The sequence below is a fragment of the Nocardia sp. NPDC049526 genome, assembly GCF_044465765.1.
Classification (GTDB): domain Bacteria; phylum Actinomycetota; class Actinomycetes; order Mycobacteriales; family Mycobacteriaceae; genus Nocardia.
The window spans coordinates 112,938-228,280 of sequence record NZ_JBITMA010000010.1; the positions used below are offsets into that span (position 1 = coordinate 112,938).

Below are 115,343 nucleotides of genomic sequence, written 5' to 3' on the forward strand. Positions count from 1 at the left end.
TCGGCGGCGTCCACGGCGTCCTCGCCGACGAGGTCGGTGAGGACATCGATGTCGAGCGGCGCATAGAGTGCCAGCATCTTCAGGGTTTCCAGGACCGGCTCGCCCACCCGGGCGAGCCTGCCGTCGAGCAGGTCCACCAGTCCGGACGGCACCGCGGCGGGTCCTCGTAGCTGCCAGACCCCGTTGACTTCGGTCAGGGTGCCCGCCTCGACGGCGCCTTCGACCATGTTGCGCAGGAACAGCGGATTTCCGCCCGATGACTCCCACATGACGTCGGCGCTGAGGCCTTCCAGGGTGCCGCTCAGGACGGTCTCGACGAGTGCGACGCACTGCTGTTTCGTCAGTGGTTCCAGTTCGATGCGTTCGAGGTAGCCGTCCTTCCACAGCGAAGTGACCGCATCGGGGACCGGTTCGCCGGTGCGGACGGTGGCCACGATAGGAGCGGCGCGGTCGACGGCGATCTGGTGCAACAGAGTCGCGGAGAGTTGGTCGAGCAGGTACGCGTCGTCGACGCCGATCACGGTATTTTGTTGGGTGAGTAGGTTTTCCCTGGCCGAGCAGAGCAGTGCGATGGGATCGCGAGACGCGGTCGGGGCGATCCACGGCGCGAATACACCCAGTGGAATGGCCTGGGACGACTCGGTACAAGCCGCCCACCGGACGGGAGTGCCCAGTGCCGAGGTCACCAGTCGGGCGAGGGTCGTCTTGCCGACCCCGGCGGCACCGACGAGTACGACACCGCCGACATCGCCGCTCGTCAACGCTGTGCGAACGGCCTCGTATTCGACGGGACGATCGAGCAGTTGCCAGCGCTCCCCCATGAGCAATGATTCTAGATCTTGCCCACCGGTGCTGCGACGGGTTTTCGCTGGCGAGCGCACTGCCTTGGTACCGGCCCGGCCTCCTGCCGCCGATCGCGCGGGCGGCGCGGTGGTCATTGTGGAAGTTGGTCGGGGGTGGGTTCGAGGCGGGGGGCGTTGTTGACGTTGTGACGATAGTTGCTGGATGCTTCGTACACGCGCTGCTTGAGCCGGTTGATCGATCCCAGTGGCCGGTGGGCATCCAGACCACGCCAGGAGTTGAACGACAACACGTCGTCACCGAAGGCGCGCCGTTGCGGGGTGTAGGGGTCCTGGCGGTCGAAGCGGATGGTCGCCACCGTCCGGTGCGGTGATTCGGCTTCGGGCCATGCGGCGGTCGCGTCCTCGATCGGCATGGTGTCGAGGTCGGTGCACAGCTGCACGCGCAGCTCGTATTCGGCGCTGTGGCAGGCGAAGAAGTCGACGACCATGTCCTGGTGCGCGTTGGCGCCCGCGTCGTGGCCCACCGGTTGACCCGCCAGGGCGCTGACTTCCGGTGAAACCGGCGTGTAGAGGATCTTGGCGATGTAGTCGCCGTAGCGCAGGGGTGCCGAGGAATAGAACGTTTCGCCCAGGATGTGGGTGTTGGGCCGTACGAACACGCCCAGGTTGGGCGGCACGGGACGTCCGATACGCCGCAACACGTGCTCGTCGAGCGCGGAAAGGACGGTACTGCCCGTGTGTAGGACCGGATCGGGCAACCGGGCCAGCACCCACGCGGTGGGCATTCCCCGGGTGTAGTAGGCGTGGGCGTCGGCGAACAGGAATTCACGGTGGGTCACCATGATGAAGTCCTGGGTGGTGGCCTCGTCGCCGGGCAGGGCGCGCGGCCCGTCCACGCCGAGCACTTTGATTCCCAGCCCGCGCACGCCGCGCAGCTGGTCGCTGCGGATTACGCCGGAGGTGCTCGACAGCCGGGCGACGACCGGATACGAGGCCGGGGTGGCGAACAAGCCCTGGGCCAGTTCGGGTGGCAGACCGGGGTGAACGGTGAGCTCGCCGCGCAGGATGCCGTGGCTCTTGGCGTGCGCGTCGCGCAGTCCGTGCTTGTACTTGCGATAGGCCCGCTCGTTGTTGCTGCGCAGCACCGCGATGATCTTGTCGATGTCGCGGTCTTCGTCGGGTCGTGGCCGTTCCAGGTCGTCGCGGTAGCGAAGGTAGGTAGGGGTGGTCGTGCGCGGTGCGGTCAGGTCGGTCATCGCGGTCGTTTCCTTTCCGGCTCACGCAGCGGGCCGACGCCGCGCCACGGAGCGAACGGGTTGGCGACACCGTCGAGCGCGGGCGCCAAAGTGGGAAAGTGACGCAGTAGGACGCTGCGCATAGTGTTGTCGCGGACCCACGCCATGCCGGCCTCGGTGTAGATCTCGGGACGGAAGTCGGTGGTGAAGAACCGGTCACCCGACAGCCGCCGCGAGGCCATCAGTACGAACACACGGAATGCGGTGTCGCTGAAACCGAATCCGGGTGGTTTGGGCTCGGCGTAGAGCCCGACCATGAGATCGACATCTTCCACATCGCCGTAGACCCGCTCGAGTTCACGCGCCCATACCGGGTTGTCGGTCAACTCGTCGAACGAGGTTGCAGGTGGCAGGCGCAGTTGGCGGCGGAACTCGTTGTAGCGCGGTACTCCTCGTTCACGGACCCGCAGGATGTCCACGGTCGCGAGATCCGTCAGCGGGTGGCCGGGGCGGGCGAGTTTCTGCAGGTGGACCGGATAGTTGTGCAGGGTCAGCGCACCGGGATTGGCGCGGCCGAACGAGTAGAACAACGCATCCATCGGCGTCTCGGCCAGACGCTCGCGGATGTGGGTGACCCCCAGATCGGGCAACTGATACTCGGCGACGACACTGTCGTCGGCCAGGCTGCGGACCACGAAGTCGTCGGGGATCAGGGGATGCATCCGGTACACGGCGACGAATTCCTCGGTCAGCGAATACGGGACGCCGTGGTCATCGGTAGCGGAACCGGGTATGCCGCACAACACTTCGTTGCCGCTGAGGCGACCGAACCGGCGAGCGATCCGCTCCCCGAGGACGCCGAACCAGTTGGCGCGCATGGCGGCGACGGTGGTGGGGTGGGCGATGATGGCCGGTGTCCAATCGATGGTGTGGATCTTGGCGATCAATGCCGAGTTGACCAGACGGGCGGTGTCGTAGAGCTGCTCGTCGCTCATATCGGGGTAGCGGCGGGCCAGGCGCTCGCAGATCGCGTTGTGTTCGCGCATGAACAGCGAATGCAACAGAGCGAGTCCGACCCAGGCGTTGGCCGCGGTGCCGGACAGGTCCAGCAGGCCTTCCACATCCAGCGGCGGTAGTCCCAATTCGTCGACCTGGACTCGCCCTTTCTCCCTGGCCCGTAGTGCCGCGGCGAATTTCGGTGTGCTGCCGTAGATCTGGGAGGCATCCCACCAATGGGATTCCTGGGTCGGGTAAGTCGGGGCGCCGCCGGGTTCGGGGCTGGGGACCGTGGGGGTGCGCGGGATCGTCATGGGCGGCACCGGCCACGGATCCAGATCGGTCAGCGGAACCGTCCAGGGCTCCGTATCGCTGTCACCGTGGCTGACCCAATCGTGGACCTCGAACTGAATCCAGGCCGCCGCCAGCAGATTCAACGTGGTCGCCGGCTGAAATCGGTCGCGAGTCAACAGATCCCGGCTGATCAGCCGCGGGTTTGGTTCCATTATCCGGTCGGAATCCTCCGGGTAGGTGTATTCCAGCGGGATGTTGCGACCGAACCGGCAGCCGACCGAACCCGCGCGGGGCTCGGCGAGAGTGTTGTAGGTCCCGTCGACGGTTCGTGCGCGCAGGTGCTCGCCGACAGCAGACCCGTCGGTGGGCAACGGTCCGTCCGGATGAGGACCGGTGTCGAAGAGATTCTCGGCGCGCAGGCGGCTGCGCAAGCCGACGAGGACGGCCAATCCCAGCGGCGAGGGCAACCTGAACCAGCCGACACCGCGATCGAGCGCCTCGGCGACCGCGACCAACAGCCGGGTAACGGGCGGCAGGCGACGCGACGACGGTGGATTGGTCACCGGCGGTGGAATTGTCGGCTTTTCACTGACCATGACGAACCTCCACGTGGCTGGCGCGAGCTGCGACGCGCCAAGATCGAATTCGCATGCCAGTCTCCGTGGCGACCGGACACCAGTCGCGAGTAGTCGACTACGCCAAACCCGATTGCTGCGGCAGAAGTGCCGATCCCCCGGGACCACGACACTGTTCTACAGCGACGACCCACCGCCAGGGCGAGCCGTTCCGTTCCGAGCAATCCGGCCTCTTACTCCACACACGCCGCCGACGTCGCGCGGCAGCAGGTGCCAACGCACCCAATCGGGTAGCGCGGTACGCGCGCCCACCGGCCCCGGTTGGTCAACGCTGTCTTAGATGGTGCTGCCGGGCAGCGGGAGGATCCCGGCAACTGCGAGAAAGGGGCGCTCGGGTGATCACTCCGATCGAAATCAAGGTCAATCTCGACGGCGACGTCGCGGAGGCACTGACCCGGCTGGAGTGCACGGGCCGGCCGGCAGTCGACCGTCGCATCTGGTTCGCCGAGCCCCGTCCCACCGGTCCGGACACAGCGCCGACACTGCTGTCGAGCCGAATCGCTATCCGGTTGCGCTGCGGCGAGACCGACGATCTGACCGTAAAACTGCGCCCCTGCCTGCCATCGCAATTGGTCGGCAGATGGACCACCTCCTTCACCGACGATGCACTGCGGTACCGCATCGAAGAAGACTGGAACGCGCAACGCCGGGTCCTGTCCGCCTCGGCAGTCAGTGACCGACCGGCCGGATCCCTGCGCGACGCGACAGTGCACGGCGCCGACGTCACCACCGTTCTGGATACCGCCCAGCGCCAACTCCTGGTGAGCTGCACACCTCCGGGGGTAGCAGTCGATCGCCTCCTGGCCATGGGCCCCATCGCGTCGACAAAGTGGACGAACGTGCGCGTGGGCGATCTACACGTCGATGCCGAACGCTGGACCATCGCCGACCTCGACCTGCTCGAGCTGTCCCTGAGAGTCACTCCCGCACACGGTGAGTCACACACCGAGGTGCGAAACCGCGCCCTCCACCGGCAACGCAAATTCGAGGCCGCGGTACGTCGACGTGGTCTGCACGTCGCGACCGGCGATACCAAGACCCAGCAGGTGCTCGCCGCGTTGACAGCGCGATCGATCCCCCGGCTATCGGATGCCGACCAGCCTCGGTGACGGCGTCAGGTTCGGTCTGCTGACGGCATCGCGCACGTCGGCCGGCCAAATGGAAAGTCGATAGACGGGGTCGATGTCGAAGTAGTCCTCGGGCCCGACCAACACCCTCGTACGTATGTCGATGCGATACCGCTGGTACCGACCCGAATGGATCGGAGACCGGCTTGTTGTCGAGATGATCGACTTGGCGATGCCGTCGCTCGGCTGAACGGTATTCATATGCCGGCATCGAACGCCGATCCGTCAGCAGGTGGCGGGTGCGGGCTCGCCGAGAATCCGGGCGTTCAGCCACGGCAGCACCTCGGGGGCACCGATCACCGCGGCCGACAGATGCTCGAACGCTGGCACTTGCAGCGTCTGCACCTGTACCCCGGCCGCACACCAGTGGCTGTCGACATGGTCGATCGCTTCGATCGGAATCAGGGGATCGGTCGGCGAATGCCATTCGAACACCGGTATTTCCGGCACCCGATCGTAGAATTCCAGACTGTTCTCCCGCAACACCGCCCGAGCTTCGGGGAGGGCAGCAGTCGGGGTGCTGGCCAGATATTCGCGGGCGCTGCCGCCGACACCGGTGAAGAGGATCTGGTTGGTGCAGCTGTTGGCCATGGCGTCCCGGACGGCCAAGCCGCGCTTGTTGAGATACGCGCTGACCGGCATCCGCTTCGGGTACTCCCGCTCCAGGCCGATCGCCGCCGCCATGGCCAGTCCGAAGGCCGGATGCGTCTCCATGCCCACCGCCTCCGCCATTGTCTCCATGTTCATCGGAGCGCCGCCGATGGCCGCACCCGCAAGCTCCAGTTCCGGCGCGTACGACGGCTGCAGCGCAGCTGCCCATCCGGTGGCCATGCCGCCGCCGGAGTAACCGGCCAGCACCACCCGGCTGTGCTGCACGGCGAGTTCGGGCAGCCGTTTCACCGCGCGGACACCGTCCAATACGATCTGGCCGCCCAAACGCGCAGCGCCGAAAGCGAAGTTCGGGCCGAGATGATCCGGCAGCGCGACACTCCAGCCCTGTGCCAGGGCCATGTTCAAAATCGACGCCGTGGTAACCAGATTCGGATCGCCGGTGTACAGCTGGTGCGATACCGCGCAGGCGGTGCCGAGCGCATTGATGAAGTGCTGATACGACAGTAGCGGCCCGTCGGGTTGATGACCGATGGGGGTAAGGATCGTGGTGGTCGCCGCGATCGGCGCGCCCTGCGAGTTGGTGGACCGGAATGCGACCTGCGTGACGGTGGTGCCGGGGAACAGGACCACGGGCGGCAGCGCCCGCACGTCGAGCACGTCACCAGGCCGGTGCGCCGCCAGATCCGCCGGGGCGGCGAAGAACGGGTCCGGATCGGGCTGCGGATACAACGGTTCTGCGGTTGCCGTCGTCGCCAGCAGCAGCCCGAGTGCCACGCTCCCGAGCGCACTCAGGATCCGTACCGAACCACTGCGCCTGCTGCGGAGAAAGCGAAGAAACCGACGAGTCACGACCATGACCTCCATGGGTAGTTCACGGCATTCGTTTGACCAGCAAGTCCGAGCTCACGTGCGACCTTATCGGCAAACTTTCAGCGATACGCCGAAAATAGCCGATGCGCTGGGAAAATAGCACTGCAAACTCGATGGAGGCAAACCTCAGCGTCGGAGCGGCGTGCTCGGCGAGATCGGGTACCCGCGATAGCCATTCGGACAGCCGGGATCCTTGCGATCGGTCCATCGTCGCCGGCGCACGCCGGAAGTTGGGGCATCGCATCACCGCGTATTCACAATCAGCAGCGCCCGCGCACCCTCGCGCACGATCTCGTCGAGAGGGCGAGAACGACCCGCAGTCCGGCACACCGCAGCCGTTGGAACCGTCGCTTCGATCCGCGCCATCGTCTGCTCGGACAGACTCACCAGCAGCCGATGGTCGTACGGCCACAGGTTGCCGATGGTCTTCGTCAATCCTCACGGTCTGTCGACAAACCCCGATCCGACAGCACTTGCGCGAACTTTCCAGACACGATGAAACACAACCCGTACAGAATGGCGCGGACTGCGTGATGTGACCGGTTCATCCGACGGTCATCTCGCCCATCTCCGACCAGCCGCCGGCCTCGATGGTCTGGCTGATGATCCGTGGGGTCGACTCGAGGGCCTGCGGCAACTCGTCCATCGCGGTCTCGAAGTGGGCACTGCGGACGTGGGCGGCGCCCGCGGCCTGGTCACGGAAGGCTTCCACGAGAACGAATTCGGTGGGGTCATCAACACTGCGGGACCAGTCGAACCAGAGGTTGCCCTCCTCGGCGCGGGTGGCGGCGGTGAACGGAGTGACGAGGTCGAGCCAGCGATCGGTCCACTCGGGCTTCGTCTTGAACTTCACGACGATGAAGATCATTGCGCTTCTCCTCGGTGCGTCGGGCTGCCGCGACACCGCCCGACCCTCCGCGGGTTCGGGCGGTGCGCGTTGCGAACTACCCATTGTCGGACGGCTAGGACGGCTCCGCCGGCGGCTGATACGTGACCTCCCGAGCGACGGCTTCGTCGACCTGCTCAGGAGTCAACAGCGCCACGGTATGCGAGAACGCCGCACCGGAAGCAGCAGTACGGATCGCCAGTGCCGCAGCCGAAACCTCGTCCGGGACATCACCGATCACGAACAGATCATCCTCACCGAAGGCGAAATAGCAGACATCCACCTGACCGCCCACACTTTCGACCATTTCGGTGATGGCCGCCCGGCGGACGCTGCCACCCTGCGCGAGCAGACCGCGCGCCCCCTCCGGTGAGTAGCTGACCCGCCACAGATACTTCGGCATTCCGGTCTCCTCCTTCTCGCAGGACGATCTGGGCGAGACCGACCATACGGTCTCGCCGACCGCCGGGCGTCACTGCAGGAGTGGCGTTGTAGCAATGATGCAGCAACGTAACAGCCGAATTCGGCGCTAACCGATCGGCAGCGCGGTCAGGATCGGGTCGTAAGCCCAGTTCAACATGCGTTCGGCGTCGTTCTTTGCGGCGACGGCGCTGTCGGGTGAGCTGTGCAGGACCACACCGATCAACGGTATTCCTGCCCTGACCGTCTCGAACAGCAGGCAGGTTCCCGCAGCGTCGGTGGATCCGGTTTTGATGCCGATAGTGCCGGGATAGTCGTGCAGCATCCTGTTCGTGGTCTGCCAGAGGTGATCGCGGTTGCCCGGGCCGGCGGGCAGGTGATAGCTCTGCGACCCGGCGATGTCGCGGAACACCGGCAGGCTCATCGCGCGCATGCCGAGGGTCACCAGGTCCGCCGGTGTGGAGTAGGTGGAGTAGTCGGTGGGGGCGGGCAGCCCGCTGGGGTCGGTGAAATATGTTCCCGCCAGGCCCATTTGACGTGCGGTGTCGTTCATTTTGGCGATGAAGCCGTCTTGGCCGGGCCCGTATGCCTCGGCAAGGGTATAGGCGGCGTCGCAGCCGGACGGCAGCATCATCGCGTATAGGAGCTGTCGCGCGGTGAGCACCTCGCCGGGGACCAGGCCTGCGTTGCTGCCGTCGTACTTGGCGCCATAGGCGATGATTTCTTGCGGCACGGTAATGGTCCGGTCGAGGTCGCCGGCGTTGATCACGACCAGTGCCGTCATCACCTTCGTGATGCTGGCGATCGGGACCGGGGTGTTCGGCTGTCGCGACCACAGCATCGTGCCGGTGACTCCGTCTGCCAGCGCTGCTCCCGTCGCCTGCACTGCGTCCGGCTCAGAAGTCATCCAGGGCAACTGAATATGGGCCTCGCTCGCGGCGGGAGCGGCCGTGACGCCATGACCGACTACGACGACCAGCGCCCCGACTACGACAGACTGCAACAATCTGGCAAATGTCCGCATGGCCACATTCTGTCGTGTAAACCCCTCCACCAGTGGGATTTCACCGACCGGATTACCGCGCCGTTCCAGCAACAGCGTCCAGTCAGCTAATTCGAGATGCGCTGAGCCCGACGCTTCTCGCCTGCGACCGTTCGCTCAGCGGCATGGCCGTGCCGCTCCGCAGACGAGATCGGCGTTCAGGGGCCCGTGCGGGCCCGGCGTCAAGCCGCCGTGGAGTATCGGCGAACCGCCAGCCGGAACTCGCCACGCTGATCGAGCAGGGCAGATTCCATGGCGATGTCCTCGATGTCGGTTGCGGGGAGCGTGATCGATGAGATCAGGCCGGCGCGAATCCATGGCAATCTGCCCCCGGTGATGCCGGCGGACGCGGGTTTCCGGTTCGAGGGTTTGCACAACGCCGAGCTACTCGGCTTCCTTCGGTCATGAACCGCACTCTCACACAAATGCCAGGCCATACCTCAAATGGTGGTGACGAAGCCGCCGTCGATCCGCAGGTCGGATCCGGTGATATTGGCGGATCGATCGCCGGCCAGGAACACGACCAGGTCGGCAACCTGCTCCGGAGTGGTGAACCGGCCCATCGAGGCAGCACCGGCTGTCGCGGACCTGACTTCTTCGGGGGTCTGACCGCTGGCGTCGGCGATCGTGTCGGCCACTCCGCCTTCATCCAGCCACAGCCCGGTCGTTACTGGTCCGGGGCTTATCGAGTTGACGCGAATGTTCTTCGGTCCCAATTCCTTTGACAAAGCCTTGCCGAAGTTGGTGACGGCAGCCTTGGTGGCACAGTAGTCATAGATCCCGGGGTCGGGATAGTAGGCGTTGACCGATCCGATGATGACGATCGAGCCGCCGCCACGGCGGTACATCTGTGGCAACGCGGCCCGGGTCGGCCGCACCGTCCCCATCACATTGAGATCCCAGGATGCCTGCCACTGGTCGTCGGTAACGTGTGCGATTCCGCCCGGTTGCACAGTGACCGCGCCGACGTTGTTCACCAGTACATCGATGCCGCCGCGGTCTGCTGCGGCCGCAACCAGGTCATCGGCGCCGCCGGGCTGTGACAAATCGGCGGACACGAAAGTCACTTTCCCCGCCGTTTCCAGCGCCGCGAGATCGGGGCCGCGGCTGCGTGATCCGGCCACGACGTGGGCATCGGCGTCCACCAGCGCTCGGGTGATCGCGAGCCCGATACCTTTGCTGGCGCCGGTAACGACGGCGGTCTTGCCCGACAGATGTAGATCCATGCTGTTACTCCCGTCGCCGACTCGGTTTGTGACCCCGAACACGCTACGCGCAGCTCAGCGCCGCCAGATCCACACCGCGACCTCGGAGTGCCGCAGCCGTATGCGCTGGCCCACCTCTTCTTCGCCGTATACGACCACCTGGCCGAATTCTGTCGACACTCCGACAGAATCGGCATCGTTCACCGCGTGAACGGTGTCCGGCCCTGCTCAATCCGGTCCCGACCCCGTCGTTGACAGCTGCTATACCTCCAATTATCTTTGCTATAAAAGCAAATTAGCTTTGTGGATAAACATATTAGCTGTCGCTTCTCCTCTGCCGGCCCGGCACGACAGAGGACGTTCTGTAGGAGGGCATCATGTCGTACCCAACACCCGACGCCACCGAGGTCATGCAATGGATTCGCGACACGGCCCACCCGCTCGACGTGGTCGAGCCCGACGGGCCACTTGCCGATCTCGAGGTGCTGGCTGATCGGGCCGGTGACGTCGCCGTCGTCGGTATCGGCATGACCATCCGCGCCGGGCACGAACTGTCTGCAACCGCGCATCGAATACTGCGGATATTGGTGGAGCAAAACGGATTTCGAGCGCTGGCAATGCTCGACGACGAGGCCGTCATCGCGGCCATCGACGAGTACGCGCGCACGGGTGTCGGCGACCCGCGGAAATTGCTCGACGATGTCTGGGTCCCGTGGCGCAACTCCGAGACACTCGCGGTGCTGGAATGGGCGCGCGCCTTCAATCGGGCGCACCCGGACGATCCACTGCGGCTGTTCGGCCTGACGCCGGAGGGTGCGAAGCCTGCACACTATGGGCAAGTGACAGCGTTCGTCAGAACTGTTGCGCCGGAACGACTCGGCGAGCTGAGCTCGCATTACGACCCGATTGTCACCGCCCACCGGTTGGGTGAGCACTTACAGCGCGCAAACGGCACCCACCCCGGGCGCCCGTTCGTGGACTATGCCCGAGATGCGCTGACACTGGTCGAGTCATTGCCCGGTGCTGCCGATGCGCCCGCCGTGCTCGACGCAGCCCGTCTCATCGTGCGATACCACGAGTTCAGCACCGCCTCCGGGCGCCGTGACTTCGCCGCCGAAACCGCGGACGCCGCCGACCGCATCACCGACTGGCACGACCGCACCGGGCACCGGATCGTGTACTGGGAAGGGGTGTCGAATACAGCCGTCGCAGACCGGCTCACCATGGCTGCGATGTCACAGGAGTTCCCAACCACAGGATCTCTGCTCCGGAAACGGTTCGGCACCGGCTACCTCTCGGTGGCGGTCACCTTCCATCACGGCAAGGTCCGCGCCAACATGGCAATCCCCGCGCCAGCGAAAGATTTCGCCGACATTGTGCTCGACCTTCCCGAACGCGAGAACTACCTGCTCGATTTGCGGAATCCGCCCGCGGATGCGGTACAACGATGGCTGCACCAGCCCGTCAAGCTCCGTCTCGTCATCGGAACCTACACGCCGGACCGCGACGCCGAGCACTACATCGCCGGTTCCGGCCTGGGTGATTGGTTCGACATCATGCTCCGGATCCGCACCATCACCCCGACGCACTCGCTCCTCGGTTCACAATGACTGTCTCGATCCGCGACGCACCCCGGTAGGTACTCCGCACGCAGGGTTCCAGGATTGGGGTTGCCGAATCCGGCACAGCCGGAGGCCCCGCGTTCAGCGCTACTCGCCTCGGTATCGGCCCGCTCATTCGCGTTCCTTGGCTGCTTCTCGAGCGCGGAGGTCCTCGTGCTCGCGGCGCTCGGGCGGTCTCGGCTGTCCGTTACGCACGCAGCGAGGGCGATGCTGGTTGCGCCGGGTATCAGCCCCCGATTCGCGTTCCGTTCTCGGGATGGAACAGATGTACTGCGGCGGGGTCGTTGACCTGGAGTGTTACCGTTTCGGCGAGTTTGGCCGGGGCACGGCTCGCCGAGCGGGCGACGAAGGTGGCCGGCTCGCCGTCGAGGCCCGTGATCGGAGCGCCCGGTATGCGCGCGTATACATATGATTCGCTGCCGAGTTCCTCGACCAGTTCCACGGTGACCGTGAAACCTGTTCCGTCGCGGCGGAGTTCGAGCTGTTCGGGCCGGATGCCGATGGTCACCTCGTCCAGGCCCGCTTCGGCGAGGCGGGTCATCTGCTCGCGCGGCAATTCCATTGTGGTGCCTGCGATATCGACGCCACCGGAGGTGAGGGGCACCCGGAACAGGTTCATCGACGGTGATCCGATGAATCCGGCGACGAACGCGTTCGTGGGCCGGTCGTAGAGCTCCGCAGGGGTGCTGAACTGCTGCAACCGGCCGTCGCGCAGTACCGCCACCCGGTCCCCCATGGTCATGGCCTCCACCTGGTCGTGGGTGACGTAGACGGTAGTGGTGCCCAGCCGTCGCTGCAGCGCCGCGATCTGGGTGCGGGTCTGCACGCGCAATTTGGCGTCGAGGTTGCTCAGCGGCTCGTCCATGCAGAACACCCGCGGCTCACGCACGATCGCGCGCCCCATCGCCACCCGTTGCCGTTGTCCACCAGACAGTTTCGCCGGTTTCCGGTCCAGATACGGCGTGAGACCGAGCAGTTCGGCGGCCTCGGCGACGCGACGTCTGCGTTCGGCTACCGGCACTTTCATCATCTTGAGGGCGAAACCCATATTCTCCCCGACGGTTTTGTTCGGGTACAGCGCGTAATTCTGGAACACCATGGCGATATCGCGGTCCTTGGACGACACACCGACCATGTCCTGACCGTCGATGCGGATGGAGCCGCCGTCGATCTCCTCGAGGCCTGCGAGCATACGCAACGCGGTGGATTTGCCCGAGCCCGACGGACCGACCAGGACGATGAACTCACCATCGGCGATATCGAGGTCGAGCGAGTCGACCGCGAGCGTCTCCGCGCCCGGATAGACACACGATGCGGAGTCGTAATGGATTGTGGCCATGAGTTTTTCCTTACTTGATGGCGCCGAAGGACAGGCCGCGCACCAGCTTGTTCTGTGCGAGCCAGCCGGCGAGGACGACGGGCAGGGCGCTGAGCACCGCGGCGGCGGACAGCCGCGCCCAGTACAGGCCTTCGCCGGTGATGAAGCCGACCAGGAACACCGGAATCGTCTGTGCCTGTACAGCGGTCAGGTTCACCGCGAAGAAGAATTCGTTCCAGGAGAAGATGACGCAGATCAGTGCGGTGGCGGCGATGCCGGGCGAGACCAGCGGCAGGATCACCTCGCGCACCGCGGTCCACAGACTCGCGCCGTCCATGCTCGCGGCCTCGAGCAGCTCGCCGGGTACCTCCAGGAAGAACGAGCGCATCATCCATACCGCGATCGGCAGATTCATCGCGGTATAGAGGATGACCAGCGCCCAAATGTTGTCCAGCAGACCGATATTGCCGACGATCACATACAGCGGCACGATCGCCGCCACGATCGGCAGCATCTTGGTGCCGATGAAGAACATCAGCGCGTCGCGGGTGTTGCGCACCGGACGCAGCGACAGCGCGAACGCGGCTGGAATCCCCAGGGCCAGAACGAGAATCGTCGACATCCCGGTTGCGAAGGTGGAGTTCAGCAGCGTGGTGCCGATACCGCTGTCGAGGACCGCGGAGAACTGGTCCAGCGTCGGGGTGAAGAACAGCTTGGGCGGATCGGTGTAGGCGTCGCCCTCTTGTTTGAACGCTGTCAGCACCATCCACAGCACGGGGAAGAACATTCCGATGCCGATCACCCAGGCCAGCACACCCCACAGCATCCCGGCCCGGTTGCGCCGACGACGTATCGGAACCTGCTGTGCCGCAGTGGGTTTGTCGGCAAGCGCATGCGCGTTCATGCGGCTTCCTCTTTTCCGGTGAAGGACTTGAACAGCAGTCGCAGCGCGAACGTCGCGACGATGGTGGTGGCGATGACGGTGACGACCCCCATCGCCGCGGCCTGACCGATATCGAAACCGAGGAAAGCGCGCTGATAGATATAGAAGGGCAGATTGGAGCTGGCGATGCCCGGCCCACCCGAGGTCATCATGTACACCGCGTCGAAGGTGTTGACCAGGTAGATCGCCCCCAGCACGGCCCCCAGTTCGATGAACCGGCGCAGATGCGGGAGGGTGAGTTCACGGAAGACCTGCAGTGAGTTCGCGCCGTCGACGCGGGCGGCCTCGACGATATCGCGTGGCATCGATTGCAGCCCGGCCAGGATCAGCAGCATCATGAACGGCGTCCACTGCCATACCAGATCCGCCATCACCGCGGGCAGCGGATACTTGCTCACCCAGTCGATCTGGCCGGCGCCGAACGGTTTCAGTACGAAATTCACCAGCCCGAACACCGGATCCAGCATGGTGGTCTTCCAGATCAGTGCCGCCGCGACGGGAGTCACCAGAAACGGTGTGATCAGCAGGGTACGGACGATGCCGCGGCCGAAGAACGCGCGATCGAGCAGCAGTGCCAGCAGCAGTCCGAGGATCACCGAGATGATGACGGTCCCGACGATCATGATGACGGTGTTGAGCGCCACCTGCCGGAACTGGCTGTCACGGAAGACATCCGCGTAGTTCTGCAATCCGATGAAATGGCGCGATCCCGGCCGGACCAGGTTCCACGATTGCGTCGAGTAGTACAGCGTGAAGACGAACGGCACCTGGGTGACCACGACCATGAAGATCAGGGCGGGTAGCAGCGGACCGCGCCTGCGCCAGCCTTCGGCCCGTGCGAGCCGGTCGCGCCGTGCGCGGATCGGTGGTGGTGCTTCTTCGATGGTCGACTCGGAAGCTGCTGGCGCTGTGGTGGTTTCAGACATGACTACTGGTTTCCTCGATACGACCGGCCGACCGCGTCGGCATATTGCTGGGCTTGGTCGAGTGCGTCATGGACGCTGATCCGACCCGCGACGGCGGCGCTGATCTGCTGGCTCACTCTGGTTCCGAGGTCCTGGAACTCCGGGATGGCGAGGAACTGAATTCCGGTATAGGGCACCGGCGCCACGGTGGGATGTTCCGGATCGGCCCCCTGCATCGACGAGAGCGTCAACGGTCCGTATGCCTTCGACGCCGCGGCGTATTCGGGAATCTGATAGGTCGACATCCGGCTGCCCGGTGGCACATGTGACCAGCCGAGCTTCTCGCCGACCATCTTGATGTAGGGCTTACCGGTCATCCATGAGATGAATTTCCATGCCGCATCGGGCTTTTCACTGGATTGGGGAATCCCCAGCGACCAGGTGTACAGCCAGCCCGAGTTCGGCTTCTGCATGACCGGCGCCGGCGCGTACCCGATCTTGCCGACCACCTTGCTGGATGCGGGATCTTCCAGCACCGAGACCGCCGAGGTCGCGTCATACCACATGGCGGTGTTGCCCTGGGAGAGCTGCGTGGCGCATTCGCTGAATCCGCTGGCGGCCGCACCGGGTTCACCATGTTCGCGCACCAGGTCGATGTAGAACTCGACGGCTCGAACCACTTCGGGACTGTTGAGCTGGGCGTGCCAGTTCTCGTCGAACCAGCGTCCGCCGAAGGTGTTGATCACGGTATTCAACGGTGCGAGCGATTCACCCCAGCCGGGCTTACCGCGCAGGCAGATACCGGAGCGACCACCGGCGGGATCATCGAGTTTCGCGGCGGCCTGGGCGATTTGATCCCAGGTCGGTTCGGCGGGCATGGTCAGCCCCGCCTGTTCGAACAGATCCTTGCGGTACATCAGGAACGAGGATTCGCCGTAGAACGGCACGGAGTACATATCCCCCTGGTAGGACAGGGATTTCTGCAGGGACGGGATGAAATCTTGCGCGTCGTAGCCGGGCGTCTCGCGCTCGTAATTCGACAGGTTGACCAGCCAGCCGTTCTTGGCCCACTGCGGTGTCTCGTAGTTGCTGATCATCACCACATCGAATTCACCACCGTGGGTGGCGACCGAGGCGGTGATCTTGGCGCGGGCCTGATTCTCCGACAGCGAGACGAATTTGAGTTTGATCCCGGGATTTTCGCGTTCGAACTCACCGGACAGGGCGATGGCGTCCTGCATCTGTGAGTTCGAAACCATCGCGATGGTGACGGTGTCGCCGCTGGAGGTGAACGATCCGGCGCCCGCGCAGCCGCCCGCCCCCATCACGGCCGCCACAGCCAGTGCCGCAGCAGCCTTCGCATGGTGTCCATTCATCGGCCAGAACTCTCCTTCTTTTCCAGCAGCCACCGCGCGCACTCGATATCGGTGACGAGAATGGTGGCCAGTCCGCCCCGCAGCGCACCGAGGACGGCTTCGTGCTTGGACTCTCCGCCGGAAATCAGCAGCGAGGTCGGGCAGTCCCGGATCGCGTCGAGTCCGACCGAAACCGTGCGTGCGGCAAGGGATCCCGTGACATCGCTGCCGTCGGCGCGGAAGAACCGGCCGCCGATTTCACCGACCGCGCCCAGTTCGCCCAGTTCGTCGAGGATCGCGGCGTCGAGATAGCTGCCCTCGAACAAAGTGGTGGCGGTGGAGACCGGTCCGACACCGAACATCATGACGTCGGCATCTCGCCCCAGAGCCATGGCGCGGCCGAGTAACGAATCCTGCTCCAGCGCGGTCACGGTCGCCGGATCCGCGTAGAGCGGCGCGTGCAACCGAACAGGGGTGGCCTGCAGCTGAACGGCGCAGCGGCCGAGTGTGTAGTCGACGCCGGTCTGGTAGTCACCCGAGGTCATCGAACCGTCCAGCTGGACAACGGTCGCGCACCGGGCCGACTTCGTCCACAGTTCATGCGCGACCGCGATAGTGTCCGGGCCCCAGGTGAATCCGAGAGTGTCCGTCGGCCGTAGCCGACGGTTCAGAACACCGACCGCGGCGCGGCCGAACGGGAGCAGGCTCGCCTGGGATCGATCGGGCACTTCCCCGAGCACCACCGCTTCGGTGAGCCCGAACCTTGCCTCCAGCTCGCTCTCGACATCGGCGTGCACGGCCGAGCGGAGCTCGTCCGGCACATTGATCTCGATGCGCACCAGCCCCTGCGCCCGGGCACGGGCGATGAGCCGTCCCGCGGTCGGACGGGAAACACCCAGCTTGGCGGCAATTTCCGCCTGTGTGGCGCCCTCGAGGTGATAGAGCTGTGCAGCCCGCAACGCCAACCGGACATCGTCCGGATTTCCCGGCCGGGACGCTTCGGTAGCCACTGCGCTCCTCATCGATGCCTGATCATCTGCTCAGTAGGTGAGCTATTGTTCAAGAGGCTACCATCGGAGTGTGACGCACACAACAGTCGAAGGGTCGTTATGAACGGGGCCACAACCACGGCACTACGTGCCGACACGATCGACGGGCTCGCCCCGGAAGTTTCGGTGCCGACCTACGACCGCACCCGGATCCGCACCGGAATAGTCCATTTCGGTGTCGGCGGGTTCCATCGCGCCCATCAGGCGATGTACATCGATCGACTACTCGAGCAGGGCCGCGCGACCGACTGGGGGATCTGCGGAGTCGGAGTGCTGCCCGCCGATCGGCGCATGCGCGATGTGCTGGCGGCGCAGGATGGCCTGTACACCCTGTCGGTCACCGAGCCGGACGGTACCTGGCGGACCCGCGTGATCGGCTCGATCATCGAATACCTTTATGCGCCAGACGATCCGGAAGCGGTGATCGAGAAGCTGGCCGATCCGGCAACCCGAATCGTCTCACTCACCATCACCGAGGGCGGATACAACTTCTCCGCGACCACCGGCGAATTCGACGCTGCCGACCCGGCGATCAGGGCCGATCTCGCGCCGGACGGTCTGCCCCGCACCGTATTCGGACTCGTGACCGAGGCGCTGGTGCGTCGCCGGGCGCGGGGCATCGCGCCGTTCACCGTCATGTCGTGCGACAACATCGAGGGCAACGGGCATATCGCGCAGGCTACCTTCGGGGCGTTCGCGCGGCTGCGTGATCGTGAGCTCGGTGATTGGGTCGAGCGTGCGGTGCGCTTCCCCAACTCGATGGTCGATCGCATTACGCCGGTGACACCCGCCGAGGCGGCCGCCGAGCTCTCGCGCCGCTATGGCCTGGAGGATCGGTGGCCGGTGGTGACCGAGCCGTATACCCAATGGGTGCTGGAGGATTCGTTCACCCTCGGCCGTCCCGACTTCGATGACGTCGGGGTCCAGCTCGTCGCCGACGTCGCACCGTATGAGCTGATGAAATTGCGCTTGCTCAACGCGAGCCACCAGGCACTCGCCTATCTGGGATATCTGAGCGGCTACCGCCTCGTGCACGAAGCGGTACAGGATCCGGACTTCCGCCGATTCCTGTTGCGCTACATGGACCGTGAGGCGACACCCACCCTGCGCCCGGTGCCCGGCGTCGACCTGAACCGCTACAAACACACCCTCATCGAACGGTTCTCCAACCCCGCGATCGGCGACACCATCGCCAGACTGTGCGCCGAGTCGTCGGACCGCATCCCGAAATGGCTGCTGCCGGTCATCCGTCAGCAGCTCGACACCCGCGACGGATCCGGCGAGATCGACTGTGCCGCAACAATCGTCGCCGGTTGGGCGCGCTACGCCGAAGGCGTCGACGAGCACGGCGAGCCGATCGAGATCATCGACCGGCTCCGCGACCAGCTGACACCGCTGGCCCGCCGCCAGCGCGACGACCCCACCGCATTCCTCAGCGACAGAACAGTATTCGGCGATCTGATCGACCAACCCCGATTCCTCGACGTCTATGTCACGGCATTGCGTGCACTGCATGATCGTGGCGCCCACGCGACAGTGGCCGAGTTGGCCCGCGACGAAAGGCAGTGACACTATGCGCTCAGCGGTCCTCGAAGCCGCCGGAAAGATCGCGATCGAAGAACGTGCCGTGCCCGAACCGGGTCCGGCCGAAGTGCTCATCAAGGTCAGCGCGGTGGGCGTATGCGGCTCCGACGTGCACTACTTCGAGCACGGTCGGATCGGCCATCACATCGTCGACCAACCGTTGGTGCTCGGCCACGAAGCCTGCGGTGAGGTGGTCGGATTCGGCACCGGCGCGCGACACCATCACCTCGGGCAACGAGTATCGATCGAGCCCGGGATACCGGACTTCACCTGCCGCCAATGCCGGGCAGGCCGCTACAACCTGTGCCCGGACATGCGCTTCTTCGGCACACCTCCGGTCGACGGCGCATTCTGCGAATACGTGGTGCTGCACCAGGAATTCGCCCATCCGGTACCGGATTCACTGACCGACGAGGCGGCCGCCCTGCTCGAACCACTGTCGGTCGGCGTATGGGCATGCCGTAAAGGTCGGGTGAGTGCGGGCGACCGGGTGCTGGTCAACGGCGCGGGCCCGGTCGGACTCGTCACCGCACAGACCGCGCTGGCTTTCGGCGCATCCGAGGTCGTGATCACCGATGTGAACCCGCAGCGGCTGGCGCTGGCGATCGAATTGGGCTGCACGCAAGCGGTGGACGTCGGCGGTACCGCACTGCGCGACATCGGATTCGAACCGAATGTCCTCCTGGAATGCTCCGGACACCCTCGGGCAATCAACGACGCGATACGCACTGTGGCCAGAGCCGGACAGGTGGTGCTGGTCGGCATGGGCGGCGACGATATTCCACTCCCCCTGCCCTACCTTCAGGAACACGAACTCGAGCTGACCGGAACGTTCCGCTACGCGAACACCTGGCCAACCGCGATCGACCTCGCCGCCACCGGACGAGTCGATCTCGACCGCCTGGTCACCGGCCACTTCGGCCTCGACGAAGTGGCCGCAGCATTGACCATCGGCCGCGACGACCACAGCTCGATCAAACCTATTGTGCTACCGGGTAGATAACCTGCCACCAGACCGAGTCGACACCCGGCGGAACGACTTCCGCCGAACCTGACCACTCATAAGCAGACCCAGTGTCATGGAGTTCTTTCTACCGTGCGCATCGTGTCGCGACTGGGGATCGAGGTCCGCATCAGTCGCACCGAGTGCCTGCCGCCGTCAAGCGCCGAAGAACCAGCGCTTACGCGGCGGTGGCTGATCAGCGCACGAACACCGCTGGGCCTTCGGCACATCGCCGAGCACTCGCTCGACGTGATTACCGCACCCTGAGTAGCTCGGCTTGCCGCACTTCCGGCAGACGATTCGTTGACACATTACTTATTCCTTCTCTGGCAAGGTTTCTCTGTCTTGAACTACCGAGTCTGGACCGAGACGGCGTCCCGCCAGGTTCGGTATCCGCCGTCGAGGTTGACCGCGTCCCGGCCGAGCTGGGACAGCAACCGCGTCGCACTGTTGCCACGCTGCCCGACCTGGCAGAAGACCAGGACCGGACCAGCCGGGATCTCAGTCGCTCGATCGCGGAGTTCGTCCAGGGGTATGTTGCGTGCGCCGGGAATGGAGCCGTCCGCGAACTCCTCGGGCGAGCGAACGTCGACCACGTGTGAGCCCATCGCGAGCGCCTCGTCGATCTCATACCACTGCATTGTGCGCAGCGCGCCGGTGCGCAGATTGTCGGCCATGTACCCGAGCATGTTCACCGGGTCCTTCGCCGAACCGAACTGCGGAGCGTAGGCGAGTTCCAGATCCATCAACCGCGAGGCCGCAAGACCACCGGTCATCGCGGTGGCCAGCACGTCTATGCGTTTGTCGACGCCGTCTGCGCCTACGGCCTGCGCGCCGAGGATTTGGTCGGTGTCGGGATCGACGAGCAGTTTCACCGACATCGCGCGAGCACCCGGGTAGTAGCCGGCGTGGGCGAGCGGGTGTGAATGCAGGACGCGGAACCGACGCCCCGCGGCGCTCAGCCGCTTTTCGCTCCACCCGGTCATCGCCGCGGTCAGGTCGAAGATCCCGACGATCGCGGTGCCCTGCGCGGGCGGGTCGGTGACCGGCAATCCGGCGATCACGTCGGCGACCAGCCGGCCCTGCCGGTTCGCCGCATTCGCCAGCGGGACCAGCATCGACTGCCCGGTCACCGCATCCTTCTTCTCGACCACGTCGCCGACGGCATAGATGTGCGGCACCGAGGTACGCAGCCGATCATCGACCACGATGCCTGCGCCGGAACCGATTTCGAGGCCGGCGTCGCGGGCGAGCGCGCTCTCCGGGCGTACGCCGATCGCGATGACCACCAGGTCGGCAGGCACGACTCGCTGATCGGACAGGGTCACCGTCTCGGCGTCGATACCCATCAGCTCCGCCCCCAACTCCAACCGGACCCCATGCGCGCGCATCTCGGCGGCGACGGGCGCGGCCATCTCGACGTCCAGCGGTGACAGCACCTGCGGGGCGCGCTCGACCACGGTGGTCGAAATCCCCCGCCGCACAAGATTTTCGGCCATCTCCACACCGATGAATCCCGCGCCGACGACCACCGCGGACCGCACGTCGGCCACCGCCTCGGCCAGTCGGTCCACATCCGCGACATCGCGCAGCACCAAGGCGCGCTCGACACCCGGCAGCGGCGGCACGATCGCCCCGGCGCCGGTGCTCAATACCAATTCGTCGAAGGGCTCGGCGTATTCGCGACCGGAGTCCAGTTCACGCACGGTGACGGTCCGACCGTCGGGGTCGAGCGCCACTACCTCGTGACGCACTCGCACATCCAGTCGGAACCGCGCCGCCAGCGACTCGGGCGTTTGCAGCAGCAGCGATTCCCGTTTCGGGATCACCCCGCCGACGTAGTAGGGCAGACCGCAATTCGCGAACGACACATGGTCACCGCGTTCGATGACGACGATTTCGGCTGATTCCTGCAGCCTTCGCAGGCGGGTCGCCGCCGACATGCCACCGGCCACTCCGCCGACGATCACAACTTTCATCATCTGCCTCCCAGCGGGCCACGGCACCGATTGTGTCGGATGCCATTCCTCCCGGTCATATACCCCTAGGGGTATCTTCGGTTCGAAGGCGAATATACCCCATGGGGTATGACGGGAGAATTGTGATGACCGACTCTTCGGCGGTTTCCCGGCACTCGACACCTCGCCATCGGTCCGATCCAGCGGGGTATCGGGCAGGCTCGGGGCAGCGATGGCCGGGCGCGCCCTCAGCTAGAGCCGGGGCGCTTGTGCTGCTACGCAACGCCGAAAAAGTCGGTGAGATTCGGGGTTTCACGACCGCGTTGGCGCCGGCAAGCCGCTGACCACCCACAATCCAGGAAAGATCGTGGATCACCGCCAACCAGCATGGACGCGTCCATAAAGACATCGGTGCCGCGCATCCGTTTGCACAGAATTAACGTAGAGAGCACACGATCGCGGCCGACGGCGCCCCGCCGACCACTAACCTCAATGACACGTCTTCGACACCGACGTCGGCATCACCGCAAGAGCGGAGCGGCTCGAACGGTTCTCAGCGCCCACAGATATCGACAGACCATAAATGCGGCGCGGCACTATCACCGCCGATTGAGCTGAATCGGCAGTCTGTCCTGAAACCAGCGACAACGGGGAGTCCTCATGTCCCACGCCGACCTGAAACCCGCCCGCCACCTCGACATCCGCATCGTGACACCAGGCCAAATCGCCTCCGACACATCCGCTGAACCAGCGACACCGCAAAGAATTCCGCTATCTGGTGAGAACGGGCCGTCCCGGCAACTCAGCTCGCTCGACGTCCTGCTGCTCGATGCCGAATCACCCACCATGCTGCTCCACGTCGGGTCGGTCACACTGCTGGAACCACCCACCACAGGTCGCGCACTGGACGTCACGGCGCTGCGGCGGTTGATCGCGAGCCGACTACATCTGATCGCGCCCCTGAGGTGGCGATTACGCACCGTCACGCTGGGCCTGGACCTTCCCTATTGGGAAGACAGCGACACCATCGACCTCGGATATCACGTGCGCGATACGCGCCTGCCCGAAGGTTCGACCGACGTGGCGCTGGCCGATCTCGCCGCCCGTCTACACGCACAGCCCCTCGACCGAAATCGACCACTATGGGAATGCCACCTCATCTCAGGGTTGACCGACGGCCGCCAAGCCATCTACACCAAGGTGCACCATGCCCTGATCGACGGCGTGTCGGGGGCCGAGGTCATGGCCGCGCTCTTCGATATCGTGCCCGACTCCCAGTCCGTACCGCCACCGCCTGACGGGCTTCGATTGGGACGAACCCCCAATCCCGCCGAAATACTCGGCCGCGGCATCGCACACACGGTGACCCGCCAGGCCGATCGGATGCGCCTGCCACTGCGCCTGGGACCGACGCTGCCGAACACACTCGCCGACATACGCAAAACCAATCCCACGCTGCTGGGCAACGGTCCCAACGGCACCGACCGGTCCTACGCCTTCGTCTCGCTATCACTCGACACCGTCAAACAAGTCAAGAACAGCTTCGGCGGCACCGTCAACGACGTGGTAATGACCTTGTGCACCACCGCATTTCGCCGCTGGCTACACGACCACGACACACCGGCCGACGACCCGGCCGTGGCCGCGATCCCGGTATCAGTGCGCACCCAAGAGCAACTCGGCACCGCAGGCAACCAGTTCTCGATCATGCTGTGCGAACTACCCATCGGCGAACCCGACCCACAGCACCGCATGAAACTCACCCACGCCGCAATGCTGGCCGCGAAAGACCACTTCCACACCACCCCACCGAACCTGCTCCACTACGCCACCGCGGCCCTACCCCAGATCCTGCACGGCCTGGCCACCCGCCTACTCCTGCGTATTGCCGCCCCCGCACTCCCCCTGGCCAACATGATCGTCTCCAACGTGCCCGGACCGCAGATACCGTTGTACGCCGCAGGATTTCGAGTGGCAGGCAGCTACCCCATCTCCGTACTCACCGACCTATCCGGCCCACTCAACATCACCGTCATGTCCTACAACGGCCACCTCGACTTCGGCATCCTCGCCAGCACCGACACCATCCCCGACGTCTGGAAAATCGCCACCTACCTCCAAGACGCACTCACCGAACTAGCTCAATAGCCGCTCACTCGCAGCTACTGTCTCCGCAGGTCGATCTCTGTGGTTGGCACATGTGTCTTCCGGAGCGGCGTCCCGCGCGACCACCACAGTGGCTCGCGCGAGACAACACCTGCCTTGCCGGCTTATGGCGCGGTAGCAGCCGGTTCGGCGGCCGGGTAGTAGATCTCACGCCGCAACCGCTCCAAGTCCGGCGCTGCGGAAGCGGTCTGCGCGTACCGATCGGTCCGATTCACCCAGAACGCCATGTTCGTCAAGTTTCCATAGATCAACGCGTATTCCTTCCGCTGACCCGACAGGCCGGGAAGCATACGCAGGAGCACGGGGACGTAGCGGATCAGCGCCTCGAGCTGGGCGCGATGCTCGGCCACCTGGCGCTGCACCTGCTCCACGGCTTCGCGGCGGGTGCAGCCGGTCTCGTGACGCACCGCCCGCACCAGGTTGTAGGGGATTTGGTCGGCCTCGTCCTGGTCCAACCCCACCAGGTCGTTCTCCACGAAGGTCACCCAGAAAGCGAGTTCCTCGAGACGGCGGATCACGGGGTGGTTACGCAGCTTCGACGGCAGTTCCCGGTCGTGATACACCTCCATGCAGGCGAGGGCGGTTTCGATTCCGCTGGTCGACATCCGCAGCGGCAGATAGTCGGCCACGGAGGGGATGTAGCCATTGATGCGATGGTGCGCTTCACGTTCGGCGGCTTCGAACCACTCCTCGATGCTGTCGAGGAACCGCTCCTGCCAGCGGGTGGTCCGGCCCTCGCGCAGGCGCGGCCACAAACTCGCCCACGCCGTCGCGATCGCACCGGGCCGCCACGGCGTCTGCGGGTCCTGACGCAGCATCGCCACCATGCCCCGCCTCAGCGCCGTCACGGCTTCCGGGTCCCTCAACTGCGGATCCTCGAAGAGGTCATCCCACACGACGGACAGCATCGCCATGCCGGTGGCAGTTCGTTCACGGACACCGTCCGCTGGGGCCAAGATCTCTGCCGCCCCGAACCGCAGCGCTCCTGCCCATCGGTGGTGGTCATCGAATTCGGCCAAGGAACGGACGAGGCCGGTATCCGCCATCCAGCTCCGCACCCATCCTGTGAGCTCCTGCGGGAGCCCATAAGTCTGGGCCTCGGGTGGCTGTGTCGCCTGCGGAGGAACCGCGCGCAGCGTAGTTCGCCGATCGAGTACGGACCGTGCGTAGGCGGTCATCGCCTGGCGGACGCTCGGGTGAGCAGGCAGGGCGGCGAGTTGACCGGCAGCCCGGTCCATGAATTCATCGGCCATCGCCTGCGCTTCGTCCACGGCGCCGGAGGCGATGACGAGTTCACGGGCACGTGCGACTTGCTCACCCGTCATCGCTCTGCGCAGCAGGCGGGCCAGGTCCCCGTCGCGGGCAGCCGCGCGGATCACGGGAAGGGTGTAGATCCCCTCGGACAGATCCGTGTTGACAGGTTTGCCCATCTCTTCGGCGGTCGAGGTCAGGTCGAAGATGTCGTCGTACAGCTGGTAGGCCAGCCCGAAGTATCGGCCGAACTGTGCCAGCGCCTCTTCCTGATCCTCCGGCCGACCGGCCTGCATCGCGCCCACCCGGCATGCCAGCGAAAGCAGCACCGCCGTTTTGCCATCGATCGCGTCCAGGTAGGACTGCTCGCTGCGGGAGGCGGCGTAGAGGTCGGCGGCCTCGATCACCATGCCTTCGCACATCTGCTCACTGGCGATCGCCCCCGCGAGAACCTCGCGCTGGCCGAGTTCGGCCAGTATGCGCGTGCCCGAGGACGTCACGGAATCTCCACCTAATACAGCCATGTGCGATCCCCACACCGCGTTGGCGTTGGGGTTGCCTCGGCGCTGAAAGGCGTGATCGATGACGTCGTCGTGGTAGAGCGAGCCCAGGTGCAGCAGCTCCATGGCGGCAGCGGCGCGCACAGCGCGGTCGGCGGCCGGGGCCGCAGGATCGGCGAGCAGGTAGTACGACAACAAGGTCAAGGTGGGACGGACCAAGCGGCGAGAGGTGTCGGGCCCTTCGTCGGTGAGTGCGGTCAGTTCTGGCCTGCCCCGGAACTGCACGGGGCCGAGAACGTCACGGACGCGGTCCAAGTCCGCCTCCAGATGTGGGAAGACAGCGGAATCGATTTCACGTGGCACGCGGGCACTCCTGACTGGTTACATCGGTCATCTACGACACCGCCGATCAATGGCAATCGACCCCAGCATCACGCGGAAGATGTTGGTATCGGCCAGTTTTGATGTCACCGCAGCCTCAGCCCGGTAGCTTCGATGATATCCGAATCATGCCGCTCACAACGTGCCTGTACCAGCCCAAAGACGTTGTGGCACACGCACCTCCGATAGATTCCTTCGATCGGGGTGGGCTGCTGAACCGCATGCGGACCTGATAGCCCGAACTCGCTGAGATACTCGACTCCCGCGCACCGCGAACTGCGTTTGCCGAGCATGCCTACCGTCGGTTCCGGTGCCCAAGTGCCTGGCAATAGCCTGGTGCTGTGGATGGCGGGAAGGTTTGATGAGCTCGATGGGTCGGACGGCGACTCGGGGCCCCGGCGCCGCGGTCGCCCACGGCAGCTGAGTCTGGCGCGGATCGCTTCTGCCGCACGGAAAGTGGCGCCGGAGGCGCTGACGATGCAGGCTGTCGCAGACGAGCTCGGCGTCGATCCCAAAGCCCTCAACTATTACGTTGGAGATCGAGACGGTCTGCGGGAATTGGTGGCGTTGGATATTTTCGAGTCCGAGTTGGCTCGGGTCACATTGCCGGTCGATCGCGCGTGGCAGGATGTCGCGTTCCTGTACGCGACAGCGTTGCGGGATGCGGTGTGAAGGTCGACGTCTGGGCGACCTCGGTCCATCTCCACGGCGTCCGCGGACTGGGAACCCTGAGGCCTGTCGAGCGCGTGCTCGAGGCATTGGTGGGTGCAGGATTCGACACCGATGACGCACGTGCCGCCCTCACCTTGATCACCGAGACGGGCTTCTCCTCTGGGCTGAGCGCTTTACTCATCGCTCACACCATGTGCATCCGGATACTCCCGAGGTGATCAGTGCGTTGCAGGCCGCGGACGAGCACGATCTTCCTGTGCTGCGTGAAGTCGTGGCCGGACGTCAGGATGATGACCAGCTCGAGTTCAAGATCGATGTGATCTTGGTGGGGCTGGAGCATGTGCTGCTTCGGAAACGGCCTTCTCTGTAGCCGGATCACGAGGATGAGAGCGACCGGGGTCGCCGTGCACGGCGTTGTGTCGCAACGGTAGAGGCCCGTGGCAGGTTCGAAATCGGCCGGTTTCCAGGCCTCGGCCGTCGCCTGCTCGAAATCGAAGCGGCCACACGACCGGAAATCCGGTGTGCCACTGTTTCTTTACCATGGTGCGCACGACATCTGGATCCCCATCGAAACCGCCCACTCGCGGATTTCATGGTCCTCGGACATATCTTGACTGCGATGCCACCGATCCACGCGATCGCCGCGGTCGTCGCGGCGGCGCCGGGCATCGCGACCTATAACGATCTGCCGCTGACACTCCCTCGCGCCATCGCAGCACGGGCCTGAAATATCGCCGGATATTCGGGCGAGGGGAAGCAGAATCCGCTGCCGTCGCACGTTCAGTTCGAGGTCATGTGAGATCTCGAGCCGGACGTCGTCTTCATCCAAGACGTGGGTGATGCGGGGCATCGGTGCGGATCGGTGTTCCAGACGACTTCACCTCGGGTTCCGGGGCGCGGGCATTCCTGCGCATCACCGCGGCGAACCGGCTTGCCGAAGGGATCGGCGGTTCACCGTTCCGGGACGAACTCAGCGAACAAAGGACACTTCGGGGGTACGAGCGATGAGAAGGCGCCGCACCTTGCCGTCCGCATCGAGCTGTGCGGTGGCGTTGAAGGAAGCCTCGAACGCACCGCCACGGGTTGTCCGACCGAGTACGAACTCGCAATCGCCCACCACCGCACCGGTGTCGATGTGATGGACCAGCGTGCTCTTCTCGCGCTGCGCCAAGTAGCCGACCAACCCCTCGCGGTCTCCCACGAATTCGGCGGACTGCCCGGCACCTTTGGAGAACTGCACCGACATCGCGAAGTCGCCCGAGATCATGCCCAGCACGCGATCGGGGTCGTCCGAATCCATGTATTCGAACCACCTGGCCAGCACCGGTGGCGCCGCAATCGTCATCCGAGCCCTCTCTCGACGTCGAAACCTGTTGGTATCAGCGCGAATTCGGCGCTGAATGCTACCTGGTAGCGATCGATCAGCCCGTCGGCATCGATATGCATCGCGCCGACGAAGTAGCCGGTTGTCGTCACCTCGTTCTCGGTGACGGCGCCGTGCGCGAACTCCACACCATTGTCGGCGGCCACCCGCAACAGCCGGTGCTTTCGGTTCACCTTCGGCCGGCCCTCCAGGTACTCGAGCATGGCCGCGCGGCCGTGTCCGAGGTTCACTCCAGTGGGGAGCAGCATCGCGAACTGGACGTCTTCGGCGAGTAACGCCACCGCGTCGTCCAGCCGCCCGCTGTCCAAGGTTGCGTAGTAGCCCTCGATGGCCAAATTCATGAAATGAACTTAGTTCAGTATCGCCCTTCTTGTCCAGGCTTCGGCGCGATACTCTCGAACTATCAAACTGAACTCAATTTAGGTAGGTTAGATGTCCGCATCCGCAATAGAAATGCCATGGCCCCGCACGGATCCACCTGCGCTGACACCCGGACCGGAGCAGTCGGAGCTGCGCGCGGCCATCCGCGGCCTACTCGCCAAACACAGCGGAATCGAGCAGGTGCGAACGGTCGCTTCCACCGAACTCGGCTATGCACCACAGCTGTGGAAAACACTGGTCGACGAAATGTCGGTGACCACGCTGGCAGTCCCCGAAGGCCGCGGCGGCCTGGGCTACGGGATGGTCGAGATGGGGATCGTGCTCGAAGAATGCGGGCGCGCGCTCGCATGCGAGCCGGTGTACACCTCGGCAGTCCTCGGCGTCCACGCATTGCTCTCGGCGGATCCCATCCAGGACGCGGACCTGCTCGCCGGAGTTCTCGACGGAAGCCTGCTGGCGACGGTCAGCGCCTTGTCCGCCACCACCGATCACGTACGTGCGGAGTCGACGCCGACCGGGTGGCTGTTGCACGGCACAGCGACCCACCTGATGAGCGGCGGAAATGCCGATGTGGCCGTTGTTTCGGCGCAATGTCCGGACGGCCGCCGCCTGTTCGCTACTCAACCGGGCGCATCACTCGTCCGAACCGAGCGTCGAGTACTCGACCCCACGCGCCGTCGAGCCGATCTCACCTTCGATCGATGTCCAGCGATCGCGCTCACCGACGTCGATGCCGCCGAGGCGACCGCCGCGCGGCTGGGCGAGCTGGCAACGCTGGCGCTGGCATGTGAGAACACCGGCATTGTCGACCGCCTGCTCGAAATGACCGTGGAGTACGTGCAGACCCGGCACCAGTTCGGTCGCCCCATCGGCTCGTTCCAGGCCGTCAAACATCGGCTTGCCGATCTGCTGGTCACTCTCGAACGCGCTCGATCGGCCTCCCGGTATGCGGCGGCTATTTATGCGCAGGATCCGGGATCGGCCTCGTTGGCCGTGGCGGTCGCCGGCGCCGTGTGCACCGATGCGGCGGTGCACACGGCGGCAGAAGCGATCCAGTTGCACGGTGGCGTCGGTTTCACCTGGGAACACCCCGCCCACTCCTACTTCCGCAGGGCAATGGGAAACGAAGCGCTACAGGGTGATTCACGTGCGCACAGAGCGCGCATCGCCACCCTGCTCGGTATCTGAACCAACCAACGGCGCCGGCGCTGCTGTTGACGCGGAGCGGTCGGCTAGGTAAAACTGAATTGAATCCAGTTCAAGTTCAAGAAAGAGGTTCGAGATGGTGGACACCGACCACATCGTGTTGGAGAAGGACGGTGACGTCGCACGCGTGTGGCTCAACCGCCCGCACAAGAAGAACGCCGTCACCGTCGAACTTCTGCACCGACTCGACGAAATCATCGTCGAGGTCGACAACGACCCGGAGCTCAAGATCCTCGTGCTACGCGGCCGCGGCAATACGTTCTGTTCAGGCTTCGACCTGGACGAACTGCTCGCCAACTACGTCGGCAGCACCAACGCGATGGATGTCGCGGTGCTCTCGGCCAAGGTGTGCGACCGCCTGTACTCGATGAACACGCCGTCCCTGGCGGTCCTCGAGGGTCATGTGACGGCCGGCGGATTCGAGCTGATGATCTCCTGCGACTTCGCTGTCGCATCCGAGGACGCGCTGATCGGCGACTTCCACATTCGCCGTGCGCTTTTCGGTGGCGCGGGTCCGATCTACCGGTTGCCCCGCATGATCGGTATCCGCAAGACCAAGGAACTGATGCTGACCGGAAAGCTGCTGTCCGGCAAGCAAGCCGTGGACTTCGATCTGATCAACGCTTCGGCGCCCGCGGCCGAACTCGACGACCTGGTCGCCGAGTTCATCGCACCGATCGTCGACAAGAGCCCGTTCACCATGAAGCTCACGAAGATGACCATCGACCGCGGCCTGGATGCGGACATCCAATCGCTCATGGTGATGGAGCATCTCGCGGTGGGCAATGCCCTGCAGTCCGAGGACGCACGCGAGGGCGTGAACGCATTCCTCGAGAAGCGCGAACCGAAGTGGGTCGGTCGCTGAACGACGCCGCTCCATACGACTCGAAGAGGAGATCGACATGGGTGAGCACGCAACGTCGGTACTGGAAGGTAGCCGGTGCACGGTCTGTGACACGGTCGCATATCCGGCGACCACCATGTGCGCACGATGCGTGCAGCCGACGGCCATCGCAATGGAGTTGAGCACGCGGGGCGTGGTGTGGGCCTACACCGTGCAACGGTTCCCACCGAAGTCACCACCGTATATCCCTCCTGCCGAAGGCTTTTCCCCATTCGCGGTGGGCTATGTCGAACTTCCGGAAGGTATTCGCATTCAAGCAATCCTGGAATGCGAGGACTTCACCGAGTTGGACCGGGCACCGGTGCATCTTGTCGGCACCGCACCGGTGCCCCGGTTCGCGGTCGTTCCACAACAAAGAGAAGCGCAGTGACACAAACAGTTTCGATCATCGGAGCCGGGCTGTCGAAGTTCGGCAGGCAGCCCGGCATCACCGGCCGTCAGATGGCGGTCAGCGCGATCGCCGCCGCGCTCGACGATGCCGGGGTGACCTGGCCCGACATCGAGGTCGCCTTCGGCGGTAGCGACGGTTCGGGACTCGCCGACACCCTCGTCGCCGAACTCGGTTTCACCGGAATACCTTTCAGCAATGTGAAGAATGGCTGCGCCACCGGTGGCAGCGCACTGTTCTCGGCGGTCAATGCGGTCCGTTCCGGAACCGCCGAAATCGCGCTGGCGGTCGGATTCGATAAACACCCGCGCGGTGCCTTCGATCCGACACCCGTCGAATGGGGACTGTCCGAGGGATACGGTTCGGCCGGGCTCATGGTCACCACGCAGTTCTTCGGCGCCAAGATCGGCCGATATATGCGCGAATACGGGATTTCCGGCACGACCTTGGCGAAGGTTGCCGAAAAGGCGTATCGAAACGGCAGCCTGAACCCGAATGCCTGGCGACGTGAAGCGATCTCGGCCGACGAGATCGCCGCCACCGATATGGTGAACGACCCGTTGACGCGATACATGTTCTGCTCCCCGGGCGAGGGCGGGGCCGCCGTCATCGTCGCCACCGAGGCCGCCGTCCGGCGACTCGGCGGTCGCCCGGTCCGGTTGCGGGCGATCAGCCACCGCACCCGCCGATTCGGCTCTTTCGAAGTATTCAGCCCGGCCGTCCAAGGCGGGGGCGAACCGACCAGCGTCAGCGCCGACGCGGCCGCGGCCGCCTTCGAACAGGCCGGCATCTCCCCCGCCGATGTCGACGTCGCGCAATTACAGGACACCGAGAGCGGTGCCGAGATCATGCATATGGCCGAATGCGGCTTCTGCGAGCACGGCGAACAGGAGTCGATGATCGCGGCAGGCGACACCGAGATCGGCGGGCGGCTTCCGGTCAATACCGACGGTGGCTGCATCGCCAACGGCGAACCCATCGGCGCATCCGGTCTGCGCCAGGTGCACGAGATAGTCACCCAGTTGCGTGGCGAAGCCGGGTATCGGCAGGTACCCGGAGCGCCGCAGGTCGGCTTCACGCACGTGTACGGGGCGCCCGGGATCAGCGCCTGCACCGTGCTTTCGGTGTGAGATGACAATACGTTTCGAGGTGAATCAGTGACCACACAGACACTTCCCGACCTCGTCCGCTTCACCGATGAGGCCCTCGCCTGGTTGAGCAGTGTGGCAGCTCCCCGGGCGGAATCGGTCTGGGGTTCGGGTTCGGATTCGGTAGCCGTTTTCGAGAGCTGGAGCGCCGAGGAGGAACGCGCGCATACCGACCGGATCCGCGAGTACGAGCGCGCCAAATTCGACGCGGGCTGGGGCGCACTGAACTGGCCCGAGACCTACGGCGGCCGCGGTCTGCCGCTGTCGTACGTCCTTGCTTTCCGGCGCGCCGAAGCGGACTTCGATGTGCCGCGACGCACCGAGATGTTCTCGGTGACACAACAACTGGTCGCTCCCACTATCGAGCAGTGGGGCACCGACGAGCAGCGGTCACGCTATGTCCGGGCCATGCTGCGCACGGATATCATTGCCTGCCAATTGTTCTCGGAAACCGAGGCCGGTTCCGATCTGGCAGCGGTACGGACGCGCGCCGTCCGATCCACCGATGGCACGTGGACGCTCGACGGCCACAAGGTGTGGACCTCGGGCGCGCGGGTGTCCGATATCGGCGTCGCCGTGTGCCGAACCGATACCGCGGCAGCGAAACACGCCGGGCTCACTGTCTTCCTGGTGCCGATGACCACACCCGGGGTGACCGTTCGCCCGATCCGGCAGATGACCGGTGGCAGCTCGTTCAACGAGGTCTTCCTCGATGGTGTCCGACTCGACGACAGCTACCGGCTCGGACCGGTGGGGCAGGGCTGGCCGGTAGCGCTCACCGTATTGGCCGCCGAACGCCTCGACGGCGGCAACCTCGGTCTGGCGAACGCGGATCAGGCGGTGGCGCTGGCCCAGCATCTCGGACGGGAGCTGACCGAGATCGAACGCGATAAGGTCGCCGACCTCGTGATACGCAGCTATCTACAGCGAATCGGCAATATGCGGGTGGCGGGCGCCGTCGTCGCGGGCAAGGACCCGGGACCGGAGGCCTCGATCGGGAAACTACTGGCCACCGACACGATGGCTCGCACGTCCGAGGTGGTGCGCCTGCTACTCGGGCGAGACCTCACCGTGGATTCCGGTCGCTGGGGAACCTTCGCGTGGGCCGAGCACATTCTCGGCGCACCCGGCTATCGGATCGCCGGGGGAACCGACGAGATTCAGCACAACATCATCGCCGAGCGAGTTCTCGGACTACCGAGGGAGCCACGCCCATGAGTTCAGGTAGCGATTCCGCGGGGGGTCGGGCGACGGGTGGGCACGGCAACCTCGAACAACGCGTCCGTACCCGGTTGCAGGCGGACCTCGACGTCCTGGTCACCGCATTCGAACCGCTGCTCGGCGGACATTCCGGCTTGACGTACCGGGTGCGAACGACCGGCGGCGACTTCGTGGTCAAGGCAGTTCCCGAAGGACAGCAGGCCATCGGCCGACACGACATGCTGCGGCAGGCCCGGATCATGCAGGCCTTGGCGCACACGCCTGTTCCCGTACCAGGCATCGTCGCGGTCGACGACGTCGAACCCGCCTGGTTCGCCATGGAATTCGTGGCCGGGCAGGCATTGGAACCGGTACTGGACGATCCGGCCGTCGAACCCGGCTTGGCCGCGGCCCGGATGCGGCGTGCCGCGGAAATTCTGCCGCGCCTGCACGCGATAGATCCGAACACCGTGCCCGGTGTGCAAGCGCCACTCACGCCGGGCGACGAGCTCGCCCGCTGGGCACGCACCCTCGGCGCGGTCCCGCCCGACCTTGTCGCCGGTGGCGACCGACTGCTCGAACTGCTCGGCCGGACCACCCCCGAACCGACCGCACCGACACTGGTACATGGTGATTACCGCCTCGGAAACATCATCTCCGACGGCGTCGAACCGGTCGCGTTGATCGATTGGGAGATCTGGAGCGCCGGCGACCACCGGGTCGAATTGGGCTGGTTTCTCGTCTTCGCCGATGGCTGCAACTTTCCCGGCGTCGGCCGGGACGTGCCCGGGCTGCCTTCGGCGCAAGAGCTGGCCGACCTGTACGTCGGCGACGGGCCCGCGCTCACCGATATGACGTGGTTCGACGCGCTGGGCCGCCTCAAGATGGCGGCGATCATGGGCCATAACCTGCGCCGCCATCGCGAAGGTCGGCACTACGACCCCGATCAGGAAAAGCTGCCCGCCACCATCAACCGCCTGATCGAGACCGGAACCGCGCTACTCGCCGGTTGATATCGACCGCACCAGTTCAGGAGCCGCACTGTGGATTTCTCCTACTCCCCCCGCACGCAGGATCTGCTCGGCAAACTCGAATCCTTCATGGACGAGTACGTCTATCCCGCGGAGCAGGTGTTCGACGCCCAGATCGCGGCGAACGACAACCCCCATGAGCAGCCGCAGGTCATGCGAGATATGCAGGTCAAGGCCCGCGAACTAGGGCTGTGGAATCTGTTCATGACCCACGACGGCCTCGGCGCCGGACTCACCAATCTGGAGTACGCGCCACTGGCCGAGGTAGTCGGTCGATCCATCATCGGCAACGAAGCCATCAATTGCTCGGCCCCAGACACCGGCAATATGGAAATTCTGGCCATGTACGGGACCGAGCAACAGCGCCGGCTTTGGTTGAAACCATTGTTGGACTGCACTATTCGCTCCGCATTCGCGATGACCGAACCCGCGGTGGCCAGCTCCGACGCCACCAACATCACCTCCACCATCGTCCGTGACGGCGACGAGTACGTCCTCAACGGCCGCAAGTGGTACACCTCCGGCATTCTCGACCCGGACTGCAAACTCATCATCTTCATGGGCAAATCGGATCCGCAGGCACCGACATATCGCCAGCAGAGCATGATTCTGGTCCCCCGTGACACCCCGGGAATCGAAGTGCTGCGCGATCTCCCGATGTTCGGCTTCCGTGACCGGCTCGGCCACGGTGAAGTCCAGTTCACCGATGTCCGCGTCCCGGCCGAGAACATGCTCGGCGCCGAAGGTGACGGATTCGCCATCGCCCAGGGCCGGTTGGGACCGGGTCGAATGCACTACGCGATGCGCGCCATCGGCATGGCCGAGCGGGCGCTCGACATGATGTGCCAACGCTCCCTGAAGCGCATCGCATTCGGCGGTCCACTGGCCGATCGCGGGGTCGTACGCGAGTGGATTGCCCGCAGCCGCATCGAGATCGACCAGATCCGGCTGCTCGTCCTGAAGTCGGCCTGGCTCATCGACAACTACGGCAACGCGGCCGCTCGGTCGGAAGTCGCCGCCATCAAGGTTTCGGCGATGGAGGTGGCGCACACCGTCGTCGACCGCGCGGTGCAGACCTACGGTGCCGCCGGCGTCAGTGACGACACCGTCCTGGCCCGCCTGTACGCCATCACCCGGGCACTGCAGATCGCCGACGGTCCCAACGAAGTACACCTGCGTACCATCGCCCGCCTCGAATTGAAGAAGCACAAATGAGCACAACGGAATTGACCGGAAAGGTCGCCTTGGTCACCGGCGCCAGCCGCGGCCTCGGACTGGCGATCGCGCGCGGACTACGGGACGCGGGCTGCACGGTTATCGTGTCCAGCCGCAAACGCGACGCCTGCGAGCAGGCCGTTGCCGCACTCGGCGACGGCGAAGGGCCGGGCAGCGCGCACCCGTTCGAATTGCATGTGGGCAAGTGGGATTCGATCGAACCAGCCGTGGATCGGATCATCGCCGATTTCGGCAGTCTCGATATCGTCGTGAACAACGCTGGTATCGCACCGCTGGCCGACAATCTGCTGTCGGTCTCGGAGGGATTGTGGGACAAGACCATCGAGGTCAACCTGAAGGGCCCGTTTCGCCTGATGGCGGTTGCCGGTGCCCGGATGGCCGCCGCCGGTGGCGGGTCGATCATCAATATCTCGAGTATCGGGGCGGTCCGGCCGAGTCCGCCCGAGGCGATGTACGCGGCGGCCAAGAACGGGCTCAACGCATTGACCATGGCGTTCGCTCAGGAGTACGCGCCGACTGTGCGCGTCAACTGCGTGATGCCGGGTGGATTCGCGACGGATATGGCCGAGAACTGGGATGAGGAGTTCGTCGGGAAGATCATCGATCGCCTGCCCGCGGGCCGGCTGGGGCGGCCGGAGGAAATCGCCGGTCTGGTAACCCATTTGGCGAGCGCTGCCGCCGGTTACACCACCGGTGCGATCATCCCGGTCGATGGCGGCCGGACCGCGGTGTACTGACATGCGAAACGACATGAGTGCCATCGGATCCGACACCGGAACGACGCTGGACGATCTGTTCGGGTTGTCCGGCCGGGTCGCCATCGTCACCGGCGCTTCGTCCGGCCTCGGAGTGGGCTTCGCGAACGCTCTCGCCGGTGCCGGGGCCACCGTGTACGCGGCGGCCCGCAGGCTCGACCGGTTGGCGGCGCTGGCCGCGGATAACCCCCGGGTCGTTCCGGTTCGTTGTGATGTGACATCCGAGGAGGACCGCCGGATGTTGGTCGACCGCTGCTATGAGCAGTCCGGACGGCTCGATGTGCTGGTCAACAATGCGGGCAAGCCCGGTCCCCCGCATGCCGAAGACGAAACGGTAGCCGGGTTCGCATCGATCCTCGAGGTCAACCTGGTCGCGGGGTTTCACCTCGCCACCTATGCCGCGACGCGACTGCCCGAGGGGGCACGCGCGTCGTATATCAATATTTCTTCGGTGATCGGGCTGGTTTCGACCGCACCGATCGGCGGCGCGAGCTACGCCGCGTCCAAGGCCGGGATACTCGGACTCACCAGGGAACTCGCCGGGCAGTGGGGGCGCAAGGGGATTCGGGTGAATGCCGTCGTGCCGGGCTGGTTCGACACCGAGATGACCGATGGCCTGTTCGACAACGAGAAGTCGGCCGGGTGGGTGCGCCGCAACACCATGCTCGGCCGTGGTGGCAATGCCGGTGAAATCGACGGCGCGGTCCTGTTTCTCGCCTCCGATGCGTCGTCCTATATGACCGGGCAGACGCTCATTGTCGACGGCGGCTGGACGGCTCGCTGATGCTGGCCGTCCAACTGACCGAGTGGGGTACCGAACCACAGTTGCGTGAAGTTGCGGTTCCGGACCCGCGTGGAGAAGAACTCCTGCTACAGGTCACCGCGGCGGGACTGTGTCGCTCCGATCTGCACGTCATGGACGCCGCCGAATCGAGCTTCGACTATCCGCTGCCGCTCACCCTGGGCCATGAAGTAGCGGGCACGGTGATCGATGCCGGTCCCGGTGCGGACCAGTCCTGGCTCGGCGAAGCCGTTGTGGTCCATGGCATCTGGGGCTGTGGCCGGTGCCGCAATTGTGCGCGTGGACGGGAGAACTACTGTCTGACGCTGCGGCCTCGTCCGGACGGCAGACTGGCTGCGATCGGCAACGGCCTCGGCTATCACGGCGGTCTGGCACCGGCCATGGTTGTGCCCTCGGCCCGATTCCTTGTTCGCACCGGCGATCTCGAACCCGCCGTCGCCGCTCCACTCGCGGATGCTGGGACGACCGCCTACCACGCCGTGCGCCAGCACGCCGATGTCATCGACGAATCCGCGATCTGTGTCGTGATCGGTGTCGGCGGGCTCGGGCACCTGGCGATTCAGATCCTTCGCCACTTCGGTGCCGGACGTGTCCTCGCCATCGACAACCGGCCGGAAACACTGTCTACCGCATTGCGGTTGGGCAGCGATGCGGCGTTTGCCGATCTCGCCGCGGCGATCCCGGCACTCGACGGCGGGGCCGACCTGATCCTCGATTTCGTCGGCACGTCCGACACGATGGAGTCGGCCGCGCGAGCACTCGCGCCAGGGGGCCGGCTCGCGATCGTCGGCAGTTCGGGCGGCCGCCTGGCAGTGGGCAAACACATCGGCCTCGCCGCCGGGTGGCAGGTGGGCGCACCGTTCTGGGGTGCCCGATCGGATCTGGAGGCGGTGGTCGATATGGCTATCGGCGGGACACTCCACGTCGAGTCCACGACGTATCCCCTCACCGATGCGGTCGACATCTACCAGCGCCTTCGGGCCGGGACCGTCACCGGACGCGCGGTACTCGTGCCGCCTCTTTTGACGAGCCGAGCACCGAAACGAGTCGAAGCGAGTAGACAGATATCGAGCGTCGCGAGAGAAGTAGGGCGATGAAGACACTTGCGCACGAAATGATCGAGCGGGCACAGCGCACGCCGGAGCAGACCGCAGTTGTGGACGAATTCGGTCGCCACTCCCTCGGAAAGATCGTGGCAGCGGCCCGAGCGCTGGCCGAGCGGATCGAGTCCATCGATCCGGCCCCGCCCACCGTCCTCATCCAGGCCGATAACACCTGGCACACTGTGGCGGCGGCCGTGGCTGTCGGTCTGCGTGGTGGTGTCGTCGCGGTATTCGGTGCGCATGCCACCGAATCCGAGTTCGCACTGGCTGTCGAGGATATTGCCCCGGATCTGGTGGTCGCGGCACCTGACTCGCTGCTGCGCTGGGGTGTGCGGGACGATCGCTTCCCGATTCGGGATACCGCCTTCGACGCGCGCGTGTTGCGCTCGCGAACGGGCCCGTTCGATTCGGTGGACAGATGGCACGGGGGCACTGCCATTGCGATGACCTCCGGCTCGACCGGACGTCCCAAATGTGTTGTGCAATCCGAAGAAGCCATCCGGTATGCCTGCCAGTGCACCATCGACACCGTTCGGCTGGAGCCGGATGAGGCAGTGGGAGCCTTCGTGCCACTGTCTTCGGTGGCCGCATTCTGTTTCGGCATGTACCTGCCCGCCTATCTCGGCGGCGCGATGGTGTCGATCGGCAAATGGGAACCCGCCGCCGCCCTGGCGGCCATGGCCGAACACCGCGTCGCCTGGACGATGCTGGTTCCGACCATGGCCTTGCAGTTGTCGGTGGCCGAGGGCTCCGAAGGCATGTTGTCCGCCCTGCGGGCGATGACCGTCGGCGGTGGTCCGATGAACGAACGCGCACTGCGTGCGGCCGAGGAAAAGCTCGGTACCACGTTCCTGCGGGTTTTCGGTATGTCCGAATGTCTCGGACACACCACGCCACAACTCGACGACCCGCCCGCCATCAGGCTCGGCCGGGACGGGCGGCCGTTCCGCGGCACCGTCGTACGGGCGGTCGACACCACTGGAAACGTCGTGGCCGCCGGTGCGATCGGCGATGCGCAGGTACAGGGCCCGTCCCTGTTCGTCGGTTACGCCCGGGGCGGCATCGTGATTCCCCCGGCGCTCACCGCGGACGGTTTCCTCCCGACCGGCGATCTGGTCGAGGTCGCCATCGATGGCTCGATCCGGGTGACCGGGCGCCAGAAGCAGATCATTATCCGAGGCGGCCGCAATATCGATATCAACGAACTCGAATCCGCCATCGCGAACGTGCCGGGCATCGTGCAGGTGTGCGTGGTCCCGGTACCCGATGCCATGCTCGGCGAACGAGCGGCAGCGCTGGTTGTCACCGACGGCCAATCGCTGACATTGGCCACTGTCACCGATCAGCTTGCGGCGGCGGACTTTCCCAAGTCGAAGTGGCCCGAGTACCTGTTCACGGTGCGAGACCTGCCGCAGAACACCGTCGGCAAGTTGTCCCGGCCCGACGCGGTGCGATTAGCGACACAGCTGGCGACCGCAGTTGACCCGAGTTCACCTCAGTTCCGGTAGAGTCATGTCGAATCCACACCAACGAATGCGGGGGTATTAGAGCTGATGACCGTCGACTCGGAGGTCCGCCGCGAAAGCGCGCGCTCGAAACGAAGCGGAATCCTCACCGCCGCCATCAAGCAATTCGGGAAAGTCGGTTACGAGCACACCAAATGGGCGTCGATCGCCGACGAGGTCGGCATCGGCCAGACCGCGCTGTACCACTATTTCGAGTCGAAGGCCCACTGCCTGCTGACGATCATGCGACTCGAACTGGCCGACTCGGCCGAAAGGTTCAACGCCGCGGTCGCTGATCAGCCCGACCCGGAGCAAGCGTTGCGCGCCGCCATCGCCGCGGCGCTGACCGCCTCGCCGACCGATGCCCTGCAGCGCCGCATCCTGCAGAACCATATGGATTTGCTCGCCGCCCCGCGTCAGTCGGCCAAGGAAGAGGCCGAACGCCTGCGGTCGCGTGAGCTCGTGCGACAGATCGAGCAGAATTGGACCGGGCTGATCTCGGACGGAATCGAGGCCGGCGTCTTCGCTCCGGGCGATCCGCGCATGCTCGGTCGAATGGTCCTCGGCCTGGTGATCAGCGTCTGGCGCTGGTACCGGCCGAAGGGCAACGTCACCCTCGCGCAGATCACCGAGTCGGTCACCGAAGCAGCAGTACGGATCGTGCGTAACTGAGATCCCACTTCCCACACAGTGGGATCTCTACGCCCGCTGAAACTGAACAGAATTCAGTTAGGAGTCGCATGTACAACCTGATCGTCCTCGCATCGCGTCCCAGTGATTGGACCCATGAGCAGTTCATCGAATGGTGGCGCGGTGAACACGCGGAGGTGACCTACCCGCTGCCGGGCCTGCTGCGCTGGCAGCACACCGAACTCCTCGAATCCTTCGACGAGAAGTCGTCCGGCTGGGACGGTCTGTCGATTCTGAGTTTCGAATCCCGCGAGGCGCTCGACGCCGCATTGGCGAGCCCGGAATGGAAGGCCGCTGTCGAGAATGTGGGCACCATGCGGGGACGTCGCATGATCTGGTACGGCGAGGAGAAGACAATGGTGCCGCTCGCCCCGGCGGTCGAATGAGCGCCGAATGGGCCGAACCCGGGTGTTATCCGATAGCCGAAGGGATCCACCGCATCCCGCTGCAGATGCCGCAGGACGGCCTGCGCGCGGTCAACGTCTACGTACTGGAAACCGACGACGGCCTCGTGCTCATCGACGGCGGCTGGCACCGGCCCGACACCTACCGAGAGCTCTCCGACGCATTGGCCCGAATCGGCCGGTCCGCAGCCGAGATTCACGATGTCTTCGTCACCCATATCCACCGCGACCACTACACCTTCGCCATCGAACTGCGTCGTCGGCACGGCTGTCGAGTTCATCTCGGCGCCGATGAAGCAGGCGGACTCAACGCCATCCACCAACTGAACAGCAACATCCCCGACAGTTCGCTGCGGGAACTGCGGCGGGCGGGCGCGGACGATATCGCCCGACGAGCTCATGCGGCGGGCAGCGCCGAACCGTTCGACCGCGACGACTGGGAACAGCCCGACCACTGGCTGCGACCGGGCGCGCTGGCCATCGCCGGGCTGGATCTGTATGCAGTAGCGACACCCGGACATACCAAGGGCCACATGATCTTTCAGGATCGCGAGAAAGGGCTCGTCTTCACCGGAGACCACGTGCTGCCCACGATCACCCCATCGATCGGATTCGAATTGGGCCCGTGGGAACTGCCGTTGGACAACTTCCTCCGGTCATTGGTGTTGCTGCAGCACGATGACGAGCAGAAGATGTTGCCCGCGCACGGTCCCACCGGAGGCAGCGTCGGGCAACGCGCTCGTGAACTTCTCGCCCACCATGACCACCGATTCGAGCAAATCGTCACTGTCGTCCGCGATCTGGGACCGTGCAGCGGCGTGGCGGTGGCCCGCGCTCTGACCTGGACGCGGCGCGACCGCGCCTTCGGCACGCTCGACGACTTCAATCAGATGGTCGCGACCTGCGAGACGATGGCGCATCTCGACGTCCTGGTCGCCCGAAATGTGTTGTCCGCGAAGGACGCGGACGGCGTTATGGCCTTCCGGATGGCCGCATGACGAGATGATCCCACACAGCAAGCCCGTACCTCTGAAGTGATCGAGGTGCGGGACTTTCTGCTGTGCAGGGATCGCCTCACTATCAGCGGCGACGCGACAGCTTCGCGGGTCAGGCGCAGGTCCAGCCGCCGTCCACGTAGAGTTCGGTGCCGGTGATGAAGGTCGAATCGTTGCCCGCCAGGAATGCGACGGCGGCGGCGACCTCCTCGGCGCGGCCGAGTCTGCCCATCGGGGTGTTGGCGACCATCGCCTGGTGTCGCTCGGTGCCCTCGTATCGTTCGAGGAGCTGAGGCGTTTCGATGAATCCCGGGTGGATCGAGTTGACGCGCACTCCCTTTGTCGCCCAATGCAATGCGGCGTTCTTCGTCATGCTGCGCACGGCACCCTTCGCCGCCGCGTAGGCCACGCTGTTGCCCAAACCGCCGACGGTGCCGAGGATCGAGCAGATGTTGACGATCGATCCGCCGCCGGTCTGCTCGATCAGCGCGCCCGCGTACTTCATGCCCAGCCAGGTGCCGGTCTGGCTCACCTCGATCACCCGGTTGTACCGATGCAGATCCTCGTCCACCACCGAAGCCAGACTGCCGATGGCACCGTTGTTGACGACGGCGTCCAGACTCGGGAAGCGTTCGGACACCGCTGACATCGCCTGCTGCCACTGCGACTCCTGGGTGATGTCCAATCCCAGAACCTGATGCCGCGCACCGTGTTCCAGGTCGGCGGTCAGCTTCTCGCACGCCTCGACGTCGACGTCGGTCACCACCACCGAGGCTCCCTCCTCGGCCAGGCGGCGCACAATTTCGACGCCGATCCCCCCTGTCGAACCGGTCACCAACACGACCTTGCCATCGAGCCTCGAGAGAGTCATTGCTGTGCAGTCCTTTCGAAGTCGGAACCGGGCTCCGACGGTCAGAGCTTGCTGAGTACGTTGCGGCCGCCGACCAGCATGGCGAGTGCGACGCCGATCGTGGTCACCGCGGTCATGAGCAATGCCATCGCCGCGACAAGCGGATAGGAACCGTTCTGCCACATATCGAACAGCAGAGTCCCCATCACCTGGGTGGTCGACGCACGCACCAAAAGCGAGGCCGCGAATTCGTGCGTCAGCAGAATGAACATCAGCGCGACCGCGCTGAGGATGGTGGGACGCATCAACGGCAGCATGATCCGCGCATTCGTCACGAACGGTGATGCTCCGCTGGTTGCCGACGCCTCGGTATAGGTGTTGCCGAGGGCAAGCATCGCAGTCATCTGCATTCGCGTCGCGAAGGGCAACATCAGTACGACGTAGACGAGGACGATCACTGTTCGCGTGCCGTACAGGATCAGTGGCGGCTCGGTATAGGTGAGCAAGAAACCGACGCCGAAGATCACCGCCGGGATGCCGAGCGGCAATGCCGTGATGAAATCACCGATGAGCGCCAGTATTTTGTAACGTCGGCCGCGTACCAACAGGTTGGCCATCACGTAGCCGATGGGTACACAGATCGCCACCGCGCCGAGCGATGTCAGCACACTGGTGATCACCGATTCGACAATCGCGTCCGTAGCGGCCAACTGTCGGAAATTGTCGAGCGTGAACAGGTTCCACGACAGTGACCCCGACCAGAACCGCGTCGAGGACACGATGATCAACCCGACCAAAGGGATGACGAGGGCGAACAACGCGTAGCCGACGATCATCACTACGGCCCAGGTGGCGCGGCCGGTGGATGGCGCGAATGCCTTGCCGCCGTGCGTGACGAAGCGAGTCTGGTTGCCCAGCAAAGCCTTCTGGATCAACACCAAAACGAGCCCGAAGATAACCAGTGGCGAACCGGCCGCAGCGGCGGCGGCGAAGTCCGACGGTGATTCGGAGACTCGCCGATACATCTCGGTGGTGAGCACCTTGACGCCACTGTTCTGGCCCAGCAGCAGTGGCCCGGTGAACTGGCCGAGGCCGAGCAACAACGCGATTCCGCCGCCGTAGATCAACGACGGGCGCAGCAAAGGCAGCACCACCCGGAAGAACACTCCGAGCGTGGACGACCCGCTCACCTGTGCGGCCTCGAGATGTTCGGAACTGATGTTCTGCATGCCCGCGCTGACGAAAAGGTAGACGAACGACGTCAGCCCGAAGGCGGTGAGAATAATGATCCACGGAACGGTGTAGACATCGATCGGTCCGGTATCCGATCCGCTCCACCACGGCAACTTCCGGAGCACCAGATTCAAATAGCCGGGCCCCGGCGACAGCAGAAAGGCCCAGCCGACGACGTTGGCGACCGCGGGCATGACGATCGGCAGGATCGGAATGATCCGCAGGAAGCCGAGTCGGTCCGGCAGTCGGCTCGCCGCGAACGCCAGCACCGTGCCGAGAACCATCGCGATCACGAGCGATCCGAGGGCCAGCGCGATGGTGGTCCCGATCGTTTCCGCGATATCGAAGCGCCCGTATTGGTTTCGATAACCCTGCGCGCCGTTTTCGAACGCCAGCGATTGCAGCCGGATCATCGGCAATACGACCAGATAGGCGAGAACTGCCAGCAAGGCCAGGTATCCGATTCTGGCTCGCACGTGCGCGGGTATCGCAAAGGACCGGGTGGCCGCAGCGGTAAGCGTGGCCATCACGACTGCCCTCCCGCCCCCGCCGTCGCCAGCACCGGCACATCGGCGCCTGCGACGTCCGGCTGCGCGAATACACGCAAGCTCGCCGGCGAGAAACTGACGATCATGGGATCTCCTGGGCGGCTTCGGCGCAAGGTGGCGCCGTGGGTGGCCGCATCGACTCGTACCGCGAGCTGTTCGCCACCCGTTCGGACGGTCACATCGAAGTGGCGGCCGCCGTATTCGTATGTCACCAACTCGGCATGCAACGCCACATCGCCCTGCGGCACTTCGTCGATCGACGAATGCACCACGACATCGTCGGGACGTAGCCGTGCGACCGCGGACGTTCCTTCGTCGGCTCGTCCGCGCACCACCGCGCGCGTCAGGTCGATATCGTCGCCGGCCGAGGTGATCCAGCCGCCGGGACCGCGGCGCAGTTCCAGCCGGTTTGCCATACCGATGAACGCGGCCACGTACTCCGATACCGGATGCTCGAAAACCTGCTCGGGCGCATCGTACTGTTCGATCTTGCCCGCCTTCATAATGGCGACGCGGTCGCCGAGGGCGAATGCCTCGGCCTGGTCGTGAGTGACGAAAACCGCTGTGAATCCGAGGCTGCGATGCAGCTGATGGATTTGCGAGCGAACCTGATCCCGCAATCTGGCATCAAGGTTGCTCAAAGGTTCGTCGAAGAGCACCAGATCGGGCCGGGCCACCAGGCCACGGGCCACCGCGACGCGCTGTTGCTGTCCACCGCTGAGCTGCGCCGGGTACCGGTCGAGCAGCTCCGTGCAATCGACCATGGCAGCGGCACTTTCGACGGCTCCGCCGGAGATCTCCTTCCGCAATTTGCGGACCTGCAGCGGATATCGAATGTTCTTGCGCACGGTCATATGTGGCCACAGCGCGTACGACTGGAATACCATTCCGATATTCCGTTTGTGCACAGGCACATTCAGCTTCGCCTCGGCGTCGAAGACGCGCCGGTTCTTGAAGGTGATCGAACCATCCTGGGGCGTCTCCAATCCGGCGAGACAACGCAGGGTGGTTGTCTTGCCGCAGCCACTCGGGCCGAGTAGTACGAGGAGTTCGCCTTCCTCGATCGCGAGGTCGAGCTGGTCGACGACGACATTCGATCCATAGGTCTTGGTGAGACCGGAAACTGTGAACTGCGAGCTCATCTCATGCCTTCTAGGTCTGCTTCTTGGGTGTGCGGACTCCGGCGGCCGTGCCGCCGTCGACCAGCAAGTCGATCCCGGTGACATAGCTGCTGTCGTCACCGGCAAGGAACAAGATCGCCTTCGCGACCTCCATCGGGCTGCCACGTCGCTTCATGGGGATGCTCTGCACATAGGCTTCGACATCGTCTGCGGCGAAGTCGGGAACCGCGGTGATCTCGGTGTCGATGCTGCCCGGGCACACCGTGTTGACACGGATGCCACGATCGGCCAGTTCGAGTGCCGCGACCTTGCTCAGGGCGCGAACACCGAATTTCGACGCGCCGTAGGCACCGAGTTCGGCGGTCGCGAGCACGCCCCGCAGCGACGAGATGTTGATGACCGAGCCACCTGCCGCCATCGCGGCGGCGGCCGCCTGTAGTCCGAGGAATGTGCCGACCAGATTGAGGTCGATCATCCTGCGGAACTGCTGCAGTGTGGTTTGCGTCAGTGGCGCTTTCATCGCCGCTCCGGCGCTGTTCACCAGCACCTGGAGGGGGTGTCCCGCACGATCCATATCGGAAGTGACTGCCTGCCAATCGGATTCGGCAGTCACATCGAGTCGACGGTAGTGCGCCGTCGGACCCAGTTCGTGTGCACGGCGCTCTCCCGCCGCGTCGTCGAGGTCGGTGAGGTACACCGTCGCGCCCTTGCTCGCGAACAGTTCGGCGGTCGCGCCGCCGATTCCGCCGGACGCTCCGGTGACCAATACGTTGACTCCGCGCATCAATTCAGTACTCCCGTCCACTGTCAGCTCTGGAAAAGTTGTGACCACTCTTGGGAGTACTTCTCGATCTTCTCGGGGGTCAGATCACTGGTGTCCGGTGCAGCGATGTCCTGCGCTCGGGCTACCGCGCCGGGGATATCGGCCAACGCCGCCGCGTATCCCCCGTTGAGCGCTGTCTGCCCTTCGCGGGTGACCATGAAATTCGCCAGTACCTGAGCGGCATTGGGATGCGGCGCCACATTCGTAACCTGGCTGTACCAGGGGGTGCCCCACGGTGACGCTGGCAGAGCCCAATTGACCGGCGCCCCTGCGGCCACTTCGGTCACCAAGGGCTGAACCGAAGGCGTCACGACAATTTCACCGGAGGTCAGCGCCTGGGCGACACCCAGAGCACTCGGGTAGATCCGTGGCTTCAGGGCGGCGAGTTGCTTCCAGTAGTCCTCGCCATAGGTGCGCGCGTAGTACCGGTACAGATCGACGTAGGAGGCGATGCCGGACGGATTGACGATTCCGATCTTGCCCCGGTAGGCGGGATTCACTATGTCCTGGGGAGATTTCAGGCCGTTCGGGACCGCACCGGTGTTCCAGCCGAGCGCGAAAACCGCCGCGCTCGTCAGGAAGAACCGGTTGCTGAGCACACTCTTGTCCGGCTGATACTCGGGAGCCTTCAGATCCGGCCCGACCAACTCGGTGGAGTACGAACCCGATTTCGCGGCATTGGTAATCCACGCCGCATCGGTCAGCATGTGCACATCGGCTGTGCCCTTGCCGGTCTTCTTCTCGGTCTCCACCCGCGGGTTGATGTCGGCGTCGGTACCGCGCACGAAGTCCAGCTTGATCCGCGGATACTTCGCCTGGAATGCGGCCTTCAGGGCTTCGAGGTTGGCCGGCTTCTGGCTCGAGTAGAGCATCACGGCGCCCTCCCCGTTAGCCGCGGCGACCACGTCCTCCCAGCTCCCGTCGACGGGCTTCGAGGCCGACGAATTCCCACCGCAGGCGGCAAGGCCGAATGTCGAGGCGACAATCGCGAGAGCCGCGACCGCCTTGGTCAGAGTTTTCATGACGGAATCTGTTTCCTTACCTGATCGAGAAGAGCGGCCAGCTCGCCGGGCATCGAAACCATCGGCATATGGCCAGATTCGAGAAAACGGGTGCTCCCGCCGACGAGGTCGGCGGACCGCGATTGCAGATCCGGCGGATAGCACGCATCCTCGGTGAGGCGAACATAGGTTCGCGGTAGGTCGGCCGACAGGCCTGAGAGATCAACCGTTTCCTCGAGCAATGCCGCCGAATCGTCGATGACCTGATCTGCGGTCCATTCCGCCTGCTCGGGTGACATGTCGTTGCACAACATGGCAATCGCGGCAGCGCGATCCTGGTGATAAACCCCGCCGACGATCGACTGCCGAACAGCAGTCCGGACGGCCGGATCGATCTGGTCGAGCACGCGTGTCCCGTGCGGCGGTACGACGGCGGACAGGAACACGACGTGCTCGATGCGATCGGCCAGCTCCGGTAGCACCCGCGGGACCGACACTCCGGCGAACGAATGCGCGACCATCACGATGTCGGTGAGATCGGCCGCGTCCTCGACGATCGCCGCAGCACAGTCGTCGAGGGTTACGCCGCGGATGTCACGGTCGGATCGCTTACCGCGGCCGGGCAGATCGACGGCGATCGTCGGCCCAGTGAGCAACGGCAGCAGGCGATCCCAGCAGGAGGCGGCCATACCCGCTCCGTGCACGAGCAAAAACGACATCTAGCCTCCGAAACTGAACTGATCTCAGTTTGAGAATCTATCCGCAGCCCCTTGTGGTGTCAATCACATGAGTGCAAACTCGTGAAGTGAATCCAGTTCAGGAAGATCTTGTTTCCAGTGGCCACGCATCCCAACCGCTGCGGATCGGCGCAGTACAGCTGCGGAATCGTCTGGTCGCCACCGCGCACGGATCCGGGGTGGTCGGCGGCGGCCTGGCACAGCCCGGCGACGCGGAGTACTGGCGGCGCTGCGCCGCCGGGGGTGCGGCGATGGTGATCGCGGGCGGCACGGTGGTGAGTCCGGAATCGGCGAATCGAATCGGCAATATCACCGAGGCATGGCGGCCCGAGGCGATCAGCGGGCTGCGGGCGCGCGCGACCGCGATCAGTAGCGAAGGCGCCGTTCCGGTATGCCAGCTCGTGCACCTCGGACGCGAAACACTCGGTGCCGAGATCTGGGAGCACCCGATCGCGCCGTCGAGCATCAGATCGCCGCGAGAGCCGGTGCGCGCCAGGACAATGACCGACGCCGACGTCGATCGGATGATCGCGAGTTTTGTCGTCAGTTCCCGCCATGCTGTCGAAGCGGGGTTCCCCGCGATCGAACTGCATGCGGCCCATGGCTATTTGCTGGCTCAGTTTCTTTCGCCCTCTTCCAATGTCCGGGCCGAGTCCGGCACGGTTGCGGGGCGGGTGCAGGTTCTGTACCGGCTGCATGCCGAGATCAAGGCGTCCTGTCCGGAAGTGGTACTCGGGGTGCGCGTTTCGATCGATGGTGCGGAGGAGGCTGGTCTAGACCTGGACGGACTGTGCGAGCTGATGCCGTTGCTCGACAGGTTCGACTATGTGAATCTGACCGCAGGGGTGCGGACGACATATGTGCGCGATATGGCGACCTCCGAGCCGCCGCTGCTCACGCACGTGCGGAGGCTGCGCGCGGCATCGGCGCGGCCGCTGCTGGTGTCGCAGGCGTTTCGCTCCAGGGAGCACATCGAATCCGCGTTGGCGGCCGGGGCCGATATGATCGGGCTGGCCCGGCCGCTCATCGCCGATCCACAACTGCCGCTGAAGTTGCTGCGGGGCAATGACTCTCAGATCCGGCCGTGCGTATCCTGCAATGAGGACTGCCGGGCATTCACTCCGGTCCTGCTCTGCTCGGTGAATCCGACCCTGGCCCCGCCCGGCCACGATGCCCGCCCGGCATCGCCGCTCCGGTTCAGACCGCCACCGGCAGCGTCGGGGCGAGTCGCGGTGGTGGGCGCCGGACCGGCAGGCCTGGAGGCCACGCTCCAACTCACCGCGACGCACGACGTGACGCTGTTCGAAGCGCGCGAGCGGATCGGTGGGCAGCTGGCCGTGGCGGCGCAGGCGCCGAACCGGGCGGGCTGGTCGAAGTTGCTGCGGTTCTACACAGACAATCTCGGCAATGCCGATGTGCGACTCGGACACCGCGTAACACCCCATGAACTGGGCGATTTCGATGAGGTCATCATCGCGACCGGCGCCACTGAGCTGCCAACGCCCGGCGCGCTGTCCTCGACAGGTCTCATCGCCGATCGGCATGCGATAACACCGGGAGATCGGGTGGTCATCGCCGACGACGGCTTCGGCTCATGGCTTACCGTCGGCGCGCTGGAAGCCGCGCTGGAAGCAGGAGCCGCACAGGTGACCGTGGTGGTCCCAGGACCCGCATTTGCGGCAACCATCCCGCCGGAGAGCCGAGTCCAACTGATGAAACGCCTCACCGGGAGCCCGGTGGAGTTCGTCGTCGATGCGGCCGTGACAGAGATACGAGCGAACAGCGCAGGCACCGTAGCCTACTGCCGACATCTCCTGTCGGGCAGGACATTCGAGCTTGCGTGCGAGCACGCTGTTGCCGTCGGAGAAAGAATCGCCTCCGACTGGCAGGACATCGAGCAGGCCCTTCCGCGAGCACGAGTGCAGGTGATCGGGGATGCGGTCGTGCCACGCCGGGTCTCGCACGCGGTGGCTGAGGGATACGCTGCGGCACAGGCGATCACGGACACGACTGCCCGATCGGGTTAGCCCGTAGCCCGTATACCTACTCACGCCCCGCTCGGCACGGGATCCGAGCGGGGCGTGAGCTTGACCGTTGCTTACTGTCGCACTCGGCGAACTACTTCGGGGCGGGCATCGGCTGGTTGATGGTGGTGAAGTACTGGATCGCCGCACCGATCGCGACCGGCGCGGTCACCAGGATCTGACCGGCCAGGGTGCCGAGCGCGCCGATGGCGACGATGCCGCCCAGGCAACCGATGGCGGCGGCCGGAATGAACGGACCGAACAAGCCGACGATGGTGGCCGCGGCGACCGTGGCTCCGGCGATGCCGCCGAGTACACAGCCCACCGCACCGCCGGCCAGACCGCCGACCAGCGTGCCGACCGTGGCACCCGTGGTGATGGTGCTGGTCAGGCGTGACCAGGCGGCCTGCTCACGGTCATACTGGGTCTTCCACGGCGCCTGATCCTCAAATGGCAACGCGACCGGCTTGTAGGTCGCGTGTGCGATATCGAATCGGGGGCTCAGGGTCGCCGTGCGGTCGTTGATCTCCGCCGCGATCGGGAACTCGAAATCATCGACACGGAACCGCAATTCGGTACCGGCCAGGGTGGCCCCATCGGCCGACTTGATCTTGAAAACACCATCCTCGACAACCATCGCTCCCGCGCTGGTCGTGATGATCGTGGACCGGTCGGTCGCCGACGCGGTGAAATCGACGGCACTGTCGCCGGCGGTGGGCGCGGCATGGACGGTCCCGGCGGTGATACCGAGCCCGGCGGTGGCGAGCGCAGCCGTTACCGCGAACTTCTTGAATTTCATTGCTTGAATCCTCATCGGTTCTTCATTTGTCGAAACAATTCGGCACTACTACTGATTCTGAAATCAGGCGGTAATGCCCGGACCGTGTCCGACCGGAACGCCGGACACGACTTCTTCGGGGAGGTCGAGGCTGGGATCAATGGAGATGGTCTTCTGCAGCAGGTACTCCTGTACCGCGGAGACGCCGTGCTCGCGCCCGAGGCCGGACTCTTTGTAACCTCCGAAAGGAGATCCGAGATCGGCGGCGAATGTGTTCACCGAGAATGTTCCCGTTCGAATTCTCCGTGCGACCTCGAAACCATGTGCGGAGTCGGCCGTGAAGACTGATCCGGCAAGACCGTAGCGACTCCGATTGGCGATCCGGACGGCATCCTCTTCACCGTTGTGCGCGATCAGAACTGCTACCGGCCCGAATATCTCGTTCTGCGCGATATCCATATCGTTGGTGACGCCGGTGACCAACGTCGGTTCGATGTACCAGCCTTCCGAGAGATGCGCCGGTCGTCGACCGCCGGTGCGTATCGTCGCTCCTTGCTCGACGGCCCGGGCCAGGTGCGCTTCGATGCGCTCGAGATGCGACCGACTGATCACCGGTCCCACTACCGTGTCGGCGTCGCGCGGATCGCCCACCTTCAGCGCCTCGAACGCTCGCGTGAACGCATCGGCATAGAACTCGTACTGTTCCTCGGGCACCAGGAATCGGGTCTGGGCGACGCAGCTCTGACCGGAATTGGTTGCGACACTTGCTCCGACGAGAGTGGGAACGACGATCTCGGGGTCGGCATCCGACAGGACTATCGCCGCCGACTTTCCGCCGAGTTCCAGGACCACCGGTCGAATCAGTTCGCCGCACACCGCACCGATCTTCTTGCCGACTTCGGTGGATCCGGTGAAGCTCACCATGTCGACGCCGGGATGTCCGACGAGATACTCGGACTCACCTGCTCGCGCGGCAACGATATTGATGACTCCGGCTGGAAAACCTATCTCCTGCAGCAGATTTCCGAGGTTGAAGATCGCCAGCGGGTTCGGCTCCGTCGCCTTCACAACAACCGTGCATCCGGCAACCAAGGCCGGACCGATCTTCTGGGCCACGGCCGGAAGGGCGAAGTTATACGCGGGAAATACCGCGACAACGCCCACCGGCTCCTTGACGACCAGGCTCTTGCCTGCCATCGGGATGACGCCGACCGCATCTCCGGATCCCGCGAACGGGGACAGGTCGCTGACGCGGAGCTCGCTGGTCTGTAGCGACTTCGCTACTTCGGCGACGTAATTCAGACTCATTACCGGCGCGACGGCCTGGTACACCTGAGAGAGCAGATGGCTGCAGCCCAGTTCATCGGTGATGAGCTCGGCGAATTCGGCCCCGTTGGCAGCGATCGCCGCTGCCAGCCGGACCAGATGCGCACCGCGCTGCGCGGGCGTGAGTCTCGGCCAGTCGGACCCGTCGAAAGCCTCCCGGGCGGCGGCTACGGCCGCGTCGATATCCGCTTCGGTGGCCGCGGGCACCGAACCGATCGGCTTGCCGCCGGCCGGCGAAATCACCTCGAATCGGTCATCGGAGCACGTCTTTCGCCAAGAACCCCCGATAAAGAATCCAGTGAATTCGCGATCGATCACGCGATGCTCCTCTCGTAGGCAAGGTTCCTGTCGTCGGCGCGCGATCGCCGAACGAAACTGAGTTGAACTCGGTTCGGGTTTCACCGTACATGTACCGTGATCCACTTCACAAGTGAATCGGTACTTGAACTGACTTCAGTTTTAGAGCTAGGGTGACGAGCACGCCGGCAGCACCGCGACGCGTGAGGAGCATCGAATGTCAGAGGTCCACACGGACGTACTTGTCATCGGCGGCGGGATGGCCGGGCTCACCGCGGCAACCCGAGCACTGCATCTGGGCAATTCGGTGATCGTCGTCGAAAAGGCAACCGCAGTAGGCGGATCCGCGCGATTCGCGGGATATGCCTGGACCGCCCCCTCCCACGCGATCATGGACGAGGTCAATCCCCGCGGCGATATCGAGCTGCGCCGCACACTCGTCGACGGGTTCGGCCCTGGTATCGCCTGGATCCGGTCGCTCGGCGTCGAATGCGCGGATGCGGTCACCGTCCTGCGCTACGGTTCCGGCCATCAATTCGACACCAACCGGTACATCGACGAATGCCGCCGTCGGATCCGCGCCGAGGGCGAGCTGCTCACCGAGACCGACGCGCGAGCCCTACTCACCGAGGACGGTTCCGTCGTCGGCGCTCGGGTACGACTTCCGGACGGTACCGACCGCGAGATTCGCGCTGGCGCAACGATACTCGCGACCGGCGGGTTCCAGGCTAATCCGGAGCTGGTCGACGAATACATCCATCCCGCTGCGAGCGCAATGCAATTGCGGTCCAATCCGACCAGCGTCGGCGACGGGCTTCGGCTTGCCGAAGACGTCGGTGCCGCGACAGGCACGGAACGCTCCGGTTTCTACGGCCACCTCATTCCCACGGGGGTAGAGTTCCGCGATCCGTCCGACTTCGTCGCGCTGTCGTTGTACTACAGCGAGCACGCTTTGCTGTTCAACCTCCACAATCGCCGGTTCACCGATGAAACCGTGGGCGACCACCTGACCACCATGGAATTGCTGGACCAACCCGAGTCCCGAGGACTACTCGTCGCCGACGAGCGGGTCTACCGCGACTGGATCACCGGAAGTTACGTCGAAGGCGCGCAGGCGCTCGACAAATTCGATCTGGCACAACGCCGCGGCGGACGTTGTGGCGTTGCCGAAAGCCTGGACGACCTCGCCTATCTGCCCGCCGAATGGGGTTACGACGGTATCGACATTGCCGCGCAGATCCGTGCCGTCAATGCCGCGGGCGCAGCCGCGCGGCCCGCGCGCACCTACGACGCGCGGCCGCTCGACCACGGCCCGTACTACGTCATCGAGGTATGCCCGGCCCTGACATTTCCGTTCCACGGCATTCGCATCGACCGGCACGGCAGGGTCTTCGCCGCAGGTGGCGGAACCATCAATGGACTCTTCGCGGCGGGCGCCGATACCGGCGGCCTCTACGACCGCGCGTACACCGGCGGAATCGCCGCCGCACTCGTGTTCGGGCTTGCCGCAGCAGACCGAGCGGCCGCCGACCGTGCCATCGCGGCCAACTGACTGTCCTGGTTCACATCCGACGTAGTGCCCGCAGGCCGGCGGCCATGAACTCCGGTGTCGCCTCGGCCGCAGCGGCCGCACCGTTCCCGGCATCGGCACCTTGCCGAGCTCGGTGGGTGATTCCCTCACCGATGACCGCGAGCTTGAAGTTGGCAAGGGCGAGATAGAAGTTCCACTCTCCCAAGTCTGTGCCGGATACATCGGCATAGCGCTGCGCCAGCTCATCCGCAGGAGGAAACCGCGGGCTCGTCCACGCCGCTTCGGTTCCGAGGACGTGGTCGAATGCCGGAGACCGGTAGACACACATGAGCGCGACATCGGTGAGCGGATCGCCGATCGTCGAGAGTTCCCAGTCGACCACCGCGCGCACGATCTGCGGTCCATCGAGATCAAGAATGGTGTTGTCGATCCTGAAGTCGCCGTGCACAATTGCGGCGCCCGACCTCTTCGGGACACATTCGGTGAGGGCTCGAAACAGCGTCGTCGCGTCGTCGAGTTCGCGCGTCTGCACCCGTTCCCACTGGCTTGCCCACAACGTCACTTGACGGGTGAGGAATCCGTCGGGCCGACCGAACGATCCGAGTCCGACGGCGCGGTAATCGACAGCGTGGAGGTCGACCAACGCCGCCACCAACGCCGAGGTGCTCGTTGCCACCTGTGCGTCGGTCAAACCGGCGAGATCGTGTCGATCCCGCACCACTCGGCCCGCAACGAATTCCATGACGGTCATGGGTACGCCGAGTGCAGTACCAGCAGCATCGAACGCCACGGTCGCGGCGATCGGCACCCCAGTGCCCTGCAGGGCTTGCGCAACGGTGTACTCGCGGGCCATATCGTGTGCCGATGGTGTCAACCCACTGACCGGTGGCCGACGGACCACCCAGGTCGACTCGTCGTCGCGAACCTTATAGGTCAGATTCGAGCGGCCGCCGCTGATCGGTTCGACCACCAGCTCGCCACGTACCTCGACCCCGCTGTCCACCAGGAACCGGTGCAGCGCTTCGGCATCCATGCCCGGCCACGTCATGCGGACTCCTCACGAATCGCGCGTTTGGCCGCACCGACGCTGCGCTTGGCGATGGCCCAGCGATGGACCTCGGAGGGGCCGTCGTACACCCGAAACGGTCGTACCTCACGAGCCAGCCGGGCCAATGGCAGGTCCTCGGCCACGCCGAGACCACCGCACATCTGCGCCGAGCGGTCGACGATTCGGAATATCGCCTCTGCCGCAAAGGTTTTCGCGATCGATGTGGCGTTGGACGCGATATCGCCGCGATCGAGTTCCCAGCACGCCCGGACGAGCAGCGACCGGGTTGCGGCGATATCTATCTCGTTGTCGGCGACCATTTGCTGAATCATGCCGAGATCACCGAGCTTGGCGCCGAATGCCTCGCGCCGCGCCACCTGGTGTACGGCGATATCGTGACCGCGGCGCGCGGCGCCCAGCCAGCGCATGACGTGCGTCATCCGCGCCGGTCCGAGCCGAACTTGCGCATACTCGAAACCTCGATCGACCGCACCGAGCACCGCGGAATCGGGCACCACCAGATCCTCGAAGGTGACCTCACAGTGACCACCCAGCATCGAGCGGTCCGCGGTCGGGATGTGCCGCCCGACATGAAGTCCTGCCGTGTCGGCCGGAGCCAGGAACATTGTTGCGCCGCCGCGTTCCCCGGGCGTGCCCGACGTACGCGCCATGATGATGAAGAACCCGGCGCCGTCGGCTCCGGTGATGAACCACTTGCGTCCGTTTATGCGCCACCCGGCCGGTGTCCGCTCGGCCCGGGTCGTCAGCGCCGACGGATCCGAGCCCGCGCCCGGAGCGGGCTCGGTCATCGCGAACGCCGACCTGATCTCCCCACTCGCCAAGGGCGCAAGGTACTGCGACCTCTGTTCCGGGCTCGCGACATGCGCGAGCAGGTGGACATTTCCTTCGTCGGGCGCCGCGATGTTCAATGCCATCGGACCGAAGAGTGAATATCCGGACTCCTCGAAGACCGGCGCCCGATCCGACATCGACAATCCCAGCCCGCCGTACTCGACCGGCGCATGCGGGGCGAACACGCCTGCGAGCTTGGCGGCCGCCTGTAGCTCCTTGCGCACGATATCGCCACCGGCGGCGGTGATATCGCCACCATGCCGGTCCTCGATCGGAAGGACGACCTCGCGGGTGAACGCCCGGGTCCGTTCGACCAATGTCGCGATCTCAGCCGAGTACTCCAAGTCGATCGTCATATACCTACCTATCGCCTGATCGGTACGACTCGAAATGCCTTGATCTACTTCGATATTTCTTTGATGAAGTCCGCGCACCTTTCGGCGATCATCATCGTGGTGGTGTTGGTCGGCACACCGACGATGGTCGGCATCACCGACGCGTCGGCGATGTACAGCGCATCGAGACCGTGCACCTTGCAGTCCTGTCCGACCACCGCCCACGGACTGCCCGCTTCGCCCATGGCCGCGGTGCCCACCGCATGCGCGTAGGTGTTCTTGGCCGCCAGGACCGCTTGGGTGAGTTGACCGGTCGTGACCGCCGACGGCCCGGGCCACAACTCTTCGCCGACGTATTTCGCGAGTGGTCCGGAGTTCATCACCTGCCGCGTCAGTTCGATGCCGCGCACCAGGCGGCGCAGATCGTCGGGGTGATGCAGGAGGTTGAGCAGGATCCGCGGGTCGGTGCCGGGATCAGCGGATCTGATCTCGGTGGAGCCGATCGAGTACGGCCGAACGAGGCCGACCGCGACGAGAATCGAGCCGGACTCGAGGGTGAACGGGATCATGTGCAGGTCGATCTCCGCCGAACCGTCCGGCCCGGCCGCGCTGGTCGTCAGCACGACCTGCAGCGGGGGCAGGAGTTCTCCGATGGCCTCCGCATCGCCGGTGTAGGTCATGTACACCAAGGGATGGTCGCGGAGATTGCGCCCAACGCCTGCCAGCGGCACTTCGACCGGGATGTCCAACTGGTCGAGCACCTCCGCGGGTCCGATTCCGGATCGCATCAGGATCGACGGCGTGCCGATCGACCCCGCACACAGCACCACCAGGTCCGCGTCGATGCGTTCGCCGTCGGCGAGCACGACCGCACGTGGTCGGCCGTCCACGATCTCGAGCCGGTCGACATCGGCGCCGCCGCGCACCGTGAGATTCTTGCGGCCGCGGGCGGCAGCGAGATAAGTCACCGCGGTGCTCTGCCTGATTCCGTCCTGCTGGTTCATCGGGACCGGGCCGACGCCGAGCTGGCTTTCGCCATTGAGATCGTCGACAACCTGGTAGCCCAGGCTGGCGGCCGATTCGACGAAGGCCGCCATGAACGGCCGCAGACCGTCGCCTTCGCTCCATCGCTTTATCGGGACAGGTCCATCGACGCCGTGCAGAGGACCGCCGACCAGATCGCGCTCGAGTCGCTTCAGATATGGCAGGACATCGTCCCAGGACCATTTGTCCAAGCCGAGGCCTACCCACTGTTCGAAATCGCGTGGGGTCGGGCGCAGCGCGTTCGTGGCGTTGACCGAGGACGAGCCACCCATCACTTTGCCGCGCAGCACCGGAAGTACGCCCTGCTCAACGATGGCGAATGTCGGCGCATTGGCGGAACCGGGGATGTGGTCCTCCGAGACATAGCCCCAGTCGTGTGAGGTGAATCCGAAGGTAAAAGCATCCTTCACATGCTCGTGCAGATCGTCGAGCGTCGGATAGTCCGGCCCGGCCTCGACGAGCACAACATCATTGTGTTCGTCCTCGGACAGCCGGGCGGCCATGACACAACCGCCCGAGCCGCCGCCGACCACCACTATGCGTCTTGCCATTTGCGTCTCCTCGATGAGCGTCGATCGGTGGTGTGGGCATTCGGATAGCGACAAGTCGCTACGCGCCCAAGGTGATGGCCCCTTCGGGGCAGGTCCCGGCCGCGTCGGCCGCGGCCCCGGCCTGATCGTCGGGCACCTCGATCGGCTGATCCCGCATTGCGACGAAACCCTCGTCATCGCAGGTGAGCAAGTCCGGAGCCATCGAATAGCAGCGGCCGTGCCCGGTGCAGCTCGCGCCGTCGATCGTGATTCTCACGACTGCACCGCCCACGCCAGCGGAAGCCTGGTCAGCGTCATCATCGCGCCGCCGCCGCGCTCGGTCAGCTCTTCCTCGCCCGCGATGTGGAAGTCCGGGATCACCCGCAACCACTCCTCGACCGCGATCCGCAACTCCCGCCGCGCGAGATGGGAGCCGAGGCACCGGTGCGGACCGTTCGCGAAGCCCATGTGCTGATTGCGCCGGCGATCGATGACGAACTCGTCGGCCTGGTCGTACGCCCGCGGATCTCGGTTCGCGCCGGAGACGAGCGCATAGACCATATCGCCCTGCTTCAGCTGAACACCGTGAAACTCGATGTCGCGAGTCACCTTTCGGCCGTCGCCGAAAACGATCGTGTACAACCGCAGCACCTCCTCCACCGCGGACGGGACCAGCTCCGGCTGTTCGATCAGCTGCCTGCGATGCTCGGGGTGCGTAGCGAGGTGGCGGAACAGGTAGCCGAGGGTGCCACGGGTCGTGTCGAGCCCGGCCAGCACGAGCACCGTGAGCATGTCGAGCATCTCGGCGTCGGTGAGCGGACGATCGTCGAAGGTCGAATGCAGCAGGTGCGTGGCGAGATCACCTTGGCGAGGCACCGGATCGGCCCGTCGCTGCGCGAGGGCGGCGACCCAGTACTCGCGGATACCCTCGAGCGCCTTCCCCATCGGCTCCAGACCGGCGGGGTCACCGCTGAACCCGCCGAAGAAGTCCTCGACCCACGGCACGAAGAGGTCCGCGTCGGACGGATCGATACCGATCACGCTGAGGAACGCCTCGGTGGGAAAGCGCAGGGCGAACTCGCCGACGAAGTTGGACCCGCCCGTGGGAGCCACCTCCTCGACGAGTCTGCGGCACCGATCGCGCATCGTCTGTTCCGCCTCGTCGATCGCGTGCGGCGAGAACCACGCGTTGACGATCTTGCGGTACTTGATGTGGTCGGGCGCGTCGATCTGCGTCGGCACGAAGCGATAGATCGGATCCGGCTCCCAAGGTGTGATCGACTCGCTCGAGAACACCTCCGGCAATTTGTAGATGTCGCGTACCGCGTCATGACGGGTGAACACCCAGTAGCCCTGGGCGAAGGTATTGAAGAAGACCGGGCTCGTCTCGCGCAGTTCGTCCGCCAGTTCCCAATGTCGGCCGGCCGCCTGCGGGGGTGCGAAGTCGCGATGCATGACGGGGCATCCGCCCAGATCTCGATCGGGTGTCTCGGAACGACTTGTGGTCTGCGTCATGGCGACGTCTCCTCGCTTGGTTTCGACGTCAGCATACTGAACTGATTTCAATTTGACTAGAGCGTCGAAATGCCTGGATACAGGCATATAGTCGCAATCCTGTTGTCAAATCAGCCTCGATGAAACATCACTCGGCAATGCCCAGACGCTATTTATCAACGGCTCACCGGTAGCCCATTGGACACGCAGGACGACGACACAGACGGACAGTTCTCCGACGAACCCCGCCGACGGCGCGAACCCGTGACGAGACACAACATGTCAAGCGGCTCGGCACAGTTGGCCCAGCCCCGTCGACAGCGCCCGCATGGGTATGCGCGCGACAGATGACGTACGCGTACCCCAGACTCGAAAGGCGCACCAGCAATCGCCCCTGGCGGCCTGTAGGGGCCGTGCTCTATAACACCGGGCCGCGGATCCGGCACCGGCGATGCCGTGGTTAGCGGTCGACGCGCTGCGTGTCGCGCTACCAGAACAGCGTGATCCTCACGCCACCGAAGCCGAAATCATCTGCTGTAGCAGTGATTTCACTGATTTCCCGCTCCGGGTTCGGCATCGGGGTTGCGCGGATCTTGCGAGGCAAGCTGATGCCACACCACATCCGCGGCGTGAAACACCTGACAGTCGGAGTGCACATGCAGCGTCGGTTCCAGATCGGTCCCGAGGGCTTCGAAGGCGCACGCCTTGTACTCGACTTCGGTGAATTCCCCTGGCACAAAAAAGATCCCGGTACGGGTGTCGGCGTCGACCGCGATCAGATAACGCAGGTACGCGCCGGTGACCGGCTCGAGGTTCTGCCCCGCAGCGATCCGCGAGGCCAGCACCCGCCTGCGGGTGGCATGCCGCTCGGTGAGAACGAATTCCTGCGCGCCGGTCAGGTCGAAGTGGTAGGTGCGCCTGCTGGGGTCGTCGAGGCGGTCGTGGCGGTCGGTCAGGACCCATCCGTTGCCCGACCCCAGCTCCATCGCCGTCCAGCGCGCGTCGCGACTGCGGTATATCGCTGCGGCAAGCCACAATACGAGTTCGCAGTGGCGCGGGAAGGCACCACTGGCCAGTGCGCGTCGCCGCGCGCGGGCCAACGCGCCGAACAGCAATGTCTCACAAGCGATTCCGGCGGTGGCATCGGGGTCCACCGCGAGGATGCGGGCTTGATCGCGGGCCAGGATCCACTGCTCGGCGTCGGATGGCTCGGTGACGGCGCAGGCCTCGGCGGCGACGAGCGCGGCGACCGTGTCACACAACGGCGCGGCGGGCGCGCTGGCGAGAACCTCGTCGATGTCGGCCGGCACCTGCCGAATCCCCCAGGCCAGCGCGGCACGGTAGATCTGGCAGTGGGCGAGGGTGTCTGCGCCGGTGAGCTCGCCGGCGAGGCGCCACACGAGCGCGATGGCCTCGGCCGGAGTGTTTTCGGCGGGCGGGTCGTAGAAAGCAGCGACAGCCTGCTCGCGCAGTTGCCCGACCAGGTCGCGGCGGGCAGCGAAAGCGGCGGTGACGGATTCGGTCATGACGAGATGGCGGCTTCTTCGGTCGGTATCGGAATCGGTTGCGTGGCTGCGCGTTTCACGGTCGAGTGGTCAGCCGGATCTGATTACAGGGTGATGTGCCACAGCGGCCGCGGTTCACATCGATCCAGGCGACGCCGTGGTGGGCTCACAGAATGCCCAGCAGCCGGTTTCGCGCCACAGCCCGACCACCGATCGGCGCCGCCTCGCCCGGGCCCGCCCGATGCTCCACACCCCCTGTCGCAACTGCTTCTCCCCCAGCGCATTACGCATGAACTTACCTTGAAACCTCCCCGCCGACACCCGGGGAGTGGCTGCGCCAGGTGATGGCGGCGACCGCGACCACTGATCTACTGCTGTCCCATTGGCGGTGCCGGGTTGCTCAGGTGAAATCAGTTGGCGGGCTTGCCGAACCAGCGGGAGAAGTGGTCGTTCAGGTCCTGCTGGTGCTCGCCGATCCAGGCGACGTGGCCGTCGGGGCGGAGCAGGACGGCCGGAACATCCAGTGCCGCAGTGGGATCCGCGATGAGGTCGACTCGGTCCGACCAACCCTCGACGGTCAGACGTTCGGTGCGGTCGAGCACCAGGCCGCGGCCCCGGTGTAGTTGGTCGTAGAGGTGGCCCTGTTTCAGGTCGATGTCGCGCAGTCGGCGGCCGAGCAGGTCGGGGCCTGCGCCGAAGTCGTAGCGGATGCCGATCGCGGTGATCTTCTCGATCAGGTATCGGTTCACCTCGTCGAAGTCCATCAGCTCGGTGAGCAGCCTGCGCACGGCCTGCGGGCCTGGTTCGGTGGAGTGCAGTTCCATCTGGGCGCGGGTGTTGTCCAGTACGTCTGCGGCGACCGGATGTCGTTCGGTGTGGTAGGTGTCCAGCAAGGTTTCCGGCGCCCAGCCGCGGATCTGTGCGGCCAGTTTCCAGCCGAGGTTGACTGCGTCCTGAACGCCGAGGTTGAGGCCCTGACCGCCGGTGGGCGGGTGGATGTGCGCCGCATCGCCGGCCAGCAGGACCCGACCTACCCGATAACGCTCGGCCAGCCGGGTGGCATCGCCGAAGCGGGACAGCCAGCGCGGGGAGTGCACGCCGAAATCGGTTCCGGCGATGGCGCGCAACTGTTGTTTGAAATCCTCGAGGGTGGGCGGTTCCGCGCGATCCTCGTCGACTTCCGCGGCGGGGACCACGACGCTATAGACCCCTTCGCCGAAGGGCCTGAGACTGAATCGCTTATTGGTGTCACCGATTTCGGTCACCTTGGCGGCGATCTCCTCCTGCGGCACACCCAGTTCCATCTCGCCCATCAGCGTGTCGGTCAGCGAGGGCTCGCCGGGGAAGCCGACGCCGAGCAGTTTGCGCACAGTACTGCGCGCACCGTCGCAGCCGACGAGGTAACGCGACCGCAGCCGCTCCCCGTCAGCCAGCTCGACGGTCACACCCTCGCCGTCCTGCTCGAAACCGGCCACCGCACAACCGCTGCGGACCTGCGCACCCAGTTCGATCGCGTGTTCTTCGAGCAGATGATTGATAACCGGCTGCGGGATGCCCAGCAGATAGGCGTGCGCGGAATCCAGACCCTCGGGCGCGGGTTTGGGGATGGCGGCGAAGATACCGCCGACCGGACGCTGTCTTCCGCGTTCGAGAATGCGATCCAGCAGTCCGCGCATCGCCATCAGCTCGAGACTGCGAATATGCAGACTGACTATGCGGACGAACGATACGGGCTCGGGTTCCTTCTCCAGCACGAGTACCCGCACATCGTGCAGCCGCAGCTCGGCGGCCAGCATCGCACCGGTCGGCCCGCACCCGGCAATGATCACATCGAACATGAACCACCCATTCGCCCAGTTCTCCCACCCAGTCGCCGTGCGTCCCGTCGGCAGGCGCGGCCGCGCGTGCACGCGTCTCGCTGATTCCGGTTTTCCGCAGGTCCTGGCATCGGCCGCCAATTGTGCGGCACCCCCGAGTCTTGCCGCAAGCGATATATGTTGAAGTTGAAGACGTTCGGCGAGCCCGATTATCGCGCCCGATATCACCGCCAGTTCCGGGACAAATCCCATTACCGGCCCGCGCTTGCCATCCGCGGCTCACTACTCGCCGAAGAGGGCCGCCACCCCGAACTGCTGCAGCTCTTCAAGACCAGCATCGTCGAGCCGCGTCGGGCGCTGCCGCGGCAGCTGGGGGCCTGCCTGAGTCCGCTGACCTCGAGGTGCTCACCAGCATGCTCATCGGCTCCTGCTAGGGCCGCTATGTCACCATCCCCGACTGGCCGGACCGCGTGCTCGCCGCATATGGCCACACGACAGCAGCCGCGCCGCGATCACAATCCGTCCAGCCGCCAGCCCGACGACGACCCGGTTCGCTCGAGGGAGTTGGGCGCGCGTGTCATCACGATGCCACGCAAATGCGCTCGACTCGGCAGTAGCGGATATCTTGGGCCGCAGCGCATCCGGGCCGGTGATCGCCTGCGTCGCCGAACGAACCATCGACGGTGGGTCTGCCTCTGGCGGTATCGGCGCCTGGCAGCGAGCCGGGCGCCGATACCGGGTCGGTCGGGGTAGCGGCGTCGATTCGGTCGCGACCCCGCGTCTCCTGTTATGTCCTGTACCGGAACAGGATTCGGCCGCGGGTGAGGTCGTACGGGCTCAGTTCCACGAGCACCCGGTCCTGCGGCAGGATCTTGATGTAGTTCTTGCGTATCTTGCCGCTGATGTGTGCGAGTACCTTGTGCCCGTTCGGGAGCTCCACTGTGAAGGTGGCGTTGCGCAGGCACTCGACGATGGTGCCCTCGATTTCGATGCCCTTGCCGTTCTTTGCCGTATTCGTCATCGCAGCACCAACTCCAGGTTGCTGCCTGCGCGGCGGCTGCTGCCGATGCCGTCGAACAGTGCCACGGCGGCGGCGTTGGCGTCGTTCACATACGCCGACATCGTGTCGATCCCGGACCGGTGCAGCGTGCCGAGCACCCGGGCGAGCAGTGCTCGGGCAATGCCGTCGCGTCGATGGTCGGCTCGCACCGCGATGAGTTCGATACGTGCATGCCGGCGTCGCGTTGCGACTCGGAGCAATCCGACATACTGGCCGGACCGGGTTGCGACCGCATACCGTGCCGGATCGATCGGGACGGCACCATCCGGGCGGGAGATTACCTCGGCGGGCATGCAGTCCCAGCCGACGGCCGCGTCGATTTCGCCGCGGATCGTCTTGTATGCCTCGACGAGCGGTGCTTCTTGTGCCGCACCGACCGGCAGTATCGTCACGTCCGCGGGGGTCGGCACCGAGTCGAGTCCGGTGTCATGCGGGTCGGTGGATGCGAGGTATTCCCACTCACGGCGGCGGGTCGCGAAACCAGCCCGTTCCCAAGCAGACCTCAGGTCCGCGTCGACCTCGTCGACCACCGTGTACAGCGGCGTCGACAGCTCCGTCAGCATCGCGGCAGCGAGTTGGTCGAAGACCGTGTCGTGCCACGAGTCGATGCTGAGGAAAATCCGACCGTCGGGCCGCCGCGAAGCGTCGCCGCGGCCGACCACCCGGTCGTCGGCCACCGCGTGCCACTGCGTCTCCGCGACCCGTGTGATTACTGCGGTGGGCTCACCCGTACCCGCAGTGGAATCAGAATTCATTGTTTGTCGCCTTTCGGGATTGCCTTGTTGCTCAGGCGCTCCCGGCGACACCTACATTGTTCGCCCAACCGTGACGACGACAGGGAGCCCCCACATCGATACAGTGTTCATGGGTCTCACCTCCTCGCGTGCTGCCACGGTGCTCCGGACGCTATCAGCTTCGAATATCCCTCGGCCAACCCTTTTTCGCCGGCCGTTCCGACCCACCGAGACCACAGCTCGCACGCCATCTCGACCCGCTGATCGTCAGGCTGTAGAGGCGTGCGGCAGCCAGGGTCTGCTGCGCTCCGTGTACGTCGAATGCGATGGCCAGTTGAAAACCAAGGCCTGCAACAAGTTTCAGGGAACCGCTCGCCGGCTGTTGGGTGACGATCGGGCGCGAGGTCGCCAGCCCACCGATGGGCAGGCTCGGAGCGCTCGGTATTCGGCTACCGAGCGCTCTCAGGTGATCTCGCCGGCCGCGGCGGAAACCTTCTGACCGGCGAGAACCTCCGAGTACTTGACACAAGACACGGTCGGTCGGTGATGGCGTCACCTGATGGTCGGACACTCACCGTCGCGGCGTCGAGCCCGAAGATCCAGACGCGGTGCGCCGCACCGGCAATATCGCCCAGGTGCACCGGAGCCGGACCGACGCCAGCCGGGTCGTGGCCTACAGCGTCGTCTGTCCCAACCCCCTCGGCGAGTACCTCGTGCCCCTCCGGCCCGCCTACCATCACCAGCGCACACGGGCGAAGTAGGCATATCGCCGCGTCGTTGTGACTATCGCGCCGCGGCGGCGACGCATCGCGTGTGTCGGTCCCGTATGCGAGGCTGTCGCCACATCTGCCCGTGGCCGGGAGGGAGAGCGATATGGCCGAGTCCGACGAGCAGCCCACAGTTCGACTGGTTGTGCACTGCCGCCGCTGCGGAGGTTGGCTGATGTCACCGGAATCGGTCGCACAGCGTATCGGCCCGACGTGTGCGGCCCGCGAGCGTGCCGAGTTGCGCGCCCAGGCCGCGCGGGAGTTGACGCTCTTCGATATCGCAGCCTGAGCCGGGCGGGTGACCCGGGTCTACCGGGAACCACAAAGGCGATAGCGCGGTCGCTAGTTTTCGTCGGGGGTGTGCTCGGAACCGGCGTCGAGGGGGTTCGCGGCCATCCTGGTGGCGAGGCCGGACTGCATTGCGCGTGCGGCGGAACTGCCGGTCTTCCGGTCGGCCTGGGCCTGGAAGCAGGCAAGGAACTCGTGGGCGAGCCCGAGCCGGGGGTATTGCTCGAGTACTTCGGCACAGAAGGCGGGGCTGAAGTCGTCGATGTTCTTCCCCACGATGTCCAACGCCGTCGCCCGCCACAGCAAGTGACCTTCAGGATCATCGGCCACGTCCACGTCGGGCCACATATGCCTGACGATGACTTCGCCGAGGCGTTCGCGGCGCGCGCTCGGCCAACCGGCGCCGGCGGCGAACACCCGGGCGACATGGCCGCCGGCCTCCTCGAAGGAGAGGGTGTGGTTGTCGAACTCCGGCACCAGGCTGATGTCATGCAACATCGCAGCCGCGAACAGCAGCTCAGCGTCGTACTGGATGCCCCGCTGCTCGCCGTAGGCAGCCGCCCAGACGTAGACGCGGCGCGAGTGGCTCAGCAATGCGGCGGAATGGTAAGCGGAGGCCACCTCCAAGGCAGCCGATGAGGCGGCCGTGTCAGGAATGACGACATCGTCCAAACCGATCATGCTTCGACAGTACGACGTGGAAGGCCCGTGCCGCTGGTCCTTTCCGACGCCACGATCGTGGGCCATTCACTGCTGAAGGCGGCCCATCGACTACACCTCCACGTGGCCCACCGGCGGCGGCCCCCGAGTGCGTACCGTCGAAGCCGAGCCAGCACAACGACTACCGGAGGGACCTTCATGCGAGCCATCACAGTCCGGGATCGCGAAGCCGGCATCGGCGGATTGACCCTGACCGATCTGCCCCACCCCCACGCCGCTGAGAACGACGTCATCGTGCAAGTCCACGCCGCCGGCTTCACCCGCGGCGAGCTGGACTGGCCAGGGACGTGGACCGACCGCGCCGGCCGCGACCGCACCCCGAGCGTCCCCGGCCACGAACTATCAGGTGTAGTCGTCGAACTCGGCTACGGCACCACTGGTCTCACGGTGGGCCAGCACGTCTTCGGACCGACCGACTGGGCCCGCAACGGTTCGCTCGCGGAGTACACCGCCGTGGAAGCCCGCAACCTCGCCCCGCTCCCCGCCGACGCCGACCACATCGCCGCAGCCGCGCTACCGATCTCCGGTCTGACGGCTTGGCAGGCCCTGTTCGACCACGCTCACCTGAAAACCGGCCAAACCGTCCTCATCCACGGAGTCGGTGGCGCCGTCGGCTCAGTCGCCGCACAACTGGCCCACGAGGCGGGAGCCCACATCATCGGCACCGGCCGAGCCTCCGACCAGGACGCGGCCCGCGATCTCGGCGTCCACGAGTTCGTCGACCTGGACGGCGAACTCCTGGAGGACGTCGGCGAGGTCGACGTAGTACTCGACGTGATCGGCGGTGACATCCGCGACCGCTCCACCGCGCTACTACGCCCCGGCGGCACCCTCGTCACCATCGCCGGTCCACCCACCATCCATCCCCACGACGGCCGAGCAATCTTCTTCGTCGTCGAACCCAACCGGGAGCAACTGGCCCAACTGGCCACCCGCCTCCACGACGGCCGGCTCATCCCCCTCGTCAACACCGTCCGCCCACTAGCCGACGCACCCGCGGCCTTCAGCCCCGCCAGACGCACCCGCGGCAGAACGATCATCAACGTGACCACGGACTGACGCGCGCCGGTCCAGCTGTAGCGAAGCAAGAACAACCCAGTTCGCAGGCCTGAGCCACCGGACTGTTCGATGACAATCGAGGTTTGCTGTCGGGACGAGCGACAGGATTCCGCGGCAGAGCCGCTACCGGGGCGCAGTTAGGAGGCTGCTCGCACTGCCTCTGTGCCGCTACTGGATAACGGTCCGGTAGCCGGTCCGGCATCGTCGAGCCGAGCATGCAGTTCGCGGGCCGCGGCGATGCAGCGACCGAGCCGTTCATGTGGTTTCACACCGGCCGACCGCGCTGGTATTCGCGAGCTAATGCGCCAGCATGCGAACGGCATTCGCCATGGAAACCGGTCGAGACGCTCGGTAGCCCAGTCGGGAATTCGCCCACAATGCGCGAAAGGCCGTTCGGTGACAGCGTTTTGGGCGATCGGGTGCGGAATTACCATCAGATCGCCTTGGGCCTGGATGCTTGGGCTACGCAAACCGATCACGCCGTCGCGGTAGGTGATGCGATTTCGCGCGTCACCTTTCGATAGCCACCGATTCTGCTGCGCGCCAGTAACATTCACTGAATCCCTTCCCATGATCGGGAACGGGGGTCCCGCACGCCGTCGGGTTTACTTGCAGGACCAACCCTTGCTGCGATGGAGCTTCTACGTGGGGTCAGATTCGTCGGCGGCCACCCGATACGGTGGCATCGTCGCGCCAGGTTTCACCGAGCTCACTCCTGGTGCGAGCGAATTCCTGGTGGTAGCAGTCGATTTCGATCTCACTACCCGCGGAGAAGCAGGGTTTCGGGACCTCGCGGCGCTGCTGCCGGATTCGGTGACGGTCTGGCTGACCGCCCAGCCGCCCGCGAGCGTCGCCGACACGGCCTCGGGCGAGGCGTATACGGCGTGGTGGCGGGAACGTCTGGACGCCTCCGGTGCGCAGATCGACGCGGTACTCGGATATTGCGCGGGCAGCTTATTCGCCTGCGCCCTCACCGACGAGGTGGCGCGACAGGATGGCCGCCGACCCGCCACCGTCGTCTTCAATCCTGGTCGGCCAACCCGAGATTCGGTGTTCCGCGATATGCGCACCACCCTGGCTTCGTTGTCTCCGCTGTCGGCCGCCGAACGCGACGACCACATCGACGAGGCGAGGGCGCTGCTGCGAGAGTGGCCACGGGATATTCCCGGCGTTCTCGATCGACTCCTCGCGCTCTACCGCAACGCCGCGCACGCCGCCTTCGAACGAGTCGGTATCGCACCGGATGTCGGTGCCGAGCTGATCGATGTGTTCGCCTCCTACACCGCATATCTGCGGGCGGCCTCGACCATGGCGCCGCGCCCGCAGTGGTCGTCGGCGACCGCTCTGATCTCCGTGGAAGACGACGAGGATCCGGATTTCACCGCGCACCGCGTCCACACCACAGTCGGCCGCCGTGACCTGTTGCGGACACCCGAGGCCGCACGCCTGGTCATGGACGCGATACAGCCGCAGGAGTTGACATGACGACCGGCACATCCACTGTCGCGGAACTTTTCAGCGGACAGGTGCACCGGATCGGCGATGCCACGGCTGTCGTCCACCCCCGGGGCCGACTGAGCTATCGCCAGCTCGACGACGTCACCACGCGTCAGGCCCGAGCGTTGCACCGCCACGGAGTGCGCCGGAGTGACCTCGTCGCGGTGTATCTCGACAACTCCGTCGAGCTCGTCATCGCACTGCTCGCGATAGTCAAGAGCGGGGCGTGTTATCTACCGCTGGCCGTGACCGATCCGCCGCGGCGTACCGAAATGCTTCTGCGAGCGGCTGAACCGAAGCTCGTGCTGGTCCACCAGCACGGCCCGCAGTGGCTGACCGGACTAGCTCCGATGGTCAGTGTCCAGACCTACGACAACAACGATCCACCCGGCGATCCGCGCCCCGGCCCGTCGCCACACGATGCCGCGTACATCATCCACACGTCCGGTTCCACCGGCCGACCCAAGGGCGTCGTCATCGAACACGGTGCCCTCGCGACGTATCTACGCTGGGCCGTGGCTTGGTATCCGGGCCTTGCCGGTTTGGTGCGCGTGCACGCCGCGCCGGCGTTCGACATGGCGGTGACAAGTCTGTTCGGCACACTGGTCGCGGGCGGAACTCTCGACATCGCGCCCCTCGACGATCCGAGCGAAACCCACGACACGCCAACGTTTCTCAAGGTGACTCCGGCGCACCTGCCGCTGCTGCGCGCCACGTTCCCACAGTGCGCGCCCACCTCGGATCTCGTCGTGGGCGGCGCGGCGCTGACCGGTGCGATGCTCGCCGACTGGCGGCGCGAGAATCCGGCGGCCACTGTTGTCAACGAGTACGGTCCCACCGAAGCCACGGTGGGCTGTTGCCTCCACCGGGTGCTGCCCGGCGACGCACTCGCACCCGGGCCCGTCCCGATCGGCCTGGCCACCCCGGGCACCCGGCTGTATGTGCTCGACTCCCGACTCCTTCCCATCGCCGAAGGCGAGTTGTATATCGCCGGGCAGCAACTCGCGCGCGGCTATCTGGGTAGTCCCGGGCTCACGGCCGCCGCCTTCGTGGCCGATCCACTCGGGCCGCCCGGGACGCGGATGTACCGCAGCGGCGACCGCGTTCGCCGCCGAGACGATGACCTGCTCGAGTTCACCGGCCGGGTCGACGATCAGCTGGCCGTCAACGGATTCCGGGTCGAGCCGGGCGAAGTCGTCGATATGCTCACGCGGGCCGCCGAAGTGGATCAAGCCGCGGTGGTGGCTCTCGACGACGGGCTCGTCGCGTACGCGATACCGGCACCAGGCACCACCCCGACCCCTGCCACACTGCGGGAATACCTCGCCGACCGGCTGCCCGGACACCTCGTGCCGACGACCATCATGCTGCTGGACGCATTTCCCCTCACCGCGAACGGCAAGCTCGACTACGCCGCACTACCGGAAAGCACTGGGATGCAGGCGGATTCGTCACCGCCGCCGCGCACACCCACCGAACATCTGGTGTGTGAGCTGATGGCGGAGTTGCTCGAACTCGAACAGGTCGGCGTCGACGACGATTTCTTCGCCCTCGGCGGGACCAGCCTGGCCGCCGCTCGCCTGGTGACCCGGGCCCGTCGCAACGGGGTGGATTTCACCCTCACCGACGTACTCAGCCATCGTACGGTGCGCAGGTTGCTCGATCCGCCGTTCCGCTCGGCCGGGCACTGAGGAGAAGATATGGCACCGGCACTGCCCGCCGAACTCGCCCATCTCGGTCCGGTCGCAGGCGTGCTCGAAAGCAACGGGATCACCTCGGCGGCGGTCTATCCGCTCCCGGACGACCTCGTCGATATCCCCGGATGGGCGCGAGAGCACCGCGCGCAAATACGGGCCGCGCTGGCCCGATTCGGTGTGGTGCTGCTGCGCGAGGTGACCGTGGATCTGAACCTCTTCGGGCAGATCGTCACCGCTGTCGGCGGCGATGCGCTCCCCTATCGCGACCGGTCAACGCCGCGCTCGCACGTCGACGGCAATATCTACACTTCCACGGAATACCCTGCGGACCAGCGGATTCCACTACACAACGAGAACTCCTACGCCGATATCTGGCCCGCGACGCTGTTCTTTCTCTGCGCCACACCCGCCGAACAGGGCGGCCAGACGCCGGTCGCCGACAGTCGCGCGGTGTTCGGCCGGATCGACGCCGATATCCGCACGCGGTTCGCTGATGGCATCGTCTACACCCGGACCTACCGTGACGAGCTGGGGCTGGGTTGGCAGGAGGCTTTCCAGACCGATTCACGGTCCGAAGTCGAGGAATATTGCGCCCGGCACGGCCAGCATTGCGAGTGGGACGGCCCGGTATTGCGAACCCGGTTCCACCGGCCTGCCTGGCGTACCGAGGGGTATTCGGGCAGTCCGGTGTGGTTCAATCAAGCCCATTTGTTCCACGTGTCGGCGCTGGACGAGGAGATCCGCGAGGCACTGCTGCTGAGCTATCCCGAAAGTGATCTCCCCCGCAACGCCTATCACGGCGACGGCAGTCCGCTGTCCGCGGCTGATCTCGGGCGCATCGACGAGGTCTACCGGGAATGCGCGCTCACGATCCCATGGCGGCGCGGCGATCTGATGGTGGTCGACAATATGGTGGCAGCGCACGGCCGCATGCCGTATCGCGGTCCGCGCCGCGTGCTGGTGGCGATGACATGAGCGGCGACATCACCCAACAGGGTGCGACTGTCTACGCGGCATCTTTCGGGCAGTGCCGGTTGTGGTACGCACAGCGCCTGGAGCCCGCGAGTCCGATCGCCAACGTGCCCTTGGCGATACGCCTGCGCGGAAACTTCGACACCGCGGCGTGGCAGCGAGCGGTCGATCTGCTGGTGGACCGACACGATGCGCTGCGTACCTGTTTCGCCGATCGCGGCGGGACACCGGAACAGGTGGTCCTCGACTCCTGCCGGGTGCGAGTCGCGGTCGAACAGATACCCGAGTCCGCCGCATCGGAGTTCCTGGACCGGGTCGCGAGCACGCCATTCGATCCGGCGGTCGCGCCGCTGCTGCGCATCGCCGTCGCCCGCTTCGCCGACGAAGACCACCTGCTGGCGATCAGCATGCATCATGCGATCACCGATGGCAGATCGTATGAAGTGCTACTGCAGGAACTTTCCGACAGCTACACGGCGATCCGCGCGGGCGCGATCCCGGATCCACCCGAATTGGCTGTGCAGTACGGCGATTACGCCGAATGGCAGCAGGATGCCGTCGCGGCCGGCCGGTGGGCGGATCAGGCCGAGTTCTGGCGCGCAGAACTGGCAGACGTACCGCTCATACTGGATTTGCCGACCGACCGCCCACGGCCATCGGTGCGATCGTCGGCCGGGGAAGCCATTGCGTTCACGGTGCCCGCGCCGACCGTCGCGGGCATTCGGGAGGCTGCGCGCCGGCTCGGCGGCACCGTGCATATGGCGCTGATGGCCGCGTTCCAGGCACTGCTCGCCGATATCGCTGGTCAGGACCGGTTCGTCGTCGGCACGGCGGTGTCCGGCCGAAGCCCCGCAGCGGTGGAGGACCTGATCGGGTTCTTCGTCAATACCATTCCCGTCATAGCGGATTGCTCCGGCATGCCGAGGTTTCCGGAGCTGTTCGGCCGGGTTCGGGAGCAGTTGCTGCGCGCCTACGCCCATCAGGACCTGCCGTTGGACCACATCGTGGATGCGGTCCGGCCACCGCGGGATCCGGCGCGCACTCCGCTGTTCCAGGCGATCCTCACCTACAGCCCGCATCCGCTTGCCGAACTCCGCCTGCCCGGCATCGAGCTCGAGTACGTCCCGGTGGCGCCCTCCGGCGGCTGCCATTCCGACCTCGATCTCATCGTCTACGACGACGGAAAACAATTGCAGGGCTATCTGATTCGACCTGCCGCCCTCATCGACCACGAACGTGCCGCTGGATGGGTCGCGGGACTGCTGGGGCTGTTGGATGACATCGCGACCGGTTCGGGCCGCGCGCTCTGCACGGACGCCCGCCCAGCGGCGCCGGTCACCCCACGCGCAGCCGCTCCCGTCGAGACGACTGTCGACGGTCCGCGAACCGACCTGCAGCGCTTCGTCGCCGACATCTGGGTGCAAGTGCTCGGCCTGGAGACCGTCGGCGTGCACGAGGACCTGTTCGCCTGCGGCGGCGACTCGCTGCAAGCCATCCGGCTGCTGAGCCGGGTCGAAGCCGGGACCGGACGTAGTATCGCGCTGGCCGATTTCCTGCGCGCGCCCACCGTCGCCGGGCTTTCCGAACTGCTCGCTGCCGCCACGAATCCTGTTGCGGCCGAATCGACTTCGGTGCCACTCGGCCCGTCCGAACGCATCCCCGCGCGCGCATCATTCGGTCAGCACCGCCTCTGGTTCATGCAGCGGCTCGAGCCCGACAGCACCACCTACACCGTGCCGGTGGCGGCCCGAGTGCGGGGTGCTTTGGATCTCGCGGCGCTGCAGCGGGCAGCCGATGTGATTGTAAAAAGGCATGATGTCCTGCGGACTCGCTTCGCCGACACCGCAGGCATCCCGGAACAGATCGTGGCAGCCGACTTCCGGATATCGATCCAGGTCGAAGATATCCCGGAAACCGCCGCAGCGGATTTCGTCGATCGGATAACCGGCACACCGTTCGACCTGAGCGCGCTGCCATTGCTACGCATTGCCGTCGCGAGATTCAGCGCCGACGATCAGCTGATGGTGCTCGCGATGCACCATGCCATAGCCGACGGCTGGTCCATCGACGTCCTGTTCCGCGAATTATCGTTCTGCTACAACGCCTTCCAGGCCGGGACGGTACCCGCGCTGCCCGACATTCCGGTTCACTACGGCGATTACGCGGAATGGCAGCGGGCCATGGTCGAGGCGGGCCACTGGGATGGCCAGTCGTCCTTCTGGCGCGCCGAACTCGCCGACTGGCCGCTGATCCTAGACCTTCCGACCGATCGAGACCGGCCAACCATCCGGACCGCACAGGGCCGATCCCTGCATTTCACGGTGCCCGCGGCCATCACTGCCGGAATACGCGCGGCGGCCCGGCGCTGTGGCGGCACCGTGCACATGGTGCTGATGGCCGCATTCCAGGCAGTGCTCTGCGAACTCAGCGGACAAGACCGATTCGTCGTGGGCACAGCGGTTTCGGGCCGGGGCCCCGCCGCCGTCGACAATGTCGTCGGATTCTTCGTCAACACCATTCCGGTCAAGGCGGATTGTTCCGGTGCACCCGGCCGGTCGGAGCTTTTCAACCGGGTCCGCCGCAACCTGCTGCGCGCGTATGCGAATCAGGATCTTCCGTTGGAGCGCATCGTCGAGGCGGTGCGCCCGCCGCGCGACCTCGGCCGCACGCCGCTCTTCCAGTCCGTCCTGACTTTCGCAACCGACCCATGCGCCGAATTGCGCCTCGGCGCAACGCAAATCGAATCGCAGCCGGTGCTCCAGGACGCCGCGCGCACCGATCTCACGGTGGAGATCCACGACACCACACCGGCTTTGGACGGCGTGGTGGAGTTCAGCACCGATCTGTTCGACCGGGTGACCGTCGCCTCGTTCATCGACCGCCTTCTGGAGGAGCTCGCCCAGTGGAACCGCTGACCGATATGACCAGCGCGGGCATCACCGCATACCTCACCCGGATGTGGTGCGCGATCCTCGATCTCGACGCGGTCGGCCCGGATGACAACTTCTTCGATCTGGGCGGAACGTCGTTCCAACTGCTCATGGTGAAGGACCGCCTCGACACCGAGTTGGGCATCACCACCGAGCTGATCAGCTTCTTCCGTCATCCCACGGTGGCGGAGCTGGCCGACTACCTCTACGGGAGGACACGATGACGGCGGACGATGCAATCGCGGTGGTGGGTATGGCGGGCCGCTTTCCGGGCGCGGCCGACGTACCCGAGTTCTGGCGGAATCTAGTGGCGGGCAAGGAGTCGCTGATCCGCACGGCAAACGGCGCACCGGGATCGAGCGCCTACGGCGTACTGGCCGACATCGATCTGTTCGACGCCGAGTTCTTCAAGTTCGCGCCCGCCGAGGCCGAACTCCTCGATCCGCAGCACCGGCTGTTCCTGGAATGCGCATGGCATGCCCTGGAGCACGGCGGCTGCCCACCGGACCGCTATGGTGCGCAGACCGGTGTCTTCGCCTCCGCCAGTCCGAGTACATATCTGCTCCGGACCCTGCTCACCCGATTCCAGCACGCGAATCCCGCCGAGCAGCACCGCATCCTGCTGGCAACCGACAAGGACTACCTCGCTACCCGCACCTCCTACAAGCTCGACCTGCGCGGCCCCAGCATCGGCGTGCAGACGGCATGCTCGTCGTCGCTGGTCGCGGTGCACCTCGCGGCCCGCGCGCTGGCGGCGGGCGACTGCGGGGTCGCGGTGGTGGGCGGCGCCACCGTATTCCTTCCGCAAGCGACCCTGCAGGAACATGTGGACGGCGCCATCATCGCCGCGGATGGGCATTGCCGCCCGTTCGACGCCGCCGCCACCGGGGCGGTCGGAGGCAATGGGGTGGCCGCGGTGGTGCTGCGCCGCGTCGCCGACGCCGTGCGCGACGGCAATCCGATTCGCGCGGTGATCCTCGGTTCCGCGGTCGAGAACGACGGGCGGCACAAGGTCGGCTACGCCGCGCCCGGCTGGGAAGGCCAGGTGCGGACCGTATCCCGTGCGCTCGCGCGCGCCGGTGTCGCGAGTACCGACATCGGATATGTGGAGGCCCACGGCACCGGCACGCCGATCGGCGATCCGCTGGAGGTTTCAGCGCTGGCCGAGGCATTCGAGCGACACCGCGACGGTACGGCCACCCCCGGCGACTGTTTGCTCGGCTCGGTCAAGTCGAATATCGGACATCTGGACGCCACTGCGGGCGTAACCGGCCTCATCAAGGCGGTGCTCGCGCTGGAGCACGGAATCATCCCGGGCACAGTGCATTTCCGGGAGCCGAATCCGAACTTCGACTGGGATCGGTCCCCGTTCGCGGTCAACGCGGCGGCGGCGCAGTGGCCGCAAACCCGTGCGGACCGGCGCTGCGGCGTAAGCAGTCTCGGTATCGGCGGCACCAACGCCCATGTCGTGCTGGCAGGTTGGGCCGAAACCGCCCGTCGGTCCGCCGGACGTTCGTGTCATGTGGTGACGCTCTCGGCGCACTCCGCTACCGCCCTGACAGCCCGCGCCCGGGACCTGCGCACGCACCTCGAGGCCGCCCCCGACGCCGATCCAGCCGACATCGCGCGCACCACGCAGATCGGCAGCAGTGCACTGCCGCACCGTCGTTTCGTGCTCGCGCGCAATCGTTCCGAACTGGTGGCCGCGCTCGCCGACACACCGGCGGCCGGCGCGGCCGCGGTGTCGAAGGCAAAGGTAGCGTTCGTCTTTCCCGGCCACGGCGGCCAGTACCCGGACGTGGGCACGCGGCTGTGGCCCGATTTCGAAGTTTTCCGTGACGCGCACCGCGAGTGCCTCGACCTGCTGAGCGCCGCTTCCGACCGATCACTGAAAACACTGCTGTCCGAACCGGATCGGGTGGACGACACGCTGGTCGCCCAACCCGCGCTCTTCGCGGTCGAATACGCGCTCGCCCGCACCTGGCTGCACCTCGGAGTGCGGCCGACGAGCATGATCGGCCACAGCCTCGGCGAATATGTCGCGGCGGTGATCGCGGGCGTGATGACCGCCGAGGACGCGGCGCCGCTGGTGGTGGCCCGTGCTGAGCTCATGCAGAAACTCGCGCCGGGAGCCATGCTCGCCGCCGCCATCAGCGAGGAAGACGCCGCTCGGTTTGTTGCCGCGGGAGCGGATGTGGCGGCCGTCAATGCCGCGAAGTCATGTGTGCTTTCGGGGCCCGTCGAGGTCATCGACGCTGTCGCCGCAGACCTGACCGGCGCGGGCATCCCCTTTCGACGCCTTGCGGTGTCGCGAGCTTTCCACAGCCGGATGACCGACACCTGCCTCGATGGCCTGCGCGAACAATTCGCTCGTATCTCCTTGCACCCGCCGAGCATTCCCTTCGTGTCCAATATCTCCGGCACCTGGATCACCGACGAGCAAGCGACGAGTCCGGATTACTGGGTCGAACAAACGCGGCGCACCGTGCGGTTCGCCGATGGGCTGGCCACCGTATTCGCATCGGGTCCGAACGTGATGGTCGAATTGGGTCCCGGCCGCGCGCTGAGCAGGTTGGCACAGCGCGATCCCGCACGGCCGGAAGGCCTTCCAATCCTCGCGGCACTGCCCGCTCCCGGCGACTCGGAATCCGAATCCGAATGTCTGTCACGGGCCTTGGCGGCGGCGTGGACCGCGGGCGCGCCGGTCGACTGGACGGGGCTATGGGAGCACGACACACCGTCGACCAAAGTCGACCTTCCTGCCTATCCGTTCCAGCGCACCCGCCATTGGCCATCCGACGCACCGCCGCGATCCCTCGCCGCACCGGCTACTGTGCCCGCGCAATCAGAGACGGACCCGGAAGCCGGGGATCTGCTCGCGTCAGTTCGCTCCACTTACACAGACGTGATCGGACGTCGGCTCGACGACAACGCGAATTTCTTCGACGCGGGCGGAGATTCGTTGGTGGCAGTGCAGGCGGTATTGGCTCTGCGCACCAAGGTGAGACGGGACCTGTCGTTGCGCGAATTCGTCGACAACCCGAGTATCGAGCAACTGACCGCCCTGCTGGCAGGCCGAGAAACCGCGGCCCCCACCGCCATAACGGCGCCTTCGCCGGACACCACCGTCCTGTCGGTCCAGACCTGCCCGGCGGCGGTTTCCGTATCCGACGGCGCCGCCACCGCGCCCGGCCCGCGGTCGGGCCCTGGGTTCAGCGTGTTCTTCTTCTCCGCCGACTCCGTCGAGGGCGACCGCTACGGGCTGATCCTCGACTGCGCGCAGCGCGCCGACGAACTCGGCTACACCGCTATCTGGACGCCGGAACGCCACTTCCATCAATTCGGCGACCTGTTTCCCAACCCCTCGGTGCTCGCAGCGGGCATCGCGACCCGTACCAGCAGGATCCAGTTGCGTGCGGGCAGTGTCGTTGCGCCACTGCATCATCCGGCACGCATCGCCGAGGAGTGGTCGATCGTGGACAACCTCTCGGGCGGCCGGGTCGGACTCGGATTCGCGCCGGGATTCGTGCCGCTCGACTTCGTCTTCAGCCAGGCCTCCTACCAGCGCAAGCAGCAGGTCATGCTGGACCGTGTCGAAAAGGTGCGCAAGCTGTGGCGCGGCGAATCGATCGATGACGTCAACGGTTTGGGCGAACGGGTACGCCTGCGCACCTTTCCCCGGCCGGTACAGCCCGAACTACCGGTGTGGATTACCGCGGCCACCAATCCGGCGACCTTCGCCGCGGCGGGACGGTCGGGCTACCACGTGCTCACCGCGCTGATCAACCTGGACGTCACCGAACTGGAAGAGCGGATCCTCGCCTATCGGGCCGGACGGGCGGAGGCGGGGCTCGACCCGGCCGCAGGTGTCGTCTCCGTCATGGTGCACGCCTATCTGGGCGCGGGTGACGACGACGAGGTTCGGGCGGTGGTGGAGCAGCCCTTCCGCGAATACCTCTGGGCGAACTCGGAGATCATCAAGACCGCGGCCAAGGCGGTGCTCGGCGATCTGGACCTGGACCGGCTCACCCCCGCCGACCGGGAGACCCTGATGGACTTCGCTTTCGCGCGGTACTGGGGATCGAGCGCGCTGCTCGGCGGCGCGGACACCTTCCGCTCCCGAGCACAGCGATTGGCGGATATGGGTGTCGACGAGATCGCCTGCCTGGTGGACTTCGGCCTGGACCGTGCAACCGTAATCGCCAGCTTGGAACGCATCGCCGAAACGATGGCGCTGCGGGCCGTGCCCCGGGTATGACAACGCGCCCAGCCGCGCACGCATGGCCGGGCCGGGTCAGGCTCTTTCTCGGCGGTCAGGCGGTATCGCTGCTGGGCGACGGGCTCGCGCTATTGGTGGTGCCGCTGTTGGCCCTCGAGCTGAGCAGCAGCCCGGTCGTTTCCGGAATATCGGCGGCCACGGTCACCATCGGGTACCTCTGTGTAGGCGTGCCCGCCGGTGTCCTCGTGGACCGATTCGGTCCGTGGCGGGTGCTCGTCGCCATGGATGCGCTGCGCGCCTGCCTTTTCGCCGCGCTCTACGCGCTGACCGTAACCGATCACCTGACCGTGCCGCTGCTGCTCGCACTAGGTGTGCTGGCGGGCGCGAGTCATGTCTTCTTCGAGACCGCGGTCACGGTGGCGGTGAAGGATCTGTGCGCCGATCACGTTCTGCTGCGGGCCAATTCGGTGCTCGAAGTGAGCAATCAGCTCGCGCTGATACTGGGGCCGGTCACTGTAGGCGCGCTGGCCGCGACAGTGGGTCTGAATGCCGCATTGCTCGTCAACGCCATTACCTTCCTGGTGTCGCTGGCGAGTGTGCTCGCGGTGTCGTCACTGCGGTCCGCGGCGCCGGCGCCGGTCTCGCCGCTGCGCATCCGCTACATCTGGCGGGAATTCCGGGACGGGTTGCGGTATCTGCTGTCGATGCGGGTTCTCGTTGTGCTGACCGCATTGCAAATGGTGGTGAATTTCGGTCTGGCCGTGGAGAAGCTGCTCTTCTTCTACGCCAAGGACACATTGGGGCTGGCCGCCTCGCTGGTGAGTGTGGTGGTGGCCGCCGGCGGTGTGGGCGGGCTCGTCGGCGCGCTGACGGCGCCCTGGCTCGGATCCCGGCTCGGACATGTCGTGGTCTTCACCGGGGGCGTAGTAATCTGCGGAGTCGCCACGGCCGCAATGAGTTCGGCGCGCACCTGGCCGGTGCTGGCGGCGGCGAACGCGGTCTATCTCTGGGCCTTGGTCGCCGCGAGCCTGGTGAATCGCACTCAGCGGCAATTGATGGTGCGCGCCGATATGCTCGGGCGGGTGACCAGCACCGTGAAACTGCTGTTCCTGGCAGTGGATCCGATAGGTGTGGTAGTCGCCGGAACTCTCACGCTCGCACTCGGTGGCGATCCCAGGTTCGTATTTCTCGGCGCGGGGACGCTGGTGGCGGGCGCGGCGATCGTTGCCTGGTATTCCGGGCTGCGGGCCTATCGTCGCGCCGCGACGAGCACTCTGCGGTAGTCGCGCAACGTGGGCGTCATGGTCCGTGCCTCCGAGACCAATACACGCGCGGCCGCGGTGCCCAGCTCCGCGACCAACGCCGGTTCGGCATCGATGATCCGGTCGTACACTGCGGTCTGCCGCTCATACCAGCCCGCGGGTTCCCGACAGCTGAGCACTTCCCAGCCCGCCGCCGTCAGCAGCGTGGCATAGGACAGATAGCTCGGCTCCCACGTGGACAAGACCCAGCGCGCCCCCGGTTCGAGCAGCCGCGCGACTTCCCGCATCGCTGCGGCTTTGTCGAGCACCATCCACAGCGAATCGATGCTCACGGCGCCTTGGAAGGAGCCCGTCGGCAGCCCGGTGTCCAGGAAATCCCCGACGACGAATGTCGCCGCCCCGCCCGGATACAGCTTCGGAGCCCGCTGCTGTGCCGCGGCAACGGCTTCCGGGAGCAGATCCACGCCTACCAGGTCGACCCCGGCGTTCCGGGCGATCCACAGGCCCGGCCCGCCGCGCCCGCACCCTACATCGACGATGCGATCACCTGGTCCCACGTCCAGCCAGCGCCGCAACGAACCCAGCTCGCCGGCGGAACTGAAGCCGAGCGGTTCCAGGCCGTCCGGGAGGTCCGCGCCGTAGCACTGCTGCCAGATCGCGGTGAGCGTAGGGCTCCAGTCCCCCGCGGCGTACACCGGCCGGTACCGGGCCTCGTCCGCCAGCGGCGCCTGCTCGGGCGCACGGTCGGGCTCGGCGGATTCCCTTGTCACAGTGCCGCTTTGGTCAACGGCGCCTCGAGATCAGCCACCGTACGAACCGGCGTGGTACACGCCTGCGGCAGCGGCTCGTAGTCGTCGGTGGAGTAGCTGCCCGAACCGTGCACCACTACCTCCGCACCCTCGGGCACCAGACCGCGGTCGACGGCATTCAGCACGCCGGTCAGAGCCATCACCAGCGACCATTCCCGCAGCGCGGCGGAGTCGGCGGGCAGCGCGATGTCCACCACGGCCAGCCGGACGCGTAGCTCGTCGTAGCGGGCCAGGCATTCCCGCCGCGACACCACGATGCCGTCGCCACCGTGGCGTTCGATGATCGCGTTCATCGTCGGCGACGTGGCCGGTCGGCGCGTGTAGAAGGTGCTGTCCAAATCCTCGGTGGGACTGTCGGTGATCGCCGGGAAGTGCGGATCATCGTGTTGGACAAACGCTTCGGTGGATTCGTCGCGAACGTAGCGCGGCGCGATCTCGGCACCGGACTTCGCCCGAAGCAGGCTCGTCACCATGTCGGGTGTGGCCAAGTGCTGCACGAGCAGGAATTGCGGATGCTGCGGGTCGGCCTCGGGGTGACGCACCCGCCTGCCGAGGTGGTAGCCGAGCAGCCCGAACGCGCTCGATACGGCATGCGCGTGCAGTCGCCCTGCCGGCGGCGGCGCACCCGCCGCATCCGCCTCGAAGAAGGCCCGCGCGGTATCGGCGACGATGTAATTGGCCAAGTCCATCGTGTACCAGAGTCGGACTCCCCGGTCCCGCTCGAAGGAGTCCGCGGCCGTGCGCACGAACTCCGCGGCCAACGCCTTGACCCCGTCCGACTGTTCACCGTCGTAGAGCAGAATCGGGTTGCGCTGCAACAACTCCGAGTCCTGCGACAGCTCGGAAGCCCACAACTTGGGCAGCGACCCCGCGGGCACGACAACAGCAATGCTCAGCTGCGCGGCCGACACCAGACCGAGCCGAATCGCCCGCAGCACCGCATCGCGCAATGCGGTGCCCTTGTTCGCCGATGTCGGTGTCACGATCATTATCCGCTCACCGGTCCGCTGGATATGTGCCACCGCCCTGGCCACGATGAGCACCGAGGCGAATGTCTTCGTGGTCCGGGTGGACGCGGTGCAGCGCAAGTCGAGCAGCCGCAGTTCCCGGCCCGCGTGCGAACCGAGCCCGATCATCCGCATCCGAGCACTCCCCAGCAACTGGGCCAGCGACTCGGTCAGCTCGGGAAGCTCCGGATCCATGGGCAGACCCGGCGTATTCGGCGTTCCGTTCTCCGACCGGTAGAGACGGGCAGCCGTGCGCAGTTCCGCGTAGTAGCGGACCAGCACACTGTCGCCGTCGACATCCACCGGAAGTGCGGTCCGTGCATTCACCATCGGTTCTCCAATACGGGCGCAACGCTGAAATTCGGTCTCGGAGAAGGATATCGACGCGAAATCGCCACCACACGGCACGAGTTCCCTGCAGTGGAAACACAAAAGGCATTGCGCCGCAATCCAGTTGGTCACTGGGCGGGCAATGCCGCCGCCGCGGCCGCGCGCACCGCGCGCGGCAGCCCATGAGCTTCGGCCGCCGCCAGAGCCCGTTCGGTCGGCCCACCGGGCGACGCGACCGAACGACGCAGAGCGAACGTGTCGTACTCGAACTCCGCCAACAGGGCAGCCGTGCCGCGCAGCGTCTCGGTGGCCAGCGACCTCGCCAGCTCCGCCGGTAATCCAGCGCGGACGGCGGCATCCGCCTGCGCCTGCGCGAACATCGCGACAAGTGCGGGACCCACACCGGCCAGCGGAATCAACGCTCCCACTTGATGTTCCGGGATTCGGACAACCGTGCCCACTCTGCCGAACAGTTCCGCCACCGCTGACTCCACTTGCGCGTCCACGCCCTGGCCGCTCGGCAACGACACAATTCCCGCACGTACCCGGACCGGGAGATTGACCGTCACCCGCACCGCCGTCGACCGGTAGTAGACCGCCTTCAGCTGTGCGGACGACACGCCGGATAATACCGAGACCACCACGGCCCGCGTCCCATCGAGTTCCCGGGCCACCGCGGCCAGCTGTCCGGGCTTGTGACACAACACGATCACGTCCGCACGGGCGCCGAGTTCGGCATTGGTCGCCACGGCGACGCCGCCGGTATCGGCGGCCAGCTCGACCGCACGTCCCGAGCCGCTGTCGGTGCACAGGATCGGTGTCGCCCACCCGGTTGCCAAGGCGCGCGCCATATTTCCCGCGCCGACGATGCCGATCGTCGCGAAGGTCCGGGTATCGCCGGTCGAGGCGTTCTGGAAGTCGGTCATCACACTTTCCGGCCTTCGACCAATTCGGTCAGCACCTCCAGTACGCGTGCGGCGATACGATCGGTCGCCCCCGTATCGTGGCCGCGCAGATAGACCCCGCCGGTCAGACCGCCCGCCTGTTCGGTCACCTCCAATAAACGCATGGTGTGTTCGCCGAGGATCGGCAGTTCGATCGGCATCGCCTCGATGCCGTCGAGCTGCAGCGGTTCCGCGGCAGCCGGGTGCACGAGGACGCGATTGGTCAGCATCGACGAGGACAAACCCAGCTCTCCGCACAGGAACTCGACCGGGAAATCGGCGGCGTCGCGCAGATGGTCGGTCGCCGGCAGCAGCTGCCGCAGCGAATGCCCGCCGACATCGACCACCGCAGGCTCTGATCCCGCGAATGGTCCGATCACCGGCTCCCACTCGGGTGCCGGGCGACGTAATACCGTGGTACACAACGCAATTCGGTTCACGCCCGGTTGCTCGGCCGCGATCGCGACCGCGAAGGCGGTACGCAATACCGCGGGCAGGTCCAGACCGAGTGACCGCGCCTCGGCCCGCAGCGGGCGAACGACGGCCGCGGGCAGCGACAGCCGTGCCGAGGACAGCGCACCCCCCGATTGCGCGAGACGATCGTCCTCGTCCAGGAGAGACCGCCAGTACCGCAACGCTTTTCCGGCATCCGCCAATGAGTCCTGAGCGAGGGCGTACTCCGGGTAACCGGCCACGGGTTCGACTGTGCTTCGAACCCCCGAGTACAGCTCACCGAGCTCACGTACCAGGACATCGAGCGAAGGCTCATCGGCGACCAGACGGTGACAACGCACCAGCAACGTGCACGCCCACTCCGCTCGCGACGGGTGTTCGTACAGGGTCACATCGATGATCTGCCCCCGCGTGACATCCATGACGGCGGCACACGCCAGCGCGAGCTCCGCGGCCATCTCGTCGGCAGCCGCCGTCGCGGTCTTGACCACCGCGCTCGCCCGGTGCCGCACGATCTGGCCCGGCGGCCGGCCCGGCGGTGCGTCGAATACACAGCGCAGCACCGCATGTCGGCGCATCACGGCGGCCACCGCACCGGCAAGCCGCTCGAGGTCCGGCCGAGCATTCAGCCGGAATGCGCGTGCCACAACCGGTGGCGGCGCTTCGGGCGACGCCAGATTCCACAGCCCCCGCTGCAGCACGGACAGCGGATACCGGGTCGCGGTCCGGCGTACCAACTCATCCGTCGGCCGTGCGGCGGCCATCGCTCCCGGCAGATTCGCGGCGAGCAGCGCGACGGTGGGATTGCCCAGAATGCGCTCGGTGGTGAAGTCACGGCCCAACTCGGTGGCAAGGCGGTTCGCGATCCGCGCCGCCAGCAGCGAATGCCCGCCGAGATCGAAGAAGTTGTCGTCGCGACCGATATCCGCCACATCGAGCACCTGCGACCACACCTCGGCAATGGCGCGTTGCACCGCGGTGCTCGGAGCGACTTCGTCCTCGGCGCCCGACCGGCGTCCACCGAACTCGGGCTCGGGCAAGGCGGAACGGTCCACCTTGCCGGTAGCCCCCAAAGGCAGCCGGTCCAGGAACACGTACGTTGCCGGAATCATGTGCGCCGGAAGCAGCCCGGCCAGATGTGCCCGCACCGCACCGCCGTCGAGAACCCCTCCCGCAGTGCCCTTTTCGCCCACGACATAGCCGACCAAGACGATCCCGTGCACCGGGCGGCGATGACCGACGACGACCGCAGCACGAACAGCGGGATGCCGGGTCAGCGCCAACTCGATCTCCGCGGGTTCGACACGGTGCCCCCGCAGGTTGATCTGGCGATCACGGCGACCGAGGTACTCCAGCGTGCCGTCCGGGAGCAGGCGTCCCAGATCGCCCGTGCGATAGAGCCTTGCACTGGATGCCGAACCGAACGGATCGGCGACGAACCGCACCGCCGTGCGGCCGACCGCGCCGAGATACCCCCTGCTCACTCCTGTTCCGCCGATGTAGATTTCGCCCACTTCGCCCCGACCGACCGGATCCAGCGCGCTGTCGAGCAGGTGCACCGATACCCCCGGCAGCGGCGTCCCGATCACATCGGCGGTACCGGCCGTCGCGGTATCGCTCGGGTGCTGGGTGGCGATGAGCGTCGTCTCGGTGAGCCCGAAATGATTGACCAAGCGGCCGAATCGGGCCAGAGCCGCCGGGTAGGCGCGCAGCGGCAGGAAACTTTCACCGCTGACCAACGTGGTGTCCAGCCGAGGCGGTTCGGCGGCGAACATCGGCGAGGTAACCAAGCCGGTGAGCAAGGCAGGTGTGGCACTCAACAGGTGGGTGACACCATGCGCCCGCACCGCGGCCAGCAGTTGCTCCGGGTTGCGGCGCACAGACTTCGAGGTCACCACCACCCTGGCTCCCGCGGCGAGCGGCATCAGCGCATCCCGGAGCCAGGGATCGAAGGTGAACGCCGCCACCTGAAGTACCACGTGGTGCTGCTCGAGCAAGACGTACGACGCAAGCGCGGTGTGGTAGGCGGCAAGACTCTGATGCTCTACGGCAACGCCTTTCGGCTCCCCCGTGGACCCGGAGGTGAACATCACGTACGCCAGATTCCGTGGATGGATCGGTCCTTCGAACAGTGCGTCGCCAGAGACGGACGGTTCCGGTTCCGACGCGTCGACGATCACCGCCGGGACCCCGGCGAGCTCGGACAGTCGTTCCTGCTGCTCGGAATCGGTAAGTACAAGCCGCACAACGGATCCGGCCATCCAGCGGCGCAGCGTTTCATCGGGAAAGTCCGCGTCCAGCGGCAGATACGCGCCCCCGACGGCCCACACCGCCAGCACCGACACGATCGCCGCCGCGGGCTGGCGGACACAGATCGCCGTAACTTGCTCGTGTCCAACTCCGGTGTGCCGCAACCGATTAGCAACGGCATCGATTCGATGGCCGAGTTCTCGATATGTCAGCGCGCGACCGTCGTCGACAAGAGCCACGGTGTCGGCGAAGTTCTCGATCCCGCGCCGGATCCGGTGGTACAGACTGTCCATCCTCCGAGCGTCGTCCATGACCGCGGCGCCGCTATTCCCTTGGTTGGCAAGATGCGCGAAATCGCTGTAGCAATAACATCATTGGACTCGACCCAGCGCGGAGGGCAGGCGGATCACATGCACCATGAAGATGTGTACGGCGACGATTCCTCCGACACCGCGATCCACCGTCGAGTGCTGCAATGGTCCACTCGCACACCGGATTCGGTGGCGCTGGAATTCGGCGATCGCCGCTACGACTACGCCGAACTCGCCACCGCCGCACGCCGGATCGCGGCTGGCCTGCGCCGTCAGGGTGTCGGGCCCGATGTCCCGGTCGGCGTACATCTTCCGCGTAGCGAAAGACTCGTCATGGCGCACCTAGCCGTCCTGGCCGCGGGCGGCGCCTACCTGACCCTGGATCCCGCGCAACCCGACAGGGCACTCGCCGATCAGATCGCGATCGCCGCGGTGCCCGTGGTGATCACCGATGCCGCCATCCGCGACCGGCTGCCCGGCACCGTCCGAACCGTGCAGTTCGACGAGCTCATCGACCATCCGGACGAGCCGCTGTCCGACTCCGTCGGACCGGATCACTTCGCGTGCATCATGTTCACCTCCGGCTCCACCGGAAAACCCAAGGCGGTCGCGATTCCGCACCGGGCGGTGGCCAATCTGGTAACCGCCCAGAACTACATGACGGTGGGACCGCATCAGTGCTACCTGCTGCACACCGCACCCACTTTCGATCCCTCGATATTCGAGACCTGGGGCGCCTTGCTCAACGGTGGCAGACTCGCGATCGCACCGCCCGGACCGCCTTCGGTGGGCGAAATGGCCCGCCTGGTCCGTGATCACAGCGCGACCGCGACGTTCCTCACGCCCACCATGTTCCGGCTGATCCTGGAAGAACAGCCGCATGCGCTGCGTCCACTGCGCGATCTGCTGCTCGGCGGCGAGGCCATCTTCCCCGCCCACCTCGAGCTGGCCGCGCGCCACCTGCCCGACACCTCGATAATCGTGGGCTACGGCCCTACCGAATCGACCGTGCTCGTCACCGCGCACGTCCAGACGAGTGCCGATCCACTGCCTTCGGTCGTGGTCATCGGTCACGACATCAGCGGCGTGCGCACCTACATCCTCGACGAGGACCTGAACCCGGTACCCGAGGGCGAACCCGGCGAATTGTGCATCGCCGGAGCGGGACTGGCCTGCGGCTACCTCGGCGCCCCCGAACTCACCGCGGAGCGGTTCGCCCCGGACCCGCACGCGCCCCGGCCCGGCGACCGGCTCTACCGAACCGGCGACCGCGTGCGCACGATCGGCTATGGCGGGATGGAGTTCCTGGGTCGCCTCGACAACCAACTCAAAATCCGGGGTCGCCGAATCGAACCCGGCGAAGTCGAACAGGCGCTGCTGAACCACCCCGACGTCGTCACCACCTACGTGAGCGCGGAACACAACGACCGACGCGGCAAATACCTTGCCGCGTACGTGACGCTGCGCGCCGAGTCCGCCGCCAACGACTCGGACCTGCGCGAGCACATGGCTGCCACGGTCCCCGACCACCTTCGGCCCGACGTCTATGTGCTGCGCGCCGAGGCATCGGTCACCGCCCACGGCAAACTCGATCGACGCCGCCTGCTCGACGGCGTCGCGCCGCCGAAGTCACCGGGCTCCGACCCGACCCTGCGCACAATCGTGGTCAACGAGGACGATCAATACGCGATCTGGCCCGCCCACCGTCGCGTGCCCACCGGCTGGACAGCAGTCGGCATCCCCGGGACCATCGAGGAGTGCCGTGCACTTGTCCGCACGCTCTGGTCCGATATCCGCCCTGCCCGCCGACGGCACGCCGTTCAGTCGCCATAGCACCAGCCGAGTTCTGCGCGAACTCGAGCGCATCGTGTGCCAAGCGAGCACATCGAGTAATACTGCCGGCCAACCTTACTCGGATCGTTCGGCACGTTCCTGCCAGTGATCGAACACTTGTCCTCCACACCATCGCCCACCGCTCACAGCAACAACAGGCGGATCCGGGGAGATCGAACTCATCACTGTCGCGCTCGTTCTATAGCCGCTTTCCTGGACTGGTACTGCGACGGCGGCGACATCGACGCCAGAATGCTGTTGCCGTCAACCTATCTCGGACACGTCGCACCGCCGACCTGGCCCGGCGCCCCGCCACAGCTTCCCACGTTCCACGAATTCATTGCGCCATCCGCAATCAGCAGCGCACGGCTCGAGCGCGAACCTGCCGCGATAGTCATCGGCGCTGTTCCCCTAGGCTTGACGCTGGCGTTGATCAACGCCGTGTTCTCACACCCGACACCAGAAACATGTGTTGACCGGGCTAAGACCCGACACGCCGGCCTGATTCCAAGCTCACTCGTTGGCGGTCGGTACACATCACCGGTCCGTTCGACGAGGTGGTGTGACGACTGCTCGGGTTGGTGGGATCCGGTCCGGTATGGCGGTCATCCTGGTTTACTTGATCTTGGAGATTCGCCCTGGACGACGACTACGAGATCAGCGCAGCGTGTACCGGCGGTGGGAAGCTCGGTGACGGTGCGCTCACACAGTGAGGGCAAGACCATGGCTGAGTTGACCGATCGCACGTACCAGATCATCTTCCGCGATTCCGGCGACGCGATGGCGCTCAGCGCCAATCGAGTCAATGTGAGCTTGCAACCGTCTAAAGACAACGACGCCCGGCAGCAGTGGACTGTGCAGAAAGAGGGACGTGACAAGTTCCTCGTCATCAGTAAAGAAACAGGCGCCCAGCTCGCAGCCCCTGCAATATACGAAGGGTCTGTTCCCCTCTGCCAGGATCGTCCCGACGGCGACAACTTTCTGTGGAGGATCGACGGCGACGCTGATCAGGGAACAGACATCACCGTATTCAACAAAGACATCATGAATATCCTCATCTGGCAGGCTGGTGGGCAGATCCTGGTCGGCCCTTGGGAGGATCCATTTCTCGGGTTCTGGCGCTTCCAGCCTGTATAGGCACCACCAGCAGGCCACGGCCAGAGATACACATCATCCGGAAACGGTTGAATATGCGACCTCAGCAGTCCGGCACCCCGCAAGCCCGGTGCGGTTCGATGGCTGCAATGAATTGAATCGAGTGACCGCTGCCGCGCCACTTCTCTACCGGTCCGCCAGGACTGATTCGACAAGCCGAACCCTCTCCATGAAAGGGAAAACAATGGTCACGCCCCCCAAGCCCGGCATGCTGTCATCGCGAGAATTCCAAGCCACTATCGACGCCATGCATGCACATCGTAGAGCCCGAGCGGAAGCCATCGCGGCCGGTCACGATGCGCCGCCCGAGTACGAGCTACCCGATCACCTCGCACGAGCCCAGCTCTACCAAATCCCACCCCCAGTTCAGGACCTTTTCTGGACATATGCGCAACAGCCCACCTCAAATCAGATTGAGGACAATTATCCATGCGTCGAGTCGGCTGCAGAAAAGCGCGTATCGGGTCAAATAAGCCAGGCGGATTTCGCGAATATTCTCAAGCAGCAGATATCGGACAATAACTCGAGTGTGAGCGATCTGAACGACGACCTGGAGGCGAGATCGAAAGCGCTCGGTCAAGAAAGCGCGGACTACATGGCCGCCATCTTGCCACTGTTATCTAAATTCTCCGGATACACGACCTCCATGTGGCATAATTTGAATGCATACTTGTCCGGCCTAGAGTCCGAGCAAGATGCAAACGCTCTGCTGGGTTCCTCAGCGATTTTATACGATTACCAGATCAAATTTAACAACTGGTTTACACAGCTGATGGAGTCTCAATCCTGATCGGCGGGGTCGCCAAGATAAAGACGCATTCCAACCAGGCTCCCTCATCGCCGGACCCGCCGCCGCAGCACTCCGCAACAACGAGCGACCCCGAACCACGATCGACTGGCTGCAAAGCACTACTACAGGACCGCACTCGAACTCGGCCACTGCCTGCGCCTGCCCGAGGAAGGCCCTGCGAATGCGACCTCTTCCTCACCTGCTCCAAATTTCTGACCACCACCGAATACGCGCCCCGACTGAACGATCGACTCTGCCTGGAACACAGGCTCGCCGAGGACGCCACCAGCCGTGGATGGCTCCGAGAAGCCTCGAGTCGACCTGGCAGGCACCGGTTCCGGCGGGTCAGAAGATCCCGGCGATGTACGGCGCGCCGCCGCGTGTCCAGCCGGTCAGCAGCCCCTGCAGTTTTTCCTCGGCATACGGGTGGCCGGCCGCGGCGGCGGCGCGAAAGAACTCCGCCGCCTCGTCTCGGTCCCGTACCTCGAGGACCACCGCCAAGTTGTACATGGAGGTGACATCGCCCGCCGCGGCCCCACGGCGCCACCACGTTTCGTACTCCGCGACCCGCTCGCACCGGAAGTACAACGAGCCGAGGTTGGCCATCGCCGCACCGGAACCAGCGCCGACGGCCACCAGCAACCACCGCTCGGCCTCCTCGTCCCGTCCCAGCTCCGACAGCAGGTTGCCGAGGTTGCTCATCGCCTTCGTATCCCCCGCCTCGGCGGCCTGCGCATAGAATTCGACTGCCTCCTCTCTATCCCCTCGCTCGACCAGCTGCAATGCCAGATTGAATGCCGCGTCAGCATTCCCACCCCCCGCCGCAGCCCGATACCAGCGTTCCGATTCAGCGAGCTGCCGCTGTTCGGATTTCAGAAACCCGAGGTTGTGCATCGCTTTCGCATCCCCAGCCGCGGCCGCCTGCACCCACCACGTCTCGGCGGTGGACTCATCGTCGCGTTCGACAGCCCGCATGCCCAACGTCCGCATCGCACCGACATGCCCGGCCGACGCCGCCACCCTATATTCCGGCTCCGCCTCCGCCGCACGGTCCGCACGCGTCAACGCCTCAGCACGCTCGAACGCCGCCGCCCCACCATCACCATTCATACCGAACCTTCCCTGCGCTCACCCCCGACCGTATCGCGCTGCGCCAGTACGTATTCGCACCCCTGGCAAGCACCGCCGCACGCGACTCGGGCGCTACCTGACGTCCGGGCAGCAACCTACCCGCCGGTAGTCACCGAACGCGGGCACCGAGACCGCCGTCAGGCTCGGCTGCTCGACGGGCATGACTCAGCTCCGGCCCCTCGATCACGTTCGCGGATGTCCAGCCGCCGTGCACCGCTGCCCGAGTGGACGATTGGGCGCGCCACCTGACCGATGTGCGATCGGCACCCTGGATTGCGGTTATCCGAGATGCAGGGCCACCTATGCGCGACTTCCCACCCGTTGACACACTGAGCCGTGAAACAAGAAAAGGGATGATACAAAGAATGGCCCTGAACTGCGTAAATGAGTGGGCCTGACGCTCCACAACCTGAACACCCTGACGGCCGATGGACCAGAGATTCGGATCAGGCCGGTAGGCATTCGGCAGATTAAGCCATGGCGTGAACTGCTGAAAGTCACCGAGTTGTCGGCGATCGGCGCTGCGCTAGTACATCGGAGACCACCGCGCACCCCAAGCGTCGGCTAGGGTCGGTCGCTCGGTATGCGGCTATGAGCGGATGTCCAGTGGGCGTCCTTCCTTGCCCGATTTCCCGCAGTGAGAACTCGCTGATCTTGTTGCCGAGCCTTGACTCAGGCCGACACAGCGAGCTTGCGAGCTGGACCGGGACCCAGGATCTGCAAACGTCGTGGGTGACCAGCAGCGAATCGCCTGCAACGATCGAAGTTTCAATCCGTGGCGATACCTGGGACCCCGGAGTCCCGAAGCTGTCGGCGTGCCGGGTGCGGCGAACGTGCGGTAGCACTGTCAGCTCGACGATGCTGGTTTCTCGCCTGGGAAAAGGATCGGGCTGATCAAGTACGGTCTGCGACCCGGCCCGGGCTGGTTCGCCGCGAGGGGTGCGACGAGGTCGCGGAAGCCGGTGAGCATGGTGTCGAGCTCCTCGGGGCTGAGCCAGAGCGTGGCTTGGCGGTAGCCGACCGCGTCGGCGCTGGGGTCGGCGTCGGCTTGATCGAGGTAGGCGTTGAACTCGGCGATCAGGACGGCCATGGCGGCCGCAAACCCTTGGCGGTGATCGTTCGGGGTCATCGCGCTGCTCGCCTCGGGGGAGACGGTCGGGCGGTCGGGTCGCAATCGGTAGGAACGTTCCACTGCGCCGCGCACGCGTCGCTCGTCACCGATCTCGAGCATTCCGCCCTCCGCGAGCAGGCCGAGCTGCCGGTAGACGCTGGTCCGGGACACATCGGGCATGCGGTCGCACAACTCTCCTGCGGTGCGTAATCGGCCGCCGGACAGTGCGTGGATGATGCGCAATCGCACCGGGTGGAGCAGCAATTCGGTCGGGTCCATATCGTAACTATCCCACATATGGTACCGTTCCCAAAGTTGGTATTGAACGGAAGGGTGACCGTGATGCGGGATGTTCCTGGGCGTCGAATGATGGTGAACGGCACCGAGATCTACTTCGAAGAGTCCGGGACCGGGGACACCTGGGTGGTGTTCGAATCCGGTGGGGGCGCCGGGCGGACGCTCTGGGATCGGGTGGTGCCGTTACTGGGGGAAATCGCGCATACCGTCGTCTACGACAGGGCCGGTCGCGGCCGCAGTGGCAGCGCCGCCGAACCGCAGACCATCGACGACATGGCGGCCACCCTGGTGGCGTTGGTCCAGGCGCTCACGCCAGGGCGGGTGATCCTGGTGGGCCACAGCATGGGTGGGCTCATCGTCCGTCGCGCCGCCGAAACGCTGTCGCCAACCGGGCTCGTCCTCATCGACCCGACACCGGAAGCCGCTCCGAATTACGACAATTGGGCGCCGACCGCCAAGAAGACCGACCGCATCCTCGCCGTGCAGCAGGCACTGAGCCACTTTCCACCGCTCATGCGGATGCTGACCCGCTCCTATGGGCGCAAGTTCCCCGCCGACAGCTACGCGACCATGCTGGCCGAGGACTTTACCCCCGCTGGGCTCGCCACAACCCGGCATGAAATAGCGGCCGTCGCGGGGGCGATCGACGAATTCCGCCGCTGCCCACCAGAACCGCCGAAATCCGGCATCATCGTCATCTCGGCAATACATGCCGCCCGCTACCAGGCTCGCAATCTCGACCTCATGCGCGAATACCAGAACAGATACGCCGAACAGGTCGGCGGACAATACGAGGATGCCGTCTCCGAGCACATCATCCCCGCCGAGCGACCCGAGCAAGTCGCTGCCGCGGTTCGCCGACTGGTGAACGCTTAGCATCGCGGGAGCAGTTATGGAGCAATCCGGCAAAGCCGAGGACCCGCGACAGCAATCACCCGAGTTCGAGAGCGAAACGCCCCTTCCGACCTACATGGCTGGTCCCTACGCACCGGTTGATGACGAGATCGATTCGATCGAATTGGAAGTGGCCGGTGCGTTCAGGCCGTAATCCGGGTCCCGGCTGTTCTGTGTGCAGTTGGGCCACTCGGCGCCGATATGATTCGGAGCTGGGTTGATCATCTATATGGATCGTCGTGAGCAAGCCTGAGCAGCAATCGCTTTGGGCTTGCGTCATGATCGAGGGGTGTCATATGAGCGCTGTCTGGGCAAGCGTCGTTGCTATTGTCGGCACATTGCTCGGCTCGGTTACGACATACGGGTTTCAGCGACGAAATGCCATCAGAGCAGAGAACATTGCACGCGCTGAACGTCTTCGGCAAGAGCGGATAGCTGCCTACAGTGAGTGCGCTGCAGCGCTTGCAGACCTGAGGCGCGGTCTGGTGACTCTTTGGCTCCGAAAGGCGGACTCCGGCGATACCGCTGCGGCGTACGGAGAGGCCGACCGGCTGGGCAGTCTCGCACACGCCGCGAAGCTGCGTTTGGAGCTGGTGTCCGCGCGTCCCGAACCACTGCTGGACACAGCGGCGGCCCATGTCAACGATCTGATCAAGGCCGAGAATTTGACAGATCTCAGATCCCGGGAGCGCGCGGTGGAGGGTGCCTTGTCCGCGTTCATAGCAGACGCGGCGGCGCGACTCCTGACTGATTACCAGGGCGACGTAAGCAGGCGCTGAACGTCCACACATAGCCGCATCTCGGGCGCATTGAAATTCGGCTGTGCGCACCTTGCGACACGCCGCGCCGACCAGGTCGTCTCCGCCTGGCTCACCCTATGAGCACTGCATACGTCCGTTCGACCGCTTCGCACTCCACGCGGTGGTCCCACGGCGTTGTAGAGTCCAGCTCGATTCAACCTCGCCATGCCGTCTCGGGACGAGATGGATACCCGGTTCAGGAAGTTGAACGGACAAATTCGCTGAGGAGTTCGCCATGCCCTACACCGTGGACTTCACCACCGTATCGACCGTCGGCCTGGAATCGTCGCCGGTCGCGGATGCCCTGGCCGGCCTGCGGGCGAACGAGGCCCGATATTTCAGGAACAAGTACGGCCACGACTTCACGGTGGAACCTGCGGGAGATGCCGAATCGACCGTCGACTGGGTGAGCCGGATCCTCGAAGAGGAACGCGGCATCGTCATCTCGTCACGGCCCCTGGAAGCCACGGCGTTCGAGGTGGCGAATATTCGCTTCGCCTATGTCTTCTACGAGAACGGGCTCGCCATCAACGTCATGTATTCCGTCGACGGCAGCGACAAGCGGGCGGTCGGATTCAAACTCTCCGAAGGGATGGACGTCCCCGAGGAACTCGGCTCGTTCAAGTTCGCGAGGCAGAAGTCGAAGTTGGCCGGGACGATTCGCGGCTCCTACTTCGTCATCAAGAACGAATACTGACCGGCGGCAACGACACGCGACCTTCGGTCTGCAAACTACTCTCATGAGCGGCGCCAATGCGATCGGCAACCTTGTGGGAGGCGCGGCAATCACACAAGCGTTCCCGTAGGGAACGTGTTCTTCATCCAGTGACACCGACTCGGGCATGACCGACAAGTCGAGTTATCGAACATATGTTCTAGGCTTGAGGTAGGCTGCTGCGGGTGAACATACATTCGACCGCGCTGGCGCCGGATGCTCGAACACCAGGATGGCCGGAACTGGCCGATGTCGACTTGCTGCGCACCCTCGTCGAAACCGAACGCCGCCGGAGGCGACTGGATGCTGCCATGCGCGCGGCCGTCGCCGAAGCCGAGCGTCGTGGCCTCGCCGCAGACACCGGCTATCGGGACACCGTGGAGCTGTTGACCGACCTGCTGCGGATCAGTGCTGACGAAGCGCGCCGGCGAATCGAATACGCGGCTCCGCAGATCCGCTCGCGTACCAGAAAGATGTGGAGGGTGCTGGCGGCCGCGAGCTGAGGCCGAGCCCGGGTGCTTCGAGCTCTGAAAGATCAACGAGCCGAGCTCATCTCGACCGGACGAACGAGGATCGAATTCGAGCATGGCTGTGATGTTCGAAGTTCATGCATGGATCACGCGGTAGCGCAGACACCATCCAAGGCGCACATCCGTCGACAGACCGGGGAAGGGAGCAGAGACTCCGCGCTGGCGAATCATCGACCGGACAGGGCTCGATGACCTGCTCGGGCACACCTCAACGACATTCCTGCTCCCGCTGGGCGTGGCCGCCCAGCTCGGCCTCACCGGCACCCAGCCGGGCGCCTCCGGCGTCGGCTACGCCGATGGGCATTCGCCTATCCTGGATTCACGCGCGGGCATCGTTGCAGACGGTCGAATCTGGCAGCGGCACAACCGAAACCGGACATACAAGGGGTCACCAACGGTGTAGATTATCAGTTCTCGGCCACTGAGACTGCCGCCGAATACACTCGTGCACATCGGAATCGACCCGCTCGCGCCGCTCCGCGCGGCCACGTGGATCCAAAGCCGCGGCCGCCATACCAAAGCCGGGATGTCGAGAAACCCAAGAACGTTTATCGACATCCACCCGCGCGAGATGCAGCTACGGATTACGTTCCCCCACAAGAGCGCTATTGCTATCAGCTTGCACGGAAATTTCACGAGGTCCGCATCCGAGTTGGGGCGGCTGTCGATCCAAGCGACAAGGAGATCGGCGACCCGTTCCGGGACCGGGGACGCAGGTTCGCCCAGGCGCAGTTGGCGCTTGGGCGCCGTCGTGCGACCAGCGCAGTCCCGCAGCTGGAGATGATTGCGGCGCAACCGATCTCGCTGAGATCGTCAGCGAAGTCGCCGACACATAGGCCGGGCGCCCCCACGGGCCACGACACCTCCCACGCCAGGCCAAGGTGGCACGGGCCGGGTTACTGGTACGGCCGGTAACCCGGCGGCAGCAGATACTGGCCGGCGTACCCCGGCTGGACCTGCTGCTGTTGTGGTGGCGCGGCGGGCAACTTGCCCGGCTTGGGAAGCAGGAAGGCGATAGAGGGGCCGACCTGGGCACCTGGTCGTCCCCAGGCGACGGGCAGTGCGACGGTGATGGCGAGCCGGGCCTTCGACGGGCGGATCAGCCGCAGCTCCAGCAAGACGTTCGCGTCCGGGTTCACCCGGTAGGCGTCGGTGACCGCGGCGCCGTTCAGTGTGTCCATCAGCCGCGCGCCGGGCAGGGGCTCCCCGGCCAGTGGGCGTAGCCGGACGGTCACCGCGACGGCGGTCTGGTTGTCGAACTGCACGTTCGCCGCCCCGTGTCCGACTGCTGTGACCAGCACGCACGCGCCCCACAGGTCTGCCCAAACGCCGAGTGGGGCGTGGGCGGTGAGTGCCGCGCCCAGCCGGGGTGCCTTGGCCGGGTCGATCGGGTCCACCGAGATCGCGGACACCACACCGAAGGTCCGACACAGGCTCAGCACCTGCCGATAGCGGTTGACCACTGCCCGGTCGCCGAGCAACACATTGTGTTCTGCGATCGTGAGGGCGGCGTCCAGCGTGGCCCGCACACCCTCCGGGGACTGCAGCAGATACCAGCACCCGGTGATGGCCAGTTCCGCTGTGATCACCAGATCGGAGCTCCCCAGGTCCTTGGCAACGGCGCTGGCCCGCTGGAACTCCGTCTTCGCGTTCTCGACAGCCTGCTGGTACCGCTCCGGAGTCTGGTGCAACCGAAGATCCTGCAGGATCCGGCGGCCGGTACCCATATGATGCCGGTAGGTCTGACGGGCAACCTGCGTGCTGACCTGACTCACCTCATACCTGAGATCATTCAGCGCTCTCCGGGTGTTCTGCTCGAACTCGCTGCTGTCCAGGTGGGTGACGATCGCCTCGGCGAACTGCGCGGCGACACCCAGCCAGAGCATCCCAGGGGCCACCGAAGCGGCGATCGTCGCCAGTCTGGTCGCCAGCTTGATGTCCATCGCGCCCTCCCGCCAGCCGCAATCCCTAAGTAGATCGCACCGGACCGGCCGGATGTTTCCTTCCGGAGAAGTGCTTCGGTCACGGAGTAGCCGTAGTATCCGCCGAAATCGCGCGGATATGGCGTAGACCGCTGGTAGACACAGGTTTTCGGAATCTAGCGCCGCTCGTCACAGGCGAGTTCAGGAGGGGTCCCGCGATGTCTGGCTAGCGTGCTGTGCGCTATCAGCCCTCGATGAATCGAGACCCCATGCAAGACTCAGGCGCCACCGATGTGCTGGCCGCTTTGCCGGGCATCACGGCATTTGCTGTCCTGTTCGTCCTGCCCATCGTCGTCACCGCGTTGAAGGCAAATTCGGCATGCTCGCCGTCGGTGTGCTCATCCACCCCATCTGGTGGTTCGGTGTGATCAGGCTGGCCGAACCAAACTCGTACTGGGCGCGCGGTTTCTACGACGCGGACAAGTTACAACGGCCCCAGAACCGATTCCCGGACTCAGTGGTGTCGGGCAAACCATGACGATTGCGGTTGTGCCCCGGTCGGATTCGGACCGTGCTTCGGCGAGCGTGTTTCGACGGGGGTGATGTCGGTGAGAGTGATCCGGCTCGACGAACCGGCATCGACCTGATCGTGCTCGAGCAGGGAATCGACACCACCACCCCCGCCGGACAATTCGTGTTCCACGTCATCGCCGCGATGGACGAGATGACCGCGGACCTCATCAGCGAAGGGACCCTCGAGGGACTCGAATCCGCGCGGGTCCCGGAATCCTGAAGCTGTCCCCAGCCGCAAAGTAGCTTCGCGCTCAAGCTGATTCGTCTACTGATGCGGGGCGTGGGTCAGGAATGTGGGGGGTGCGCACCTGGCCGCCGGTTCGGTCGGCATCCGCGCTCCGAGAACCGACCGGTCCGGCGCTGGTCTCTCGCTCTGGCGACTGGGATACTTTGCTGGTAGTCGGGCCTCCGGGCCTGCATCGGAGGGGAAGTGCGACATGCGGAAGATCATTGTCCTAGCGATCGGAATCCTCGCGGCGGCCACGGCCGCACCTGCCACCGCTGCTCCATCGTCACTGCCAACCGGCGTCTTTCGATTACAGAACGTCAACAGCGGCAAGTGCATGGACGCCGCGCCCCGGTTCAAAGAATTCCCCGTGTTTCCGACCTCGCGCACGCTCCAGATGACTTGCCAAGATGACTACGCCCAACACTGGTTCATCGACGGCGCGGGAGCGCCGGGAACCGACAAGAAGTTCGTTCTGACGCGGCCGGGAAAATCGGCGCTGTGCCTCGACGTGGAGAATGGGAGCCGCGTCGACGGCGCCCCGATTCGAGTCATGGGTTGCGAGAACATCCCAGCGCAGGTGTGGACGCCGGTTTATCTCGGCAACAATATGTGGAAATTCCGCTCGGGCAACACCGACAACCACTCATGCCTCGACGTCGATCATGGCGGAAACGGCGACGGTGACCCGCTCCATCAGTGGACCTGCCTCGATGTGCCGCAACAGAATTGGCGCTTCCTCCCACCCCGCTGACACTGCCTCGCGCCAGCTCGATACGCGCCGCCCGGCAACTTTGCGGCGGGGGCCGGCTCCAGGATTCCGAGCTCTCCCGTGGGTTCAGCCGGACTGAAGCGATTTCAGCTGGAACTCACGGCGTTTCGACGGACGAATGCACGAAATCGCGGTGGGTTCGCAGCCGGATTCTAACGGTTCCCGAGGGCCGGCTGCTCGAGCTCATCGGCGAGCAGCTGCTCGGCGATGGTGGTGTAGCGCAGCGCGGTTTCGTGGCTGATGTTGAACACCATCGACAGGCGCAGCGGGTCCGGGCCGCCGGTGAGCGCCTCGTGGAGGATGCGGTCGGCGCGGATCCGGTCGATGCTGAAACCGTTGGGGCCCAGGGTGAATCGTACGAATTCGTGGGAGACCGGTCCGGTGCCGAGTGAGGTGCGTTTGCTGACGAGGACGTGCTGATTCGGGCTGTTGGGCCAGGTTGCGGCGATGGTCAAGCCATACGCGCAGCGCGCGATAGGTCAAATCGCCGAGGCGCTGGCGGTGGCCGCTTGGTCCCCAGTCCGACAGTGCTCGAGCGCAAATTCTCGGTCTCGCGAAACGACATCGTGTGGTGACCGCTGCGATTCGCGAACCCGCGGGTTGCGCCCGGCCTAGCTCGCCCTGGAATTCGCGGCCTGCCTGGGCCTGCTTCGATCTCGAGCGACTCCAGAGACGCTGCGACGGTGGCTGAATCGAGTTGCTCGGGTCGTTCGCTGCTGAGGTGGCGATGGGGGCCCATTGAAGGCCGAATTCGTGTGGCCCCGATGCCGTCCGATGTTCGGCCGATCGGCGCTCGGCCCGCCTTTTGCGGGTGTCGGGCAGTCGATGACGCCCGCCGGATTGCTGCGGCCGCGGGTGCGCGGCGCTCGTTGTACCCGGGCTGGGTCCGTTCGAGCCGGTGCAACGCGAACCGGCGATCACGCCGATCACGATGATCCCGGACCACACGCCCAATCGACTCCGGCCGCGCGGGCGGCGCCGATCACCGCACCGGTTGCCAGGTTGCCCGCCAGAATGCCGATCCCCACCATCGTGTTGTAGCACCCGTAATATTCCGGCCCGATCAATTTCGCGCGCGCCCGCTCACCCGCCGCCGCTACGACCACCTCTGGAATCGAATCGGACGCCACCTGCTCTGGGTCGCAGCACAACAGATAACCACTCACTGGCTCCGACACACCACACTCACCCGGGTCGAACGCAACTTCGGATACGCAATCGCCCACGCCTACGCCGCACACGCCACACCCAGCGGCCACGACGGCACCACCCTCACCTACGTTCGAGCATCCGTCGAAGAAGTCGCATCGGCCCTCGCCGCACTCACCGGCGAGCCCCATCCCCTCGCGCCTCCATACGACGATGACACGCCAACGCCCACCGTCACCGAGCTCCTTTGACCAAACTCATTGCCCAGGTCATGGGCCCGAGGTCGCAGGCCACTGGTGTCGCGAAGCCAATCGGCAGTGATGCGACCATCCGGCACGAATGTGACAGGATAAGCGTCACCCCGGGATGTGTTGACGCACGCCGGGCGCTGGAGCGGGCGGCATACGCGGCGCAGCATCTGCATTGAGAATTCAGTGGTGAGCGGCGCCGAGTACCGCGAGCTGAATACCGTTGGTGGCACCGGTTTTCGTCATCAGGTTACCGATATGCATCTTGACCGTGGTGACGCCGAGGTGTAGGCGTTCGGCGATAGCGGCCCGGAGGCGAAGTTCTCGCGCTGCCGGTTGCCGGAGGGACAGTGGCCGATATCGCCGGACACCGGAGTAAGCGGGTTGGATACCGACGTCGGTGTCCCACGCCGAATGGCGTTGGACTTTGCCCGGAATGAAGGACGGGAAAGAACCCTTGGGCCCGGGACGACACCCGCCCTCACACGTGGTCGACCAAGCCTTTGGCACCCTCGGACACGGCGCAGTGCGCGCAGCAGAAGAATCGGCCATCTGACTCCACACCGTGGCCGATGATCTTGCAGTCGCAGTGCTCACAGATAGGTGCCATGCGGTGGATCGCACATTCGAAGCAGTCGAAGACATGCCGCGTTCCCTGAGCCTCGACGACGATCGGCATAGCGTAGTCGTTACCGCAAACCTCGCATGCGCTCATGGAATCGTAGGCTACTCGGCGGAACCGCCACCACGTCTCTACTTTCGAGTTATATGCACATGACCGGCTCGACCTGCAGGGTCGAGGTCATCGCCCCGAGGTGTGCTTATCCGTGACCGTGCCGCTTGGCCACTTCACGCAGCGCGTCGTCGAGGTTGGCGAAGGTGTCCAAGCACGCCGTCATACCGCTGGCCGCGATCACATGGTCCGCGCAACCGGTGCCGGTGACGAGGTACATCTCGTGGGTGTACCGCGACCACGCCCGTGCGTCGTCGAGCACTTCCAGGCCTGCCACACCGAGAAAACCGAGTTCGGACAGGTCGATGACGATTGTCGGTGCAGCGGTGTGCAGCGTTGCGAGCAGCTGCCGCTCGAACTCGGCCACGGTGCCCGAGTCGACCTCACCCAGCACGCTGTAGAGCGTGACACCGACACACGGCCGCGTTCGGACCACACGGACCCCAGCAGTTCGTGGTCGTCGGCGTCCGTCGATCGGCGAAGATATGCCACCGCGTGCGAATTCCGGAATCGAGGGCCCGACCGAGCCCGCATCCATCGGATTGCTTCTTGTCACCGGAGCCAGGTATTTGGAAGCCATAGCGTGAATCCCGCATTCTTCTCACACCCACGCGATAGATAGGGGCCGAAGATTCCTGCCGTCCAGTTGTCGATGGCCGCACCTGGGGGTGTTTCCGGGGTCCCGGGCTGTTTACCCAACCCCGACTGATCAGATCCCTCATCTTGATCTTACCCCGCTAGCGGTACGGGCGATCCGGCCGCAGCCGAGGGGTTCGAGCCACCGAAGCGCTGAGGAACGGTTTATGCCGTGGAGCCTTAGTGGGGCGATATCCCTGCTTGCAGATTTCGGACATGTTGCAGTACCGGCTGTCAGGAATGGGTTACCCACATCTGCAAATGGTTTCATGTTGGTGCCGCGGCCGCCGGTCACGCCGAAATCTGGAAAGTCATGGGCACCGTGTGAGTAGTCCACTCGGCCTGGTTCTTTCGGCCACCGATCTGCCCAGGCTGACGACAGTCGTCCGGGCGATCCAGCCCATGAAATAGATATCGACAGAATTCGTAGCCTTGGTCTGTCTCACCGGGTTTGGCAGGCTCCGAGCTGATTCTTTCACTATGAGATGCAGAAATCCGCCGCGTGCCGAGTCGATGGTCCGGTCAACCCGTAGACTTCGCGCACTAACCGAACTATCCGGCCCGCGCCACAGCGCGGCAGGCTACCGTGACCCGATGGGTGCGCCTTCTTATCACAGGAGCTGGGATGGGACTGCGGATTCTTCTACTGTGCAGCACGGACAACGGGCTGTGCCGCCGCGCGCGGCTCGTCCTGCAACGCAGCGGGAACACCGTGCGCACCGCGACGGTCGCTGACAGCGACGACATCGGAAAAGTCGTCGCGAGAACCGACTTCGACCTCATCATCTGCCCGTACCTGACCGCACGCATCCCCGACTGGGTAACTCGCCGCTGGTGGCCGAAAGTAGTCGTCATCCATCCCGGACCGGTTGGCGACCGAGGCCCCAGCAGCCTGGACTGGGCCATCACTGACCAGGAACCCGTGTGGGGCGTGATCGCGGTGACAGCCACCGATGTCATGGACGCTGGACCACTCTGGGCCACACGAACTTTCGCGCTCCCACAGGGCCGGAGAAAGTCCGATATCTATAGCTCGATCATCTCCGATGCCGCTGTTCAATGCATCGTGGAGGTCGCCGACAAAGCCGCCGACCCCACCTACCGGCCGACCGACCAAGCTGACGCGCATCGCCCGATCGCGCACGCACGAACCCGGCCGAGGATGCGTCAGTCCGACCGTGCCTTCGATTGGCGAGACGATTCCGAGCTGATTCGGCGACGTATCCTCGCCGCCGATGGATCGCCCGGAGTGCGTTCACACATCGCTGACCGGTCGGTGTATCTCTACGACGCCCATCCAGGACGCAGAGACGTCGTCGCATCAGCGGGAGCGGTGGTCGGACGACGACATCACGCTCTGGAAATCGCGTGCGGCGACGGCAAGAGTATCTGGATAGGGCACCTGCGAGTCGATCTGGGCGACCGCTGGTCGTGTAAAGCACCCGCAGTCTCGGTCCTGGGCCGAGCCGGGGTCCCGGCCCGCTCACTTTCGCCCATCGCGGGACAGGCTTCGGCGTCGGCCACACCAGAAGTATTCGAAGACATCGCCTACCGATCGATCGACGAACAGGTCGGTGAGCTCACCTTCCGCGCTTACAACGGTGCGATGTCCACAGATCTGTGTCGACGGCTGGCGCGTGCGATCCGCGCCGTGTCGCTGCGCGACAGTCGCGTACTGGTGGTGCGCGGTGAGACCGGGAAGACGTTCAGCAACGGACTGCACCTCGGCGCCATCGAGTGCGCCGATGACCCCGCCAATGCGGCTTGGCAGAACATCGTCGCCCTCAACGAAGTGTGCAAGGAACTTCTGCTGTGCCCCAAGCTGACCCTCGTAGCCGTCACCGGATCTTGTGGTGCGGGCGGTGCGGTGATGACGCAAGCCGGCGACGTCGTGGTCGCGATCGGTCGTGCCGTCCTCGACGTGCATTACGCCACGATGGGATTGCGTGGTTCCGAACTGCACTCCTTTACGCTGCCGCGACGTGTGGGAGCGGCCACAGCACACCGCCTGCTCACCGAATGCGAGCCAGTCGACACGACACGGGCGCTGGATATCGGTCTGGTCGACCACGTTGGCCCCGATATCGAGTTCGACCTCTGGCTGAACGAGCTAGCCCACGAATACGCGCTGCCGGAACTGTGGGAGAAGACCATCCGCCGCAAGCACCAACACCTCGCCCACGATCTCGGACACCGACCACTGGAGGTCTACGAGTGCCGGGAACTGGCAGAGATGGCGGCAAACCTGTTCGACGACTCTCTCGGCTTCGCCGCGAAGAGGCGGGCATTCATGCAGAAAGGCTCTCCACGACCCTCGACAGGGCAAGGCGTGCTCGATATGGAAGACCTGATGAACTCCCGTCGCCATTGACCGGCGCTGCAGTTCAGTGTTGAGCACATATCACTCGGCGAACACGGACGCCGATCGCGACGGGCCGATCGTGTGGCACATCGGCCACGCTCCGCTGGTGATATCCGAGCAGCAGAGACGATTCCGACGTTTGTCTCACGGATCGCTTCATTTCCTAGTGCCATCGTTGGTCCACGGCCCGGCGGCCCACCCACGGCCGTGGATCGATGCTGGCTTTTTCCACCGTGGTCCGCGATAAGCGGCGACAGTGTGCGGACGCCCGTGGCGACGGTAGCGGGCTCCCCGAACCAGCATCCGAGGATTTTATAGGACTAGACTTATAGAAAAGTTCGTTCGTTCCTGGGAGCTCGAAATGGGAACACGCGGATACCTTGGCCCCATCCTGGCCGCCACCTTGATTGCCTTGGGACCGAACATAGTTGCGCCCGGCTCTGCCGCAGCCGCCGGTCCGTACCCGGAGGCGACTTTCGCGGAGATGATCGCCCGCGAAGCCTGGTTCGTGATGTCTGGGCAGGACCCCGCGCAATCGCCGCCTGGGGTGAACGTGCCGTGCACACCGTCGACGACCCACCCGCAGCCGGTGGTGCTCGTGCACGGCTTCCCCGCCAATCAATACAACGGGTTCGCGCACATCGGGCCGAAACTGGCGAACGCCGGATACTGTGTGTACTCCCTGAATTACGGCGGGACCAACGCCTTCGACGGCGGCATCGCCGGGGTGTCGGTGTCGGTGCCGCAGGTATCCACCTTCATCGACAAGGTGCGTGCCGAGACCGGCGCCGCCGAGGTCGACCTCGTCGGGCATTCTGGTGGCGCGTTCGTCTCGCTCTACCTCGCCAAGACCGATACCGCAGCGGCTGAGGAGATCGGCGCGGTCGTCGCCTTGGCACCACCCACGCGCGGAATCACCGGCGGAGTGGTCGCCGACGCGACACGGCTCGGGCTACGCGGGCTGGTCGCGGGCATATGCGGGATCTGCGAGGACGTCTCACCCGGCTCGCCCGCGATGGCCCGGCTGCACGACGGCCCGATCGCCCGGACCGGCATTCGCTACACCACCGTCGCGTCGGCACACGACTCGATGGTGTCCCCGCCCTCCGCCGCGGCCATAGACGAGCCTGGCGTCACCGACATCATCGTCCAGGACCAGTGCCCGGACGACCCGGTCGGGCACAGCGGCCTGGCCTACGACCCCAGCGTGGACTCGATAATCCTGAACGCGCTCGATCCGGGGCAGCCGGTGCCGGTGGAGTGTGGGAACGGACCGCAGTTCTGAGAGACGGATGTTCGTCATCCAATTCGAGGGATTCGACGGCCAGCGGAAATCCCGATGATCATCGTGCGCTCCAAATAGGCGAACGCGGCACAGCTCCTCGGGGATCCCTTTACTCAGCTTGCGATGTGTTTGCTGTCCCCTCCCAAGGGTAAGGCCGCAGCAGCGCAATTCGCGCTGTCCGTACTACTTGTCCAAGGAGGCGATCGTGGAAGCAACGTCGATCAACACCACCGATGATGTCGTCACGTTCCTGATCGAGCAGCACATGCGTATCCGCGAATTGTTCGCCGAGGTCGAGCGGGCCCCCACAGCCGAAGAGCGGGAGCAGAAGTTCTACGAACTGCGCCGCTTGCTGGCGGTCCACGAAACCGCCGAGGAAGAGATCATCCACCCGCGCTTCCGGCGAGAAGTTCATGACGGCGCCGACATCATCCAGGCGCGTCTCGAGGAAGAGAACAAAGCCAAGCGTCAGCTTGCCGATATCGAAGCCGTCGACATCGATTCTGCTGAGTTCGACGCCAAACTCGCGGCTCTACGCGAGGGGGTGCTGGCACATGCCGAACACGAGGAGCACGAGGAGTTCAACAGGTTGCGGTCCCAGCTGGAACCCGACGAGCTGGTGCGCCTACGGAACGCGGTGAAATTCGCCGAAGCCATGGCGCCGACACGTCCGCACCCCGGCGTCGAGTCCGCCGGCGCGAATCTGCTCGTCGGACCATTCGCGGCCATGATGGACCGTGCCAAGGACGCCATCAGCAAACCCCACACAAAATAACCGCCCCGCGCTCGGTCGCTGCGAGTCCCTCGCGATCTCGCGCAGCGCGGCGCATCGCAAGACGACGACAGCGAAACGGCGGCCTGGACCGAGAGCTTCTCTCAGCGTCTGCACCATAGGGCCGACTTGTTCCGCAACGACTAGACCGACGAGCCGGACGCAGTTTGTACGGGGCTGCCGCTTCGCGGTGCCGTGTGCGATGGGGACTTGAATCGCGCATCCGGACTCACTACTGCGAGAACCTTGTACCCGATCGGGCTGCTGTTCGGCCTCGGATTCGACACCGCCACCGAAGTCGCCCTGCTGGTCCTCGCCGGCACCAGCGCCGCAGCGGGACTTCCGTGGTAGGCGATCCTGTGCTTGCCGATCCTGTTCGCCGCCGGCATGAGCCTGCTCGACACCATCGACGGCAGCTTCATGAACTTCGCCTACGGGTGGGCCTTCGCAAAACCGGTAGGAAAGGTCTACTACAACATCACCATCACCGCGCTCTCGGTCGCGGTGGCGCTCATTATCGGCACCATCGAACTGCTCGGCCTGCTCGCAGATCAACTCGGCTGGAGCGGCGGGTTCTGGGACTGGATCAGTGCACTGGACCTCAACCTCATCGGGTTCCTCATCGTCGGGCTGTTCATCCTCACCTGGGCCATCGCGCTACTCACCTGGCGCTACGCCCGCATCGAAGAAAAATGGACCACCTCTGCCACCCCCCGAGCCGAACCACACGAACCAAAACCACGGTCGCCCGCGCGATACGAAGTCACCCGCAGCGAGTCGGGCCTGTGGCATTCGGCGAGGATCGTGTGCACGCGCGATGACAGATGCCTGCTGCGCCCCAACAACGCGGCGCTGACCAAAATGGCAACAGCGAGTGGATCATTCGGGTTGAAACACTCTCGATCGGACGATCGAGCGCTCGTCTGCGACAGAGCCTGTCAGGCCACTTCGCGGCGGCTGTCCGCTCCGATCACTTGCTCGCGCAGCGTGTTCAGAGTCTTGGTGAGGATGCGGGAGACCTGCATCTGGGAGACGCCGAGGCGCGCGGCGATCTGGCTTTGAGTCTTGGATTCGAAGAAACGCATGATCAGCACCCGACGCTGGAGGTCGGGAAGCGCAGCGATCAACGGACGCACCGACATCGCGTCTTCCAACAATCGGTAGCACGGCTCTACGGCGCCGAGGGTGTCGATGACCGAGAGGCGAGTGCCTTCGTCGTTATCGCCCACACCGATGTCGAGCGAGTTGGTCTGGTAGGCATTGGCCGCGACCAGCGCCTGAGTGACCTCCCCGAGTTCGAGATCGAGTTCAGCGGCGATCTCCCGCGCAGTCGGCATTCGGCTGAGCCGCTGCGCCAGCGTCTCCACGGTCGGCCGAATCAGCGCCTGTAGTTCTTTGGCCCGGCGCGGGACACGCAGCGCCCAGGTGTGGTCGCGGAAGTGGCGCCGCACCTCGCCCATGACGGTCGGCACCGCGAACGACAGGAATGAACTGCCTCGGGTGACGTCGAAACGATCGACTGCCTGCACCAGCCCGAGCCGAGCGATCTGCTGCAAATCGTCGAATTCGGTACCGCGGCCCGCGAACTTGCGAGCGATGTGGTCGGCCAAGGGGAGACACCGGCGCACGATCTCCTCGCGCACGACCTGCCGATGAGCGTCCCCGGGCTCCAAGGCAGTCAGCTTCTCGAACCATGGCTCGATGTCGTCGTAGCTGTCTCCGGCACCGGTGGCGTAGCGGGATCCGTCGCTTGGAACTGTCGTACTACTCATCCGAGTCTCCCCTCACTTCCTATGAAGTTCGATGTCAGTCGGGTACCCCCGTTGTCGTAATCGAAACGTGACCTAAGGGCGCCAACCGCCGCAGCACGCAGTAGCCGAACATCACGATGAGCTGTTCGCGGCGCACCGTCCATACGAGCCGACCCGTGCGACCATGGCTTCGTGGTTGACGGTGGGGCACACCGTGATCCCGCGTGCGACGATGACGTCGACGAGACCGAGATCGAGGTCGCGCCAGCGATCTTGATGGACACGATCGAGTACGATCATGCCGGTACTGCGGAGGTCCTCGTCGAAATCCATTGCGGCGAACGAGAGTGTGCACTCGCGCAGCGTGGAGTCGCCCAGCAGCGCCTTCATCCTGAAGCACATATTCCAGTCGGGCTCGTCATCACCATCGCCGACCGCCCGATGCCACAGATCGATCCTCGAATCCGGGCTCAGCTTCGCCGGGCCGTCGACAAAGATCCATACCGCATCGTGATCGGCGTCGTCGTCGTCCGGTCCGACCACGACGACCTCGTCCTGGGCGAGGGGTGCGCACACCCGATGCCTTCTCGTCCATCTCCTCGTCGGTGGTGCACACGAAGTTCATCAAGGCCCGCATCAGATCGGCCTCATCCGCCGAAGGACGCAAATCGGTGCTCGAACACCTCCTCGCGCACGTTTCCCTCGCTCGGGCCGGTCAGCCGTGGCCCAGATGGGACAGCGAAGCCGCTCGCGGCACACATTTGCGTTATCGGTGACACATCCGCGTGCACGAGTAAAGTCCGCTCGCCCCTCTGACACACGGCTACGGCACAACTGAGACGGTTCGCGTGCACAAGCGATCCTTCTATCCCTCGCACACGGCGACGCGGCTTCTACATTCCGTTCCGCCGCGGCCGTGTGATCGAGCGCCCTCGATCATCCTGAGGTTGTCCGCAATTCGGACTGCTCCCCGAAGCCGCGATACGTATCAACTGATGGACGCTGTGGGCCCGTGGAACGATTTCCGGCGAACTCGACACCAAGTGCGCTGAGAACACTCAATTGCGGAATCTGCTGTGGCTGATGGAGAAACAGGCACGTGCCGCATTCACGGTGCGCACACCACGCTTGGTTTCGATGGCCCTAACCTTCATCCGGTGCCGGTAGCTATCCGAGTAGCACGTACTCCTTGGTCACGAAGAACGAGGACCTCGGCAGGTCGATGAACTTCTTCTCATCCTCGGCTAGCGCTTGATTGGCCTGTATCCCTGCCGGCGTGGCGGCGGCTGTGATCAGTGCTTGTTCCGAGGGGAACCAGACTTCGGTGACGCCGTCGAATGCCTCGCCGGTGCCGTGCTGGGTGGCGAGGGCCAGGTTGAGGGCCGAGTCCTTGGTGTGACTTTGGATGTAGCGGTAGGCGCCGAGTGTCTTGACTTGCTCAGTGGCAAAGGGCCCGTGGTGGTTCAGCCAGTAGTCGTAGAACTGTGCGGGCGTCAGGTCCGGTCGGCGTCGGAGGACGCACACGAGCTTGATCGGATCCGGCGACGGGTCTGCGGCTGCCTTCGGGAGATGGGACGCCAGGATGGCCCCGAGGCCCGCTGCGGTCGCGCCGACGACGAATGCGCGCCTCGAGCTTGCAGCCTCGTGGGTGTTCTCTTTCAATATCTGCTCCTTCTTCGATGGGAAGTGCTGCGCGCGATGCGCAGCACGAGTGCACGTTGTGTGCGAATGTCACGCTGTAGCAGTCGATATATGAACCGGCCGATCACTTCGAGGGGCCACCACCACGTCGTCGAGTGCCGCCGGTTCGGGGGTGGGGATGCGCGGGTGCGCGTCGGCAGTCGGCCCGTAAACAGGGGCTGCCGGTTGCGTGTGCGATGTGCGCGGAGAACGAGCGATACGCCCGATGAGCGAGCCGAAGGACGCTGCCGTGCAGATACAGCACCGCATTGGTACCGGTGCTATGTCGCCGAGCGTGATCCGTTCAGTCTGTCGCGCGCGAGGGCGATCGATTCGATGGCCGTGCCAGCCGTCAGCGCCGATATCTGCGGACGCGAGGTCGAAGATCACCCGCTATGCGCCGAATGGAACACGGATTGAAGACGAACCGGTACAGCGGATACAGCGCTACGGCGACCACCGGCAGCGGCAGCCGAATGTCGCTGGGTGCCAGACTATTTCAGGAATCGCCCCGTGCCGAGCGCGACGACACGCTGGTAGCCGGACGCGGTGACGCGTGCCAGCAGATCGAGTGCCTCGGCCTCCCAGCCGATCAGCACACGGCCGTGGCCCTTGCGCACGCCGTGCACGATCGTCTCAGCGGCCATCTCCGGCGAGTGGATCGCCAGCTGATTGTCGAACACCTCGGCCAGCGAGTTGTGGTCGAGGCCCGCGGACATCGTCGCGTTGCGTGCAACAGCCGTCTTGATGAAGCCCGGATGCACGCAGGTGGCCTTCACCGGCTTCTTCTCGATCAACATCTCCTGACGTAATGCTTCGCTGAACCCGCGTACCGCGAACTTGGCAGAGTTGTAGGCACTCTGGCCCGGAAACGCGATCAGACCGGACAAACCGGAGACATTGACAACATGCCCGTCGCCCGACTCGATCAGATACGGCAAAAACGCCTTCGTACCGTTGACGACACCCCAGAAGTCGATGTCCATGACGCGCTCGAAGTCCTTGAACTCCGTCGTCTCGACATCGCCGTGGTGGGCGACGCCTGCGTTGTTGTAGATCTGATCGACTTTGCCGAAGTGCGCATGCACCGCGGCGGCGTAGGCGAGCACCGCCTCGCGCGCGGAGACGTCGAGCCGGTCGGACTTGATCTCGACACCGAGCGCGTGGCAGCGGCGCACGGTTTCGGCGAGGCCTACCTCGTCGATGTCGGACAGCGCGAGCTTGGCGCCCTTCCCGGCCAGGTTTTCCGCGAGCGCACGGCCGATGCCCGACCCGGCTCCGGTGATCACTACGACTTTGTCGTTGAAGCTCACTTGGTGGTCACTTTCTCGATGTACCCGATGTCGATGGTGGTGGTGTCGTGCGCGTCGAGATCGAACGGGCGGGTGCGGTGGTGGCGCTGCGGCCCGCCGCGGTCGCGTCGGTGCGCCGCGAGCGTGCCCCTCGTGACAGCTCGCCTTCTCATCCGGCATGGCGGGAATGGCTGCGCGCGATGCTGAGCATGACTTCGCGTTGCGCGCGAATGTCGTTGCTGTAGCAGTCGATCCGCGAACCACTGAACCGTGCGATACATCCGTTGCAGTAACCGCAGACCGGGTGTTCGAGCCCGTCCCCGGTGACGGCGCGGTAGAGATACGGATCAGCGATAAACGCTCTGGCAGCTGATACGGCATCGGCGCTGCCGCTGGTGATCGCGGCTTCCATGGCGTCCTTGGTGTGGAAGCCACCGACGACGATCACGGGAATGTCGAGGGCCTCGGTGAACAGGCGCGCGTACGGGAGATTGAACCCTTCCCGGGGTGGCCGCAGGCGTCCGGCGATGCGTTCGACCAGCGGTGCGGCGGCTCGTATGGCGAGCTTGCGGACTCGGGGGGACCGTACTCCCGGGCCCTCGGTGACGCTCGCCTTCAGGAAGCCGCGATAGTTGCCCTGGACCATGCCGGGCCACGATTCGTAGTGGCCGCGCGAGATCTCGATGGCGTCGGCCCCCTCGTCCTGGAGCCACCGTGCGACTCGGATCAGTTCGGGTGTCGTCGCGCCGCGCCGCAATGGCAGGTCGTCGGTGCCGTTCATCTTCACGAGGATGGGGTAATCGTCCGCGTGCCGCTTCCGGATAGCGCGCAGGACTTCCAGCAGCAAGCGGGCGCGCGCCTCCAGAGGGCCGCCGTAGTCGTCCGAGCGCCGATTGGTATGTGGGGTGAGGAACTGGCCGAGTAGGTAACCGTGGGCCGCGTGGATCTGGACGCCGTCGAAACCGGCCTCCCGCGCGCGGACGCTCGCCGCGACGAAACTCTCGACGACACCGGCGATTTCGTCGAGTCGCAAAGGTGAGGGCTTGGTCCCGTACAGCGGTTCGCGTACGTCGGATGCGGAGACGATACGGTCGGCGCCGGGGGCGAGTTTCGCGATTTGACGCCCGCCGTGATTGAGTTGCGCCACCAGCTTGGTGCCCCCGGTGTGGGCGAGGTCGACCCACTCGCGCAGGCCCGGGATTTTGTCATCGCTATCGATTCCGGCTTGTCTGCCCGCTGATTTGCCTTGGAGCGAGACATAGAGGTTTCCGGTGACGATCATCGGCGTGCCGGCCTGAGCCATCGGCTCATAGAAGGCCAGTAGGTCATCGGTGACGAAACCGTCTGTGGTGGCGCGTGTTTCGCTTGTCGCCGACTTGTAGAGACGTCCCTCGACCCGCATGGGGCCGATCTCGAGAGGTTTGCTCAGCAGACCGTCGGCCATCTCACACCGCTTCCATTAATGATTGATCTGATCAAGTGTGATGAGGCTATCAGCCACCCTTTGCATGATGCTAGAGTCACATCTGATACATTCATCAATAGGAGTTTTCGTATGCACGGAGATCTCGCCGGGCGCACGGTCGTGGTAACCGGTGGAGCTCGCGGAATCGGTTTCGAAACGGCTCGGCAGATCGTCCGGCTCGGCGGTCGCGTTGCCATCCTCGACGTGGATGTCATCCGCCACGGTCGAGATGCCGGTAGATGTTTTGCGTGAGACGCCCAACGACAACCGACCCCATCACCGGCCAGCAAAGCACCCCACGCCCACCTCCGCAGTCCGACAACCAGAAAACTCAGCCCTACCAGACGCTTACGGCATATCCGCCCGAAATTCGGCCGATGCTACGGCTACCCCCTATTCCTCGCGGCGAGGGCGCAGCGCTGCGAAAACAACGAGTGCGGCAACGACCACCAGCCACACCGTTACTCCGACGCCCGCGGTGAAGACCGTTCCCCACTGCATGATGAACGGCCCGTAATACGCCACGCGGGCCCAGTATCCGCAGGGACCCACATCTTCCGGGATAGTCGCGCATTCAGGGTGGCCGATCGCCGCGAAGGCCAGGGTCGCGAGCATCGGAATCGCAACGGACACACCGAGTACGGTCGCCAGGCTTATGATCAGCAGGCTTCTGATGGGGCGGGAGAGGACTGCCATACGGTCAGACCCTAATCGGTCAGCACTGTGGCCAGGCGTACCAGCACATCGCGGCGCAACTGCTCAGCCAAGACTTCACCGGAGACCCATGCACCCAGTCCGGTTGATGACATCCTCACCAAGTCACTCATAACCCCACCACGTACGGCACCGCATCAGTTCCAGTGAGACTGCATCAATTCGCATCATCAGCGCATCACATTCACTGAGTCAGCATCAGATCCAGCGCGCTAGGACAACGGCCTCGGCACCATCGAACGCACCACGATCAGCAGCAACGGCGAGCGGATCAAAGTGCCGGCGCCGCGGCTGAACCTGAAAGACGAACTGATGCGAGTGCGGGCCCTCTACCTCGACATCGCGCACTGGGCTGTCGAGGACCCGGCTCGTTGGGGACCATGGGTCGCGCCCTGCCCGATCACCAACGCCGAAATTCAGAAGGCCAAGGAGCGCAAGCACCGCAAGGCACGCATGGACCAGCGCACTCGCGAACGGCTGCCCGTCCTGCCTGTCCTCGTGCGCACCGTCAACGACCGGCGTCTCGCTGCGGCCCGAGTACTGGCCGCAGCCCAAGCGGCAGAACCTGGGGCGATCATCGACGGCACCGACGGAAAGTTACGAAAAGCTGTTGTTCCCACGCGATCCGGCGATTCGTCTGGGCCGAGGACGCCACAACCGGCAAACGCCGCAACCTGTCCTACGAAGAAGAGGAAGCGTTCTTGGCGTTCGCCAGCATCGAGGTCCTGCGCCTGACCGGCATCCGCTGCGAGAACTGCTCGAACTGACCCACCACAGCATCACCGAATACCGGCTGCCCAGCACAGGCGAGCTGGTGCCGCTGCTGCAGATCGCATCGTCCAAGACCGACACCGAGCGCCTGCCCCTGGTCAGCCCCGAGCCGGCCGACATTCTCAGTCGAAGGACTCCAAATCAGCTACACCGGCGTCAAGGACAAGCTGGGCCAGATCGACCCTACGCTCCAACGGAATACGGCGGCAACCGAACTCGCCATGCCAGCATTCGAGAGCATCTCCGGAAGGTCTTCTACCCCAAGAAAACTGGCTTCGGAGAAACCCACTCTATCGATATGGGGCACAAGAGTCGCGGCGGCCGCTTGACGCGACCGCCGCACATCGATCACCGAGGATCAGAATCGACCGGTACACCGTCATCGGCTCACCGGCGATCGGCTCACCACCCGACGCGTGTGATCGCCGAGTCCGGGCACGGCCGGGGCCGACTACAGCTCACGCCTCCACCGGCCCCGCAAATCGAGCCGCACGCCCGGCTCCGACCGACGGCAACGATGTCCGTCTCAGGTTCGGCTTAACAACTATTCTCGACCTGGTAGCTTTCGCTGGCGCGTTCGCTGTCGGCGTTGTCGGTGTTTTCGTTGTCGGTGTTTTCGGTGGTGTAGGTATCGGTAGTGGGCTGGCAGTCCGCAGCGGAGGCGGTGCCTGCGCCCAGGACCACGATGCTGCCGGCAAAGGCGACCGAGATGGCCCCGAGGGTTGCGGCGATCCGCCTGCTGGTGTTCTTGTTGGTGTTTATCGTAATTCCGTTCCGCCCCGGGGGGCTTCTCCTACGAGCGACGGCCCCGTTCCCGGGTCTGGTGAACAGCGAATCATGCTTCCCCGCTGACACTTTCACATCCTATTGCTCGCAACGACCGGATCGCCTCGGCATCCTCCCCATCCCAGGGGAGGACGCCGGCGTTGTTTCGGCAACGACCCACCGCGTCTGTGATCTCGATGGCCTCGACACCGCCGCACCCCACCTCGAGCCTCCTGCTTGCCAGGACTGGCAAAAACCAGCCACCACCACAACAGGATTCGAATGATCCGTAGTGCAGAGAAGCCTGCCTACGCTGCCCATTCCAGGATCGTGGGGCCTGCCGAATGGCCTTTCGCGCATTGTGCGCGAATTCCCGACTAGGCTACCGAGCGTCTCGACCGGTTTCCATGGCGAATGCCGTTCGCATGCTGGCGCATTGGCTCGCGAAAAAGCTGGCGGATACCGGCGCGGTCGGCTCGGCCATATCGAAGCCGTGGAAGGCACCGGGGACGACCTCGACATTGCACGGCACCCCGGCCGCACGCAACCGCTCTGCGTAGGTGAGGTTTTCGTCATGGAACAGGTCGAAGGTTCCGACACCGATCCACGCGCGCGCGACCCCGGCCAGATTGTCCTGCCGCGCGGGAACGGCACGATCGGGATCCGCTCCACCGAGATAGGACTTCCACCCCCACCGGTTGCTCTTCGCATTCCATATCCGGTAATTGTCGACGACATCGGGGTCGGCCACCGCACGATCATCGAGCATCGGATAGATGAGCAATTGCAGTACCGGGGCGACCG

At 65.1% G+C, this 115,343-nt stretch carries 101 protein-coding genes and 3 pseudogenes (2 of these 104 cut by a window edge); 49 read left to right on the forward strand and 55 right to left on the reverse strand.

Annotated features, from left to right (window positions below; translation table 11 throughout):
- From ACIBW7_RS29505 to ACIBW7_RS29515, 3 genes are all read right to left on the reverse strand, one after another.
- On the reverse strand, nt 1-821 hold the beginning of the coding sequence (locus ACIBW7_RS29505) for a LuxR C-terminal-related transcriptional regulator (protein ID WP_397051905.1). Its footprint begins 1,780 nt before the window's first position; the window shows 821 of its 2,601 coding nt (coding positions 1-821); it begins with the start codon at nt 819-821; the stop codon falls past the left edge of the window.
- 113 nt (nt 822-934) lie between these two features.
- On the reverse strand, nt 935-2,059 hold the full coding sequence (locus tag ACIBW7_RS29510; RefSeq protein WP_397051906.1) for a catalase family protein: 1,125 nt from the start codon (nt 2,057-2,059) through the stop codon (nt 935-937).
- Entirely contained in the window at nt 2,056-3,924 is a 1,869-nt protein-coding gene (locus ACIBW7_RS29515; protein ID WP_397051908.1) for a peroxidase family protein, read from the reverse strand. Before ACIBW7_RS29515 ends, ACIBW7_RS29510 begins: the two co-directional genes overlap by 4 nt.
- A 374-nt stretch (nt 3,925-4,298) precedes the next feature.
- Here ACIBW7_RS29515 and ACIBW7_RS29520 point away from each other — a divergent pair, with 374 nt between their 5' ends.
- A complete protein-coding gene (locus ACIBW7_RS29520) occupies nt 4,299-5,072 on the forward strand; it encodes a hypothetical protein (RefSeq protein WP_397051910.1) in 774 nt (257 codons plus the stop codon).
- Nucleotides 5,073-5,315: 243 nt separating this feature from the next.
- Here ACIBW7_RS29520 and ACIBW7_RS29525 read toward each other — a convergent pair whose 3' ends face one another.
- From ACIBW7_RS29525 to ACIBW7_RS29545, 5 genes are all read right to left on the reverse strand, one after another.
- Nucleotides 5,316-6,476, reverse strand: coding sequence for a lipase family protein (locus tag ACIBW7_RS29525; RefSeq protein WP_397051912.1), 1,161 nt, complete (start codon nt 6,474-6,476; stop codon nt 5,316-5,318).
- A 339-nt stretch (nt 6,477-6,815) separates the two neighbouring features.
- Nucleotides 6,816-7,007: a hypothetical protein gene (locus ACIBW7_RS29530; RefSeq protein WP_397051914.1), complete on the reverse strand. Its 192-nt coding sequence runs from the start codon at nt 7,005-7,007 to the stop codon at nt 6,816-6,818.
- Between the two features lie 109 nt (nt 7,008-7,116).
- Nucleotides 7,117-7,440, reverse strand: a complete 324-nt coding sequence (locus ACIBW7_RS29535) for a putative quinol monooxygenase (RefSeq protein WP_397051916.1) — start codon at nt 7,438-7,440, stop codon at nt 7,117-7,119.
- Nucleotides 7,441-7,534: 94 nt separating this feature from the next.
- Entirely contained in the window at nt 7,535-7,861 is a 327-nt protein-coding gene (locus tag ACIBW7_RS29540) for a GYD domain-containing protein (protein WP_397051918.1), read from the reverse strand.
- A gap of 126 nt (nt 7,862-7,987) precedes the next feature.
- Nucleotides 7,988-8,785 carry a D-alanyl-D-alanine carboxypeptidase family protein gene (locus ACIBW7_RS29545; RefSeq protein ID WP_397051920.1) on the reverse strand — a complete coding sequence of 266 codons (798 nt, stop codon included), beginning with the start codon at nt 8,783-8,785 and terminating at the stop codon, nt 7,988-7,990.
- 238 nt (nt 8,786-9,023) lie between these two features.
- Here ACIBW7_RS29545 and ACIBW7_RS29550 point away from each other — a divergent pair.
- Nucleotides 9,024-9,204, forward strand: a pseudogene (locus ACIBW7_RS29550) (hypothetical protein); the annotation flags it as partial.
- A 156-nt stretch (nt 9,205-9,360) separates the two neighbouring features.
- Here ACIBW7_RS29550 and ACIBW7_RS29555 read toward each other — a convergent pair.
- Nucleotides 9,361-10,146 (reverse strand): SDR family NAD(P)-dependent oxidoreductase, encoded by a 786-nt coding sequence (locus ACIBW7_RS29555; RefSeq protein WP_397051922.1) that lies wholly within the window; start codon nt 10,144-10,146, stop codon nt 9,361-9,363.
- Nucleotides 10,147-10,502: 356 nt separating this feature from the next.
- Between ACIBW7_RS29555 and ACIBW7_RS29560 the strand changes: the two genes are divergently transcribed.
- Nucleotides 10,503-11,735: an erythromycin esterase family protein gene (locus ACIBW7_RS29560; RefSeq protein WP_397051924.1), complete on the forward strand. Its 1,233-nt coding sequence runs from the start codon at nt 10,503-10,505 to the stop codon at nt 11,733-11,735.
- Between the two features lie 238 nt (nt 11,736-11,973).
- Here the strand turns inward: ACIBW7_RS29560 and ACIBW7_RS29565 are convergent, their stop codons facing one another.
- From ACIBW7_RS29565 to ACIBW7_RS29585, 5 genes are all read right to left on the reverse strand, one after another.
- The gene (locus ACIBW7_RS29565; protein WP_397051926.1) at nt 11,974-13,086 is read right to left on the reverse strand and encodes an ABC transporter ATP-binding protein; all 1,113 of its coding nucleotides are present in this window, start codon (nt 13,084-13,086) and stop codon (nt 11,974-11,976) included.
- A gap of 10 nt (nt 13,087-13,096) precedes the next feature.
- Complete coding sequence (locus ACIBW7_RS29570; protein WP_245567124.1) at nt 13,097-13,891, reverse strand: carbohydrate ABC transporter permease; 795 nt, start codon at nt 13,889-13,891, stop codon at nt 13,097-13,099.
- Nucleotides 13,892-13,965: 74 nt separating this feature from the next.
- Nucleotides 13,966-14,934, reverse strand: coding sequence for a carbohydrate ABC transporter permease (locus ACIBW7_RS29575; RefSeq protein WP_397051928.1), 969 nt, complete (start codon nt 14,932-14,934; stop codon nt 13,966-13,968).
- Nucleotides 14,935-14,936: 2 nt separating this feature from the next.
- Nucleotides 14,937-16,289, reverse strand: a complete 1,353-nt coding sequence (locus ACIBW7_RS29580) for an ABC transporter substrate-binding protein (RefSeq protein ID WP_397051930.1) — start codon at nt 16,287-16,289, stop codon at nt 14,937-14,939.
- Nucleotides 16,286-17,290, reverse strand: a complete 1,005-nt coding sequence (locus ACIBW7_RS29585; RefSeq protein ID WP_397051932.1) for a sugar-binding transcriptional regulator — start codon at nt 17,288-17,290, stop codon at nt 16,286-16,288. The genes ACIBW7_RS29580 and ACIBW7_RS29585 overlap by 4 nt, the downstream gene beginning before the upstream one ends.
- 87 nt (nt 17,291-17,377) lie before the next feature.
- On the opposite strand from ACIBW7_RS29585, the gene ACIBW7_RS29590 reads away from it, so the two are divergent.
- Nucleotides 17,378-18,886 carry a mannitol dehydrogenase family protein gene (locus tag ACIBW7_RS29590; RefSeq protein WP_397051934.1) on the forward strand — a complete coding sequence of 503 codons (1,509 nt, stop codon included), beginning with the start codon at nt 17,378-17,380 and terminating at the stop codon, nt 18,884-18,886.
- Nucleotides 18,887-18,890: 4 nt separating this feature from the next.
- The gene (locus tag ACIBW7_RS29595) at nt 18,891-19,904 is read left to right on the forward strand and encodes an NAD(P)-dependent alcohol dehydrogenase (RefSeq protein ID WP_397051936.1); all 1,014 of its coding nucleotides are present in this window, start codon (nt 18,891-18,893) and stop codon (nt 19,902-19,904) included.
- Between the two features lie 350 nt (nt 19,905-20,254).
- Here ACIBW7_RS29595 and ACIBW7_RS29600 read toward each other — a convergent pair whose 3' ends face one another.
- Complete coding sequence (locus ACIBW7_RS29600; protein WP_397051938.1) at nt 20,255-21,886, reverse strand: FAD-dependent oxidoreductase; 1,632 nt, start codon at nt 21,884-21,886, stop codon at nt 20,255-20,257.
- A gap of 636 nt (nt 21,887-22,522) precedes the next feature.
- On the opposite strand from ACIBW7_RS29600, the gene ACIBW7_RS29605 reads away from it, so the two are divergent.
- Nucleotides 22,523-24,010, forward strand: coding sequence for a wax ester/triacylglycerol synthase family O-acyltransferase (locus tag ACIBW7_RS29605; RefSeq protein WP_397051940.1), 1,488 nt, complete (start codon nt 22,523-22,525; stop codon nt 24,008-24,010).
- 122 nt (nt 24,011-24,132) lie between these two features.
- Here the strand turns inward: ACIBW7_RS29605 and ACIBW7_RS29610 are convergent, their stop codons facing one another.
- Entirely contained in the window at nt 24,133-26,142 is a 2,010-nt protein-coding gene (locus ACIBW7_RS29610) for a polyprenyl synthetase family protein (protein WP_397051942.1), read from the reverse strand.
- Nucleotides 26,143-26,637: 495 nt separating this feature from the next.
- On the opposite strand from ACIBW7_RS29610, the gene ACIBW7_RS29615 reads away from it, so the two are divergent.
- The 3 genes and pseudogenes from ACIBW7_RS29615 to ACIBW7_RS29625 form a co-directional block, all read left to right on the forward strand.
- A complete protein-coding gene (locus ACIBW7_RS29615; RefSeq protein ID WP_397051944.1) occupies nt 26,638-26,832 on the forward strand; it encodes a hypothetical protein in 195 nt (64 codons plus the stop codon).
- A gap of 214 nt (nt 26,833-27,046) precedes the next feature.
- Nucleotides 27,047-27,202, forward strand: coding sequence for a hypothetical protein (locus ACIBW7_RS29620; RefSeq protein ID WP_397051946.1), 156 nt, complete (start codon nt 27,047-27,049; stop codon nt 27,200-27,202).
- Between the two features lie 210 nt (nt 27,203-27,412).
- Nucleotides 27,413-27,559: pseudogene (locus ACIBW7_RS29625) on the forward strand (dihydrodipicolinate reductase); the annotation flags it as partial.
- Between the two features lie 243 nt (nt 27,560-27,802).
- On the opposite strand, the gene ACIBW7_RS29630 reads toward ACIBW7_RS29625, so the two are convergent.
- Nucleotides 27,803-28,177 (reverse strand): hypothetical protein, encoded by a 375-nt coding sequence (locus ACIBW7_RS29630; RefSeq protein ID WP_397051948.1) that lies wholly within the window; start codon nt 28,175-28,177, stop codon nt 27,803-27,805.
- Nucleotides 28,174-28,557: a nuclear transport factor 2 family protein gene (locus ACIBW7_RS29635; protein WP_397051950.1), complete on the reverse strand. Its 384-nt coding sequence runs from the start codon at nt 28,555-28,557 to the stop codon at nt 28,174-28,176. Before ACIBW7_RS29635 ends, ACIBW7_RS29630 begins: the two co-directional genes overlap by 4 nt.
- A 91-nt stretch (nt 28,558-28,648) precedes the next feature.
- On the opposite strand from ACIBW7_RS29635, the gene ACIBW7_RS29640 reads away from it, so the two are divergent.
- The 14 genes from ACIBW7_RS29640 to ACIBW7_RS29705 all read left to right on the forward strand — a co-directional run bounded on the left by ACIBW7_RS29640 (nt 28,649) and on the right by ACIBW7_RS29705 (nt 41,967).
- Nucleotides 28,649-29,785 carry an acyl-CoA dehydrogenase family protein gene (locus tag ACIBW7_RS29640; RefSeq protein WP_397051952.1) on the forward strand — a complete coding sequence of 379 codons (1,137 nt, stop codon included), beginning with the start codon at nt 28,649-28,651 and terminating at the stop codon, nt 29,783-29,785.
- 94 nt (nt 29,786-29,879) lie between these two features.
- Nucleotides 29,880-30,668 carry an enoyl-CoA hydratase/isomerase family protein gene (locus tag ACIBW7_RS29645; protein ID WP_397051954.1) on the forward strand — a complete coding sequence of 263 codons (789 nt, stop codon included), beginning with the start codon at nt 29,880-29,882 and terminating at the stop codon, nt 30,666-30,668.
- Nucleotides 30,669-30,705: 37 nt separating this feature from the next.
- Nucleotides 30,706-31,077: a Zn-ribbon domain-containing OB-fold protein gene (locus tag ACIBW7_RS29650; RefSeq protein WP_397051956.1), complete on the forward strand. Its 372-nt coding sequence runs from the start codon at nt 30,706-30,708 to the stop codon at nt 31,075-31,077.
- Nucleotides 31,074-32,225, forward strand: a complete 1,152-nt coding sequence (locus tag ACIBW7_RS29655) for a thiolase family protein (RefSeq protein ID WP_397051958.1) — start codon at nt 31,074-31,076, stop codon at nt 32,223-32,225. The genes ACIBW7_RS29650 and ACIBW7_RS29655 overlap by 4 nt, the downstream gene beginning before the upstream one ends.
- Nucleotides 32,226-32,252: 27 nt before the next feature.
- Entirely contained in the window at nt 32,253-33,461 is a 1,209-nt protein-coding gene (locus ACIBW7_RS29660) for an acyl-CoA dehydrogenase family protein (protein ID WP_397051960.1), read from the forward strand.
- Complete coding sequence (locus ACIBW7_RS29665; protein WP_397051962.1) at nt 33,458-34,456, forward strand: phosphotransferase family protein; 999 nt, start codon at nt 33,458-33,460, stop codon at nt 34,454-34,456. The genes ACIBW7_RS29660 and ACIBW7_RS29665 overlap by 4 nt, the downstream gene beginning before the upstream one ends.
- Nucleotides 34,457-34,486: 30 nt before the next feature.
- Nucleotides 34,487-35,689 carry an acyl-CoA dehydrogenase family protein gene (locus tag ACIBW7_RS29670; RefSeq protein ID WP_397051964.1) on the forward strand — a complete coding sequence of 401 codons (1,203 nt, stop codon included), beginning with the start codon at nt 34,487-34,489 and terminating at the stop codon, nt 35,687-35,689.
- Nucleotides 35,686-36,447, forward strand: a complete 762-nt coding sequence (locus tag ACIBW7_RS29675) for an SDR family NAD(P)-dependent oxidoreductase (protein WP_397051966.1) — start codon at nt 35,686-35,688, stop codon at nt 36,445-36,447. Before ACIBW7_RS29670 ends, ACIBW7_RS29675 begins: the two co-directional genes overlap by 4 nt.
- 13 nt (nt 36,448-36,460) lie before the next feature.
- On the forward strand, nt 36,461-37,249 hold the full coding sequence (locus tag ACIBW7_RS29680; protein WP_397051968.1) for an SDR family NAD(P)-dependent oxidoreductase: 789 nt from the start codon (nt 36,461-36,463) through the stop codon (nt 37,247-37,249).
- Nucleotides 37,249-38,364, forward strand: coding sequence for an NAD(P)-dependent alcohol dehydrogenase (locus ACIBW7_RS29685; RefSeq protein ID WP_397051970.1), 1,116 nt, complete (start codon nt 37,249-37,251; stop codon nt 38,362-38,364). The genes ACIBW7_RS29680 and ACIBW7_RS29685 overlap by 1 nt, the downstream gene beginning before the upstream one ends.
- Nucleotides 38,361-39,878, forward strand: coding sequence for a class I adenylate-forming enzyme family protein (locus ACIBW7_RS29690; RefSeq protein ID WP_397051972.1), 1,518 nt, complete (start codon nt 38,361-38,363; stop codon nt 39,876-39,878). Before ACIBW7_RS29685 ends, ACIBW7_RS29690 begins: the two co-directional genes overlap by 4 nt.
- Nucleotides 39,879-39,923: 45 nt before the next feature.
- Complete coding sequence (locus ACIBW7_RS29695; protein ID WP_397051974.1) at nt 39,924-40,547, forward strand: TetR/AcrR family transcriptional regulator; 624 nt, start codon at nt 39,924-39,926, stop codon at nt 40,545-40,547.
- 68 nt (nt 40,548-40,615) lie between these two features.
- Nucleotides 40,616-40,951, forward strand: a complete 336-nt coding sequence (locus ACIBW7_RS29700) for an EthD family reductase (RefSeq protein ID WP_397051976.1) — start codon at nt 40,616-40,618, stop codon at nt 40,949-40,951.
- The gene (locus tag ACIBW7_RS29705) at nt 40,948-41,967 is read left to right on the forward strand and encodes an MBL fold metallo-hydrolase (RefSeq protein ID WP_397051978.1); all 1,020 of its coding nucleotides are present in this window, start codon (nt 40,948-40,950) and stop codon (nt 41,965-41,967) included. The genes ACIBW7_RS29700 and ACIBW7_RS29705 overlap by 4 nt, the downstream gene beginning before the upstream one ends.
- A 109-nt stretch (nt 41,968-42,076) precedes the next feature.
- On the opposite strand, the gene ACIBW7_RS29710 is transcribed toward ACIBW7_RS29705, so the two are convergent.
- From ACIBW7_RS29710 to ACIBW7_RS29735, 6 genes are read right to left on the reverse strand one after another with little or no spacing between them, the layout of a single operon-like run.
- Nucleotides 42,077-42,835, reverse strand: coding sequence for an SDR family NAD(P)-dependent oxidoreductase (locus ACIBW7_RS29710; RefSeq protein ID WP_397051981.1), 759 nt, complete (start codon nt 42,833-42,835; stop codon nt 42,077-42,079).
- A gap of 41 nt (nt 42,836-42,876) precedes the next feature.
- Nucleotides 42,877-44,574, reverse strand: a complete 1,698-nt coding sequence (locus ACIBW7_RS29715; RefSeq protein WP_397052388.1) for an ABC transporter permease — start codon at nt 44,572-44,574, stop codon at nt 42,877-42,879.
- Nucleotides 44,574-45,737 carry an ABC transporter ATP-binding protein gene (locus ACIBW7_RS29720; protein WP_397051983.1) on the reverse strand — a complete coding sequence of 388 codons (1,164 nt, stop codon included), beginning with the start codon at nt 45,735-45,737 and terminating at the stop codon, nt 44,574-44,576. The genes ACIBW7_RS29715 and ACIBW7_RS29720 overlap by 1 nt, the downstream gene beginning before the upstream one ends.
- Nucleotides 45,738-45,747: 10 nt before the next feature.
- Complete coding sequence (locus ACIBW7_RS29725; protein ID WP_397051985.1) at nt 45,748-46,500, reverse strand: SDR family NAD(P)-dependent oxidoreductase; 753 nt, start codon at nt 46,498-46,500, stop codon at nt 45,748-45,750.
- A 23-nt stretch (nt 46,501-46,523) separates the two neighbouring features.
- Nucleotides 46,524-47,561 (reverse strand): substrate-binding domain-containing protein, encoded by a 1,038-nt coding sequence (locus tag ACIBW7_RS29730; protein WP_397051987.1) that lies wholly within the window; start codon nt 47,559-47,561, stop codon nt 46,524-46,526.
- Nucleotides 47,558-48,259: an alpha/beta fold hydrolase gene (locus ACIBW7_RS29735; RefSeq protein WP_397051989.1), complete on the reverse strand. Its 702-nt coding sequence runs from the start codon at nt 48,257-48,259 to the stop codon at nt 47,558-47,560. Before ACIBW7_RS29735 ends, ACIBW7_RS29730 begins: the two co-directional genes overlap by 4 nt.
- A gap of 86 nt (nt 48,260-48,345) precedes the next feature.
- On the opposite strand from ACIBW7_RS29735, the gene ACIBW7_RS29740 reads away from it, so the two are divergent.
- Entirely contained in the window at nt 48,346-50,304 is a 1,959-nt protein-coding gene (locus ACIBW7_RS29740) for an FAD-dependent oxidoreductase (protein ID WP_397051991.1), read from the forward strand.
- Between the two features lie 91 nt (nt 50,305-50,395).
- On the opposite strand, the gene ACIBW7_RS29745 is transcribed toward ACIBW7_RS29740, so the two are convergent.
- Nucleotides 50,396-51,100, reverse strand: coding sequence for a hypothetical protein (locus ACIBW7_RS29745; protein WP_397051993.1), 705 nt, complete (start codon nt 51,098-51,100; stop codon nt 50,396-50,398).
- Between the two features lie 63 nt (nt 51,101-51,163).
- Nucleotides 51,164-52,723: an aldehyde dehydrogenase family protein gene (locus tag ACIBW7_RS29750; RefSeq protein WP_397051995.1), complete on the reverse strand. Its 1,560-nt coding sequence runs from the start codon at nt 52,721-52,723 to the stop codon at nt 51,164-51,166.
- Nucleotides 52,724-52,919: 196 nt separating this feature from the next.
- Between ACIBW7_RS29750 and ACIBW7_RS29755 the strand changes: the two genes are divergently transcribed.
- The gene (locus tag ACIBW7_RS29755; RefSeq protein WP_397051997.1) at nt 52,920-54,254 is read left to right on the forward strand and encodes an FAD-binding protein; all 1,335 of its coding nucleotides are present in this window, start codon (nt 52,920-52,922) and stop codon (nt 54,252-54,254) included.
- A 10-nt stretch (nt 54,255-54,264) separates the two neighbouring features.
- Here the strand turns inward: ACIBW7_RS29755 and ACIBW7_RS29760 are convergent, their stop codons facing one another.
- From ACIBW7_RS29760 to ACIBW7_RS29800, 9 genes are all read right to left on the reverse strand, one after another.
- Nucleotides 54,265-55,281, reverse strand: a complete 1,017-nt coding sequence (locus ACIBW7_RS29760) for a phosphotransferase family protein (protein WP_397051999.1) — start codon at nt 55,279-55,281, stop codon at nt 54,265-54,267.
- Complete coding sequence (locus ACIBW7_RS29765) at nt 55,278-56,489, reverse strand: acyl-CoA dehydrogenase family protein (RefSeq protein WP_397052001.1); 1,212 nt, start codon at nt 56,487-56,489, stop codon at nt 55,278-55,280. Before ACIBW7_RS29765 ends, ACIBW7_RS29760 begins: the two co-directional genes overlap by 4 nt.
- A gap of 44 nt (nt 56,490-56,533) precedes the next feature.
- A complete protein-coding gene (locus tag ACIBW7_RS29770; protein WP_397052003.1) occupies nt 56,534-58,063 on the reverse strand; it encodes a GMC family oxidoreductase in 1,530 nt (509 codons plus the stop codon).
- 58 nt (nt 58,064-58,121) lie between these two features.
- Complete coding sequence (locus ACIBW7_RS29775; protein ID WP_397052005.1) at nt 58,122-58,319, reverse strand: ferredoxin; 198 nt, start codon at nt 58,317-58,319, stop codon at nt 58,122-58,124.
- The gene (locus ACIBW7_RS29780) at nt 58,316-59,557 is read right to left on the reverse strand and encodes a cytochrome P450 (protein ID WP_397052007.1); all 1,242 of its coding nucleotides are present in this window, start codon (nt 59,555-59,557) and stop codon (nt 58,316-58,318) included. Before ACIBW7_RS29780 ends, ACIBW7_RS29775 begins: the two co-directional genes overlap by 4 nt.
- A gap of 527 nt (nt 59,558-60,084) precedes the next feature.
- Nucleotides 60,085-61,062 (reverse strand): hypothetical protein, encoded by a 978-nt coding sequence (locus ACIBW7_RS29785; RefSeq protein ID WP_397052009.1) that lies wholly within the window; start codon nt 61,060-61,062, stop codon nt 60,085-60,087.
- Nucleotides 61,063-61,451: 389 nt separating this feature from the next.
- Entirely contained in the window at nt 61,452-62,879 is a 1,428-nt protein-coding gene (gene rox / locus ACIBW7_RS29790; RefSeq protein ID WP_397052011.1) for a rifampin monooxygenase, read from the reverse strand.
- Between the two features lie 766 nt (nt 62,880-63,645).
- Complete coding sequence (gene infA / locus ACIBW7_RS29795) at nt 63,646-63,879, reverse strand: translation initiation factor IF-1 (RefSeq protein WP_397052013.1); 234 nt, start codon at nt 63,877-63,879, stop codon at nt 63,646-63,648.
- Nucleotides 63,876-64,673 (reverse strand): GNAT family N-acetyltransferase, encoded by a 798-nt coding sequence (locus ACIBW7_RS29800; protein WP_397052015.1) that lies wholly within the window; start codon nt 64,671-64,673, stop codon nt 63,876-63,878. Before ACIBW7_RS29800 ends, infA begins: the two co-directional genes overlap by 4 nt.
- An 852-nt stretch (nt 64,674-65,525) precedes the next feature.
- Between ACIBW7_RS29800 and ACIBW7_RS29805 the strand changes: the two genes are divergently transcribed.
- The gene (locus ACIBW7_RS29805) at nt 65,526-65,708 is read left to right on the forward strand and encodes a DUF6011 domain-containing protein (protein WP_397052017.1); all 183 of its coding nucleotides are present in this window, start codon (nt 65,526-65,528) and stop codon (nt 65,706-65,708) included.
- A 53-nt stretch (nt 65,709-65,761) separates the two neighbouring features.
- Here the strand turns inward: ACIBW7_RS29805 and ACIBW7_RS29810 are convergent, their stop codons facing one another.
- On the reverse strand, nt 65,762-66,388 hold the full coding sequence (locus ACIBW7_RS29810; protein WP_397052019.1) for an HD domain-containing protein: 627 nt from the start codon (nt 66,386-66,388) through the stop codon (nt 65,762-65,764).
- A gap of 177 nt (nt 66,389-66,565) precedes the next feature.
- Here ACIBW7_RS29810 and ACIBW7_RS29815 point away from each other — a divergent pair, with 177 nt between their 5' ends.
- The 8 genes from ACIBW7_RS29815 (at nt 66,566) to ACIBW7_RS29850 (ending at nt 80,084) form a co-directional block, all read left to right on the forward strand.
- Nucleotides 66,566-67,486 carry an NADP-dependent oxidoreductase gene (locus tag ACIBW7_RS29815; protein ID WP_397052021.1) on the forward strand — a complete coding sequence of 307 codons (921 nt, stop codon included), beginning with the start codon at nt 66,566-66,568 and terminating at the stop codon, nt 67,484-67,486.
- Nucleotides 67,487-68,131: 645 nt separating this feature from the next.
- The gene (locus tag ACIBW7_RS29820) at nt 68,132-68,971 is read left to right on the forward strand and encodes a hypothetical protein (RefSeq protein ID WP_397052023.1); all 840 of its coding nucleotides are present in this window, start codon (nt 68,132-68,134) and stop codon (nt 68,969-68,971) included.
- The gene (locus tag ACIBW7_RS29825) at nt 68,968-70,674 is read left to right on the forward strand and encodes a non-ribosomal peptide synthetase (RefSeq protein WP_397052025.1); all 1,707 of its coding nucleotides are present in this window, start codon (nt 68,968-68,970) and stop codon (nt 70,672-70,674) included. Before ACIBW7_RS29820 ends, ACIBW7_RS29825 begins: the two co-directional genes overlap by 4 nt.
- A 9-nt stretch (nt 70,675-70,683) precedes the next feature.
- On the forward strand, nt 70,684-71,655 hold the full coding sequence (locus tag ACIBW7_RS29830) for a TauD/TfdA family dioxygenase (RefSeq protein ID WP_397052027.1): 972 nt from the start codon (nt 70,684-70,686) through the stop codon (nt 71,653-71,655).
- A complete protein-coding gene (locus ACIBW7_RS29835; protein ID WP_397052029.1) occupies nt 71,652-74,567 on the forward strand; it encodes a condensation domain-containing protein in 2,916 nt (971 codons plus the stop codon). Before ACIBW7_RS29830 ends, ACIBW7_RS29835 begins: the two co-directional genes overlap by 4 nt.
- On the forward strand, nt 74,555-74,806 hold the full coding sequence (locus tag ACIBW7_RS29840; protein WP_397052031.1) for an acyl carrier protein: 252 nt from the start codon (nt 74,555-74,557) through the stop codon (nt 74,804-74,806). Before ACIBW7_RS29835 ends, ACIBW7_RS29840 begins: the two co-directional genes overlap by 13 nt.
- On the forward strand, nt 74,803-78,840 hold the full coding sequence (locus ACIBW7_RS29845) for a type I polyketide synthase (RefSeq protein ID WP_397052033.1): 4,038 nt from the start codon (nt 74,803-74,805) through the stop codon (nt 78,838-78,840). Before ACIBW7_RS29840 ends, ACIBW7_RS29845 begins: the two co-directional genes overlap by 4 nt.
- Complete coding sequence (locus ACIBW7_RS29850) at nt 78,837-80,084, forward strand: MFS transporter (protein WP_397052035.1); 1,248 nt, start codon at nt 78,837-78,839, stop codon at nt 80,082-80,084. The genes ACIBW7_RS29845 and ACIBW7_RS29850 overlap by 4 nt, the downstream gene beginning before the upstream one ends.
- Here ACIBW7_RS29850 and ACIBW7_RS29855 read toward each other — a convergent pair.
- The 4 genes from ACIBW7_RS29855 to ACIBW7_RS29870 form a co-directional block, all read right to left on the reverse strand.
- Nucleotides 80,051-80,833: a class I SAM-dependent methyltransferase gene (locus ACIBW7_RS29855; RefSeq protein WP_397052037.1), complete on the reverse strand. Its 783-nt coding sequence runs from the start codon at nt 80,831-80,833 to the stop codon at nt 80,051-80,053. The genes ACIBW7_RS29850 and ACIBW7_RS29855 overlap by 34 nt on opposite strands.
- Nucleotides 80,830-82,209 carry a DUF6002 family protein gene (locus tag ACIBW7_RS29860; RefSeq protein ID WP_397052039.1) on the reverse strand — a complete coding sequence of 460 codons (1,380 nt, stop codon included), beginning with the start codon at nt 82,207-82,209 and terminating at the stop codon, nt 80,830-80,832. Before ACIBW7_RS29860 ends, ACIBW7_RS29855 begins: the two co-directional genes overlap by 4 nt.
- Before the next feature lie 128 nt (nt 82,210-82,337).
- A complete protein-coding gene (locus tag ACIBW7_RS29865; protein ID WP_397052041.1) occupies nt 82,338-83,135 on the reverse strand; it encodes a pyrroline-5-carboxylate reductase family protein in 798 nt (265 codons plus the stop codon).
- On the reverse strand, nt 83,135-86,149 hold the full coding sequence (locus tag ACIBW7_RS29870) for an amino acid adenylation domain-containing protein (RefSeq protein WP_397052043.1): 3,015 nt from the start codon (nt 86,147-86,149) through the stop codon (nt 83,135-83,137). Before ACIBW7_RS29870 ends, ACIBW7_RS29865 begins: the two co-directional genes overlap by 1 nt.
- A 117-nt stretch (nt 86,150-86,266) precedes the next feature.
- Between ACIBW7_RS29870 and ACIBW7_RS29875 the strand changes: the two genes are divergently transcribed.
- The 3 genes from ACIBW7_RS29875 (at nt 86,267) to ACIBW7_RS29885 (ending at nt 89,945) form a co-directional block, all read left to right on the forward strand.
- Nucleotides 86,267-88,000, forward strand: coding sequence for an amino acid adenylation domain-containing protein (locus ACIBW7_RS29875; RefSeq protein ID WP_397052045.1), 1,734 nt, complete (start codon nt 86,267-86,269; stop codon nt 87,998-88,000).
- Nucleotides 88,001-88,723: 723 nt separating this feature from the next.
- A complete protein-coding gene (locus tag ACIBW7_RS29880) occupies nt 88,724-89,137 on the forward strand; it encodes an RICIN domain-containing protein (protein WP_397052047.1) in 414 nt (137 codons plus the stop codon).
- 202 nt (nt 89,138-89,339) lie between these two features.
- Entirely contained in the window at nt 89,340-89,945 is a 606-nt protein-coding gene (locus ACIBW7_RS29885; RefSeq protein WP_397052048.1) for a hypothetical protein, read from the forward strand.
- Between the two features lie 345 nt (nt 89,946-90,290).
- Here the strand turns inward: ACIBW7_RS29885 and ACIBW7_RS29890 are convergent, their stop codons facing one another.
- Complete coding sequence (locus tag ACIBW7_RS29890; protein WP_397052050.1) at nt 90,291-91,055, reverse strand: tetratricopeptide repeat protein; 765 nt, start codon at nt 91,053-91,055, stop codon at nt 90,291-90,293.
- An 868-nt stretch (nt 91,056-91,923) separates the two neighbouring features.
- Nucleotides 91,924-92,466, reverse strand: coding sequence for a helix-turn-helix domain-containing protein (locus tag ACIBW7_RS29895; protein ID WP_397052052.1), 543 nt, complete (start codon nt 92,464-92,466; stop codon nt 91,924-91,926).
- 63 nt (nt 92,467-92,529) lie between these two features.
- On the opposite strand from ACIBW7_RS29895, the gene ACIBW7_RS29900 reads away from it, so the two are divergent.
- The 5 genes from ACIBW7_RS29900 to ACIBW7_RS29920 all read left to right on the forward strand — a co-directional run bounded on the left by ACIBW7_RS29900 (nt 92,530) and on the right by ACIBW7_RS29920 (nt 95,396).
- Complete coding sequence (locus tag ACIBW7_RS29900) at nt 92,530-93,360, forward strand: alpha/beta fold hydrolase (RefSeq protein ID WP_397052054.1); 831 nt, start codon at nt 92,530-92,532, stop codon at nt 93,358-93,360.
- Between the two features lie 16 nt (nt 93,361-93,376).
- Nucleotides 93,377-93,532, forward strand: coding sequence for a hypothetical protein (locus tag ACIBW7_RS29905; RefSeq protein ID WP_397052056.1), 156 nt, complete (start codon nt 93,377-93,379; stop codon nt 93,530-93,532).
- 331 nt (nt 93,533-93,863) lie between these two features.
- Nucleotides 93,864-94,157 carry a hypothetical protein gene (locus ACIBW7_RS29910; protein WP_397052058.1) on the forward strand — a complete coding sequence of 98 codons (294 nt, stop codon included), beginning with the start codon at nt 93,864-93,866 and terminating at the stop codon, nt 94,155-94,157.
- A 256-nt stretch (nt 94,158-94,413) separates the two neighbouring features.
- On the forward strand, nt 94,414-94,875 hold the full coding sequence (locus ACIBW7_RS29915; protein WP_397052060.1) for a phage tail protein: 462 nt from the start codon (nt 94,414-94,416) through the stop codon (nt 94,873-94,875).
- A 203-nt stretch (nt 94,876-95,078) separates the two neighbouring features.
- Nucleotides 95,079-95,396: a DUF222 domain-containing protein gene (locus tag ACIBW7_RS29920; protein ID WP_397052062.1), complete on the forward strand. Its 318-nt coding sequence runs from the start codon at nt 95,079-95,081 to the stop codon at nt 95,394-95,396.
- Nucleotides 95,397-96,319: 923 nt separating this feature from the next.
- Here ACIBW7_RS29920 and ACIBW7_RS29925 read toward each other — a convergent pair.
- Nucleotides 96,320-97,366, reverse strand: a complete 1,047-nt coding sequence (locus ACIBW7_RS29925) for a hypothetical protein (RefSeq protein ID WP_397052064.1) — start codon at nt 97,364-97,366, stop codon at nt 96,320-96,322.
- A 248-nt stretch (nt 97,367-97,614) separates the two neighbouring features.
- Between ACIBW7_RS29925 and ACIBW7_RS29930 the strand changes: the two genes are divergently transcribed.
- From ACIBW7_RS29930 to ACIBW7_RS29940, 3 genes are all read left to right on the forward strand, one after another.
- Complete coding sequence (locus ACIBW7_RS29930; protein WP_397052066.1) at nt 97,615-97,773, forward strand: hypothetical protein; 159 nt, start codon at nt 97,615-97,617, stop codon at nt 97,771-97,773.
- A 143-nt stretch (nt 97,774-97,916) separates the two neighbouring features.
- On the forward strand, nt 97,917-98,138 hold the full coding sequence (locus ACIBW7_RS29935; RefSeq protein ID WP_397052068.1) for a recombinase family protein: 222 nt from the start codon (nt 97,917-97,919) through the stop codon (nt 98,136-98,138).
- Between the two features lie 217 nt (nt 98,139-98,355).
- Nucleotides 98,356-98,898 (forward strand): RICIN domain-containing protein, encoded by a 543-nt coding sequence (locus ACIBW7_RS29940; protein WP_397052070.1) that lies wholly within the window; start codon nt 98,356-98,358, stop codon nt 98,896-98,898.
- A gap of 170 nt (nt 98,899-99,068) precedes the next feature.
- On the opposite strand, the gene ACIBW7_RS29945 is transcribed toward ACIBW7_RS29940, so the two are convergent.
- The 4 genes from ACIBW7_RS29945 to ACIBW7_RS29960 form a co-directional block, all read right to left on the reverse strand.
- The gene (locus ACIBW7_RS29945) at nt 99,069-99,371 is read right to left on the reverse strand and encodes a hypothetical protein (RefSeq protein ID WP_397052072.1); all 303 of its coding nucleotides are present in this window, start codon (nt 99,369-99,371) and stop codon (nt 99,069-99,071) included.
- Nucleotides 99,372-99,842: 471 nt separating this feature from the next.
- Nucleotides 99,843-100,094 carry a hypothetical protein gene (locus ACIBW7_RS29950; protein WP_397052074.1) on the reverse strand — a complete coding sequence of 84 codons (252 nt, stop codon included), beginning with the start codon at nt 100,092-100,094 and terminating at the stop codon, nt 99,843-99,845.
- 402 nt (nt 100,095-100,496) lie between these two features.
- Entirely contained in the window at nt 100,497-100,958 is a 462-nt protein-coding gene (locus tag ACIBW7_RS29955) for a LuxR C-terminal-related transcriptional regulator (protein ID WP_397052076.1), read from the reverse strand.
- Nucleotides 100,959-101,134: 176 nt separating this feature from the next.
- Entirely contained in the window at nt 101,135-101,626 is a 492-nt protein-coding gene (locus ACIBW7_RS29960; RefSeq protein ID WP_397052078.1) for an STAS domain-containing protein, read from the reverse strand.
- A gap of 681 nt (nt 101,627-102,307) precedes the next feature.
- Here ACIBW7_RS29960 and ACIBW7_RS29965 point away from each other — a divergent pair.
- From ACIBW7_RS29965 to ACIBW7_RS29980, 4 genes and pseudogenes are all read left to right on the forward strand, one after another.
- A complete protein-coding gene (locus ACIBW7_RS29965) occupies nt 102,308-104,053 on the forward strand; it encodes an enoyl-CoA hydratase-related protein (protein ID WP_397052080.1) in 1,746 nt (581 codons plus the stop codon).
- Nucleotides 104,054-104,405: 352 nt separating this feature from the next.
- Nucleotides 104,406-105,329 carry an esterase/lipase family protein gene (locus tag ACIBW7_RS29970; RefSeq protein ID WP_397052082.1) on the forward strand — a complete coding sequence of 308 codons (924 nt, stop codon included), beginning with the start codon at nt 104,406-104,408 and terminating at the stop codon, nt 105,327-105,329.
- Between the two features lie 205 nt (nt 105,330-105,534).
- Complete coding sequence (locus ACIBW7_RS29975) at nt 105,535-106,104, forward strand: hemerythrin domain-containing protein (protein WP_397052084.1); 570 nt, start codon at nt 105,535-105,537, stop codon at nt 106,102-106,104.
- Between the two features lie 225 nt (nt 106,105-106,329).
- Nucleotides 106,330-106,800: pseudogene (locus ACIBW7_RS29980) on the forward strand (HoxN/HupN/NixA family nickel/cobalt transporter); the annotation flags it as partial.
- Nucleotides 106,801-107,039: 239 nt separating this feature from the next.
- On the opposite strand, the gene ACIBW7_RS29985 reads toward ACIBW7_RS29980, so the two are convergent.
- From ACIBW7_RS29985 to ACIBW7_RS30020, 8 genes are all read right to left on the reverse strand, one after another.
- The gene (locus tag ACIBW7_RS29985; RefSeq protein WP_397052086.1) at nt 107,040-107,873 is read right to left on the reverse strand and encodes an RNA polymerase sigma factor SigF; all 834 of its coding nucleotides are present in this window, start codon (nt 107,871-107,873) and stop codon (nt 107,040-107,042) included.
- Nucleotides 107,874-107,984: 111 nt separating this feature from the next.
- Nucleotides 107,985-108,428, reverse strand: a complete 444-nt coding sequence (locus tag ACIBW7_RS29990; protein ID WP_397052088.1) for a hypothetical protein — start codon at nt 108,426-108,428, stop codon at nt 107,985-107,987.
- Nucleotides 108,429-109,019: 591 nt separating this feature from the next.
- Entirely contained in the window at nt 109,020-109,514 is a 495-nt protein-coding gene (locus ACIBW7_RS29995) for an EthD domain-containing protein (protein WP_397052090.1), read from the reverse strand.
- 512 nt (nt 109,515-110,026) lie between these two features.
- Nucleotides 110,027-110,845 (reverse strand): SDR family NAD(P)-dependent oxidoreductase, encoded by an 819-nt coding sequence (locus ACIBW7_RS30000; RefSeq protein ID WP_397052092.1) that lies wholly within the window; start codon nt 110,843-110,845, stop codon nt 110,027-110,029.
- Nucleotides 110,842-110,997 carry a hypothetical protein gene (locus tag ACIBW7_RS30005; RefSeq protein ID WP_397052094.1) on the reverse strand — a complete coding sequence of 52 codons (156 nt, stop codon included), beginning with the start codon at nt 110,995-110,997 and terminating at the stop codon, nt 110,842-110,844. The genes ACIBW7_RS30000 and ACIBW7_RS30005 overlap by 4 nt, the downstream gene beginning before the upstream one ends.
- Nucleotides 110,994-112,268 carry an NADH:flavin oxidoreductase gene (locus ACIBW7_RS30010; RefSeq protein WP_397052096.1) on the reverse strand — a complete coding sequence of 425 codons (1,275 nt, stop codon included), beginning with the start codon at nt 112,266-112,268 and terminating at the stop codon, nt 110,994-110,996. The genes ACIBW7_RS30005 and ACIBW7_RS30010 overlap by 4 nt, the downstream gene beginning before the upstream one ends.
- Nucleotides 112,269-112,682: 414 nt before the next feature.
- On the reverse strand, nt 112,683-112,922 hold the full coding sequence (locus ACIBW7_RS30015; RefSeq protein ID WP_397052098.1) for a hypothetical protein: 240 nt from the start codon (nt 112,920-112,922) through the stop codon (nt 112,683-112,685).
- Nucleotides 112,923-114,921: 1,999 nt separating this feature from the next.
- A protein-coding gene (locus tag ACIBW7_RS30020) for an alpha/beta hydrolase (RefSeq protein WP_397052100.1) crosses the window boundary here: on the reverse strand, nt 114,922-115,343 show its end. The gene runs 502 nt beyond the window's last position; the window shows 422 of its 924 coding nt (coding positions 503-924); the start codon falls outside the window, past its right edge; its stop codon occupies nt 114,922-114,924.

Bases quoted from the DNA above. Each gene is read 5' to 3' on its own strand.
- ACIBW7_RS29810 (WP_397052019.1), bottom strand. From the start codon at position 66,388: ATGATCGGTTTGGACGATGTCGTCATTCCTGACACGGCCGCCTCATCG.
- ACIBW7_RS29845 (WP_397052033.1), top strand. From the start codon at position 74,803: ATGACGGCGGACGATGCAATCGCGGTGGTGGGTATGGCGGGCCGCTTT.
- ACIBW7_RS29585 (WP_397051932.1), bottom strand. From the start codon at position 17,290: ATGAGGAGCGCAGTGGCTACCGAAGCGTCCCGGCCGGGAAATCCGGAC.
- ACIBW7_RS29695 (WP_397051974.1), top strand. From the start codon at position 39,924: ATGACCGTCGACTCGGAGGTCCGCCGCGAAAGCGCGCGCTCGAAACGA.
- ACIBW7_RS29805 (WP_397052017.1), top strand. From the start codon at position 65,526: ATGGCCGAGTCCGACGAGCAGCCCACAGTTCGACTGGTTGTGCACTGC.
- ACIBW7_RS29985 (WP_397052086.1), bottom strand. From the start codon at position 107,873: ATGAGTAGTACGACAGTTCCAAGCGACGGATCCCGCTACGCCACCGGT.
- ACIBW7_RS29885 (WP_397052048.1), top strand. From the start codon at position 89,340: ATGGTCACGCCCCCCAAGCCCGGCATGCTGTCATCGCGAGAATTCCAA.
- ACIBW7_RS29745 (WP_397051993.1), bottom strand. From the start codon at position 51,100: ATGAAATTCAAGAAGTTCGCGGTAACGGCTGCGCTCGCCACCGCCGGG.
- ACIBW7_RS29890 (WP_397052050.1), bottom strand. From the start codon at position 91,055: ATGAATGGTGATGGTGGGGCGGCGGCGTTCGAGCGTGCTGAGGCGTTG.
- ACIBW7_RS29685 (WP_397051970.1), top strand. From the start codon at position 37,249: ATGCTGGCCGTCCAACTGACCGAGTGGGGTACCGAACCACAGTTGCGT.
- ACIBW7_RS29720 (WP_397051983.1), bottom strand. From the start codon at position 45,737: ATGAGCTCGCAGTTCACAGTTTCCGGTCTCACCAAGACCTATGGATCG.
- ACIBW7_RS29925 (WP_397052064.1), bottom strand. From the start codon at position 97,366: ATGGACATCAAGCTGGCGACCAGACTGGCGACGATCGCCGCTTCGGTG.
- ACIBW7_RS29600 (WP_397051938.1), bottom strand. From the start codon at position 21,886: ATGATGAAAGTTGTGATCGTCGGCGGAGTGGCCGGTGGCATGTCGGCG.
- ACIBW7_RS29765 (WP_397052001.1), bottom strand. From the start codon at position 56,489: ATGACGATCGACTTGGAGTACTCGGCTGAGATCGCGACATTGGTCGAA.
- ACIBW7_RS29780 (WP_397052007.1), bottom strand. From the start codon at position 59,557: ATGACGCAGACCACAAGTCGTTCCGAGACACCCGATCGAGATCTGGGC.
- ACIBW7_RS29755 (WP_397051997.1), top strand. From the start codon at position 52,920: ATGTCAGAGGTCCACACGGACGTACTTGTCATCGGCGGCGGGATGGCC.
- ACIBW7_RS29555 (WP_397051922.1), bottom strand. From the start codon at position 10,146: ATGGATCTACATCTGTCGGGCAAGACCGCCGTCGTTACCGGCGCCAGC.
- ACIBW7_RS29760 (WP_397051999.1), bottom strand. From the start codon at position 55,281: ATGACGTGGCCGGGCATGGATGCCGAAGCGCTGCACCGGTTCCTGGTG.
- ACIBW7_RS29940 (WP_397052070.1), top strand. From the start codon at position 98,356: ATGCGGAAGATCATTGTCCTAGCGATCGGAATCCTCGCGGCGGCCACG.
- ACIBW7_RS29635 (WP_397051950.1), bottom strand. From the start codon at position 28,557: ATGAATTTGGCCATCGAGGGCTACTACGCAACCTTGGACAGCGGGCGG.
- ACIBW7_RS29735 (WP_397051989.1), bottom strand. From the start codon at position 48,259: ATGTCGTTTTTGCTCGTGCACGGAGCGGGTATGGCCGCCTCCTGCTGG.
- ACIBW7_RS29615 (WP_397051944.1), top strand. From the start codon at position 26,638: ATGCAGGCTGTCGCAGACGAGCTCGGCGTCGATCCCAAAGCCCTCAAC.
- ACIBW7_RS29710 (WP_397051981.1), bottom strand. From the start codon at position 42,835: ATGACTCTCTCGAGGCTCGATGGCAAGGTCGTGTTGGTGACCGGTTCG.
- ACIBW7_RS30005 (WP_397052094.1), bottom strand. From the start codon at position 110,997: ATGAGAAGGCGAGCTGTCACGAGGGGCACGCTCGCGGCGCACCGACGC.
- ACIBW7_RS29865 (WP_397052041.1), bottom strand. From the start codon at position 83,135: ATGACCGACTTCCAGAACGCCTCGACCGGCGATACCCGGACCTTCGCG.
- ACIBW7_RS29955 (WP_397052076.1), bottom strand. From the start codon at position 100,958: ATGTCTTCGACTGCTTCGAATGTGCGATCCACCGCATGGCACCTATCT.
- ACIBW7_RS29515 (WP_397051908.1), bottom strand. From the start codon at position 3,924: ATGGTCAGTGAAAAGCCGACAATTCCACCGCCGGTGACCAATCCACCG.
- ACIBW7_RS29640 (WP_397051952.1), top strand. From the start codon at position 28,649: ATGTCCGCATCCGCAATAGAAATGCCATGGCCCCGCACGGATCCACCT.
- ACIBW7_RS29880 (WP_397052047.1), top strand. From the start codon at position 88,724: ATGGCTGAGTTGACCGATCGCACGTACCAGATCATCTTCCGCGATTCC.
- ACIBW7_RS29870 (WP_397052043.1), bottom strand. From the start codon at position 86,149: ATGGACAGTCTGTACCACCGGATCCGGCGCGGGATCGAGAACTTCGCC.
- ACIBW7_RS29700 (WP_397051976.1), top strand. From the start codon at position 40,616: ATGTACAACCTGATCGTCCTCGCATCGCGTCCCAGTGATTGGACCCAT.
- ACIBW7_RS29970 (WP_397052082.1), top strand. From the start codon at position 104,406: ATGGGAACACGCGGATACCTTGGCCCCATCCTGGCCGCCACCTTGATT.
- ACIBW7_RS29815 (WP_397052021.1), top strand. From the start codon at position 66,566: ATGCGAGCCATCACAGTCCGGGATCGCGAAGCCGGCATCGGCGGATTG.
- ACIBW7_RS29590 (WP_397051934.1), top strand. From the start codon at position 17,378: ATGAACGGGGCCACAACCACGGCACTACGTGCCGACACGATCGACGGG.
- ACIBW7_RS29915 (WP_397052060.1), top strand. From the start codon at position 94,414: ATGCCCTACACCGTGGACTTCACCACCGTATCGACCGTCGGCCTGGAA.
- ACIBW7_RS29540 (WP_397051918.1), bottom strand. From the start codon at position 7,861: ATGCCGAAGTATCTGTGGCGGGTCAGCTACTCACCGGAGGGGGCGCGC.
- ACIBW7_RS29605 (WP_397051940.1), top strand. From the start codon at position 22,523: ATGTCCCACGCCGACCTGAAACCCGCCCGCCACCTCGACATCCGCATC.
- ACIBW7_RS29825 (WP_397052025.1), top strand. From the start codon at position 68,968: ATGACGACCGGCACATCCACTGTCGCGGAACTTTTCAGCGGACAGGTG.
- ACIBW7_RS29835 (WP_397052029.1), top strand. From the start codon at position 71,652: ATGAGCGGCGACATCACCCAACAGGGTGCGACTGTCTACGCGGCATCT.
- ACIBW7_RS29965 (WP_397052080.1), top strand. From the start codon at position 102,308: ATGGGACTGCGGATTCTTCTACTGTGCAGCACGGACAACGGGCTGTGC.
- ACIBW7_RS29570 (WP_245567124.1), bottom strand. From the start codon at position 13,891: ATGCTGTGGGGTGTGCTGGCCTGGGTGATCGGCATCGGAATGTTCTTC.
- ACIBW7_RS29770 (WP_397052003.1), bottom strand. From the start codon at position 58,063: ATGGCAAGACGCATAGTGGTGGTCGGCGGCGGCTCGGGCGGTTGTGTC.
- ACIBW7_RS29830 (WP_397052027.1), top strand. From the start codon at position 70,684: ATGGCACCGGCACTGCCCGCCGAACTCGCCCATCTCGGTCCGGTCGCA.
- ACIBW7_RS29630 (WP_397051948.1), bottom strand. From the start codon at position 28,177: ATGACGATTGCGGCGCCACCGGTGCTGGCCAGGTGGTTCGAATACATG.
- ACIBW7_RS29930 (WP_397052066.1), top strand. From the start codon at position 97,615: ATGCAAGACTCAGGCGCCACCGATGTGCTGGCCGCTTTGCCGGGCATC.
- ACIBW7_RS29800 (WP_397052015.1), bottom strand. From the start codon at position 64,673: ATGAATTCTGATTCCACTGCGGGTACGGGTGAGCCCACCGCAGTAATC.
- ACIBW7_RS29875 (WP_397052045.1), top strand. From the start codon at position 86,267: ATGCACCATGAAGATGTGTACGGCGACGATTCCTCCGACACCGCGATC.
- ACIBW7_RS29680 (WP_397051968.1), top strand. From the start codon at position 36,461: ATGAGTGCCATCGGATCCGACACCGGAACGACGCTGGACGATCTGTTC.
- ACIBW7_RS29510 (WP_397051906.1), bottom strand. From the start codon at position 2,059: ATGACCGACCTGACCGCACCGCGCACGACCACCCCTACCTACCTTCGC.
- ACIBW7_RS29645 (WP_397051954.1), top strand. From the start codon at position 29,880: ATGGTGGACACCGACCACATCGTGTTGGAGAAGGACGGTGACGTCGCA.
- ACIBW7_RS29730 (WP_397051987.1), bottom strand. From the start codon at position 47,561: ATGAAAACTCTGACCAAGGCGGTCGCGGCTCTCGCGATTGTCGCCTCG.
- ACIBW7_RS29860 (WP_397052039.1), bottom strand. From the start codon at position 82,209: ATGGTGAATGCACGGACCGCACTTCCGGTGGATGTCGACGGCGACAGT.
- ACIBW7_RS29665 (WP_397051962.1), top strand. From the start codon at position 33,458: ATGAGTTCAGGTAGCGATTCCGCGGGGGGTCGGGCGACGGGTGGGCAC.
- ACIBW7_RS29535 (WP_397051916.1), bottom strand. From the start codon at position 7,440: ATGATCTTCATCGTCGTGAAGTTCAAGACGAAGCCCGAGTGGACCGAT.
- ACIBW7_RS29705 (WP_397051978.1), top strand. From the start codon at position 40,948: ATGAGCGCCGAATGGGCCGAACCCGGGTGTTATCCGATAGCCGAAGGG.
- ACIBW7_RS29545 (WP_397051920.1), bottom strand. From the start codon at position 8,785: ATGACTTCTGAGCCGGACGCAGTGCAGGCGACGGGAGCAGCGCTGGCA.
- ACIBW7_RS29725 (WP_397051985.1), bottom strand. From the start codon at position 46,500: ATGCGCGGAGTCAACGTATTGGTCACCGGAGCGTCCGGCGGAATCGGC.
- ACIBW7_RS29675 (WP_397051966.1), top strand. From the start codon at position 35,686: ATGAGCACAACGGAATTGACCGGAAAGGTCGCCTTGGTCACCGGCGCC.
- ACIBW7_RS29785 (WP_397052009.1), bottom strand. From the start codon at position 61,062: ATGACCGAATCCGTCACCGCCGCTTTCGCTGCCCGCCGCGACCTGGTC.
- ACIBW7_RS30010 (WP_397052096.1), bottom strand. From the start codon at position 112,268: ATGGCCGACGGTCTGCTGAGCAAACCTCTCGAGATCGGCCCCATGCGG.
- ACIBW7_RS29895 (WP_397052052.1), bottom strand. From the start codon at position 92,466: ATGGACCCGACCGAATTGCTGCTCCACCCGGTGCGATTGCGCATCATC.
- ACIBW7_RS29905 (WP_397052056.1), top strand. From the start codon at position 93,377: ATGGAGCAATCCGGCAAAGCCGAGGACCCGCGACAGCAATCACCCGAG.
- infA (WP_397052013.1), bottom strand. From the start codon at position 63,879: ATGACGAATACGGCAAAGAACGGCAAGGGCATCGAAATCGAGGGCACC.
- ACIBW7_RS29595 (WP_397051936.1), top strand. From the start codon at position 18,891: ATGCGCTCAGCGGTCCTCGAAGCCGCCGGAAAGATCGCGATCGAAGAA.
- ACIBW7_RS29690 (WP_397051972.1), top strand. From the start codon at position 38,361: ATGAAGACACTTGCGCACGAAATGATCGAGCGGGCACAGCGCACGCCG.
- ACIBW7_RS29715 (WP_397052388.1), bottom strand. From the start codon at position 44,574: ATGGCCACGCTTACCGCTGCGGCCACCCGGTCCTTTGCGATACCCGCG.
- ACIBW7_RS29565 (WP_397051926.1), bottom strand. From the start codon at position 13,086: ATGGCCACAATCCATTACGACTCCGCATCGTGTGTCTATCCGGGCGCG.
- ACIBW7_RS29580 (WP_397051930.1), bottom strand. From the start codon at position 16,289: ATGAATGGACACCATGCGAAGGCTGCTGCGGCACTGGCTGTGGCGGCC.
- ACIBW7_RS29560 (WP_397051924.1), top strand. From the start codon at position 10,503: ATGTCGTACCCAACACCCGACGCCACCGAGGTCATGCAATGGATTCGC.
- ACIBW7_RS29960 (WP_397052078.1), bottom strand. From the start codon at position 101,626: ATGGCTTCCAAATACCTGGCTCCGGTGACAAGAAGCAATCCGATGGAT.
- ACIBW7_RS29650 (WP_397051956.1), top strand. From the start codon at position 30,706: ATGGGTGAGCACGCAACGTCGGTACTGGAAGGTAGCCGGTGCACGGTC.
- ACIBW7_RS29850 (WP_397052035.1), top strand. From the start codon at position 78,837: ATGACAACGCGCCCAGCCGCGCACGCATGGCCGGGCCGGGTCAGGCTC.
- ACIBW7_RS29575 (WP_397051928.1), bottom strand. From the start codon at position 14,934: ATGTCTGAAACCACCACAGCGCCAGCAGCTTCCGAGTCGACCATCGAA.
- ACIBW7_RS29900 (WP_397052054.1), top strand. From the start codon at position 92,530: ATGCGGGATGTTCCTGGGCGTCGAATGATGGTGAACGGCACCGAGATC.
- rox (WP_397052011.1), bottom strand. From the start codon at position 62,879: ATGTTCGATGTGATCATTGCCGGGTGCGGGCCGACCGGTGCGATGCTG.